This is a genomic window from Streptomyces stoeckheimensis, from assembly GCF_045822005.1.
GTDB lineage: Bacteria > Actinomycetota > Actinomycetes > Streptomycetales > Streptomycetaceae > Streptomyces > Streptomyces stoeckheimensis.
Window position 1 is genome coordinate 1 of the sequence record NZ_CP169552.1, and the last position, 111,195, is coordinate 111,195.

General features: G+C 72.0%; 111 protein-coding genes and 3 pseudogenes (1 of these 114 only partly in view). 72 read left to right on the forward strand and 42 right to left on the reverse strand.

Going from position 1 to position 111,195, the window contains the following annotated elements:
- Positions 1–1,449 precede the first annotated feature (1,449 nt).
- On the forward strand, positions 1,450–1,932 hold the full coding sequence (locus ACE1OC_RS41580) for a hypothetical protein (RefSeq protein WP_407841867.1): 483 nt from the start codon (positions 1,450–1,452) through the stop codon (positions 1,930–1,932).
- Positions 1,929–2,402: a MarR family transcriptional regulator gene (locus tag ACE1OC_RS41585; protein WP_250744360.1), complete on the forward strand. Its 474-nt coding sequence runs from the start codon at positions 1,929–1,931 to the stop codon at positions 2,400–2,402. The genes ACE1OC_RS41580 and ACE1OC_RS41585 overlap by 4 nt, the downstream gene beginning before the upstream one ends.
- A gap of 121 nt (positions 2,403–2,523) precedes the next feature.
- Here the strand turns inward: ACE1OC_RS41585 and ACE1OC_RS41590 are convergent, their stop codons facing one another.
- From ACE1OC_RS41590 to ACE1OC_RS41630, 9 genes and pseudogenes are all read right to left on the reverse strand, one after another.
- Positions 2,524–2,784, reverse strand: a complete 261-nt coding sequence (locus ACE1OC_RS41590) for a hypothetical protein (protein ID WP_407841868.1) — start codon at positions 2,782–2,784, stop codon at positions 2,524–2,526.
- Positions 2,785–2,840: 56 nt separating this feature from the next.
- Entirely contained in the window at positions 2,841–3,365 is a 525-nt protein-coding gene (locus ACE1OC_RS41595; protein ID WP_407841869.1) for a sigma factor, read from the reverse strand.
- Positions 3,366–3,468: 103 nt separating this feature from the next.
- Positions 3,469–4,050 (reverse strand): telomere-protecting terminal protein Tpg, encoded by a 582-nt coding sequence (gene tpg, locus ACE1OC_RS41600; protein ID WP_407841870.1) that lies wholly within the window; start codon positions 4,048–4,050, stop codon positions 3,469–3,471.
- A gap of 9 nt (positions 4,051–4,059) precedes the next feature.
- Positions 4,060–4,935: a hypothetical protein gene (locus ACE1OC_RS41605; protein WP_407841871.1), complete on the reverse strand. Its 876-nt coding sequence runs from the start codon at positions 4,933–4,935 to the stop codon at positions 4,060–4,062.
- Positions 4,936–4,937: 2 nt separating this feature from the next.
- Positions 4,938–5,729, reverse strand: a complete 792-nt coding sequence (locus tag ACE1OC_RS41610) for a hypothetical protein (protein WP_407841872.1) — start codon at positions 5,727–5,729, stop codon at positions 4,938–4,940.
- 629 nt (positions 5,730–6,358) lie between these two features.
- A pseudogene (locus ACE1OC_RS41615) lies at positions 6,359–6,547 on the reverse strand (hypothetical protein); the annotation flags it as partial.
- A gap of 116 nt (positions 6,548–6,663) precedes the next feature.
- Entirely contained in the window at positions 6,664–7,437 is a 774-nt protein-coding gene (locus ACE1OC_RS41620) for a ParB/RepB/Spo0J family partition protein (protein WP_407841873.1), read from the reverse strand.
- 126 nt (positions 7,438–7,563) lie between these two features.
- Complete coding sequence (locus ACE1OC_RS41625; RefSeq protein WP_407841874.1) at positions 7,564–8,835, reverse strand: ParA family protein; 1,272 nt, start codon at positions 8,833–8,835, stop codon at positions 7,564–7,566.
- 150 nt (positions 8,836–8,985) lie between these two features.
- A complete protein-coding gene (locus tag ACE1OC_RS41630) occupies positions 8,986–9,291 on the reverse strand; it encodes a hypothetical protein (RefSeq protein WP_407841876.1) in 306 nt (101 codons plus the stop codon).
- Positions 9,292–9,407: 116 nt separating this feature from the next.
- On the opposite strand from ACE1OC_RS41630, the gene ACE1OC_RS41635 reads away from it, so the two are divergent.
- From ACE1OC_RS41635 to ACE1OC_RS41655, 5 genes are all read left to right on the forward strand, one after another.
- On the forward strand, positions 9,408–10,157 hold the full coding sequence (locus ACE1OC_RS41635) for a TetR/AcrR family transcriptional regulator (protein ID WP_407841877.1): 750 nt from the start codon (positions 9,408–9,410) through the stop codon (positions 10,155–10,157).
- Positions 10,158–10,502: 345 nt separating this feature from the next.
- Entirely contained in the window at positions 10,503–11,672 is a 1,170-nt protein-coding gene (locus ACE1OC_RS41640) for an epoxide hydrolase family protein (protein WP_407841878.1), read from the forward strand.
- Between the two features lie 90 nt (positions 11,673–11,762).
- A complete protein-coding gene (locus ACE1OC_RS41645) occupies positions 11,763–12,683 on the forward strand; it encodes an NAD-dependent epimerase/dehydratase family protein (protein ID WP_407841879.1) in 921 nt (306 codons plus the stop codon).
- A gap of 39 nt (positions 12,684–12,722) precedes the next feature.
- Complete coding sequence (locus tag ACE1OC_RS41650) at positions 12,723–13,643, forward strand: RNA polymerase sigma-70 factor (RefSeq protein WP_407841880.1); 921 nt, start codon at positions 12,723–12,725, stop codon at positions 13,641–13,643.
- A gap of 43 nt (positions 13,644–13,686) precedes the next feature.
- On the forward strand, positions 13,687–14,193 hold the full coding sequence (locus tag ACE1OC_RS41655) for a DinB family protein (RefSeq protein WP_407841881.1): 507 nt from the start codon (positions 13,687–13,689) through the stop codon (positions 14,191–14,193).
- Between the two features lie 47 nt (positions 14,194–14,240).
- Here ACE1OC_RS41655 and ACE1OC_RS41660 read toward each other — a convergent pair whose 3' ends face one another.
- From ACE1OC_RS41660 to ACE1OC_RS41670, 3 genes are all read right to left on the reverse strand, one after another.
- Complete coding sequence (locus ACE1OC_RS41660; protein WP_407841882.1) at positions 14,241–14,792, reverse strand: flavoprotein; 552 nt, start codon at positions 14,790–14,792, stop codon at positions 14,241–14,243.
- Between the two features lie 113 nt (positions 14,793–14,905).
- Complete coding sequence (locus tag ACE1OC_RS41665; protein ID WP_407841883.1) at positions 14,906–15,145, reverse strand: hypothetical protein; 240 nt, start codon at positions 15,143–15,145, stop codon at positions 14,906–14,908.
- 60 nt (positions 15,146–15,205) lie between these two features.
- Positions 15,206–16,057 (reverse strand): alpha/beta fold hydrolase, encoded by an 852-nt coding sequence (locus ACE1OC_RS41670; protein WP_407841884.1) that lies wholly within the window; start codon positions 16,055–16,057, stop codon positions 15,206–15,208.
- A 109-nt stretch (positions 16,058–16,166) separates the two neighbouring features.
- Here ACE1OC_RS41670 and ACE1OC_RS41675 point away from each other — a divergent pair, with 109 nt between their 5' ends.
- The 3 genes from ACE1OC_RS41675 to ACE1OC_RS41685 all read left to right on the forward strand — a co-directional run bounded on the left by ACE1OC_RS41675 (position 16,167) and on the right by ACE1OC_RS41685 (position 18,319).
- Positions 16,167–16,370 carry a DUF4287 domain-containing protein gene (locus tag ACE1OC_RS41675; protein ID WP_407841885.1) on the forward strand — a complete coding sequence of 68 codons (204 nt, stop codon included), beginning with the start codon at positions 16,167–16,169 and terminating at the stop codon, positions 16,368–16,370.
- Between the two features lie 80 nt (positions 16,371–16,450).
- Positions 16,451–17,293, forward strand: a complete 843-nt coding sequence (locus tag ACE1OC_RS41680) for an NAD(P)H-binding protein (RefSeq protein ID WP_407841886.1) — start codon at positions 16,451–16,453, stop codon at positions 17,291–17,293.
- A 102-nt stretch (positions 17,294–17,395) separates the two neighbouring features.
- Positions 17,396–18,319: an AraC family transcriptional regulator gene (locus ACE1OC_RS41685; protein WP_407841887.1), complete on the forward strand. Its 924-nt coding sequence runs from the start codon at positions 17,396–17,398 to the stop codon at positions 18,317–18,319.
- A 27-nt stretch (positions 18,320–18,346) separates the two neighbouring features.
- Here the strand turns inward: ACE1OC_RS41685 and ACE1OC_RS41690 are convergent, their stop codons facing one another.
- Positions 18,347–18,832, reverse strand: a complete 486-nt coding sequence (locus tag ACE1OC_RS41690) for a GNAT family N-acetyltransferase (protein WP_407841888.1) — start codon at positions 18,830–18,832, stop codon at positions 18,347–18,349.
- 160 nt (positions 18,833–18,992) lie between these two features.
- Between ACE1OC_RS41690 and ACE1OC_RS41695 the strand changes: the two genes are divergently transcribed.
- Complete coding sequence (locus tag ACE1OC_RS41695) at positions 18,993–19,538, forward strand: anthrone oxygenase family protein (protein WP_407841889.1); 546 nt, start codon at positions 18,993–18,995, stop codon at positions 19,536–19,538.
- 25 nt (positions 19,539–19,563) lie between these two features.
- On the opposite strand, the gene ACE1OC_RS41700 is transcribed toward ACE1OC_RS41695, so the two are convergent.
- Positions 19,564–20,052: a DUF1772 domain-containing protein gene (locus ACE1OC_RS41700; protein WP_407841890.1), complete on the reverse strand. Its 489-nt coding sequence runs from the start codon at positions 20,050–20,052 to the stop codon at positions 19,564–19,566.
- Positions 20,053–20,295: 243 nt separating this feature from the next.
- Between ACE1OC_RS41700 and gdhA the strand changes: the two genes are divergently transcribed.
- The 4 genes from gdhA to ACE1OC_RS41720 all read left to right on the forward strand — a co-directional run bounded on the left by gdhA (position 20,296) and on the right by ACE1OC_RS41720 (position 24,562).
- Positions 20,296–21,660, forward strand: coding sequence for an NADP-specific glutamate dehydrogenase (gene gdhA, locus ACE1OC_RS41705; protein WP_407841891.1), 1,365 nt, complete (start codon positions 20,296–20,298; stop codon positions 21,658–21,660).
- Positions 21,661–21,952: 292 nt separating this feature from the next.
- Complete coding sequence (locus tag ACE1OC_RS41710; protein ID WP_407841892.1) at positions 21,953–23,314, forward strand: AMP-binding protein; 1,362 nt, start codon at positions 21,953–21,955, stop codon at positions 23,312–23,314.
- Positions 23,315–23,372: 58 nt separating this feature from the next.
- A complete protein-coding gene (locus tag ACE1OC_RS41715) occupies positions 23,373–23,615 on the forward strand; it encodes a hypothetical protein (RefSeq protein WP_407841893.1) in 243 nt (80 codons plus the stop codon).
- A 53-nt stretch (positions 23,616–23,668) separates the two neighbouring features.
- Positions 23,669–24,562, forward strand: a complete 894-nt coding sequence (locus ACE1OC_RS41720; protein WP_250744335.1) for a DMT family transporter — start codon at positions 23,669–23,671, stop codon at positions 24,560–24,562.
- A 31-nt stretch (positions 24,563–24,593) separates the two neighbouring features.
- On the opposite strand, the gene ACE1OC_RS41725 is transcribed toward ACE1OC_RS41720, so the two are convergent.
- The 3 genes and pseudogenes from ACE1OC_RS41725 to ACE1OC_RS41735 all read right to left on the reverse strand — a co-directional run.
- Positions 24,594–25,025: a GNAT family N-acetyltransferase gene (locus tag ACE1OC_RS41725; RefSeq protein WP_407842050.1), complete on the reverse strand. Its 432-nt coding sequence runs from the start codon at positions 25,023–25,025 to the stop codon at positions 24,594–24,596.
- A 30-nt stretch (positions 25,026–25,055) separates the two neighbouring features.
- A pseudogene (locus ACE1OC_RS41730) lies at positions 25,056–25,772 on the reverse strand (alpha/beta fold hydrolase); the annotation flags it as partial.
- A gap of 9 nt (positions 25,773–25,781) precedes the next feature.
- Positions 25,782–26,765, reverse strand: a pseudogene (locus tag ACE1OC_RS41735) (endonuclease/exonuclease/phosphatase family protein); the annotation flags it as partial.
- 690 nt (positions 26,766–27,455) lie between these two features.
- On the opposite strand from ACE1OC_RS41735, the gene ACE1OC_RS41740 reads away from it, so the two are divergent.
- On the forward strand, positions 27,456–28,580 hold the full coding sequence (locus tag ACE1OC_RS41740) for an ABC transporter substrate-binding protein (RefSeq protein WP_407841894.1): 1,125 nt from the start codon (positions 27,456–27,458) through the stop codon (positions 28,578–28,580).
- A gap of 21 nt (positions 28,581–28,601) precedes the next feature.
- Here the strand turns inward: ACE1OC_RS41740 and ACE1OC_RS41745 are convergent, their stop codons facing one another.
- From ACE1OC_RS41745 to ACE1OC_RS41760, 4 genes are all read right to left on the reverse strand, one after another.
- Entirely contained in the window at positions 28,602–29,549 is a 948-nt protein-coding gene (locus tag ACE1OC_RS41745) for an NAD-dependent epimerase/dehydratase family protein (protein ID WP_407841895.1), read from the reverse strand.
- Between the two features lie 141 nt (positions 29,550–29,690).
- Entirely contained in the window at positions 29,691–30,452 is a 762-nt protein-coding gene (locus tag ACE1OC_RS41750; RefSeq protein ID WP_407842051.1) for an SDR family NAD(P)-dependent oxidoreductase, read from the reverse strand.
- A gap of 62 nt (positions 30,453–30,514) precedes the next feature.
- On the reverse strand, positions 30,515–31,777 hold the full coding sequence (locus ACE1OC_RS41755; RefSeq protein ID WP_407841896.1) for a cytochrome P450 family protein: 1,263 nt from the start codon (positions 31,775–31,777) through the stop codon (positions 30,515–30,517).
- A 149-nt stretch (positions 31,778–31,926) separates the two neighbouring features.
- Positions 31,927–32,871 (reverse strand): ScbA/BarX family gamma-butyrolactone biosynthesis protein, encoded by a 945-nt coding sequence (locus ACE1OC_RS41760; RefSeq protein WP_407841897.1) that lies wholly within the window; start codon positions 32,869–32,871, stop codon positions 31,927–31,929.
- 165 nt (positions 32,872–33,036) lie between these two features.
- On the opposite strand from ACE1OC_RS41760, the gene ACE1OC_RS41765 reads away from it, so the two are divergent.
- The 18 genes from ACE1OC_RS41765 to aroA all read left to right on the forward strand — a co-directional run bounded on the left by ACE1OC_RS41765 (position 33,037) and on the right by aroA (position 52,745).
- Positions 33,037–33,732 (forward strand): ScbR family autoregulator-binding transcription factor, encoded by a 696-nt coding sequence (locus ACE1OC_RS41765; RefSeq protein WP_407841898.1) that lies wholly within the window; start codon positions 33,037–33,039, stop codon positions 33,730–33,732.
- A gap of 223 nt (positions 33,733–33,955) precedes the next feature.
- The gene (locus tag ACE1OC_RS41770; RefSeq protein WP_407841899.1) at positions 33,956–35,569 is read left to right on the forward strand and encodes a class I adenylate-forming enzyme family protein; all 1,614 of its coding nucleotides are present in this window, start codon (positions 33,956–33,958) and stop codon (positions 35,567–35,569) included.
- Positions 35,566–35,949: a hypothetical protein gene (locus tag ACE1OC_RS41775; RefSeq protein ID WP_266914252.1), complete on the forward strand. Its 384-nt coding sequence runs from the start codon at positions 35,566–35,568 to the stop codon at positions 35,947–35,949. The genes ACE1OC_RS41770 and ACE1OC_RS41775 overlap by 4 nt, the downstream gene beginning before the upstream one ends.
- A 207-nt stretch (positions 35,950–36,156) precedes the next feature.
- Positions 36,157–36,435: a LysR family transcriptional regulator gene (locus ACE1OC_RS41780; protein ID WP_407841900.1), complete on the forward strand. Its 279-nt coding sequence runs from the start codon at positions 36,157–36,159 to the stop codon at positions 36,433–36,435.
- Between the two features lie 340 nt (positions 36,436–36,775).
- Positions 36,776–38,314: a 4-hydroxyphenylacetate 3-hydroxylase family protein gene (locus ACE1OC_RS41785; RefSeq protein WP_407841901.1), complete on the forward strand. Its 1,539-nt coding sequence runs from the start codon at positions 36,776–36,778 to the stop codon at positions 38,312–38,314.
- Positions 38,315–38,393: 79 nt separating this feature from the next.
- Positions 38,394–38,891 carry a flavin reductase family protein gene (locus tag ACE1OC_RS41790; RefSeq protein WP_407841902.1) on the forward strand — a complete coding sequence of 166 codons (498 nt, stop codon included), beginning with the start codon at positions 38,394–38,396 and terminating at the stop codon, positions 38,889–38,891.
- Positions 38,892–39,132: 241 nt separating this feature from the next.
- Complete coding sequence (locus ACE1OC_RS41795) at positions 39,133–40,677, forward strand: FAD/NAD(P)-binding protein (RefSeq protein ID WP_407841903.1); 1,545 nt, start codon at positions 39,133–39,135, stop codon at positions 40,675–40,677.
- A 131-nt stretch (positions 40,678–40,808) separates the two neighbouring features.
- Positions 40,809–41,621: a class II aldolase/adducin family protein gene (locus tag ACE1OC_RS41800; protein WP_407841904.1), complete on the forward strand. Its 813-nt coding sequence runs from the start codon at positions 40,809–40,811 to the stop codon at positions 41,619–41,621.
- Positions 41,622–41,680: 59 nt separating this feature from the next.
- Positions 41,681–42,328: an NAD(P)-dependent oxidoreductase gene (locus ACE1OC_RS41805; RefSeq protein ID WP_407841905.1), complete on the forward strand. Its 648-nt coding sequence runs from the start codon at positions 41,681–41,683 to the stop codon at positions 42,326–42,328.
- A gap of 28 nt (positions 42,329–42,356) precedes the next feature.
- Complete coding sequence (locus tag ACE1OC_RS41810; RefSeq protein ID WP_407841906.1) at positions 42,357–43,613, forward strand: multidrug effflux MFS transporter; 1,257 nt, start codon at positions 42,357–42,359, stop codon at positions 43,611–43,613.
- Positions 43,614–43,765: 152 nt separating this feature from the next.
- The gene (locus tag ACE1OC_RS41815) at positions 43,766–45,154 is read left to right on the forward strand and encodes a class II 3-deoxy-7-phosphoheptulonate synthase (protein WP_407841907.1); all 1,389 of its coding nucleotides are present in this window, start codon (positions 43,766–43,768) and stop codon (positions 45,152–45,154) included.
- 47 nt (positions 45,155–45,201) lie between these two features.
- Positions 45,202–45,579, forward strand: a complete 378-nt coding sequence (gene aroH / locus ACE1OC_RS41820) for a chorismate mutase (RefSeq protein WP_407841908.1) — start codon at positions 45,202–45,204, stop codon at positions 45,577–45,579.
- Positions 45,579–46,703: a prephenate dehydrogenase gene (locus tag ACE1OC_RS41825; protein WP_407842052.1), complete on the forward strand. Its 1,125-nt coding sequence runs from the start codon at positions 45,579–45,581 to the stop codon at positions 46,701–46,703. The genes aroH and ACE1OC_RS41825 overlap by 1 nt, the downstream gene beginning before the upstream one ends.
- 82 nt (positions 46,704–46,785) lie before the next feature.
- The gene (gene aroC / locus ACE1OC_RS41830) at positions 46,786–47,973 is read left to right on the forward strand and encodes a chorismate synthase (protein ID WP_407841909.1); all 1,188 of its coding nucleotides are present in this window, start codon (positions 46,786–46,788) and stop codon (positions 47,971–47,973) included.
- Positions 47,970–49,058 carry a 3-dehydroquinate synthase gene (aroB, locus tag ACE1OC_RS41835; protein WP_407841910.1) on the forward strand — a complete coding sequence of 363 codons (1,089 nt, stop codon included), beginning with the start codon at positions 47,970–47,972 and terminating at the stop codon, positions 49,056–49,058. The genes aroC and aroB overlap by 4 nt, the downstream gene beginning before the upstream one ends.
- Complete coding sequence (locus ACE1OC_RS41840; protein ID WP_407841911.1) at positions 49,055–49,333, forward strand: hypothetical protein; 279 nt, start codon at positions 49,055–49,057, stop codon at positions 49,331–49,333. Before aroB ends, ACE1OC_RS41840 begins: the two co-directional genes overlap by 4 nt.
- Positions 49,330–51,471, forward strand: a complete 2,142-nt coding sequence (gene tkt, locus ACE1OC_RS41845) for a transketolase (RefSeq protein WP_407841912.1) — start codon at positions 49,330–49,332, stop codon at positions 51,469–51,471. The genes ACE1OC_RS41840 and tkt overlap by 4 nt, the downstream gene beginning before the upstream one ends.
- Positions 51,468–52,745: a 3-phosphoshikimate 1-carboxyvinyltransferase gene (gene aroA, locus ACE1OC_RS41850; RefSeq protein ID WP_407841913.1), complete on the forward strand. Its 1,278-nt coding sequence runs from the start codon at positions 51,468–51,470 to the stop codon at positions 52,743–52,745. The genes tkt and aroA overlap by 4 nt, the downstream gene beginning before the upstream one ends.
- Positions 52,746–52,926: 181 nt before the next feature.
- Here the strand turns inward: aroA and ACE1OC_RS41855 are convergent, their stop codons facing one another.
- The 3 genes from ACE1OC_RS41855 to ACE1OC_RS41865 all read right to left on the reverse strand — a co-directional run bounded on the left by ACE1OC_RS41855 (position 52,927) and on the right by ACE1OC_RS41865 (position 56,575).
- Positions 52,927–54,417 (reverse strand): MFS transporter, encoded by a 1,491-nt coding sequence (locus ACE1OC_RS41855; protein ID WP_407841914.1) that lies wholly within the window; start codon positions 54,415–54,417, stop codon positions 52,927–52,929.
- Between the two features lie 88 nt (positions 54,418–54,505).
- Positions 54,506–55,708, reverse strand: coding sequence for an acyl-CoA dehydrogenase family protein (locus ACE1OC_RS41860; protein ID WP_407841915.1), 1,203 nt, complete (start codon positions 55,706–55,708; stop codon positions 54,506–54,508).
- A 294-nt stretch (positions 55,709–56,002) separates the two neighbouring features.
- On the reverse strand, positions 56,003–56,575 hold the full coding sequence (locus ACE1OC_RS41865) for a dihydrofolate reductase family protein (protein WP_407841916.1): 573 nt from the start codon (positions 56,573–56,575) through the stop codon (positions 56,003–56,005).
- Positions 56,576–56,924: 349 nt separating this feature from the next.
- Between ACE1OC_RS41865 and ACE1OC_RS41870 the strand changes: the two genes are divergently transcribed.
- The 5 genes from ACE1OC_RS41870 (at position 56,925) to ACE1OC_RS41890 (ending at position 61,589) form a co-directional block, all read left to right on the forward strand.
- Complete coding sequence (locus ACE1OC_RS41870) at positions 56,925–57,593, forward strand: DUF4097 family beta strand repeat-containing protein (RefSeq protein ID WP_407841917.1); 669 nt, start codon at positions 56,925–56,927, stop codon at positions 57,591–57,593.
- A gap of 46 nt (positions 57,594–57,639) precedes the next feature.
- A complete protein-coding gene (locus tag ACE1OC_RS41875; RefSeq protein ID WP_407841918.1) occupies positions 57,640–58,638 on the forward strand; it encodes an ATP-binding cassette domain-containing protein in 999 nt (332 codons plus the stop codon).
- Positions 58,635–59,417, forward strand: a complete 783-nt coding sequence (locus ACE1OC_RS41880; protein WP_407841919.1) for an ABC transporter permease — start codon at positions 58,635–58,637, stop codon at positions 59,415–59,417. The genes ACE1OC_RS41875 and ACE1OC_RS41880 overlap by 4 nt, the downstream gene beginning before the upstream one ends.
- A gap of 1,059 nt (positions 59,418–60,476) precedes the next feature.
- Positions 60,477–61,118 (forward strand): hypothetical protein, encoded by a 642-nt coding sequence (locus ACE1OC_RS41885; protein ID WP_407841920.1) that lies wholly within the window; start codon positions 60,477–60,479, stop codon positions 61,116–61,118.
- A gap of 66 nt (positions 61,119–61,184) precedes the next feature.
- The gene (locus ACE1OC_RS41890; protein WP_407841921.1) at positions 61,185–61,589 is read left to right on the forward strand and encodes a hypothetical protein; all 405 of its coding nucleotides are present in this window, start codon (positions 61,185–61,187) and stop codon (positions 61,587–61,589) included.
- 15 nt (positions 61,590–61,604) lie between these two features.
- Here ACE1OC_RS41890 and hisC read toward each other — a convergent pair whose 3' ends face one another.
- The 3 genes from hisC to gap all read right to left on the reverse strand — a co-directional run bounded on the left by hisC (position 61,605) and on the right by gap (position 64,882).
- Positions 61,605–62,693, reverse strand: coding sequence for a histidinol-phosphate transaminase (gene hisC, locus ACE1OC_RS41895; protein WP_407841922.1), 1,089 nt, complete (start codon positions 62,691–62,693; stop codon positions 61,605–61,607).
- A gap of 185 nt (positions 62,694–62,878) precedes the next feature.
- Positions 62,879–63,793 (reverse strand): pyridoxamine 5'-phosphate oxidase family protein, encoded by a 915-nt coding sequence (locus ACE1OC_RS41900; RefSeq protein ID WP_250744305.1) that lies wholly within the window; start codon positions 63,791–63,793, stop codon positions 62,879–62,881.
- An 81-nt stretch (positions 63,794–63,874) separates the two neighbouring features.
- Positions 63,875–64,882 (reverse strand): type I glyceraldehyde-3-phosphate dehydrogenase, encoded by a 1,008-nt coding sequence (gene gap / locus ACE1OC_RS41905; protein ID WP_407841923.1) that lies wholly within the window; start codon positions 64,880–64,882, stop codon positions 63,875–63,877.
- 258 nt (positions 64,883–65,140) lie between these two features.
- Here gap and ACE1OC_RS41910 point away from each other — a divergent pair, with 258 nt between their 5' ends.
- The 12 genes from ACE1OC_RS41910 (at position 65,141) to ACE1OC_RS41965 (ending at position 75,534) form a co-directional block, all read left to right on the forward strand.
- Positions 65,141–66,094 carry a helix-turn-helix domain-containing protein gene (locus tag ACE1OC_RS41910; protein ID WP_407841924.1) on the forward strand — a complete coding sequence of 318 codons (954 nt, stop codon included), beginning with the start codon at positions 65,141–65,143 and terminating at the stop codon, positions 66,092–66,094.
- Between the two features lie 73 nt (positions 66,095–66,167).
- Positions 66,168–66,968: a class I SAM-dependent methyltransferase gene (locus tag ACE1OC_RS41915; protein WP_250744302.1), complete on the forward strand. Its 801-nt coding sequence runs from the start codon at positions 66,168–66,170 to the stop codon at positions 66,966–66,968.
- Entirely contained in the window at positions 66,965–68,620 is a 1,656-nt protein-coding gene (locus ACE1OC_RS41920) for an AMP-binding protein (protein ID WP_407841925.1), read from the forward strand. The genes ACE1OC_RS41915 and ACE1OC_RS41920 overlap by 4 nt, the downstream gene beginning before the upstream one ends.
- An 82-nt stretch (positions 68,621–68,702) precedes the next feature.
- A complete protein-coding gene (locus ACE1OC_RS41925) occupies positions 68,703–69,371 on the forward strand; it encodes a TetR family transcriptional regulator (protein ID WP_407841926.1) in 669 nt (222 codons plus the stop codon).
- Between the two features lie 23 nt (positions 69,372–69,394).
- Entirely contained in the window at positions 69,395–69,967 is a 573-nt protein-coding gene (locus ACE1OC_RS41930; protein WP_407841927.1) for a CGNR zinc finger domain-containing protein, read from the forward strand.
- 359 nt (positions 69,968–70,326) lie between these two features.
- A complete protein-coding gene (locus ACE1OC_RS41935) occupies positions 70,327–70,854 on the forward strand; it encodes a hypothetical protein (protein WP_407841928.1) in 528 nt (175 codons plus the stop codon).
- A 97-nt stretch (positions 70,855–70,951) separates the two neighbouring features.
- Positions 70,952–71,803, forward strand: coding sequence for a DUF4097 family beta strand repeat-containing protein (locus tag ACE1OC_RS41940; protein WP_407841929.1), 852 nt, complete (start codon positions 70,952–70,954; stop codon positions 71,801–71,803).
- A gap of 112 nt (positions 71,804–71,915) precedes the next feature.
- Positions 71,916–72,935 carry an ATP-binding cassette domain-containing protein gene (locus tag ACE1OC_RS41945; RefSeq protein ID WP_407841930.1) on the forward strand — a complete coding sequence of 340 codons (1,020 nt, stop codon included), beginning with the start codon at positions 71,916–71,918 and terminating at the stop codon, positions 72,933–72,935.
- Positions 72,932–73,714, forward strand: coding sequence for an ABC transporter permease (locus tag ACE1OC_RS41950; protein ID WP_407841931.1), 783 nt, complete (start codon positions 72,932–72,934; stop codon positions 73,712–73,714). Before ACE1OC_RS41945 ends, ACE1OC_RS41950 begins: the two co-directional genes overlap by 4 nt.
- A gap of 19 nt (positions 73,715–73,733) precedes the next feature.
- A complete protein-coding gene (locus tag ACE1OC_RS41955; protein ID WP_407841932.1) occupies positions 73,734–74,570 on the forward strand; it encodes an alpha/beta fold hydrolase in 837 nt (278 codons plus the stop codon).
- A complete protein-coding gene (locus ACE1OC_RS41960; RefSeq protein ID WP_407841933.1) occupies positions 74,563–75,126 on the forward strand; it encodes a TetR/AcrR family transcriptional regulator in 564 nt (187 codons plus the stop codon). The genes ACE1OC_RS41955 and ACE1OC_RS41960 overlap by 8 nt, the downstream gene beginning before the upstream one ends.
- A 240-nt stretch (positions 75,127–75,366) precedes the next feature.
- Positions 75,367–75,534, forward strand: coding sequence for a hypothetical protein (locus ACE1OC_RS41965; RefSeq protein ID WP_389690503.1), 168 nt, complete (start codon positions 75,367–75,369; stop codon positions 75,532–75,534).
- A 97-nt stretch (positions 75,535–75,631) separates the two neighbouring features.
- Here ACE1OC_RS41965 and ACE1OC_RS41970 read toward each other — a convergent pair whose 3' ends face one another.
- Entirely contained in the window at positions 75,632–76,648 is a 1,017-nt protein-coding gene (locus tag ACE1OC_RS41970) for a helix-turn-helix transcriptional regulator (RefSeq protein ID WP_407841934.1), read from the reverse strand.
- Positions 76,649–76,948: 300 nt separating this feature from the next.
- Here ACE1OC_RS41970 and ACE1OC_RS41975 point away from each other — a divergent pair, with 300 nt between their 5' ends.
- The 14 genes from ACE1OC_RS41975 (at position 76,949) to ACE1OC_RS42040 (ending at position 89,715) form a co-directional block, all read left to right on the forward strand.
- Positions 76,949–77,146, forward strand: a complete 198-nt coding sequence (locus tag ACE1OC_RS41975) for a hypothetical protein (protein ID WP_351442087.1) — start codon at positions 76,949–76,951, stop codon at positions 77,144–77,146.
- Between the two features lie 172 nt (positions 77,147–77,318).
- A complete protein-coding gene (locus ACE1OC_RS41980) occupies positions 77,319–78,305 on the forward strand; it encodes an LLM class flavin-dependent oxidoreductase (RefSeq protein ID WP_407841935.1) in 987 nt (328 codons plus the stop codon).
- Between the two features lie 145 nt (positions 78,306–78,450).
- Positions 78,451–79,533, forward strand: coding sequence for a daptide biosynthesis RiPP recognition protein (mpaB, locus tag ACE1OC_RS41985; protein WP_407841936.1), 1,083 nt, complete (start codon positions 78,451–78,453; stop codon positions 79,531–79,533).
- Positions 79,533–80,360 carry a daptide-type RiPP biosynthesis methyltransferase gene (mpaM, locus tag ACE1OC_RS41990; RefSeq protein ID WP_407841937.1) on the forward strand — a complete coding sequence of 276 codons (828 nt, stop codon included), beginning with the start codon at positions 79,533–79,535 and terminating at the stop codon, positions 80,358–80,360. The genes mpaB and mpaM overlap by 1 nt, the downstream gene beginning before the upstream one ends.
- Positions 80,360–81,664 carry a daptide-type RiPP biosynthesis aminotransferase gene (mpaD, locus tag ACE1OC_RS41995; protein ID WP_407841938.1) on the forward strand — a complete coding sequence of 435 codons (1,305 nt, stop codon included), beginning with the start codon at positions 80,360–80,362 and terminating at the stop codon, positions 81,662–81,664. The genes mpaM and mpaD overlap by 1 nt, the downstream gene beginning before the upstream one ends.
- Entirely contained in the window at positions 81,661–82,866 is a 1,206-nt protein-coding gene (mpaC, locus tag ACE1OC_RS42000; protein ID WP_407841939.1) for a daptide-type RiPP biosynthesis dehydogenase, read from the forward strand. Before mpaD ends, mpaC begins: the two co-directional genes overlap by 4 nt.
- Before the next feature lie 82 nt (positions 82,867–82,948).
- On the forward strand, positions 82,949–83,095 hold the full coding sequence (locus ACE1OC_RS42005) for a daptide-type RiPP (RefSeq protein ID WP_254387522.1): 147 nt from the start codon (positions 82,949–82,951) through the stop codon (positions 83,093–83,095).
- A 65-nt stretch (positions 83,096–83,160) separates the two neighbouring features.
- On the forward strand, positions 83,161–83,307 hold the full coding sequence (locus tag ACE1OC_RS42010) for a daptide-type RiPP (protein WP_243336478.1): 147 nt from the start codon (positions 83,161–83,163) through the stop codon (positions 83,305–83,307).
- 55 nt (positions 83,308–83,362) lie between these two features.
- On the forward strand, positions 83,363–83,512 hold the full coding sequence (locus ACE1OC_RS42015; protein ID WP_250744242.1) for a daptide-type RiPP: 150 nt from the start codon (positions 83,363–83,365) through the stop codon (positions 83,510–83,512).
- 141 nt (positions 83,513–83,653) lie between these two features.
- Positions 83,654–84,448, forward strand: a complete 795-nt coding sequence (locus ACE1OC_RS42020) for an ABC transporter ATP-binding protein (RefSeq protein WP_407841940.1) — start codon at positions 83,654–83,656, stop codon at positions 84,446–84,448.
- Entirely contained in the window at positions 84,441–85,181 is a 741-nt protein-coding gene (locus ACE1OC_RS42025) for an ABC transporter permease (RefSeq protein WP_382978085.1), read from the forward strand. The genes ACE1OC_RS42020 and ACE1OC_RS42025 overlap by 8 nt, the downstream gene beginning before the upstream one ends.
- 101 nt (positions 85,182–85,282) lie before the next feature.
- Positions 85,283–86,926, forward strand: a complete 1,644-nt coding sequence (gene mpaP / locus ACE1OC_RS42030; RefSeq protein ID WP_407841941.1) for a daptide biosynthesis intramembrane metalloprotease — start codon at positions 85,283–85,285, stop codon at positions 86,924–86,926.
- 32 nt (positions 86,927–86,958) lie between these two features.
- Positions 86,959–89,436 carry a class III lanthionine synthetase LanKC gene (gene lanKC, locus ACE1OC_RS42035; protein ID WP_407841942.1) on the forward strand — a complete coding sequence of 826 codons (2,478 nt, stop codon included), beginning with the start codon at positions 86,959–86,961 and terminating at the stop codon, positions 89,434–89,436.
- Positions 89,437–89,466: 30 nt separating this feature from the next.
- Positions 89,467–89,715 carry a hypothetical protein gene (locus ACE1OC_RS42040; RefSeq protein ID WP_407841943.1) on the forward strand — a complete coding sequence of 83 codons (249 nt, stop codon included), beginning with the start codon at positions 89,467–89,469 and terminating at the stop codon, positions 89,713–89,715.
- Positions 89,716–89,794: 79 nt separating this feature from the next.
- Here ACE1OC_RS42040 and ACE1OC_RS42045 read toward each other — a convergent pair whose 3' ends face one another.
- Positions 89,795–91,582 (reverse strand): trypsin-like serine peptidase, encoded by a 1,788-nt coding sequence (locus ACE1OC_RS42045; RefSeq protein WP_407841944.1) that lies wholly within the window; start codon positions 91,580–91,582, stop codon positions 89,795–89,797.
- Positions 91,583–91,633: 51 nt separating this feature from the next.
- On the opposite strand from ACE1OC_RS42045, the gene ACE1OC_RS42050 reads away from it, so the two are divergent.
- Entirely contained in the window at positions 91,634–92,512 is an 879-nt protein-coding gene (locus ACE1OC_RS42050; RefSeq protein WP_407841945.1) for a hypothetical protein, read from the forward strand.
- 73 nt (positions 92,513–92,585) lie between these two features.
- Complete coding sequence (locus ACE1OC_RS42055) at positions 92,586–93,374, forward strand: aminoglycoside N(3)-acetyltransferase (RefSeq protein WP_407841946.1); 789 nt, start codon at positions 92,586–92,588, stop codon at positions 93,372–93,374.
- 8 nt (positions 93,375–93,382) lie between these two features.
- On the opposite strand, the gene ACE1OC_RS42060 is transcribed toward ACE1OC_RS42055, so the two are convergent.
- Positions 93,383–94,609, reverse strand: coding sequence for a serine hydrolase domain-containing protein (locus ACE1OC_RS42060; RefSeq protein WP_407841947.1), 1,227 nt, complete (start codon positions 94,607–94,609; stop codon positions 93,383–93,385).
- Positions 94,610–95,001: 392 nt separating this feature from the next.
- On the opposite strand from ACE1OC_RS42060, the gene ACE1OC_RS42065 reads away from it, so the two are divergent.
- Positions 95,002–95,772 (forward strand): MerR family transcriptional regulator, encoded by a 771-nt coding sequence (locus ACE1OC_RS42065; protein ID WP_407841948.1) that lies wholly within the window; start codon positions 95,002–95,004, stop codon positions 95,770–95,772.
- Here ACE1OC_RS42065 and ACE1OC_RS42070 read toward each other — a convergent pair.
- Positions 95,766–96,404, reverse strand: coding sequence for a GNAT family N-acetyltransferase (locus ACE1OC_RS42070; protein ID WP_407841949.1), 639 nt, complete (start codon positions 96,402–96,404; stop codon positions 95,766–95,768). The genes ACE1OC_RS42065 and ACE1OC_RS42070 overlap by 7 nt on opposite strands.
- A 351-nt stretch (positions 96,405–96,755) precedes the next feature.
- Here ACE1OC_RS42070 and ACE1OC_RS42075 point away from each other — a divergent pair, with 351 nt between their 5' ends.
- The 4 genes from ACE1OC_RS42075 (at position 96,756) to fabI (ending at position 101,226) form a co-directional block, all read left to right on the forward strand.
- Entirely contained in the window at positions 96,756–98,975 is a 2,220-nt protein-coding gene (locus tag ACE1OC_RS42075; protein ID WP_407842053.1) for a molybdopterin-dependent oxidoreductase, read from the forward strand.
- A 123-nt stretch (positions 98,976–99,098) separates the two neighbouring features.
- Positions 99,099–99,623 carry an SgcJ/EcaC family oxidoreductase gene (locus ACE1OC_RS42080; protein WP_407841950.1) on the forward strand — a complete coding sequence of 175 codons (525 nt, stop codon included), beginning with the start codon at positions 99,099–99,101 and terminating at the stop codon, positions 99,621–99,623.
- A 48-nt stretch (positions 99,624–99,671) separates the two neighbouring features.
- Complete coding sequence (locus ACE1OC_RS42085; protein WP_407841951.1) at positions 99,672–100,376, forward strand: 3-oxoacyl-ACP reductase family protein; 705 nt, start codon at positions 99,672–99,674, stop codon at positions 100,374–100,376.
- A 4-nt stretch (positions 100,377–100,380) separates the two neighbouring features.
- Positions 100,381–101,226 carry an enoyl-ACP reductase FabI gene (gene fabI / locus ACE1OC_RS42090; protein ID WP_407841952.1) on the forward strand — a complete coding sequence of 282 codons (846 nt, stop codon included), beginning with the start codon at positions 100,381–100,383 and terminating at the stop codon, positions 101,224–101,226.
- 81 nt (positions 101,227–101,307) lie between these two features.
- Here the strand turns inward: fabI and ACE1OC_RS42095 are convergent, their stop codons facing one another.
- The 11 genes from ACE1OC_RS42095 to ACE1OC_RS42145 all read right to left on the reverse strand — a co-directional run.
- Entirely contained in the window at positions 101,308–102,096 is a 789-nt protein-coding gene (locus ACE1OC_RS42095; protein ID WP_407841953.1) for an MBL fold metallo-hydrolase, read from the reverse strand.
- Positions 102,097–102,161: 65 nt separating this feature from the next.
- Positions 102,162–102,902, reverse strand: a complete 741-nt coding sequence (locus ACE1OC_RS42100; RefSeq protein ID WP_407841954.1) for a 4'-phosphopantetheinyl transferase family protein — start codon at positions 102,900–102,902, stop codon at positions 102,162–102,164.
- Positions 102,899–103,759: an aminoacyl--tRNA ligase-related protein gene (locus ACE1OC_RS42105; RefSeq protein WP_407841955.1), complete on the reverse strand. Its 861-nt coding sequence runs from the start codon at positions 103,757–103,759 to the stop codon at positions 102,899–102,901. The genes ACE1OC_RS42100 and ACE1OC_RS42105 overlap by 4 nt, the downstream gene beginning before the upstream one ends.
- Before the next feature lie 13 nt (positions 103,760–103,772).
- Positions 103,773–104,018, reverse strand: a complete 246-nt coding sequence (locus ACE1OC_RS42110; RefSeq protein ID WP_389690550.1) for an acyl carrier protein — start codon at positions 104,016–104,018, stop codon at positions 103,773–103,775.
- The gene (locus ACE1OC_RS42115; protein ID WP_250745333.1) at positions 104,015–104,905 is read right to left on the reverse strand and encodes a diiron oxygenase; all 891 of its coding nucleotides are present in this window, start codon (positions 104,903–104,905) and stop codon (positions 104,015–104,017) included. The genes ACE1OC_RS42110 and ACE1OC_RS42115 overlap by 4 nt, the downstream gene beginning before the upstream one ends.
- A 17-nt stretch (positions 104,906–104,922) precedes the next feature.
- On the reverse strand, positions 104,923–106,014 hold the full coding sequence (locus ACE1OC_RS42120) for a hypothetical protein (protein WP_407841956.1): 1,092 nt from the start codon (positions 106,012–106,014) through the stop codon (positions 104,923–104,925).
- The gene (locus ACE1OC_RS42125; RefSeq protein WP_407841957.1) at positions 106,011–107,648 is read right to left on the reverse strand and encodes an AMP-binding protein; all 1,638 of its coding nucleotides are present in this window, start codon (positions 107,646–107,648) and stop codon (positions 106,011–106,013) included. Before ACE1OC_RS42125 ends, ACE1OC_RS42120 begins: the two co-directional genes overlap by 4 nt.
- Positions 107,645–108,238: an L-2-amino-thiazoline-4-carboxylic acid hydrolase gene (locus ACE1OC_RS42130; protein WP_407841958.1), complete on the reverse strand. Its 594-nt coding sequence runs from the start codon at positions 108,236–108,238 to the stop codon at positions 107,645–107,647. Before ACE1OC_RS42130 ends, ACE1OC_RS42125 begins: the two co-directional genes overlap by 4 nt.
- A gap of 79 nt (positions 108,239–108,317) precedes the next feature.
- Positions 108,318–109,583 carry a beta-ketoacyl-[acyl-carrier-protein] synthase family protein gene (locus tag ACE1OC_RS42135; protein WP_382978040.1) on the reverse strand — a complete coding sequence of 422 codons (1,266 nt, stop codon included), beginning with the start codon at positions 109,581–109,583 and terminating at the stop codon, positions 108,318–108,320.
- On the reverse strand, positions 109,580–110,233 hold the full coding sequence (locus tag ACE1OC_RS42140; protein ID WP_407841959.1) for a hypothetical protein: 654 nt from the start codon (positions 110,231–110,233) through the stop codon (positions 109,580–109,582). The genes ACE1OC_RS42135 and ACE1OC_RS42140 overlap by 4 nt, the downstream gene beginning before the upstream one ends.
- On the reverse strand, positions 110,230–111,195 hold the 3' portion of the coding sequence (locus ACE1OC_RS42145) for a beta-ketoacyl-[acyl-carrier-protein] synthase family protein (RefSeq protein WP_407842054.1). The gene runs 165 nt beyond the window's last position; only the last 966 of its 1,131 coding nucleotides appear in the window; its start codon lies off the right edge, out of view; its stop codon occupies positions 110,230–110,232. Before ACE1OC_RS42145 ends, ACE1OC_RS42140 begins: the two co-directional genes overlap by 4 nt.

Here is a 111,195-nt window from a genome sequence, read left to right on the forward strand (position 1 = left end):
CGCTTCGCTCGGCGGGCTTCGCTACGCGAAGCTAGAGCCCGCTCCTTCGGAGCGGGTACCTGAGCGCTGCGCGCTCAGGACCGAACGGCCTCGCTGCGCTCGGCCGGGGCCCTTCGGGCCCAGCTCTCCGCTTCGCTCCGAGCCATAGCCCGCCCTTCGGGCGGGAGTCCAGTGTTTCGCTCCCCTCCCAAGCGCTGCGCGCTTGGGAGGGGAGCCCGGGCGCTGCGCGCCCGGGTCGGCCCTTTGGGCCGGAGGGCCTCTGCTTCGCTGCGGTCCTCGAAGCGCTACGCGCTTCAGACCGGGCCCTCCTGCTGAGCTCGGGACAACCGTTTGGGGCCTTGAGCTTCTTCTTTGGGGAAGAGTGCCTTTGGTTCGCTGCCGAGCAGGGTTGCTCTGAAACCCAGAGCCTGGCCTTTGGGCAGGGACTCCTCCGCTTCACTCTGGAGGGGTCTGGGCTTTGAATCAGCCATTGGTTTTCCTTGGGGGTTTAGAGGTGTTGAGGGGGGTCGGTTGTGGTTTTGCAGTGGTGAAGGGTGGGAGTTGGGGGTTTTGGGGGCGGGGGTGGGAGTGGGGGGTGGTGACCTGGGGGTTTGGGGTTGGGGTTAACGGCGTTAATGGGGGTGCGAGGGGGGTGTGTTAACGGCGTTAAGGGTTGGGTGGGGAGGGTGATTCAAAATGGAGAGTGGATAGAGACGGGAATCAGTCAGATTCTGCGGGGTTGTGGCTGGGGAGTGGGGGGTTCCGGTGGGCGGATCGGGGGGTGGGAAGGGGTTGTTTCTTGGGCGGGAGGTGGGTCTTTGGTGCTGGTTGAGATGGGGTTGAACGTCTGGGCGGGAGCGACCACCGGCCTATAGAAGGTACGGAGATGCGTTGTCGCAGGTCAGAGGGGGTGCGGGGGAAAAGATATGTCCCCTCAGGAGGGACATATCTCGGTGGTTGTGTCGCTGCTAGGGGGACACAACGGCTGCAAAATGTCAGTGGCGTTGACGTAAAATGCGCTAAAACGTCGGTGGGGCTGACGTATGGAGGGAGATCTGCCGGCTAACTGGTGGTGGGGCGGGTGGGGTTGGCCGGGGAGGGTCGGGCGGGGGGTCCGGGGAGGGTGTGGCTGAGATATGTCACCTGTGAGGGGACACAAGACACGCCGAACGTCAACGAGCGTGACACTTGTGTCACCCTTGTTGACATACTGATCTCCGCAGATCAACGGAGTGGAGAGCAGCCTCGTGTCATCAGAGCCACAGCGCCGCCGGGGCAATCCGGTAGGGACCCCGCGTCCCGATCTGCCGGTGGACGACGCGATCTCCGCGTGGAGTCAGCCCCTGGCTCCGGTCAAGGATCTGGACAGCCTCGCGAAGCGGTACCCGACGCGGAAGCTGACCTTGGACGGCGAGCGCAAGCCGCTGGAGTTCTACGGGACCGAGAACCAGCCGAATGCGTGGACTCTCGATGGACAGCCTCGAGTTCTTCCTCGTCATCGCCCAGTACTTCCGAGAAGCGCTGCCTCTGCGGCTGATCCTGCTGCTCATCGCCTGCCAGCGGGCGGGGGGGCGGATTCCACTTACCCAGGAGGAGATGGCTACCATCCTGGATGTCAGCCGGACGAAGACGTCGGAAGCTCTGCACACGGTGATGTCTCATGGGATCGTCTTCAAGGTGCGGCGGGGTGTGTATCAGTTCAACCCGCCCTACAGTTACCGGGTAGCGGAGTTCATCCCGGGTACTGAGATGACGGGTGAGTTCGTGAAGGTGGAGCAGCACGGGACCATCTCGCAGATTCGTAGCGATACGAGCCTGCCGGACTTGGTGCGCTTCCCCTCGCTGGACCACATGAGGCAGGCCATCGCGGAACTGCGGGCCGAACGGGCAAGAGAGCGCGCTGCGCGTCGGGTCAGCCGGACGAAGCGCACGGGAGAAGGGACGGCTCAGTGAGCACCTTGCGATTCGCTGCGGTCAACGCAGACGGGCTGCTCTCCGACCTCGACCTGCCGCCGGCGGCGTACCGGGTATTGCTGAAGCTGCGTTCGCTCAGTGAGCCGGGTGGGCGGATTCTGATCGACCAGGCGACGGTCGGCGGCATGCTGGACCTGAGCCGGCCGAGCGTGAACGCTGCCTTGAGGAGCCTGGAGCTGGCGAAGTTGGTCAGGAAGATCCGGAACGGGGTCTATCAGATCAACCCGATGCTTGCCGGGTACACGTCGTTCGAGGACGCGGTCGCCGCCGTGAACGAGATGGATGCCGAGGAACGGCTGGACGCGCGGGGTTATGTGGCCAGCTACCACCGGGCGGTGGCGGCGTATCAGGACCAGCTCGCCGAGCAGCGCAAGAAGCGGGCGGCTCAGGCCGTCGCGAAGAAGGCGGCTGAATCGAAGCGGCGTCGGGCGCTGCACGCGGTTGGCTGAGTGAGTGGTGTTTGTAGGGCTTCTGAGGGGTGCTCAGGGGCCTTTGAGGGCCCCGGAGTACTCCGGGGCCCTTTGCGGTGTCCGAGGGGCTTGGGGGAGGGCTGAGGGCCGTCGTTCCGGGTTAGAGGGCGTGGATGTTCAGGTTTGCCACGGCTGCCGGGGTGGTGACTACGGATACCTGGGTGATGCGGGTGTCCGGGATGGTGAAGAGCATGACGCGGAAGCCGCCGTCGAAGCGGGCTACGACGCCCACGCCGCCGTTGACGAGGGCGAGCTGCGCGCTCTGGGCGAACCGGGCGAACGTGGCCGCCTGACGGGCGACCAGAGCGGCTCCGTGGATGGCGGAGAGGGCGTCGGCCGTGCCGTTGTCGGCGCGCGCCACGACATCGGGGTCGAGGACTTCGAGCAGGGCCTCGAAGTCGCCGCTGCGTGCCGCGTTCAGGAAGGCGCTGACGATCTGGTGCCGGCGGGTGAGGTCGGGTTGGGGCCCCGTTTCGGCGCCGCGGACCCGGCGGCGGGCGCGGCTGGCGAGCTGGCGGGCAGAGGCGGGCGTCGAAGGGGACGGCGAACAGGCTCGGTGATCAGCGCGATGTCCTCGAAGGGGACGGCGAACAGGTCGTGGAGGACGAACGCGAGTCGCTCGGCAGGGGTCAGCCGGTCCAGGACGACCAGCATGGCGGCGCCCACCGAGTCGGCCAGCAGGACCTCCTCCTCGGGGGCGGGCGTCCGGGCGGCGTCGTCGGAGGGGCCGCCGGGGACGGGCTCCACCGGGCGGGCCTCCAGGGGCTCTTCCCGGCGGGAGACGCGGGAGCGGAGCATGTCCAGGCAGATCCGGCCGACCACGGTCGTCAGCCAGCCGGGCAGGTTGTCGATCTCGGCGGAGTCGGAGCGGCCGAGGCGCAGCCAGGCTTCCTGGACGGCGTCTTCGGCTTCGGCGAGTGAGCCGAGCATGCGGAAGGCCACGGCCCGGAGGTGTGGGCGTAACCCTTCGAAACGTTTCGCCAACGCGTCGTCGTGCTCGGGGATGCAGGTCATTTTCTTGTTTGTTCCTTTTGTGGGTGGCTTCTCAGAAGTTGAGCTCCACGTAGTCGATGTCGGTGAACTCGACGAGGCCCTGGGCGCGGCCCTGGGCGCGGGCGCCGTTGTCCTTGAAGTAGATCTCCTGGAGGCCTTCGGCCGTGATGCCGCGGAGCTGGGCCTCGGTGGCTCCGGCCTCGTGGGCGCTGAAGAGGCGGGAGGCGTACTCCGGGGGGAGGTGCTGGGTGATGCGGCGCATCCGGCCGTCGTCGGTGGTGCCGGGGGCGGCGCTGAAGCCGAAGCGGGCGCGGGTCTCGATGACCAGGCCGGTCTGCTTCGCGGCCTTGTCGCGGGCGCGCTTGCGGACGAGGGGCTGCCAGCGGCGGCGGACTTCGCGCTCCAGGCGGGCGGAGAGGGCCGGCTTGGGCTGCTTGATCTGGTCCTTCACGTACCGCTCGACGGTGCGCCGGGAGATGGCGAGGAGGTCGGCCACGGCCTTGGTCGATTTGAGTTGCTTGACGAGGTACCGGATTTGGGCGCCCGCCGACTTGGGGATGGGCCGGGTGAAGTTCTCGGCCGCGGCGTCGTGGCCCTTGTCGGCGCGGTCGAGGCTGTCGCTGATCTCGGACATGGGTGGCTCTTACTCTCCGTCGGCCGCGGCGTCGTGGCCCTTGATGTGGCGGGCGGGGTTGTGGCGTTCGTCGAGTAGCTGAACGGCCCAGAGGAGGGGTTGGGTGCCCTCGTGCTTGACCATGCCGGGGCTGACCCCGAGGCGGAAGCCACCGGGCAGGGGCTTGCCCTCGGGGGTGCGGGGGAGGAAGTCGAGGGGGCTGGGGCCGTCGGAGAGGTAGACCGCGCAGTCCGAGAGGACGGCGATGGGGTGGAGGTCTGCTGCCGTTGCGAGCTTCTGCATCTTGCGGTGCATGTTGACGCGGGCCGTCGAGATGACGGCCGCGCGGATGTCGGGGCGCCAGGTGGGGCGTTCGAGGGCGGGCCAGCTCTCGCCGGGGCGGTAGCCGGCGCCCTGAGGGCGTTCGCGGAGCTTGCCGATGCCGCCCTTGACGGTGGACTTGATCGCGGAGAGGACCGCGGTCTGGGGGAGGGGGTGGTCGGAGTTGTTCTTGTACTCCGCCATTGCCTGAAGGAAGGCGGAGTCCGTGAGGGACGTGTGGACGCCGAGTTCGGCCATCGTGGCCATGTAGGCGTCGCGCAGGCGGGTGTACCAGGCGTCGAGGTACGGGCCGTGTTCCGGGCGGAGCCAGGCCTCGGTGGGCCGGACGGTGAGGCCGAGCTCCTGGGCGTAGGCGAGGGTCGGAGTGGCGTACCAGGCGGGGCCGGTGGGCGGGAGGCCGTTCGGGGTGAAGGGGCTGGGGAGGCGGGGGTCCAGGGCGGCGGCTTCGGCGGAGAGGTCGGCGAGCCAGCAGCCGGGGAGCTTCGGGTCGAAGCGGGGGCCGTCGGTGTGGACTGCGGGGCCGGTGCCGACGAGGAGGCGGTTGGCCGCCGCGGCGAAGGCCATGTTCACGTCGATGCCGACGGCGTGGGTGCGGGTGCACTCGGCGTCGGTGAGGAGCTGGGGATCGCGGATCCAGTCGTACGCCTCTTCGTCGAGGACCTGGTCCGGGGTGCGCTCCGGGGGTGGGAGCGGGGGTAGAGGGCCGCGACGACCGGGTGCTCGTCGGGGGCCTCCGGGGGAGCGGGGTCGACGGGGCGGGTGAGCGAGCCGGGGACCGGGGCGGAGACCCAGGTGTTCGTGGACTCGTCGCGGGCGGCGCGGGTGGGCGGGCGCAGCGCCGTCATCAGCTCCAGGCCGGAGACGGCGGTGGAGCCGCGGGGGGTGAGGACGCGGGTCGCGTAGGAGGTGAGGAGGTCGGCGAGTTCCGGTGCGGGGAGGTGGGAGGTTGCTTCGCCCCAGGCGCGCGGGTCGAGGGCGCCCCAGGGGAGGATCGCGAGCTGGACGCACTGGCGGCCGGTGGTGGGGGTGGCGGGGCGGTAGATGCGGGGCCACGGGCCGAAACCGCGGCGGGTCAGCTGCCATTTGGCTTTGGTGAGCTGCTTGATGACCGGGTGGTCGTCGGGGAGGCGCAGGCCGCGGCGGTCTTCGAGGACGAGGGGGAGTCCGAGTGCCTCGGTGGCGGCGGGGGTGAGGACGAGGAGGGGGTCGCCGTCCTTGCCGTTGCGGTGGAGGCGGGGAGAGCGGAGGCCGGCGGCGGGGGTGAGGGCCCACTCGATGAGGGCGGGAAGGGTGGTGGGGGGTGTGAGGACTGCGCCGTGGGCGGCGTGGGCCTTTCCTGCGCCGTCGAGTACGGCCAAGGGGCCGTTGCCCTCTGGGAGGGGCGGGGGGGTGGGCTTGGTGGGGGTGGTGCGGGTGGTTTTGGTGGCGGCTGGGCGGGGGGTTGCCGTTGCCGTTGCCGTCTGGGGGTGGGTGGGGCCCTGCGGGGCTGTTCCCCTACCCGCCCCTTCCCGAAACTGGGGCTCCGCCCCAGGCCCCGGTTGCGGGGGTGCGGCTTCGGGGCCGGCGTGCCCGGGGTGGGGGGTGGCGTTAACGGCGTTAACGGGTGCGGCGCCGCTGGGGGTGGGCCCGGCGCTCTCGGCGCGGGCCTCGGGGGTGGCGGGGGCGGGGGCGTGGGCTGCGGTGAGGTGGCCTGGCCTGCGGCGGGCGCCTGCGGGGCGGTGGCTTGAGGTGCGGCAGCCTGCGGGGCGGCGGAGGGCTCTGCGGCAACTTGCGGTGCGGTGGCCTGTGGGGCGGGGAGCTGCTCTGGGGCAACTTGCGGTGCGGTGGACTGCCCCGCGGCAGTCTGGGGGGTGTTAACGGCGTTAATGGGGGCGGTGCTGGGCCGGGGGGTGTTAACGGCGTTAATGCCGTGGAGGTCTGCCAGGCCGTTGAGGAGGCGGGCGTAGGCGGCGCGCTTCGGGGGGCGGGGGGCCGTGCGGCCCGTTTCCCAGGAGGTGACCGTTTCGCGGCGGACGGCCAGGGCCTGGGCGATCTGGTCCTGGCTCAGGCCCGCGGCCTCGCGGAGGCGCTTGCGCTCGTCCGGGTGCGGGAGGGCGTCCTGTGCCGCGGCCTCTTCCAGCAGGGCATCGACCGCGGCGAAGAGCGTGGTCTGTTCGTTTTCGTGCGCGTTGGGCATGGGCACCTCCAGGCGCAGCTTATGCGAACCGCACCATGGAACGCACGTGAAACACACGTGGGGGCGGTGGTGGTCCGGCCGGGCCAACGCCCCCTTCGTGTCGGGTCGGGGGTGGGTTAGATGCGGGTCAGGAGGAGTTCTGTTACCGCCTTCAGGTCGTCCGGGGTGAGGTGGGCGGTGAGGGCGTCCGCGATCGTGTCCGGGGAGTCCGCCGTGATGGTGATGCGGCGGGGGGACGTGGCGGGGTAGGGGTGGGGTTCGGGGGTGGGGTTCGGGGTGGGGGGTTGGGTCGGGCGGGTGCGTTGGCGTGGGGGGTTAACGGCGTTAACGGCTTCCTCTGCCGCGGACGCCTGGTCCTCCAAGGGGAGGCGGCCGATGCGGCGGGCCGGTTCCACCTTGAGTTCGCCGGTCTCGACCTTGTCCTGGAGTTCCGGGGTGAGGTTGAGGAGGGTCAGGCGCTGGGAGACCCAGGCCGGCGTCTTGCCGAGGCGCTTGGCGACCTGGGCCTGGGAGCCGTGGACCTCGACCAGTTCTTGGAGGGCTCGGGCCTGGTCCATGGGGGCCACGTCCACGCGGTGGACGTTGGCGATGAGAGCCGACTCCAGGATGTCCGCCGCCGAGGAGGCGAGGGTGTCGTTGACGTGGATCTGCATGGTGCGAAGGCCGGCGCGCTGGGCCGCCGCCAGACGCCGGTTGCCGTCGATGACCACGTACGGGGCGCGGCCCAGGCCGTCGGCGTTGCCGGGGTGGGCCTCCATGAAGGCCATGCGGGTGGCGACGGCCAGGGGCTGCAGCTGGCCCCGGACCGTGAGGGACGCGGCCAGCTCTTCGAGCTCCGTGAGGTCCTCGCGGAGGTTGAAGGGGTTGTGGGCGAGGGCCTCGATCGGCACCTGAGGGCGGGACCACGCCGGACGTGGGGGCGCCGGTGGCTTCGGCGATGGCCGCGCGGCGGGAACTGACGCCGACGGGCTGGGCGCGGGCGAAGGAGCTCGAGACTCCGAGTTTGTCGGCCTTGCTCATGAGATCTCCCTTGCGAGGGCGCGCAGGGCGACCGCCTGCTCGCCCTTGGGTGCGTAGACGAACAGCGGCTGCTTCACGCGGACCGCTTCGCGCTGTTCCTTGAGGTCAGGGACGATCGCCACGACCCGCGGATCCTTTATGTCCATCCAGGCCTGGAGGGAGCTGGTTGCGATGTAGCCGCGGCGGCCGTCGTAGAGGTTGACGACGAGGCCGAGGTAGTCGATGTCGAGGCTGAGGTCGTCGCGGAGGTCGTTGATCTGGGAGGTCAGGAGGTCGTAGGCGTCCGCCGAGGAGTCCTCCGCCTGGACCACGATGAGCGCGCCGGAGGCTCCCGGCTGTTCGGCGTCGCGGCGGCGGCCGTAGTAGATGGCGGCGTCCATGCTGAGGCCGAGGCTCGGCGGGCAGTCGATCAGGATGACGTCGTAGTCGGCCTCGACGGGGGCGAGGGCCCGTTCGAGCGCGGCCTCGCGGGCGCGGACCGTGGAGAGGCGGACGTCGAGGAGGAAGGCGTCCGTACAGGCCGGGAGGATGTGCAGGCGGTCGCCGAAGTGCTCGTCCGGGATGGGGACGATCAGGTCGGAGAGGGGCCCCTTGGCCTCGCCCGCCATGTGGCAGGTGAGGCTGTCGCCGCCGATGGGCAGCGGCTGCCGGCCGAGCTGCTTGGTGAGGTGGCCCTGCGGGTCGAAGTCGACGAGCAGGACGCGCATGCCGAGGCCGGGCAGGTCTTCGAGGTCGACCGGCGGGGCGGACGCGATGGCCTCCGGGGTCGTCTGGTCGCCGTCCTCGACGGCCGAGAGACGGGCCAGTTGGCGGGCCACGCGGACCGGGTGGAGGGTGTCGGGGTCCTCCGCGAGGGCTTCGGCGGTGCCGGCGGTGATGGCGGTCTTGCCGACACCGCCCTTCTGGTTGCACACCACGATGCGCCGTACGACCGCGGGCCGCTTCACGGTGGGGGCCGGGTTCATCTCCAGCCAGAGGGAGACGGCTTGGGCGAGTCCCTGGATGAGGGAGACGCCGCGGTCCTTGGAGCCGGTACGGAAGGACTCCCACTGGCCGGCGGGCAGCCAGGTGGAGAAGGACTCGGCGCCGGAGGTGTCGACGGGGGAGGGGGAGGAGGCGAGCGCGCTCCAGTGGGCGATGCCCTGGTGGACGGCGTCCTGGATGTCCACCCGCAGCTGGGCGGTGCGGATCTTGAGCTCCTGGCGCAGCCACGGAGGGAGTTTGGAGACGACCTTCTCACGGTCGCTCGGAGACGAGGGCGAAGTCATGCGAGGGACTTTACTAACGTTCAAGGGTGTTCGTGGGCGCCACGCTTGAGTTTTGCTAACGAAGTGGTGAGGATCGGCCGGGAATGGCCGCCTGGACGTGTCGTCAGCCGGCCGCGGGCGGTGGCCGCTCGGACCAGAACTCACGTGTCGTCAGCCGGCCGCGGGCGGAGAGGAGTCCGGGACCGGCGGCCCCAGCTCGGACCAGAACTCGGGCGATCCGGCCGGGTCGAAGCGGGAGATGCGCTCCGCGGGCACGATCCCCGGGAGCGGGATGTTCCACAGGTCGCCGATGACCAGGCGGATCCCGGCACGGATCCGGACGTTGGAGCGGAGCCCCTGGGGTTGCGGTGGTTGGGCGGAACCGGGGAGGTCGGCACCGTGGCTCGGCCGGGGGCAATCTAGGCAGAGGTGCGTGAAGAAACCAGTCGGCCAGTACCTATTGGAGAAGTGGATCATTAACGGCGTTAACGCGGAGGGGGGAGGTGGGTGGCGTTAACGCCGGGACGGGCATTAACGCCGTTAACGTGTACGGTAGACGCAGTTTAATGGCGGGCGGAGTACGAGGGGATCCGATGACGGACGCGGACGAGCAGTGGGGCGCGGCCGTTCGGCTGCTCTGGGGGCCGCCGGTGAAGCCGGCGCGCGGGCCCAAGAGGGGGCTCACGCTGGAGGGGATCGCCGCTGCGGGGGTCGTCCTCGCGGACGCCGAGGGGCTGGCCGGCGTATCGATGCAGGGAGTGGCCGGGCGGCTGGCCGTCACGAAGATGGCGCTGTACCGGTACGTGCCGGGCAAGGCGGAGCTCGTCTCGCTGATGGTGGAAGCCGCCATGCCGGACCCCTCGGTCCTGGACGGCCGTCTGGTGGGGGAGGGCTGGCGTGAGCGGCTGGAGGCGTGGGCGCGGGAGCTGCTCGCCGGATTCCGGGCGCATCCGTGGCTGTTGGAGGCGACGGTCGGGGCGCGGGTGATGGGGCCGGTCGAGGTCGGGTGGATGGAGCGGGCACTCGCCGCGCTCGACGGGTGCGGGCTGACGGGGGCCGAGTCGATCGACGCGGTGGTGCTGGTGTCGGGGCACGTGCGCGGGATCGCGGAGCAGGAGCGGGCGATGGCGGGCGGGGCCGTGGGGGAGGGGCCGGACGCGCAGCTGACGTCGGTGCTCGGGGAGGTGATGCGGGTGCACGGGGAGAAGTACCCGGCGCTCGGGGCCGCGCTGGCCTCCGTGGCGGAGGCCGGGGGGCAGGACCAGGCGCTGGACTTCGGGTTGGAGCGGATCCTCGACGGGCTCGGGCTGCTGGTGGCGGAGCGGGTGGGTGGGCGGGCTTAGGCATTAACGGCGTTAACGCCGGGGTGGGGTGGGGGTCCTCGTGGTCTTGGTCGTGGGGCGAGCGGGGCGAGGGTGGGGCGGGAGGCATTAACGGCGTTAACGCCCGGGGTGGCCAGTGCTTGGGGGCGGGTGGGCATTAACGGCGTTAACGGTGAGGGGGCTCGCTGTGATGGGTGGGCGGCATTAACGGCGTTAACGCCCGAGGGGGGTGGGGTGTGGTGGTGGGGCTGGGCATTAACGGCGTTAACGCTCGGTGCGTGGTCGTGGGGCGGGGATTAACGGCGTTAACGGTGAGGGGGCTCGGGGGCGTTGGTGGGGTCGGTAGTGGGTGGAAGGTGCGAGGGCATGGGTGACGTGGAGCAGTGGGCGGTGCCGTTCCGGCTGGAGGTGGCGCAGGCCGAGTTGGACGATCTGGGGCGGCGGCTGGAGCTGGCGCGGTGGCCCGATGAGGTGCCGGGGGCGGGCCGGGCGTACGGGATGCCGCTGGGGGAGCTCCGTGACCTCGCGGGGTACTGGCGTACCGGCTACGACTGGCGGGCCGCCGAGGCGCGGTTGAACGAATGGCCGCAGTACACCACCGTCATTGACGGGGCTCGGGTGCACTTCGCGCACCTGCGGTCGCCCGAGCCGGACGCGACGCCGCTGCTCATGACCCACGGGTGGCCGGGTTCGTTCGTGGAGTTCCAGAAGGTCGCCGGTCCGTTGACGGATCCGCGGGCGCACGGCGGGGATCCGGGTGATGCCTTCCATCTGGTGCTGCCGCACATCCCCGGCTTCGCCCTGTCCGGGCCGACCACCGAGCGGGGGTGGGAGTTCAAGCGGGTCGCTCGGGCCTTCGGCGTGCTGATGGAGAGGCTCGGCTACGAGGAGTACGGGGTCCAGGGCGGTGACTGGGGCGCCGCCGTCTCGCGGGAGCTGGGGCGGATCCGGCCCGGGAACGTGCGCGGGGTGCACCTGAACCTGCTCCCGGGCGGCGGTGCCACCGCCGAGCCCCGGCCGGAGGAGCTGGCCCCGCTGAGCCCGGCCGAGCGGGAGCGCACGCTCGCCTCCTGGGAGCGGTACCGGGTCTGGGCGCGCGAGCGGCAGGGATACGCCGACATCCAGGCGACCCGGCCGCAGACGCTCGCGTACGGGCTGAACGACTCGCCGGTCGGGCTGCTCGCCTGGATCGGCGAGAAGTTCGCGGAGTGGGCGGACCCGCGCTGCCCCGTGGATCGCGATCAGATGCTGACCAACGTGACGTTGTACTGGCTGACGGGGACCGCGGGTTCTGCCGCCCGCATCTACTACGAGCGTGCCCACGCCGACTACCAGGGCGCGCCGGCCGAGGTGTCGAGCACCCCGACCGCGCTCGCCGACTTCCCCCGGGACAACTTCGTGCCGCTGCGGCACATCGCCGCGCGGACCGACCGCATCGTGCGCTGGACCTCGTACGAGAAGGGCGGGCACTTCCCCGCGATGGAGGTTCCGGAGCTGCTGGTGGGTGACGTCCGGGCCTTCTTCCGGGCCTTGTGAGCCAGGTCGCTTTTGCTCCGTGTCACGTTCCGGGCCGCTCGTCGGTCCCATGGATGACAGCGCGAAGGGTGAGCGGAGAAGGAGACGGCCATGAAGGTTCTGCTGGCGGGTGCGAGCGGGGTTCTGGGACAGCGGGCGGTACGGGCCCTGCGCGCGGCCGGGCACGAGGTCGCCGGTCTCGGCCGGGGCGCCGGGATGGAGGTCCGGGCCGACCTGCTCGACCGTGAGGGCCTGCTGCGCGCCGTGGACGGGCTCGGCTTCGACGTGGTGGTGCACGCGGCCACGGCGCTGTCGGGGAAGACCATGGCCCGCCACCAGGACATGGCGGGGACGAACGCGCTGCGCACCGAGGGCACCGTCAACCTGTTGGCCGCCGCGCGGGAGACCGGGGCGCGGCGGTTCGTCGTGGAGTCGATGATGTTCGGCTACGGGTACGGGGACCACGGCGGGGCCGTGCTCGGCGAGGACGACGGCTTCGGGCCGCAGGGGGCGAACCTCTGGCTGGAGCGGCACGTGGGCGCGATGCGGACCAAGGAGGAGCTGGCCTTCACCGCCGACGGGATCGAGGGGGTGAGCTTGCGCTTCGGGCTGTTCTACGGGGCCGGTGTGACGGACGTTCACGTGGTCCCGATGCTGCGCAAGCGGGCCCTGCCCGTGGTGGCGGCCAAGGGGCGGGCGCTGAGCTGGGTCGACGTGGCCGACGCGGCGAACGCCGTGGTCGCCGGCGTGGAGTCGGGGCGGCCCGGGCAGGCGTACAACATCGCCGACGACGAACCGCTGGGCTGGGACGCGCACATGCGGGCGGTGGCCGCGGCGTTCGGGGCGCCCGCGCCGATGACCGTACCGCTGTGGGTGCTGAAGCCGGCTCCGCTCGCGCACACCATCATGAGGACGGATCTGCGGCTGTCGAACGCCAAGGCGGGGCGTGAGCTGGGCTGGGCGCCGACCTGCGCGAGCAGCGCGGCAGGGGCGGGTGCGCTTGCGGAGGGCGCGGGGGTGGCGGCAGCATGATCGTTCGTGACCCCTGCTGAGTCCCTCCCGGGAGCCGATATGGATGCCCTCGGTCCCTTCACCGCCCACCGCCGGCTGCTCTTCGGGGTCGCCTACCGGATGCTCGGCAGCGTCGTCGACGCAGAGGACGTGCTCCAGGACGCGTGGCTGAGCTGGGACCGCGCGGACCGGTCCGCGGTCCTCAACCCGCGGGCCTACCTGGTGCGCACGGTCACCAACCTGTCGTTGAACCGGCTCACCTCGGCCCGTGCCACCCGTGAGACCTACATCGGGCCGTGGCTGCCGGAGCCGCTCCTGACCGAGTCCTTGCCGACCGTGCCCGATGGTGCGCAGGAGGTGGAGATGGCCGAGACGGTGTCGACCGCGATGCTGGTGGTGCTGGAGAGCCTGAGCCCGCTGGAGCGCGCCGTGTTCGTGCTGCGGGAGGTGTTCGGGTACTCGTACGCGGAGATCGCCGAGGTGCTGGGCCGCGCGGAGGCGGCCGTACGGCAGACCGGGCATCGGGCCCGCGCTCACGTACAGGCGCGGCGGCCGCGGTTCGCCACCGAACCGGGGCAGCGCGGCGAGGTGACCCGGCGGTTCCTGGCCGCGTGCGCGGGCGGTGACCTGAACGCGGTGATGGAACTGCTCGCCCCCGAGGTGACGGCCTGGTCGGACGGCGGCGGCAAGGTGACGGCGGCCCGGCGGCCGCTCTACGGGGCCGACCACGTGGCGCGCTGGCTGCTGGGGATGCTGGCCAAGCCCTCGCTGCAGGCGGTGACCCTGGAGTCCGCGCGGGTCAACGGGGAGGAGTCGGTGGTGTTCGTGTACCAGGGAGCCGCGTGTGCGGCGCTGACCTACGACCTGGACGCGGGGGACGGGCGGGTCGTGAACCTGCGGTTGCAGGTGAATCCGGAGAAGCTGGCGGGCCTGGCGGGCTGGGGAGCGGAGGGGCTCGCGTCAGGAGCGTCCGGCATGTGAAATCCGGCGGTGGGGGGTGCCGTAGGGCTGTGATCATCGTCCGATGATCGATGAACAGCGGACCCGGCCCGTGCTGGTGGGCGACGAGCGTGCCACCCTCACCAGCGTTCTCCAGTGGCAGCGGGACACACTGATGATGAAGTGCGCCGGGTTGTCGGACGAGCAGCTGCGGCGCAGGGCGGTGGCTCCGTCGGGGCTGAGCCTGCTCGGGCTGGTACGGCATCTCGCGGAGGTCGAACGCGGCTGGTTCCGCAATGTCGTGGGCGGCGAGGACGTGCGCGGGTACTTCGGGAAGAACGAGGCCGGGGAGTGGAGGGAGTTCCACGTGGACGATGCGGACGTCGCCGGCTCGTTCAAGATCTGGGAGGACGCCTGTGCGCGCTCGCGGGCGATCGTGGACGCGGCCGAGTCCCTGGACGTGACCGGCTCCGCCGACGGTGAGGCGTACTCCCTGCACTACGTACTGGCCCACATGATCGAGGAGTACGCCCGGCACAACGGGCACGCCGACCTGCTGCGCGAGGCGATCGACGGGGCCACGGGGGAGTAGGGCCGCCGCCGCGGGGGGCTGGGGCCGGGGGCCGGTGCCCGGGTGGGCTAGACGGCGGATGCCGTCGTGCGGTCCACCTCGTCCAGGGCTGCCGCCCAGGGGAAGTGCTCCGGGGCGTCCGGGCCGGCCGGGCCGGGGACGAATCCGCCCTCGCCGAACAGAACCTTGGCACCGGCGCCGCGCAGGACGGCCAGGGACTGGTCGAACTGCGGGTGGGCGGCGAGGGCGGCGTTCGTGCAGGGCATGGTGACGACGGGGGTGCCCTTTCCGACGGCCTCGGCGGCGACCCCGACGACGAAGCGGTCGGTCAGGCCGAGGGCCCAGGCGTTGACGGAGTTGAACGTGGCCGGGGCGAAGAGCAGGGCGTCGGCCGTCGGCCACACGTCGGGCTCGCCGGGCAGCTTGTACTGCCAGCGGACGGGGTGACCGGTGAGCGCGGCGAGACCGTCGAGGCTGCCGGACAGCCAGTGGGCGGCGGTGGGGGTGAGGCCGAGGCAGACGTCCCAGCCCCGGGACTGGGCGTCCTCGATGACATGGGCCACGTCGAAGACGGGCGGGGCGGCGGAGCAGAGCAGGTAGAGGGTCTTCGTCGTGGTCATACCGCAATGTGATCATATTGCTCTACCTGTGGTTGACCCAGGTCGCGGCCGGACGTGACGAACCCCCGGGCCGGTTCGGCTCGGGGGTTCGGGGTTCGGGGTGAGCGTGCGGGTCAGCCGTTGGAGACGGTCTGCCGGGCGCTGCCCGCGGTGAACGCGTCGAACGCGCCGGAGAAGTCGGTCAGGTCCTTGCCGGCCTGGCCGGGGACCAGGCCCGCGAAGTCCTGGGGGGCGTCTGCGACGGTGCCGGCGACGGAGTCGGCGAGCGGCGGCTCGACGGCCATGGCGGGGGCGGCGACGGCGAGGGCCGCGGTACCGGCGATGAGGGCCGTGGTGACGATGCGCTTGATCATGACCTGGTGAACGACGTGGTCGTACGGGGGTCACCACGGCCACCCGGTTGCCGGAGCCACCTAGACGGCCTGGGCCCGGAGTTCCGTGAGGAAGGCGGACAGCAGGGAGTGCACGACGGCGGGCCGGTCCAGGTGGACGTCGTGGCCGGAGCCGGGGACGGAGACCCCCGTCGCCATGGTGGACGGGTCGGCCGAGTCGAGCATCCGGACGGATTCCTCGGGCGGCATGATGCCCTTCTCCCCGATGATCAGCAGCGTGGGACACCGGACCGCTTGCCACTCCGGCCACCACGCGCGGGTGCCCGCACCGAGTGACACCGCTTCGGTGATGGCCGCGACCATCACCGAGCGCTCGAAGCGCGGGTGCCAGCCGTCCGCGCGCTGCTCCAGGCCGGCAGCCCAGGCCTCGCCGTTCAGCCCCTGACCGGTGAGGAAGGTGCGCGCCTCGGCCAGGGTGGGGAACGGGAGCGGCCAGGAGTCCAGCCAGCCGCCGATCTGCTCCGGGGTGCCCGGGTCCGACTGGGCCGCCCCGGCGTCGACCAGCACGAGGCCCCGTACGAGGTCCGGATGGGCGGCGGCGGTGAGCATCGCGGTGTGGCCGCCGAGCGACTGGCCCACCAGGACCGGGCGGTGCAGGCCGAGCTGCTCGCAGACGGCCCGCACGTCCGCGACGTACGCGGCGCGGGAGACGTCCGCGGGGCGGCGCTCGCTGGCTCCGTGGCCGCGCTGGTCCACCGCCACCACGCGGTGGTGCGGGGCCAGGTGCGCTGCGGCCGCGTCCCATTCGCCCGCGTGGCCCGCGAGGCCGTGGAGGAGGACGACGGGGGTGGCGGAGCCGGGGTGGTGGGAGTCCCAATCACGGCAGCTCAGACGGGTGCCGGCTCGGGTGACGGTGCGTTCGGTCCACATCATGCAGAGATCATCCGACATTCTTCTGTGGTGGGGCCGATGAGTTTTCGCGGGGGCATCGGTCTACCCCTCGTACGTCGCATCGTGTGCAGCAGAAGGAAAGAGGATCGTCATGACCGAGCCGGTGAAGGGCCCCGCCAGCTACTTCCCTTCCATCGAGAAGAAGTACGGCCGTCCGATCGCGGAGTGGCAGGAGCTCATCCGTGCCTCGCCGCTGACCAAGCACATGGAGCTCGTCGGCTGGCTCAAGAGCGAGCACGGGATCGGGCACGGGCACGCCAACGCGCTCGTGAAGCACGCGCTCACCGAGAAGTAGCCGCAGCCGTGGACGCAGGCGTATGCGGTTGAGCTTCTCGGCGATGTTCCGTCTCAGGCGTGGGGCGTTGACTGGTTCCCATGACGAAGACAACGCAGCAGACGCAGACCGACACCACCCTCCGCACGCTGGTCATCGGCGGCACCGGCAAGACGGGCCGGCGCGTGGCAGAGAAGCTCACCGGGCTCGGCCGTCCCGTCCGCATCGGGTCGCGCTCCGGTGAGCCGGCCTTCGACTGGAACGAGCCCGCGAGCTGGGGACCGGCCCTGGAGGGCGTGGACCGGGCGTACGTCACCTACTACCCCGACCTCGGCTTCCCCGGCGCCGCCGAGCACATCGGAGCCTTCGCCCGGGCGGCGGTCGCCGCCGGGGTCCGCCGGCTCGTGCTGCTCTCGGGCCGCGGCGAGGAGGCGGCGCAGCGGAGCGAGGAGGCGCTGAAGGAGTCCGGGGCCGACTGGACGGTGGTGCGCGCCGCCTGGTTCAACCAGAACTTCGACGAGAGCTTCTTCCTGGAGCCGGTGCTCGCCGGCGAGATCGCCCTGCCGACGGCCGACGCCGTCGAGCCGTTCGTCGACACCGAGGACGTCGCCGACGTGGTGGTGGCCGCGCTGACCGAGGACCGGCACATCGGCCGTACGTACGAGCTCTCCGGCCCGCGGCTGCTCAGCTTCGCCGACGTCGCGGCCGAGCTGTCGAAGGCGACCGGGCGCGAGATCGCGTACGTCCCGGTCTCGGACGAGGCCTACCGGGCGGTGCTGCGGGAGAACGGGCTGCCGGAGGAGTTCGGTGATCTGTTCACGCTGATCACGGACGGCCGCAACGCGCACCTGGTGGACGGGGTCGAGGAAGTGCTGGGCCGCAAGCCGCGGGACTTCTCGGACTTCGCGCGGGAGGCGGCGGCCCGCGGCGTCTGGGACGTGTAGGGAGTGGGCGGGCGGGGAGCGGGCGGGCGGGGAGCGGGCCGGTCGGGAGGACGGGCGCAACGCGCACCTGGTGGTCGGGGAGCGGGTGGGGAGAATGGGCCGATGGATACGCTGACGGCTCTGCTCGAAGGCCCCAAGGCCACATCGGCCTTCCTCATCAAATGCGTGTTCAACCCGCCCTGGTCGGTCCGGATCGAGGACCGGGCCCCCCTTTCGGTGATGGCGATGGTGCACGGGTCGGCCTGGCTGCTGCCCGACGGGGGCGAGCCGGTGCTCGTCTCGCCGGGGGAGGCGGCCCTCGTACGGGGACCGCTGCCGTACACCCTCGCCGATGCCAAGGACACGCCCCCGCAGATCAGGGTGGGACCTGACCAGCGGTGCAGCAGGGTGAACGGCGGGGAGGACGTGTCGGACTCCATGGCCCTCGGGGTACGGACCTGGGGCGCGGCGGAAGGCTCGGCGGTACTGCTGAGCGGCACCTACCAGGACCCGGGCGAGATCGGCAGCCGCCTGCTCACCGCGCTGCCGCGGGTGCTGGTCGGCCCGGTGGACCCCACGCTGGTCGGGTTGTTGGGCATGGAGATCTCCCGTACGGAGCCGGCCCAGGAACTCGTCCTGAACCGGATCCTGGACCTGCTGCTGATCGGCGTCGTACGCGGCTGGCTCGCGGAGCGCGGCGGCGCCGAGAACGACCCGGTCACCGGCCCGGCACTGCGGCTCCTGCACGAGAACCCGGCCCACGGCTGGACCGTGGAGTCGCTGGCCCGCAAAGTCGGCGTCTCGCGGGCCGCGTTGGCCCGCCGCTTCACCGAACTGGTCGGCGAGCCGCCGATGTCCTATCTGGCGGGGTGGCGGCTGGCGCTGGCGGCGGACCTGCTGCGCGACCCGTCCATGACGCTCGCCTCAGTTGCCCACCGGGTCGGCTACGGCTCGGCGTTCGCCCTCTCGACGGCCTTCAAGCGGGTACGGGGGGTCAGCCCGCGGGAGTACCGGGCGGGGACGGCCTCGGCCGCCCCCGCGGGGTAGGGGGTGGGGCGTGGCGGGGGCAGGGGACTACAGGTTGGCGAGGTCCAGAACGGCCACGGTTTCGCCGTCGCTCTGTTCGCCCGTCGGGCGGAAGCCGAGGGAGAGGTAGAAGGGTTCGGGGGTGCCGGGGCCCGGGTGCCAGGTGACGTAGGCGTGGGAGGCGCCCCGGCGGCGGAGTTCGGCGGTGACCGCCGTGACCGCGAAGCGGCCGTAGCCCTTGGACTGGTGGGCGGCCGAGATGTTCAGGCGCCAGAGGCCGGAGCGGATGTCGTGGGGGTCCTTGGCCGGATCCCAGGCGATGTCCAGGAAGGCCATCACGAAGCCGACGACCTCGTCGCCGTCGACGATCGCCCTGGGCCAGGCCGTCTCGCCGTGGACGTAGGCCTCGGCCAGCGACTTCACGACCGAGGAGACGAGGTGCTCCTGGTCGGGGCGGACCGACAGCGCGCAGACGGCGGCGAAGTTGTCGGGGGTGACCGGTGCGAGGCGGAGGGAGGCGGCGGATGTGCTCATCCGTGCAGCCTACGTGTGCGCTACATGCGAGTTGGCGGCGGCCGTGCGGCACGGAAGATTCACTGGCCGGACGGCGCCCGTGATGGCACGATCAACAGCCGTCGGGGGGCGGTGGGAGCCTCCCGGATTGGGATTTCGACTCATATACGGGGGCACACTGATGGGAACCACCGGTACGAGACTCTCCACCGCACTGCTCGTCCTGTCGACCGTCCTGGTCGGCCTGATGGCGGGGCTGTTCTTCGCCTTCGACGTCTCGGTGATGCCGGGACTGGCGAAGACCGACGACCGTACGTACGTCACGGCGATGCAGAGCTTCAACGCCGTCATCGACGGCAACCCGCTCTTCGGGACGGTCTTCGTCGTCGCGCTCCTCGCCGCCTTCGCCGCGGCGTTCGTCGAGGCGCGCGCCGGGCGCCGTACGGTCGCGCTGTGGGCCGCGGTGGCCGCGGCGGCGTACCTCGTCGTGCTCGTCGTCACCTTCGCGGTCAACATCCCGCTCAACAATGAACTCGCCGACCTGGGTGACGCCGCGAAGCTGACCGACTTCTCGATCGTCGAGAAGTTCAAGGGCACCTGGGAGACGGCGAACATCGTGCGCACCCTGCTCTGCGCGGCGGCGCTGACCGCCCTGGCGCGGGCGCTCGTACTGTACGGGCGGGCGGCGGGAGCGGTGGGAGCGGTGGCGTCCGGGCGCGGTCGCTGACGACAGGCCCTAGGCCGCTGGTCGGCTAGGCCGCCACGAGGAGGGCCCAGGACTGGCAGGCCAGGGCGGCCGTGCACAGGGCGGTACGCCAGCGGTTGGCGGGTACCCACTTCTTCTCGAACGCCGTGCGCACGGCGGCCGGATCCGTGATCCGCTCGGCGGGGCCGGCCGCCTCCAGCGCGTTGTTGAGGGGGATGTTCACCCGGCTGGTGACCGCGACGGCGAGCACGTAGAGGACGAGGGCGCCCGTCAGCGCGGGCAGCGGCGCGTGCTCGCCGGCGGTCAGGTGCAGGGCCAGGGCGAGGCCGGTGAACAGGAGCGCGCCCAGGAACGCCAGCATGAACCAGCCATTGATGATGGACGTGTTCACGCGCTGCATCACGGAGATGAGGGTCCGGTCGTCGGAGCGCTTCAGCGCCGGCATCACCGAGACGTCGAAAGCGAAGAAGAGGCCCGCCATGAGGCCTGTGGTGAGCGTCGCGGCGACGAGGGCGGCGACCCGTGCGATGTCCATATGGCCTGTCTATGTCCTGCCCCGTGGTTCTGTCCATGGTGGAGCGGGCGTCGAGTCATCCATGGTGGAGTGGGCGCCGATGAGAGCAGGCCGGAAAGGCTCGTGGCCGTGGTCGGCTGGAGGGGTACCCTCCGGCTGGGGACTGTGTTCGGATGTTGGTTTCCGCCATGCGGAATTCTGGTCCGGCAGCTTCGAGCCGCATCTCGGGGCCGGTCCCCACATCGAGACCTGGAGGAACAGACCGTGACGGACCCCAAGGACCCGCAGGGCCGGCTGGACGCGCTGCGCGCCGACATCGAGCGCCGGAACCCCGCCCAGCCCGAGTTCCACCAGGCCGTACGGGAGGTCCTGGACACCCTGGCCCCCGTGTTCGCGGCGCGTCCCGAGTACGCGGAACCGGGTGTGGCCCTGCTGGAGCGGCTCGTCGAGCCGGAGCGGCAGATCATCTTCCGGGTGCCGTGGACCGATGACCGTGGTCGCGTCCACGTCAATCGCGGCTACCGCGTCGAATTCAACAGCGCGCTCGGCCCGTACAAGGGCGGCCTGCGCTTTCACCCGTCCGTGGACATCGGCGTGGTGAAGTTCCTCGGCTTCGAGCAGATCTTCAAGAACGCGCTGACCGGGCTCGGCATCGGCGGCGGCAAGGGCGGCAGCGACTTCGACCCGCACGGGCGGTCGGACGCCGAGGTCATGCGCTTCTGCCAGTCCTTCATGACCGAGCTCTACCGTCACATCGGTGAGCACACGGATGTGCCGGCGGGCGACATCGGTGTGGGCGGGCGTGAGATCGGCTACCTGTTCGGGCAGTACCGGCGCATCACCAACCGCTGGGAGGCCGGCGTCCTGACCGGCAAGGGCCAGGGCTGGGGCGGCTCGCTGATCCGTCCGGAGGCCACGGGCTACGGCAGCGTGCTGTTCGCCGCCGAGATGCTGGCGGTCAAGGGGCTGGCGCTGGACGGGCTGACGGCGGTCGTCTCCGGCTCGGGCAACGTCGCGCTGTACACGATCGAGAAGCTGCAGCAGCTGGGGGCGAACCCGCTGACGGCGTCCGACTCCCAGGGGTACGTGGTCGATGAGAAGGGCATCGACCTCGCGCTGCTGAAGCAGATCAAGGAGGTCGAGCGCGGGCGCGTGAGCGAGTACGCGCAGCGTCGCGGGCCGTCGGCGCGGTTCGTGCCGGGCGGGCGCGTCTGGGACGTGGCGGCGGAGGTCGCCTTCCCGTCGGCCACGCAGAACGAGCTGACCGCCGATGACGCGCGGACGCTGATCGCGAACGGGGTCAAGGCGGTGTCGGAGGGCGCGAACATGCCGACCACGCGGGAGGCGGTGCACCTGCTGCAGGCGGCCGGGGTGTCCTTCGGGCCGGGCAAGGCGGCGAACGCGGGCGGGGTCGCGGTCAGCGCGCTGGAGATGGCGCAGAACGCGGGGCGCGTGGCGTGGAGCGCGGAGCGGGTCGAGGCGGAGCTGGCGGGGATCATGCGGGACATCCACGCGGTGTCGTACGCGACCGCCGAGCGGTACGGCTCCGCCGGGGACTATGTGACCGGGGCGAACATCGCGGGGTTCGAGCGGGTGGCGGACGCGATGCTGGCGCAGGGGCTGATTTGACGCGTTGACGCGTTGACGCGTTGACGCGCTGAGGGGTGGGGCGGGGCGGGGTACGGGGTGCCGGTCGTGGGTGGCGCTGCGTGAGGTTGTCCCCGACCCGCCCTTCCTCCGTTCCCCGGGGCTCCGCCCCGGACCGCGCGCCTCAAACGCCGGCGGGGCTGTGGGGGTGGGGGCCGCCCCGGACCGCGCGCCTTGAACGGCGGCGGGGTTGTGGGGTGGGGGCCGGTCCGGGCTGGGTGGGGGGGGGCGTGGGTCGGTCGTAGGGTGGGGCGGTTGGATGTGATCGGACTGCTTGGGGGGATCAGTGCTGACCGCGCTCACCGGGGTGTACGGAGACCGGCCCGATGCCCTGCGGGTGGCCGGGCGGGTGGCCTCCTATGAGGAACTGCTCGGCGCGGCTCGTGCCGTGGCCGGCGATGTCGCCGGGGCGCCCGCCTTCGCGGTGACCGCGACGGCCTCGCTGGAGACCGTCGCCGCCGTCGTCGGCGGGATGCTGGCCGGGGTGCCCTTCGTACCGCTGCCGCCCGATGCGGGGCCCGCCGAGCGGGAGCACATCCTGCGGGACTCCGGCGCGGTGCTCGTCGACGTGGACTTCGCACGGCGTGGCGGGGGCGGGGGCGGGGATCTGGACGGGGCGGCGGCCGGGCCCGGGCGGCCGGCGCTGATTCTCTACACCTCAGGGACCACCGGCCCGCCCAAGGGGGTCGTGCTCACCGCCGAGGCCGTGGCCGCCGATCTCGACGCCCTCGCCGAGGCCTGGCAGTGGAGCGCCGAGGACACCCTCGTGCACGGGCTGCCGCTGTTCCACGTGCACGGCCTCGTCCTCGGGGTGCTCGGCGCCCTGCGTACCGGCAGCCGTCTCGTGCACACCGGGCGGCCCACCCCGGAGGCCTACGCGGAGGCCGGGGGCAGCCTGTACTTCGGGGTGCCGACCGTGTGGTCCCGTATCGCGGGGGCGCCGGCGGCGGCCGCCGCGCTGGGCGGGGCCCGGTTGCTCGTCTCCGGCAGTGCCGCGCTGCCCGCGCCGGTCTTCCGGGACCTGGAGCGGCTGACCGGGCTGCGGCCCGTGGAGCGGTACGGGATGACCGAGACGCTGATCACCGTGAGCGGGCGCGCGGGCGGGGAGGTGCGGCCCGGTACGGTCGGCACCCCGCTCCGGGGGATCCGTACGCGGATCGCGGCGGAGGACGGCGCGGAGATCGGCGAGCTCCAGCTCACCGGGCCGACGCTGTTCTCCGGGTACCTGGGCCGGCCCGAGGCCACGGCCGCCGCCTACACCGAGGACGGGTGGTTCCGCACGGGCGATATCGCGGCCGTCGACGAGGCCGACGGGGTCCACCGGATCGTCGGCCGGGCCTCCATCGACATGATCAAGTCGGGGGGCTACCGGATCGGCGCCGGTGAGATCGAAAACGCGCTGCTGGACCACCCCAAGGTGAGCGAGGCGGCGGTGGTGGGGCTCCCGGACGCGGATCTCGGGCAGCGGATCGTGGCCTTCGTGGTGGCCGAGGGCGTCACCGGGCCGGAACTGACGGACTTCGTCGCCGCGCACCTGTCGGTGCACAAGCGGCCGCGCGAGGTGCGGTTCGTGGCGGCGATCCCGCGCAACGCGATGGGCAAGCCGCAGAAGAAGCTGCTGCTGGGCGACGCCTGACGGTGCGTGGTCAGGGCGTGCCGCGGGGCACCAGGTGGCGGGCCAGGACCTCCAGTGCGTGGGTCAGCTCCGGCAGTCGTTCTGCTTCGGTCTCGCCGAGGGCACGGGCGAGGACACCCTCGATGTGGACGCCCTGCCCCGGACCCCGACGCGCATCATCCCGGCGCTGGGCACCGCCACCCCGTCCGCCCTCCTGGACACGGAGATACGGGTCTTCCCCGGGGGCCACATCGGCAACACCACGCACCCCCGGGGCTACGCGGAGCGGCTGCGCAGCCTGCTGGCACCGGCGGGAGCGTAGGCGCGCGGGAAAAGGGCAACGGGGCTTTCGGGTGGGGCAGGTAGCTTGCTCGCATGGACAAGACGTCTGATCAGGTCAGGACCGATCGGCGGGCTCTGATAGCCGCCGGAGTGACCGTCGTGCTGTGGGCTTCCGCGTTCGTTTCGATCCGCTCGGCGGCCGCGCACTTCGGGCCCGGAGCGCTCGCGTTCGGACGCTTGCTGACCGCCTCGGTCGCGCTCGGGCTGGTTCTGGTCGTCAAGCGGGTGCCGCCGCCTCCGAGGCAGGCGTGGCCCGGGATCCTGGTCTCCGGTGTGCTCTGGTTCGGGCTCTACATGGTGACGCTGAACTGGGGCGAGCAGCTCGTGGACGCCGGTACCGCGGCCATGATCGTCAACATCGGCCCGATCGTGATCGCGCTGCTCAGCGGCTGGCTGCTGAAGGAGGGCTTCCCGCCCCTGCTGTTGGCGGGCATGGCGGTCTCCTTCGCCGGAGCGGTGCTGGTCGGACTGTCCACCTCGAACGGCGGGTCGGCCTCGCTGGGAGGGGTCCTGCTCTGCCTGGTCGCCGCGCTCACGTACGGGGCCGGGGTGGTCGCGCAGAAGCCGGCGCTGGCGTACGCGAGCCCGATCCAGGTGACCACGTACGGCTGCTTCGTCGGTACGGCCGTCACCCTGCCCTTCGTCGGGCAGCTCGTCGACCAGCTTCCCGGGGCTCCGCTCGCCGCCGTCCTCAACATGCTCTACCTGGGGCTCTTCCCGACCGCGCTCGCCTTCACCACCTGGACGTACGCGCTGTCGCGGACCACCGCGGGGAAGATGGGCGCGACCACCTACGCGGTGCCCGCCGTCGTGGTGCTCATCGCGTGGATCGCCCTCGACGAGGTCCCGGCCGCACTGACCCTGCTCGGCGGCGCGGTCTGCCTGGCCGGGGTCGCGGTCTCCCGGAAACGGCGGAGTCCGGCCTAGGGCCTGTCGTCAAAGCGGACCCAGGGGACGCTCACGCGAGGCGCAGGTCTACGAAGGGCACGGTGTCGCCGGGGAGGACGTAGCGGTCGAACTCGATGAAGCCCGCTCGGTGCGCAAAGCTCAGGCCCTCCGGGTTGGACGCGAGGACCACGGTCTCGATCACCTCGGCGCCGAGGGACCGTGCCTGGGCGAGTGCGTGGGAGTACAGCTCGCGTCCGAAACCCCGTCCCCGGTACGCGGGCAGGACGCGCGCGATCACGGTGGCGGTCGTGGAGCCGGCGGCGGGGACCCGCAGCGTCGTGCATCCGACGAGGGCGTCGCCGAGGTGGGCGATGTGCAGGACATGGCGCGCGGAGCGCTCCCGTACGTCCTCCAGGGAGAGGAGGGCCGTCGGGATGACCGTGTTGTGGACGTGCTGCCAGTCGCTCAGGGCTGCTTCGGAGGTGGTGTCCACTGCGTGGATGCGAAGACCGGAAGGAGGCGGCGGGGTGTCCTGCGCGGCGGCGTCGAGGAGGATGCGGGCCAGGGCGGACGGGGCGGAGAACATCGGCCAGTGGCCCGTGTCCAGGGTGACCCACTGCCAGTCCGGGCCGGTGGCCAGGAGCTTCGCCACGTCGGGGTGGGGTTCGGCGCCGTCCAGCAGGCATTTGACGTAGGTCGCGGGGAGCTCGGCGAGGGGGTGGGTCAGTACGGCCGGTTCGGTCAGCGTGGCGCCCGGGTGCGGGGTCGCACCGGCGAGGAGCCGGGCGGTCTGCTCGTCCGTGAGGCCCTGGCCCTCGCAGTCGGCGGCCTGCAGGGGAGGCCAGAAACCGTCGTTCACGGCGATCGAGGCCTCTACGGCGGAGCGGCCGTCGGGCCAGCTGGAGACGAAGGACCCGTTGGGGGTGGGGACGTTGGCGTCGACGAAGACCACCCGGTTCAGGCGGGCGCCGATCCGCTCTGCGGCCTGACCGACCGGGATGCCGGAGTAGCTGTGGCCCACGAGGACCACATCGCGCAGGCCGAGCTCGTCGATGGCGTCGACTATGTCCGTGACGTGAGTCTGCTGGCCGGCTGGGATGCCCTGCTTGTCCGCGAGGCCGGACAGGGTCAGGGCGTGGATCTCGTGGTCGCCGTCCGTGCTGCGCAGTGCGGTGCGGAGTTCGGCGGCCACCTCGTCCCATGCCGCTGCTCCCAGCCAGGCGCCTGCCACGAGTACGAAGTCAGTCATGACCGTACGTTAATCGAACTGGATGTCGGCGGTGAGGGGCAGGTGATCGCTGGAGGTGGCGGGGAGCGTTCGGACGCGGGTGACGGTGCCCGAGCGGGCCAGGATCTGGTCGATCCGGGCCAGGGGGAAGGCCGCGGGCCAGGTGAAGGCGAAGCCGGCGGTGGGGGCGGGGGCTTGGGCGGCGGCTTCGGCCGCGGCCGGGGTGGGTGTCGGCTTCGCCGCCAGGGCGGTGCGGATGGGGGCCAGGCCGCGGTCGTCGGCGGTGCCGTTGAGGTCCCCGAGCAGGACGACGCGGTCGGCGGGTTCCGCAGCGAGGGCGGAGCCGAGGAGGACGGCGCTTTCGTCGCGGCGGGCGGAGCCGAAGCCGGAGGCGCCGAGGCGAAGGGAGGGCAGGTGGACGACGTAGACGGCGACGGGCCCGCCGGGGGTGGCGGCGGTGGCGCGCAGGGCGCGGTTCCAGTGCGGGTCGCCGGCGAGGGCCGACGGTTTGATGTCGACGGGGCGGACGTCGGTGAGCGGGTACGTCGACCAGAGGCCGACCGTGCCGTGGGTGGCGTGGTGGGGGTAGTCGGCGCCGAGGGTGGCGGTGAAGGCGGTGATGGCGCCGGGGGTCAGTTCCTCGACGGCGATGAGGGCGGGGTGCGGGGCGGCGAGGGCCTTGGCGGTGCGGGAGGGGGTCTGGTTCTCGTCGCTGATGTTGTGCTGGACGGTGGTGAGGGTGGGGTGGGTTGAGTGGGTGGTGGGCGTGGGGGTGGGGGTGGCGGTGTGGGGGAGGAAGGTGCCGAACTGGCACAGCCAGGCGGCGGTGGGGAGTAGGAGGGCCAGGGCTGTGGCCGCGGAGCGGCGTCTTAGGGCCAGGGCGAGGAGCAGGGGGACGGCCAGGCCGAGCCAGGGGAGGAAGGTTTCCAGCAAGCTGCCGGGGTGGCCGGGGGTGTTGGGGACGAGGGAGGGGCGGGTGAGGAGCGCGGCGAGTAGGACGGCGGAGAGGACGGGGAGGGCGGTGGGCCAGGGGAGAGCGCGGGGGTGAGGGAGAAGGGGGCGGGGTCGGGCCGTGGGGCTGGCGGTGGGCCAGGCGAGGTGGCCGGGGCGAGGGCGAGGGCGAGGGCGAGGGCGAGGGCGAGGGCGGAGGGAGTGGGGTCGGGCGGTCGGGCCCGGGGTTGGGCTGGGGGGCGGGCCCGCGCTTTCCTGGGTCATGGGGCCGTTCCTGCCTGTTCTGTGGGGAGTGCGTGGTGTCGCTGGTACGACGACGTTGGGGGTGGGGAACCGGTTCCCGCCTGGTGTGCGTCGGGGGCGGGGGCCCTGCGGGGCCGCTCCCCCACCCCGCCCCTTCCCGAAACCGGGGCTCTGCCCCGGGCCCCGTTGGGGGCGTCCGGGTCTGGTGGGGCTGCGCCCGGGGGTCGTTGGGGGTGCGCATCGGGTCCGTGAGGGGGCGTCCGGGTCAAGTGAGGCTGTGCCCGGGTCCGCTGGGGGGTGTGCATCGGGTCCGTGAGGGAGTGGGGGCCCGGAGGCGGTGGGGTTGCGCCCGGGGGGCGTTGGGGTTTGGTGTCTGGGCTTGTTGGGGGTGTGTGGGTGGGGTAGGCGGTTGCCTTGGGGTGGTGGGGGTGGGTCCAATGGGCGGGATGATCATTGGGGGCGTCGGCGGGCTTTGGGTGTGTCGGCGTGGGGACTGAGGAGCGTTGCACTGTGAATGCCTCGGCATTGCCGTCGTCAGCGGCTGGGAGGTCGGTCGTGGGGCTGGGGGCTCTTGTGCCGTTGACGCGGCCAGGGTGGGTCGACGCGGGGCGGCAGTTGCTCGCGGGGCTCGAGCTGGCCGTGCGCGAGGTCAATGACGCGGGCGGGATCGGTGGGCGGCCGCTGGAGCTCCTGGTCCGGGACACCGCGGCCGATCCGGAGCGGGCCGCGGCGGCCGTGGAGGAACTCGCCGGTCTGGGTGTGGCCGCCGTGGTGGGGGAGTACCACAGTGTCGTCGCCCGGGCGGCGGCCGCGCGGGCCGATGCGCTCGGCGTGCCGTTCCTCTGCTCCTCCGCGGTGCTCGACGCGCTCGTCGAGGAGCCGACCGAGTGGGTCGCGCGGCTGGCCCCGGCCCAGTCCCGTGGTTGGCGGACGTACGCGGAGTTCCTGCTGGGGGCGGGGCATCGTCGGATCGCCGTGGCGACCCAGCCGAGCGTGTACTGGGCTTCCGGGACCGCCATCCTGCGGGAGTGCTTCGCCGCCCGCGGCGGTGACCTCGTTGAGATCGACGCCCAGGGGGTCACTGCCGAGGAGCTGTGCGACACGCTCGTGGCGGAGGGGGCCACCGCGCTCCTCCTGCTGGTCGGGTATCCGGAGCCGGCGGCGGCGATCGTCAGGGCCGTACGGGGCGACCGGCGCCTCGGGGAGGTCCTGATCGGGGCTCCGGCCGGACAACCGGAGTTCGCCGGATGGGCCGCGGCGCTGGGAGAGGACGGCGCCGGGATCCCGTTCCTGCGCTACCTGCCCGAGGGGCTCGGGCCGCTCGGCGAGCGGGTGGGGAAGGAGCTCCGCGAGCAGCTCGGCGAGGAGCCCTCGTTCGTGGCCTTCGAGGGCTGGGACAGCGTCACCGTCCTCGCCGAGGTGCTGCGTTCGTACGGCACGGACCGGGCGGCCGTCGCCGGGGCGTGGCCGCGGGTGGAGGTCGAGGGCACCCGTGGGCCGATCCGGTTCTCCCGGATGCCGGGGATCGGCGTCTGGCAGTGGGCCTGGGCACCCGTGCGTGTCGTCGACCGGGATCCGGTGGAGCTCGTAGGTCGCTTTCGGATCCTCCATGGGGAGGGCGGGGACGCTCGCTGATCCCGGTGGTCGGCGGAGTTCTCAGGCGCCGGCCAGGTGGGCGCGGTACCAGGGGGCGGCGGAGGGCAGCAGGGAGAGGGGCGTGGGGGTGGGGCGCAGGCGGGTCAGGCGCCAGATGGGGTCGGCGCGCTGGTGGTAGTCGCGGGCCAGCAGGGAGAACTGCCGCTCCGTCACCCGGCCCGGACGCCTCCGGAGTTGTTCCAGGCAGCGGGCCCACGACCACTCCTCCCGCACCGCCGGCAGGATCCCTTCATCGGCCAGGGCCGACACGAGGTCGGCGCTGGTCACCGCGGCGGGGTGGCTCGCGTGGTGGATACCGCCCGCGACGGGGCCCGGGGCCGTGGCCAGGGCGTCGATCAGGCGGGCCAGCTCGCCGACGTCGACCACGGACAGCAGCGCGCGGCCGCCGTCCCAGCTGGCCGGGACCCGGTCGATCAGCTCGGCGAGGGCCGGGACCACCCAGCGGTCACCGGCGCCCAGCACCAGCCCCGGCCGCAGGACGGTGCCGCCGGCGGCCAGCACCGGGGCTTCCGCCGCAAGCCGGGTGCGGCTCGCGGCGGACACCGGATCCGGGGCCACCTCGTCGACCTCGATCCCCCGGTGCGGGAGGCTCCCGTAGACCGCGGCCGTGGACAGGTGGACGATCCGGCGCACCCCCGCCCGCGCGGCCTCCGCGAGGAGGGCCGCGCCGCCCAGGACGTTGACCGTGTGGCAGCGCTCCTCGTCCCGCCCGATGTAGGAGGCCAGGTTCACCAGCACGGCCGCGCCCTCGCAGACCCCGCGCAGCGAGCCGGGGTCGCCCAGGTCCGCACGGACCCACTCCACGCCTTCGCGCTCCGCACCGGGAGTGCGGGCGAGCGCCCGCACCAGGACGCCGGGATGACGGGCCAGGGCGTCTAGTGCGGCCGAGCCGATGAAACCGGTGGCTCCCGTCAGGACGATCACCCTGTGTCTCTCGGTTATCTGCATGGGGTGACTTTATCGGCGTGGGCCCGGCCCGGACGGGGGCTCCGACGGGCCCGTACGGCTCTTCTTCTCTTCTTCGCCGCGGGGTTCCGTCATGTTCCGCCGAGTTCCCGTTGCGCGGGCCGACGCAGTCGTGCGGAGGCGTCAGCGGGCGGTCCAGCCGCCGTCCACCGGGACGGTCGCGCCGACCACGAAGGACGCCTGGTCGCTCAGCAGCCATGCGGCCGCGTGCGCGATCTCGCGCGGATCCGCCGTACGCGGCAGCGGTGCCATGGCGTGCAGCTGCTCCTCGATGCCGGGGTTCAGGTCGAACCACTGGGCCATCATCTCGCTGCGCGTCGTGCCGGGAGCGATGGCGTTGACCCGGACGCCCTGGGCGGAGTACTCGGCGGCGGCCTTCGTCAGTCCGATGATCGCGTGCTTCGAGGCGATGTACGCGGCCCCCGCCAGAGTGCTGACCAGGCCCGCGACGCTGCTGTTGTTCACGATCGCCCCGCCGTTCGGCAGCATCGCGGCGATCTCGTACTTCATGCAGTTCCACGTGCCGCGGACATTGGTGGCCATGACGGCCTCGAAGTCCGCGTCCTCGGTGAGGTGCAGCGGCGCGGGCACGGTACCCAGCCCCGCGTTGTTGAAGGCGGCGTCCAGGCCCCCGAAGAGCTCCACCGCCTTGTCCACCGCCGCCTTGACCTCTTCGGCGTTGGCCACGTCGACGACGGCGTAGGCGGCGGTGAAACCCTGGTCCGTCAGTTCGCGGGTGAGCGTGGCCAGTTCCTTCTCGCGCCGGGCGGTGAGCAGGACCGAGGCCCCGTTCTCGCAGAACACCCGGGCGGCGGCCGCCCCGATGCCGCTGCTGGCGCCGGTGATCAGGGCGCGCCTGCCCGTGAGGAGGCCGGTCTTTTCCATCATGGTGAGTCTTTCGTCTGCCGCGGTCCGGCGGGGGTCTTCAGGGAGGGGTCGTCCCGGCACTATTGGCCGAAAACAGACCCATTGCGGGGGCCGGGCGGGCCCAGGATCACGGGAACCGTCCGGTGACCGTTCGAGACGAACGAGAACTTCGGCCGGAGCTCTGAGGCCGGTACGGCCAGGGCGGCGTCGGGGAACCGCTCGAAGAGCGCCGACAGCGCGATGGCGACCTCCATCCGGGCCAGGTTCACGCCGAGACAGTGGTGGGCTCCGTACCCGAACGAGACGTGATCGGCGCGGGTGTCGCGGGTGATGTCGAAGAGGTCCGCCCCGGCCCCGTGGTGGAGGGGATCGCGGCCCGCTCCGGCGAAGCAGATGACGATCGGGTCGCCCTGCGGGATCCGCACGTCGTCGTCGATCTCGATGTCCTCGACGGCGTAGCGCAGGATGCTGTGCGCGCCGGGCGGGTCCACGCGCAGGGACTCGTCGATCACGTCCTCCCACGAGGCCTTGCCTGCCCGTACGAGTTCGAGCTGCTCGGGGTGCGTGAGCAGGGAGACGACAGCATTGTCGATGAGGTTCACCGTCGTCTCGTACCCGGCGGTGAAGAGGAGGATGAGATTGTCGAGCAGTTCCTTCTCGCTCATGTCCGCCGCGCCCGAGTCGCGCGCGGCGACGAGTCCCGAGGTCAGGTCGTCGGCAGGATTCTCCCTCTTGTGCGCGACGACTTCGTTCAGGATCTCGTACATGGCTATGCCATTCGCCATCGCGTCCTCGGGGGTGATCGAGGTGGCGAAGAAACTGTCGATGATCGTCTGGAGCGGATCACGCGCGGAATGCGGAATTCCGAAAAGCTCGCAGACGACCGCGTGCGGCAGTACGTGGGCGAATTCCTTGCGGAGGTCCACGGACTGTTCCGCCGGGACCTGTTCCAGGCGGTCCAGCAACTCGTCGGCGATCTCCTCGACCCGCGGCCGGAGGGCGGCCACCCGGCGCATGGTGAACTCCCCCGCCACCGGCTTGCGCAGGCGCGCGTGCTCGTCGCCGTAGGCGGTGACCATGTTCTGCACCGAGACCCAAATGGCCAGCGGCCACTCCTGGTCGACTTCTCCGCTGATCCACGCCGGCCAGTGCCGGTAGGCGTCCTTCGACACCCGGGGATCGGTGAGCAGGCGTTTCACGAGCGCGTAGTCAGTGACGGACCACGCCTCCACGCCACCGGGGAGCACGATTTCGACGGCGCGCCCGCGGGAGCGTATTTCCTTGATTTCTCCGTGAATGTCCTGGCCGAGCGGATCGATGACGAACGGGCACTGCCTGCTCACAGGAGTATCCCCCCTACAACTGCTGGTGACGGTGAGTCGGGTGACGTCACAGGCTGGCATGTCGCAGCCCTTGCCGCCACTTCGAGCGTGGGTGTCTCGCACAGTGGATCACCAGAAACCGGTTCCCATTTCGCTGGAAAGGGAGGAGATCAGGCGGAAACGGGAATTGCTTCGAGCAGGGCGAGGAAGACGCGTCGGCCGCTCTGGTGGCCGGTGACACTCAGGGAGACGGTGTTGTCCCGGTTCCGGGTCACCGGCTGTGCCTGAACCAGGCAGGGGGTGTTGAACTCCGCGTACCGGTCGAAGGTCAGGCGGAGCGCGGTGGGGTACATCCGGGTCGTGCCGGCGACGGCGAAGAAGGCCTGGTGGGAGGCCTCCAGGAGGACCATGCCGGGCACATGATCGTTTTCGTGTGCGAACAGCGTCCTGCTCGTGGTGTGCGGCCGCAGGGTCCAGCACCGGGGATCCCTGGTGGGAGCCAGCAGGACGTGGGCGGGGTCGGTCCGCAGTACCAGGGCGGGGTGCACAGGTTCCGGCACGGGCAGGAGCGGCCGGGCGTCGGCCTGCTCGCCCCGCATCCGGCGGTAGGCGCCGGGAGAGGTGCACGTCAGACTGCCGCCGCCGGTGGCGATGACTTGGCCGTCCCGCACCACGGTCATGTGGCAGACCATGCCGGAGAACCGGTTGCCCCGGCGCTTGAGGTCCGTGCAGGTCACGTCCATGTGGATGGGGGAGTCGCCGTCCGTTCCCAGGAGTTCGGGATCGATCCGGTAGTGGATGTCGGACATGAGGAACTGGTGCCCGAGCGGGACGCCGTACTCGGCGTGGGAGAGCAGGATGCCCGTCTGGCGAATGGCTTCCGCGATGACGGCGGGGGCACGAAAACCATGGAGGGCGGTATGGAAAGGATGGTTTTTCGGCCAGCGCAGGGAAACATTGAACCGGTCGGTACCGGTTCGTTCCCAGTCGGACAGGAACACCTCGGAGGTGTCAGGGCGGTGTACAAGCCAGTTCGGTACGGCCGGAGGCCTTGCAACTGAGACCCCGACCGATGGTCTTTGGGCGTTTTTGGTCTGATATGACGTTATTAACATGAACTCCCCCTCGGGCTCCAAGGCAGATTCGAGCCGCTGATGGTATGTCCCGGTCGCCGCAAGATACGTGCTGCCTGGTATAATTTGCAACGGCTGTTTTCGGTGACATGCTCGTACCCTCGAGGAGGTGCATGATTGGCCGCCAGCATCGTGGAAGGAGCGAGGGTGTCTCAGAGGGAGGCTTCTCGGCGCACCCGGCAGCTCATCGTCGAGGCGGCCGGCGCCGTATTCGCGGAGAAGGGCTTCAACGGGGCCACGATCGCGGACGTGTACCAGCGGCTCGGCCTCACCAAGGGCGCCTTCTACTACTACTTCAAGGGCAAAGAAGAGCTGGCCCAGGCCGTTCTGGCCAGCCAGATCGACACGCTCGGCTTCCCGCTCGTACCGCGGAGCACCCGGCTCCAGGAGCTGATCGACAAGGGCATGCTCTTCGCCGTTCAGATCCGCAGTGATCCGATCGTGCAGGGCAGCCTGAGGCTCTCCCTGGAGCGCGGAAGTCACCACGCGGACCGCTTGCGTCCCTACCAGGACTGGATCGAGCACAACCGTTTCGCACTCGGGCTGGCCCGGGAGTGCGGTGAACTCCACGCGCACGTGGACCTGGACGCGGTCGCCAACCTCTTCGTCGGCGCCTTCACCGGAGTGCAGGTGCTCTCGGAGGTGCTGACCGACTGGGAGGACCTGGAAGTACGGGTATCCGTGCTGCTCAGGCACATCATGCCGATCATCGCCCTGCCGACGGTACTGGCCGAACTGGACATGGCTCCGGGCCGTGCCGAGCGGGTCATCGCCGACCTGGAGAAGCATCTGCGCGAGCGGGCCGAGACCGAACTCGTCGAGCCGGACGAGCTCCAGGACTAGTACCTCCCGCAGGACGATGCGTCCTGTGGAACGCACGCTTTCCCCCACTTCCCTCCGCCGGGCGTCCTCGACGCCCGGCGGAGGGTTTTCCGCAACCGATTCGGTGCTTCGGGCGACGACATCAGATCTTCCGATGACGGTTGCCTACCTTCATGCAGGTTTGTTTCCATGGGTGCGGCCCCGAGCCACATACGAGGCTCTTGACCGACCACGGAGAACCCACATGATCAAGCTCGATGACATCCGCCGGCATGCGGCGGGCGGCGTGACGCGGGATGCCTTGGTCGACGGCCAGGTGCGGCTGACCTGGGGCCAGTACGCCGAGACCGTGGAGCGGACGGCGGCCGGACTCGCAGAGCACCTGCCCCAAGAGGGCGCGGTTCGGGCGGTCTTCCTCGCCGGGAACAGCTGGCAGCTCACCGTCGCCATGAGCGCCTGCGCCACCCTCGGCGTCTCCTGCACCGGTCTCGACCCGCAGAGCGGCACGGACGATCTCGGCCAGGTGCTTTCCTGGCTGGAGCCTTCCGTGGTCTTCGTGGCCTCGGAGCACCGCGCCACCCTCGACCAGCTCGTATGGCCCAGCGGGCCGCAGGCCGTGCACGTCCTCCTGGACGGGATCACGGCCCCCGGCGCACCGGCCGCACCCGGCAAGCACCAGGCGCTCAACTTCGACCTGCTGACGTCGGCCGAACCCCTGCGCACCCTGCCGGCGCCCCGGCCGTACGAGTCCTTCGCGGTCAGCGCGCGCAGTGAGGGGCCCTCCCGGATCGCCGTGCGCCGCACCCCCTCCGAGGGCCGCCACCTGGTCGACCTCGTCGACGAGTTCGGGCTCAACCGGGACGACGTCCACCTGGCCTCCGCCCCGCCGACCGAGTCCACGGCCCTTGCCCTGACCCGCACGATGCTCGGCATCGGCGCCACCGTCGTACTCGCGGACGGGGCCGGCCCCGAGACCCTGGCCGCCCTGCTCGTCGCCGAGCGCGTCAGCACCGGCGTGATCACCCCCTCCGCCCTGCACGGCCTGCTCGGACTCCCGGAGAGCGCCGAGCCCTCGCCGCGCACCCGCCACCTGCGGTTCCTCCTCACCCCCGGCGCCCACCTGGGCCGATGGACCGTCAACACGGCCTGGGAGCGGCTCGGCCCGGTGCTGCACACCGCGCTCGGCAGCGCGGAGACCGGGCTGACCGCCGTCATGGGCCCCGAGGAGCTGCTGGTCTCGCCGCCGCGCTCGGGACACACCACGCTCGGCACCACCGTCGCCGTTCTCGGCGAGGACGGGCAGCCGGTGGGGCAGGGCGAGAGCGGCCGCCTCGCCTTCGCGGGCCACCAGGTCATGGACGGCTACCTGGACGGCGAGACCCAGGTCGCGGAGCTGGACCTCGGCTGGGGCACGGAGCGCTTCCTCGTCACCGACGACTCCGGGTACGTGGACGAGACCGGCCGGCTGCTGGTCACCGGGCGGGTCACCGAAGTGCCCGTGGTGGTCCGCGATTCGGCGGTCGACACCGAGTTGTTCCGGCTGGAGTCGGACCTGCTCAACCTGCCCTGCCTGCGCGACACCGCCGTCATGCGGGTCAGCAACGCGGTGCTGGGCGACGCGATCGTGGTGCCCTTCATCGCCGTGGCGGTCGACCGCGAGGTCACTGGGTACAAGTCGCTCAGTGCGGCCTGTGCCCGCCGGGTGCCGTCGCTGCCCGCGCACGTCATCGCGGTCGACACCATCCCGTACAGCCCGACGGGCCGGATCCGCACCGGGGACCTCCTCGACGCGGTGCTGCCCATCATCACTCTGAACCTCCAGCTTGAGCAGTCGATGCAACAGGAGATGTCCGCGTGAACCTTCCCTCCTTCGACGACCAGCCGTACGACGAACTGCTGGTGGAGGACTTCGAGACGGCCTTCTTCGCACTCGAACTCGAACTCCTCGACCTGCCCTGCGTGAGGGACGTGGCGGTGATGCGCACCCGGCTGCCCGAGGTGGGCGAGACGCTGGTGGTGGCCTTCGTACCGCTCCCCGAGGAGGACCAGGAGGCCGGCGGGCGTCAGGCCGCGCTGGCCGCCTGCGAGCGGCGCATGCCGTGGGTGCTCTCGCACGCGGTGGCCGTCGACGCGATCCCGCGGGCCGCCGACGGATCCGCGCGCACGGGGGTCCTGATCGACCGTCTGCTCCCGCAGATCGCCCGGGACCTCCTCTCACCGATGGAGATGTCCGACTAGTCCACGACTAGTCCACTCCGAACGACCGACCCGCTGTCGGCGCGAAGCGGCGGCTGACCTGTGGCCATGCCCTCCCTGGGCATGGCCACAGGTATGTCGGCTACCGTACGCGGGCTGAACGGCAGCCCCTCGCACTGCATTTATACCTGCACCGTGGTATGTTTCTAACCTCCGGGGCTTTGAGTCTCGTAGAAGGGAGCCCCTGCCGTGCAGTTCCAGCAGTTACGCTCGTTCCGAGAAGTGGCCGCCGAGATGAGCTTCACTCGAGCCGCCCGAAACCTTCATTACTCGCAACCCAGCGTCACCGCCCACATCAAGAACCTCGAGGACTACATCGGGGCCGAGCTGTTCCATCGCGCCGGCGGCCGTGTCCAGCTCACCGAGGCGGGCATGCGACTGCTGCCACACGTCGAGAAGATCATCCTGATCGCCGAGGCCGCCTGCATCGACGCTGCCTCCGCTGGCGGTACCCGCCCCGCCGCCTGACCGGCCACCGTACGTCTCATTTTGCTTTTTCATTCGGCCCGACCGCGTATCCACATCACCTGGATCGAGGTCGGGCCGTAGTTATGTCCGGGGGTCTTCGGAATTCATTGTTCCGTCATATCGAGACACCTGACCGCCCCCTTCTCGGCAATGTCGACCGAGTCTTTTCTCCTAGCCGTTGACGTGCCGTCCAGAAACGTGATGGCGCCAGGGTTGGCGTGGATGGGCAATTGTTCGTGCGCGGCCCCGCAAGAGCGGATGGGCGTCCGAACCTACGCTCGGATCAATCGAACTGTGCGCCCGGCAGCGGTCGCTCGTAGTAACTGGAGAGGAGACCGAAATGGGTCAGGCCCCGATAGTGGATCAGCCGGCCGACGGGGCGCCGAACGACCTCATGACGGGCGACTCCTACCTGGAGAGCCTGCGTGACGGTCGCCAGGTCTTCGTGGACGGCGAGTTCGTGAAGGACGTGACGACGCACCCGGCCTTCGCCAACGCCGCGAGGTCGATCGCGCACCTCTACGACGCACTCCACCACCCGGACACCAAGGACCTGATGACAACGGTCGACCGGTACACGGGCTACCGCGTCCACCGCTTCTTCACCCCGGCGCACTCGCCGGAGGAGCTCCTCAAGGCACGTGACGCCATCGAGCACTGGGCCCGCCTGGGCTACGGCTTCATGAACCGCACGCCCGACTACAACGCGTCGTTCATGGCCGGCCTCGCGGTCACCCACGACTTCTACGAACCCTTCGGCGACAACGCCCGTGCCTGGTACGAGAAGTACGCTCGCCAGGGTCTCTCGATCAGCCACGCGATCGTCAACCCGCCCGCCGACCGCACCAAGTCCTCGCACGAGATCCGCGACGTCCACCTGAAGGTCGTCGAGGAGCGCGTGGACGGCATCGTCGTCGAGGGGGCCAAGCTCATGGCCACCGCCTCGGCTCTGGCCAACGTCGCCTTCGTCGGCCAGAGCCACCTGTCCGACCCGGACGCCGGCAAGGCCGACGACATGGCGCTGGCCTTCATGGCCCCGCTGAACACCCCCGGCATGAAGGTCGTCTGCCGCACCTCCTACGAGTCCAAGGCCACCAGCCCGTTCGACAACCCGCTCTCCAGCCGGTTCGACGAGAACGACGCGGTCCTGGTCTTCGACAAGGTGTTCATCCCGTGGGAGAGCGTCCTGATCCACCGGGACACCGAGAAGATCCACCAGTGCTTCCCGCGCTCCGGCCTGCTCTCCCGCGGCTTCTTCCAGGGCGCGATCCGCAGGTCGGTCAAGCTCCAGTTCATGGCGGGCATCCTCGACCGGGGCACGCGCATCTACGGCACGGACGGCTTCCGCGACGTCCAGGCCGGCCTCGGCGAGCTGCTCGCCTGGCGCCACCAGACCTGGGCCGTCACCAGTGCCATGGCCCTGGACCCGGAGTACGGCCCGGGCGGCACGGTCCTGCCGCGCATGGACTACGCGGCCGGCTACCGGGCGCTCGCCCCGCTCAGCTGGGAGCGCACGCACCGCTTCTTCGAGGAGCACCTCGCGGGCGCGCTGCTGATGACCCCCTCCAGCGGCAAGGACCTGCAGAACCCGGAGCTGCGCCCGCTGCTCGACCGCTACTACCGCGGCACGGGCGCCACCGCCGAGGAGCGGACCAAGCTGTTCAAGCTGGCCTGGGACGCGATCGGCACCGAGTTCGGCGCCCGCCACGAGCTGTACGACCTCAATTCCGCCGACCGCCCCGACCAGGTGCGTCTCGACACCCTGAACTGGTCCCGCGACGCCGGTCTGCTCGACACCTACGGCGACCTCGTCCAGAAGGCCATGGACGACTACGACCTCGACGGCTGGACCCGCGGCCGCTGGGCCCAAGAGAACTGACCAGTCAGCCCGCGTACGGACGCGTGCCATCGGCCCAGACGCCGAGCGCACCCGTCCGCGCCCAGCAGAGAGGCCCGGCATGAACCACGACCTGCGCGATGTGATGCGCTCCTTCGCCACCGGGGTCTGCATCGTCAGCACGTACACCGAGAGAGACGGCGTACGCACTCACAACGCGATCACCGTCAACTCACTCACCTCCGTCTCACTGGAACCGCCGCTGGTTTCCCTGAGCTTCCGTCACGACTCGGAGTTCTTCGCGGAGCTGATGCGCACCGGCGTCGTCGGGATCTCGATCCTCGGCGCCGAGGGCGAGTCCACCGCCCGCGCGTTCGCACGCCGGCGGCCCGAGCGCGACCGGGCGCTGTCCGAGGTGGCCGGAGTACCGGGCGAGGCCACCGGGACGCTGCTGTTCGACGCGGCGGCTTGGATGGAGTGCAGCCTCCGCGACCACGTGGTGGCGGGTGACCACGTCATGGTTATCGGCGAAGTCCTCGCCATGGGGGCCCGTGAGGCCCAGACCCCCCTGATCTTCCTTCAGGGCGGATTCCACAGATTCGAACTGGAACAGGTGTGACGTGCGGGCGAAGAAGCCGCCGAGCCGCCGGGGCCGGCTCGATGCGTGACCGTAAGAACTCCGCCGCCTGAGCCGGAGTGCCCCACCCATTGGCCGACCGGCTTCACCTCCTCCGCACCGGGGGTGGGCCGGCGGCTTCCACCGAATCCCCGGAGTAGGCGAGGAGGGCCCCGTGACAACGGAAAGCAAGGCCGGCGCACGACGACCCAGCGCCTTCCACGAATTGATAGGTGACTGACACATGTCCCGTGGATTCTCGATCGGTATCGTCGGAGGAGGCGCGGCTGCAGTCTGCTTGATCGACGCGTTGTCCCGAACAGATAGTGAACCAGGCAGCCTCACGGTCTTCGAACCGTCACCGCACCTGTGGCGCGGCCGCGCATACCAGGTGGACACCGAGACCCTCAAGGTCAACGCGACACCCGACGACATGTCCGTGCGCGCAGGCGACCTCCAGCATTTCGAGAACTGGCTGGATACGAGGGACAAGGTCGCCGGCGTCCGCACCGGAGTCGACCGGTGGTCCGGGAGCCGCTTCGCGCCCCGCACGGTCTACGGCGAGTACCTGGAGCAGACGGCGTACGCCGCGCTCGGCGAACTGCGCCGCCAGGGCTGGCGCGTCGACCTCGTCGGCGAGGGCGTCACCTCCGCCAGCCGGGCCGCCAACCGGGTGCTGCTGCGCACCGGCAGCGGCCGCGCCCGCGCCTTCGACTACGCCATCCTGTGCGTCGGAGGCGACAGTCCCAAGGACGTCTACGGACTGTCCGGCACCGAGGGCTTCGTCGGGGACCCGTACCCGATCGTCAGCAAGCTGGCGGACGTCGGCGAGAACGACCACGTCGCCGTCATCGGCAGCGGCCTGACCGCCATCGACATCATCCTGTCCCTGGCCGCCCAGGGCCACCAGGGCCGCATCAGCCTGATGTCCCGCCGTGGCGTCCTGCCCGGTGTGCGGCAGAAGGCGGTCCCCTTCGAGCTGCGCCACTTCACCCCGCACCGGATGGAGACGCTGGCCGCGACCCACCCCGAGGTCACCCTCGAGGACATCGCCACCGTCATGCGGGCCGAGTTCCGCGACATCGGTGCCGACCTCGACGCGACCGTCGAGGAGATCATCCGGGTCGACCTGGAGAACCCGGTCGACCGGCTGCGCCGGCAGATCGAAGAGGTGGACTCCCCTCACATGGGCCTGCGCATCCTCCAGCGCGCCGTCCCCGAGACCGGGCCCGACGTCTGGCCGATGCTGCGCGAACAGGACAAGGTCCAGCTTCTGCGCGCCCATTACCGCACGATCATGAGCCTGTGCTGCCCCATGCCGCCGGGCAGCGCCGGAGTCCTCCTCGAGCTCGTCGAGGCGGGCAAACTCGACATCGTCTCCGGTCTGCAGAACATCACCCCGAACCCCGAGGCGGGGTTCGACGTCGTCACCGCCGAGGGCCACAACTTCACGGCCGACCGTGTCGTCAGTGCCGTGAACGCCTCCGAGGGGCGCATCCCCACCAGCGCCGCGCCCCTGGTCACCTCGCTCATGCGCAGCCGCGTCGCCAGCCGGCACCCCCACGGCGGCCTGCACATAGCCCGTCCGACCAGCCAGCTGACGACCAACGGCAGATCCGACCCGCGCCTGTACGGGCTCGGCAACATCGCCGCGGGTTCGCTCTTCTTCACCTTCGGCATCCCCTCGCTGGTCGACCGCAGCCAGGACATCGTCGGCGCGATCCTGCAGCACGCCGAGACCGTCACGGCCGCGAGCCGGGAGAACGAGGAAGTCCTGCTCACGGTCTAGCCCCGCGCACGGCCTGGCCCCGCTCAGGGCCTGGCTCCGCGCACGGCCTGGTCCCGCTCAGGGCCTGGCCGCCGCACGCACCCGTATCCGTACCACTACCGGAGAACGATCCGGAGATGAGGACCCCGAGCATGAGCGTCACCGAGACCGATCGGCCCGCCTACCTGGCGGACACGCACACCGGCCTGCCGATCCCCGGCGAGCCGGTCTTCACCACCCACGAGGAGACGCGCCGCCACCGCAAGCAGCGGCTCGCCGCCGCCCTGCGGCTGTTCGGCAAGTACGGCTTCGGTGAGGGCATCTCGGGCCACATCTCGGTCCGCGACCCGGAGCACGAGGACCGCTTCTGGGTGAACCCCTTCGGCGTCTCCTTCAACCTGGTCCGTGTCGCCGACCTCATCTGCGTCGACTCCGCCGGCAACGTCGTGGAGGGCAAGCACCGGGTCAACCCCAGTGCCTTCGTCATCCACTCGGCCATCCACGAGATGCAGCCGGGCGCCACGGCGGCCGCCCACGGCCACACCGCGCACTCCCGCGCGCTGGGCGCCCTGGGCCGGCTGCTGGACCCCATCGACCAGGAGTCCGCCGCCTTCTACAACCGCCAGGTCCTCTACGAGGAGTACGAGGGCCCCTCGGTCTCCGCCGAACTCGGCCGCGACATCGCGGAGAAGCTCGGCGACAACCGCGCGATCCTCCTGCGCCACCACGGCCTGATAACCGTCGGCGGATCGCTCGATGAGGCCGTGCACTGGTTCTTCACCTATGACAGCTGCGCCCAGGTGCAGCTGCTCGCCCGGGCGGCGGGCACGCCCAAGAGCTTCACCCACGAGCAGGCCGTGGCCGCGGGGGACGGGTTCGGCAACGAGCAGCTGGGCTGGTTCAGCTTCCAGCTGCTCTGGGACGAGATCGTCCGCGAGCAGCCCGACTTCCTGGAAGAGGACTAGCCCGCACTCGTCTCGCGTCCGGCGACACCGCGCGAGAAGCACCCAGGAAGAGGCACGCCATGAACATCCTTCTTTTCGGCGCGAGCGGACACATCGGCAGGGCCATCGCCGGTGAGCTGCTCTCCCGCGGGCACTCCGTCACCGGCGCCACCCGCACCGGTGCGATCGCGGGCAAGAGCCACGAGGACCTGACCGTCGTCGCCGGTGACGCCACCAGCGCCGACACCGTGGCCGAACTGTCCGCACGGGGCTACGACGCGGTGGCCTCGGCCGTCGGTCCCAAGCTGGGCTTCGACGACGACCACAAGATCATCGTCGGTGCGGCCAACGCGCTCATCGAGGGCCTGACCCGCAGCGGCGTACGCCGTGTCGTGGTCCTCGGCGGCGCCGGCAGCCTGGAGGTGTCCCCGGGCGTCAAGGTCATCGACGACCCGGACTTCCCGGCCGTCTGGAAGCAGAACGCGCTCGCCCAGAGCGAAGCCCTGGACCTCTACCGCCAGGCCGACACCCTGGACTGGACGTTCGTCTCCCCGGCCGCCCGGATCGAGCCCGGTGAGCGCACCGGAACCTACCGGGTCGGCGGTGACCAGCTCGTGGTGGACGCCGAAGGCCACAGCCGCATCAGCATCGCGGACTACGCGGTCGCCTTCGCGGACGTACTGGAGCGCGGTGACGCGATCCGGTCCCGCATCACCGTCGCCTACTGATTCCGCGTTCCCCGGAGGGGATCCGACCATGGCTTCACCCGCGACACCGAAGGGCGCAGGGCTCGTCCGGTACGTCATCATCCTGGGCGCACTCACCGCTCTCGGCCCGCTGGCCAACGACGCCTACATGCCGGGCCTTCCGCAGATCGCCGAGGACCTGAACACGAGCGCCTCGGCGGCTCAGCTCAGCCTCACCGCCTGTCTGCTCGGCCTGGGCATCGGCCAGCTCATCGCCGGACCCGTCAGTGACGCGCTCGGCCGCCGCCGTCCGCTCATCGCCGGTCTGGCGCTGTTCGCCGTCACCGCGCTGCTGTGCGCCTTCGCGTCCGACATCTGGACGCTGGTCGGGCTGCGCGCCCTCCAGGGCCTCGGCGGCGCCACCGGCATCGTCATCGCCTCCGCGGTCGTGCGCGACCGGCACACCGGTCCCGCCGCGGCCCGGTTCTTCGCGATGCTGATGCTCATCACCGGCATCGCGCCGATCCTGGCCCCCGTCCTCGGCGGCCAGCTGATGCTCGTCACCTCGTGGAAGGGCATCTTCATCGCCCTCGCCATCATCGGCGCCCTGATGCTCTTCGGCGTCGCCGGCGCACTGCCGGAGACGCACCCCGCCGAACGGCGCGTGAGCGGCGGCCTCAAGGCCACCGGCCCGATCTTCCGCCGGCTGCTCGGCGACCGGGTGTTCGTCGGCTACAACCTGGCCTGCGGCTTCGCCTTCGCCGCGATGTTCGCGTACATCTCCGGCTCGACCTTCGTGCTCCAGTCCATCCACGGGATGTCCCCGCAGGGCTACAGCGTCGTCTTCGGCGTCAACGCCCTCGGCCTGGTCATCGCCGCGCAGGTCAGCGGCCGCATCGTGCACCGGACCGGCCCGCGGGCCCTGCTCGCGGCCGGTCTGCTCGTCTCCGCGGTCGGCGGCCTCGCGCTGCTCGCCGTCGTCCTCGCGGACGCCGGCCCGGCCCCGCTGCTCGTCGCGCTGTTCCTGGTCGTCTCCAGTGTCGGGCTCGTCCTGCCGAACTCCTTCGCGCTGGCCCTGCAGGACCACGGCGACGTGGCCGGCTCGGCCGCCGCGCTGCTGGGCCTGTCCCAGCATCTGATCGGTGCGGCCGTGGTCCCGCTCGTCGGCCTCGCCGGCGAGGACAGCGCGGTTCCGATGGGCATCGTCATCGCCGTCCTCGGCATCGGCGGTCTGCTCTCCTTCAGCCTCACCACGGGCCCCCGGGCCGCCGGTGCGGAGACCGGCGCCCGGGCGCCCGCGGCCGCCGAGGTGCGCGAGCCGGTCTAGCCCGGCAAGACGGGCTCCAGCAACGGCAGCGCCTGCCCAGGGAGCGCACGGCCGGCCGTACGGTCTTCCGCCACCCCGGTCCGGCACTCCGCTCGGCGGCAGGCCCACACCTCTTCCCTTTCCGAACGAAACCGATCGAGGTCCCAGCCACCATGACCCTCGCCACGCACACCACGGCCGTCGACTCCTGGCGGCTGCTGCCCGCCGCGCAGCAGCCGTCCTACCCCGACCCGGTCGCCCTGCGCTCCGCGCTCGACGACCTCGCCTCCTACCCGCCCCTGGTCTTCGCCGGCGAATGCGACCGCCTGCGCGACCGCATCGCCGACGTCGCCCGGGGCGAGGCCTTCGTCCTCCAGGGCGGGGACTGCGCCGAGAGCTTCGACGCCGTCAGCTCCGACCAGGTCCGCGACAAGGTCCGCACCCTGCTCCAGATGGCCGCCGTCCTCACCTACGCGAGCTCCGTGCCCGTGGTGAAGATCGGCCGGATCGCCGGCCAGTACTCCAAGCCCCGCTCCAACCCCACCGAGATCCGTGACGGCGTGGAACTGCCCGTCTACCGCGGCGACTCCGTCAACGGCCTCGCCTTCACCCCCGAGTCCCGCACCCCGGACCCCGAGCGGCTCAAGCGGATGTACCACTCCTCCGCCGCCACCCTGAACCTCGTACGGGCCTTCACCACCGGCGGCTACGCCGACCTGCGCCAGGTCCACGAGTGGAACCGCGACTTCGTCGCCGCCTCCCCGGTCGGCGAGCGCTACGAGCGCCTCGCCGGGGACATCGACGACGCCCTCACCTTCCTCTCCGCCTGCGGCGCCGACCCGGCCGCCGTCCACTCCTCCGAGATCTTCGCCAGCCACGAGGCACTTCTCCTGGACTACGAGGCCGCGCTCACCCGCGTCGACGCCCGGACCGGGAAGCTGTACGACGTCTCCGGCCACATGGTCTGGATCGGTGAGCGCACTCGTCAACTGGACGGTGCCCACGTGGAGTTCGCCTCCACGGTACGCAACCCCATCGGCGTCAAGCTCGGCCCCACGACCTCCGCCGACGAGGCCATGCGCCTCATCGACAAGCTGGACCCGGAGCGCGAGCCCGGTCGCCTCACCTTCATCACCCGGATGGGCGCCCGCAACGTCCGCGAGATCCTCCCGGAGCTCATCGGCAAGGTCACCGCCGAGGGCGCGCGCCCGGCGTGGATCTGCGACCCGATGCACGGCAACACCTTCGAGGCGCCCAGCGGCCACAAGACCCGCCACTTCGACGACGTGCTCGACGAGGTCACCGGCTTCTTCGAGGTCCACCGCGCGCTCGGCACCCACCCCGGCGGCATCCACGTCGAGTTGACCGGCGACGACGTCACCGAGTGCGTGGGCGGCGGCGCCGAGGTCCGCCTCGCCGACCTCGGGCAGCGCTACGAGTCCGCGTGCGACCCCCGCCTGAACCGCAAGCAGTCCCTCGACCTGGCCTTCCGGGTCGCCGAGCTGTACCGGGACCGCACGGCACAGGGTGCCGCCCGCCGCGAAGCAGTACGCGCCGCCTGACCCCGAGCGACCGATCGACGTACCGTCCTCAGCAAAGGGAGAAGACCATGTCCGTGCGTGCCCTGCGCGGTGCCATCCAGTTGGAAGTCGACGAGCGGGTCCACCTGCTGGACGGGGTCCGGACGCTGTTCCAGGAGATGCTCGCAGTCAACGGGCTCGACCAGGACGACCTCGTCAGCGTGCTCTTCACGGCGACCCCGGATCTGGTCAGCGAGTTCCCGGCGGTGGCCGCCCGCGAACTGGGTGTGACCGACGTGCCGCTGATGTGCGCACAGGAACTGGACATCGCCGGGTCCCTGCCCCGCGTGGTCCGCATCCTCGCGTACGCCGAGACGGAGCTGTCCAAGCCCGAGGTCAAGCACATCTACCTGGGCGGCGCGGCCGCCCTGCGCAGAGACCTCTCCGTGGCAGGGGAGTCGAGGTGATCCGCTCCGCCGCAGTGGTGGGGACGGGGCTCATCGGAACCTCCATCGCGCTGGCCCTCTCCCGCCGCGGGGTGGCCGTCCACCTGATCGACGAGAACGAGTCGGCCGCCCGCACCGCCGCCTCACTGGGCGCCGGTACCGTCGGCCCCCCGAGGAACACGGTCGACCTGGCCGTGCTGGCCGTTCCGCCGGCCCAGGTCGGCGCGGTGCTCGCCGCCCAGCAGAAGCGCGGTCTGGCCCGCTCGTACACCGACGTCGCCAGCGTCAAGGCCGGGCCGGAGATCGGGGTGCTCGCCGCCGGCGCCGACCCCGTCACCTTCATCGGCGGACACCCCATGGCCGGCCGGGAGCGCTCCGGCCCGCTCGCCGCCTGCGCCACCCTCTTCGAGGGCCGCTCCTGGGTCCTGACGCCCACGGCCGACACCGGCCGCGAGGCGCTCAACATGGCGCTCATGATGGTCTCCCTGTGCGGGGCGGTGCCCGTCGTGATGGACAGCGAGGTGCACGACCGGGCCGTGGCCCGGGTCTCGCACACCCCGCACGTCGTCGCCTCGCTGATGGCTGCGCGCCTCCAGCACCTCCCGGAGGACGCCTGCCGCCTCGCCGGCCAGGGGCTGCGCGACGTGACCCGGATCGCCGGGGGAGACCCCCGGTTGTGGAGCGACATCCTGGAGTCGAACGCCACCGCGGTCGCCGACGTGCTGACCGAACTCGCCGAGGACCTCCAGGTCACCGTGGCCGCCCTGCGGGGCCTCGCCACCGACGACGCCGACGAGCGCGCCCAGGGCACCACGTTCCTGGCCGACCTGCTCGGCCGCGGCATCATCGGCCGCGACCGCATCCCCGGCAAGCACGGGCACCCGGTGCCCGCGTGCGCCCCGGTCCGCGTCCTGATCGGGGACCAGCCCGGTGAACTCGCCCGGCTCCTGGCGAGCGCCGCCGAACTCGACGTCAACATCGAGGACATGACCATCGACCACTCGCCCGGCGACGAGAGCGGCCTGGTCGAGCTGATGGTCGCCCGCGGCACCGCCTCGAACATGGCCCAGCGCCTGATGAGCGCCGGCTGGCGGGTCCAGCGCATGGGTCCGATCGAGACCCCACCGGTACCCGCCGGCGTCTGACCGCGCCGGGATCCGAACCGCCGACCGCCTACTGCGCTCCAACCACGCCCCACGCCCCACGCCCCACGACAGAGGATCACCCTTGAGTACTTTGCGATGGCTCACCGCGGGCGAATCGCACGGCCCCGCCCTCACCGCCGTCCTCGAAGGCCTGCCCGCCGGGGTGGAGATCTCCACCAAGGCGGTCGCCGACTCCCTCGCCCGACGCCGCCTCGGCCACGGCAGGGGTGCCCGGATGGCCTTCGAGCGGGACGAGGTGACCTTCCTCGGCGGCGTCCGCCACGGCCTCACCCAGGGCGGACCGGTGTCGATCCAGGTCGGCAACACCGAGTGGCCCAAGTGGCAAACGGTGATGGCCGCCGACGGCGTGGACCCGGAGGTGCTGGCCGGCCGGGCGCGCAACGCCCCGCTCTCGCGCCCCCGCCCCGGCCACGCCGACCTCGCCGGGATGCAGAAGTACGGCTTCGACGACGCCCGGCCCGTACTGGAGCGGGCCAGCGCCCGCGAGACCGCCGCCCGCGTCGCCGTCGGGGAGGTCGCCCGGGCGTTCCTGGCACAGGCGTACGGGATCACCATCGTCAGCCACGTCGTCTCCCTCGGTGGCGCCGCCGCCCCCGAGGGCGTGGTGCCCGGGCCGGATGACACCGACCGCGTCGACGCCGACCCGGTGCGCTGCCTGGACCCGGAGGCCTCCGCCGCGATGGTCGCCGAGGTCGACCGGGCCCACGAGAACGGAGACACCCTCGGCGGAGTCGTCGAGGTGCTCGCGTACGGACTTCCGCCGGGCCTGGGCAGCTACGTCCACGGGGACCGGCGCATCGACTCCCGGCTCGCGGCCGCTCTCATGGGCATCCAGGCCATCAAGGGCGTCGAGTTCGGCGACGGCTTCGGCCTCGCCAAGGTCCCCGGCTCCCTCGCCCACGACGAGATCGAGCGGGACGGGGACGGCGCCGTCCGCCGCCGCACCGCCCGCTCCGGCGGGGTCGAGGGCGGCATGACCACGGGCGAACCGCTGCGGGTGCGCGCCGCGATGAAGCCCATCGCCACCGTGCCGCGCGCCCTGGCCACCATCGACGTCGCCACCGGCGAGCCGGCCGTAGCCCACCACCAGCGCTCCGACGTCTGCGCGGTGCCCGCCGCGGCGGTCGTCGCCGAGGCGATGACGGCGCTGGTCCTCGCGCACGCCGCGCTGGAGAAGTTCGGCGGGGACTCCCTCGCGGAGACCGCCCGCAACCACCGGGGCTACCTCGAGAACCTGGCCGTCCGATGAGTTCCCCGATCCTGACGAGCGGGTGCACCCGGATCCGGATCGGCGGCGACAGGCCGTACGAGGCCGTCGTGGGCCACGGGCTGACCCGGGAGGCGGGCGAGACCGGCCGCGTGCTGGGCGCGGAACCGCTGCGGGTGGCCGTGGTGCACTCCCGCGCCCTGCTGGCCACAGCCCGCCGGATCGCCCGGGAGCTCACCGACGAGGGCCGCATCGTGGTCTCCCTCGAAGTGCCCGAGGGCGAAGCCGCCAAGGACATGACCGTCGTGGTGGGCCTGTGGCGGGCCCTCGCCGATGCCGGGTTCACCCGCTCCGACGCCGTCGTGGCCGTCGGCGGCGGCGCCACCACCGACCTCGCCGGGTTCGCCGCCGCCGGCTGGCTGCGCGGCGTTCGCCTCGTCCTGGTGCCGACCACCCTGCTCGGCATGGTCGACGCCGCCATCGGCGGGAAGACCGCCGTCAACCTGCCCCAGGGCAAGAACCTCGTCGGCGCCTTCCACCCGCCCGCCGGAGTGCTGTGCGACCTGGACCTGTTGGACACCCTGCCGCCCGCCGACTACGTCAGCGGCCTCGCCGAGGTCATCAAGGCCGGGTTCATCGCCGACCCGGAGATCCTGCGCCTGGTCGAGGACGACCCCGCCGGGGCCGTCCACACCCGGGAGCTCGTCGAGCGCGCCATCCGCGTCAAGGCGGAGGTGGTGACCGAGGACTTCCGGGAAGACGGCCGCCGCGAGCACCTCAACTACGGCCACACCCTGGGCCACGCCATCGAGCGGGTCGCCGGCTACCGCGTCCGGCACGGCGAGGCGGTGGCCGCCGGCATGGTCTTCGCCGCCGAACTCGCCCGGCTCGACGGCCGGCTGTCCGCCGCCGACACCCAGCGCCACCGCACCCTGCTCGCCGCAGCCGGCCTGCCCACCACCCACGGCGGAGCCTGGGCCCCGCTGCGCGACGCGATGGGCATCGACAAGAAGACCAGGGGCAACCGGCTGCGGTTCGTCGTGCTCGACGCCATCGGCCGTCCCGCCCTGTTCACCGCCCCGGACGAGGACCTGCTCCGGGCCGCCTACGAACGGCTCGCCCGGTGAACCGGCCCGGAGTCCGCTACGCCCGCGCCCGCGCGATCCGCCGCGCCCACGCCGAAGTGGACACGGACGCCCGGGTGCCCCTTCCCTCCCCGCCGCCCGTCGCGGCACGTGCCCGGTCGGGGTTCCCGGCCCGTTCCGGGAACGCCGTCGCGGTCCCGGTCCTGCTGGGCGCCGCGATCCCCGCCCGGGCCGGAGCACCCTTGCGCGCCTGGGTGCCCGGACCGGCCAGAGCACTCGTACTCGCCGAATCCCCCGAACAGGAAGGCCCGTCATGACCGTCGCCAGCGCCCCGCAGGGCACCGCGCCCGCCCTGCTCTGGGGGGACGCCGACCGCCGGGCCGTCGAGGTCGCCCGCGCCCTGACCGTGGACGCGGTCGAAGCGGCCGGACACGGACACCCCGGTACCGCCATGAGCCTCGCGCCGGCCGCCTACCTGCTCTTCCAGCGGCTGCTGCGGCACGACCCCCAGGACCCGCGCTGGGCCGGCCGCGACCGGTTCGTGCTCTCCTGCGGCCACGCCAGCCTGACCCTCTACACCCAGCTCTACCTGTCGGGGTACGGGCTCACCCTCGACGACCTCAAGGGCCTGCGCACCGAGGGCAGTCTGACCCCCGCGCACCCCGAGTACGGGCACACCCCGGGCGTCGAGACCACCACCGGCCCCCTCGGCCAGGGCCTCGCCAACGCGGTGGGCATGGCCATGGCCGCCCGCCGCGAGCGCGGCCTCTTCGACCCGGAGGCCGCCCCCGGCACCTCCCCCTTCGACCACACCGTCTGGGCCATCGCCTCCGAGGGCGACCTCGAGGAGGGCGTCGCGCACGAGGCCAGCTCGCTCGCCGGCCACCAGCGCCTCGGCAACCTCGTCGTCCTCTACGACGAGAACCGCATCTCCATCGAGGACGACCGGCAGATCGCGCACTCCGAGGACACCCTCGCCCGCTACCGGGCGTACGGCTGGCACGTGGAGGAAGTCGACTGGACCGCTGGCGGGGAGGACCGCGGGTACGTCGAAGACACAGAGGCCCTGCACCGGGCGCTCACCACCGCCCGGGAGACCACCGACCGGCCCTCCCTCGTATCGCTGCGCACGATCATCGGCTGGCCCGCGCCGAAGAAGCGCAACACCGGCGGCATCCACGGATCCGCCCTCGGCGCCGAGGAGGCCGCCGCCGCCAAGGCCGCGATGGGCCTCGACCCCTCGCTCTCCTTCCAGGTCCCCGCCGAGGTCCTGGCCCACGCCCGCCGGGTCGCCGACCGCGGCGCCGAAGCCCACCGCCAGTGGGACAAGACCCTCGCCGACTGGCGCGCCCTGAACCCCGAGCGCGCCGAGCTCTTCGACCGCCTCTCCGAGCGCCGGCTGCCCGAGGGCTGGCAGGAGAACCTGCCGGTCTTCCCCGCGGGCGGCCAGATCGCCACCCGCAAGGCCTCCGGCGAGGTGCTGAACGCGCTCGCCTCCGTACTGCCCGAACTGTGGGGCGGCTCCGCCGACCTCGCCGAGTCCAACCTCACCACCATGAAGGGCGAACCCTCCTTCATCCCCGAGGAGCTGGCCACCGAGGCCTACTCCGGCCACCGGTACGGGCGCACCCTGCACTTCGGCATCCGCGAGCACGCCATGGGCGCCATCCTCAACGGCATCGCCCTGCACGGCGGGACCCGCCCCTACGGCGGCACCTTCCTCGTCTTCTCCGATTACATGCGCCCCGCCGTCCGCCTCGCGGCCATGATGAAGCTGCCCGTCACCTACGTCTGGACCCACGACTCCATCGGGCTCGGCGAGGACGGTCCCACCCACCAGCCGATCGAGCACCTCTGGTCGCTGCGTGCCATCCCCGGCCTGGACGTGGTCCGGCCCGCCGACGCCAACGAGACCGTCGTCGCCTGGCGCACCATCCTGGAGAACGACGACCGCCCGGCGGGCCTGTGCCTGTCCCGGCAGAACCTGCCCGTGCTGGAGCGCACCGAGGAGAGCGGGCTGTCCCCCGCCGAGGGCGCCGCGCGCGGCGGGTACGTGCTGGCCGAAGCCGACGGAGGCCGCCCCGAGGCCATCCTCATCGCCACCGGCAGCGAGGTGCCCATCGCACTCGACGCCCGCCGCATCCTGCAGGACGGGGGCCTCGCCACCCGCGTCGTGTCCATGCCCTGCCTGGAGTGGTTCCAGGCGCAGGAGGAGGCCTACCGCGAGGAGGTGCTCCCCGCCGAGGTGGCCGCCCGGGTCTCCGTCGAGGCGGGCTCCAGCCTCGGCTGGTACGCCCTGGTCGGCGCGGCCGGCACCTCGCTGGGCATCGACTCCTTCGGCGCCTCCGCCCCGTACCAGTCCCTGTACGAACTCCACGGCCTGACGGCGCCGAAGGTCGCCGCGGCCGCCCGCGCGAGCTTCGAGCGCGCCCAGCGCAGGAGCGCGGGCCGATGAGCGCCGCCACCGTGCTGGAGGCCCACATCCCGGGCTCCAAGAGCATCACCAACCGGGCGCTGCTCCTGGCGGCCGCCGCCCCCGGGCGCAGCCGCCTGCGCGCGCCGCTGGTCAGCGACGACACCCTCGCCTTCCGGGCCGCGCTGACGGACCTGGGTACCGGCGTGCGCGATGTCGGGGACAACGGCTACGGGTACGGAGACGGCTCCGGCTACGGTGACGGCTCGGGTGAGGTCTGGGAGGTGACCGGGCGCGGGACCGGACCGGTTGGTCCCGGCCGGGTGTGGTGCGCCGATGCCGGCACCGCGGCGCGCTTCCTGCCGCCCTTCGCGGCCACCGGGCGCGGGGAGATCGCCTTCGACGGCTCCGACCAGTTGAGGGCCCGCCCACTGCGGCCGCTGCTGGAGGCGCTGACCGGGCTCGGGGCGAAGGTCAGCGGTACGGGCCTGCCCTTCACCCTGACCGCGAACGGCCTCGCCGGCGGCCGGATCGAGCTGGACTCCGGGCTCAGCAGCCAGTACCTCTCCGGCCTGCTGATGGCCGCCCCGCTGATGGGCGGTCCGCTCACGGTGGACGTACCGCGCCTGGTCAGCCGCCCGTACGTGGACATGACCCTGGCCCTGATGCGGCACTTCGGCGCGCGCGTGGAGGAGCGGGGCGGCGCGATCACCGTGCACCCGGGCGGGTACGCGCCGGCCGACCTGCAGATCGAACCGGACGCCTCGACCGCCTCGTACTTCTTCGCGGCGGCTGCCGTCACCGGCCGCACCGTACGCGTCCAGGGCCTGGGCACCGGCGGCCTGCAGGGCGACACGGCGTTCGTGGACGTGCTGCGGCTCGCCGGGGCGGAGGTGACGAGGACCGACGACTGGACCGAGGTCACGGGCACGGGCCCGCTGCGCGGAGGTTTCACGGTCGACATGGGCGATATCTCGGACACCTTCATGACGATGGCCGCCATCGTCCCGCTCGCCGACGCGCCCGTCACCATCACGGGCATCGCCCACGCCCGCCTGAAGGAGTCCGACCGCATCGCCGCCGTCGCCGGCAACCTGCGCGCACTCGGCATCCGTGTGGAGGAAGGCCCGGACCGCATCACGGTCCACCCGGGCGTCCCCGCCCCGGCCACGATCGACTGCCACCGCGACCACCGCATCGCGATGTCCTTCTCGGTACTCGCCCTGCGCGCCGCCGGCATCACCCTGGACGACCCGTCCTGCGTGGCGAAGACCTTCCCGGGCTTCCACGGGGAGCTGAGCCGCCTCTTCGGCTGACCCCCACGGACAGCGTCTCTCCACAGGCCACCGCACCGAAGCAGGTCCTCGCCACGGGCGAGGACCTGCTTCGGCGTGGTGGCCGTCCTGCTGGGGCGCCCGTCACCATGAGGCCCAATGGACAGGCCCTCAGGACCCGGTCGGGTCCTGAGGGCCGCGGATGTCGTGCGGGGAGCCTCGGTCAGCGCTGCGGCGAGCCCGTCTTCCGGTTTCGTGCCGAGGAGCGCAGCGCCGAGACCAGGGTGAGCACCATGGTCAGGGCGGAGATGGCGGTGACCACGTAGAGGCCCTGGTGGAAGCTGCCCAGGGTCTCGGCCCCGCCCTCGGGCGTACCGTCGGCCGCCATCGTGGCGGTCACGATCGCCAGGACGACTGCCGCACCGACCTGGTAGCCCGTCTGCAGCACACCGGCGGCCAGGCCCTGCTCCGAGTCGTCCACGCCGGTGGTCGCCTGGACGTTGGCAGCGGGGAAGGAGAAGGGGAAGGCGATACCGATGAGCACGATGCTGGGCAGGATCACCCAGACGTAGGAGGACGTGCTGTCGATCCGGAGGAAGAGCAGGTACGAGGCGGTGTAGGCGACGAACCCGGCGAAGATCATCCACTGGACGCCGAACCGCGAGATCAGCTTGCCGGCCCGCGGGGCGATCGTGGCGATGAGCAGACCGATGGGCAGGAAGGCCAGCGCCATCTGCATCGGCGACCAGTCGCGCAGGGACTGGAGGTAGAGACCGCCGATGAACTGGAAGCTCATGTACGTGCCGAGGATCGCCGCGGCGACCAGGCTGGCGCCGACCAGCGCGCGATTGCGCAGCAGGCCGAGGCGCAGCAGGGGCTGGGCCGCCCGGCGTTCGATGGCGACGAAGGCTGCGAGGAGGACCGCGGTGGCGGCGAACATCCCCAGCGTCTGCGCCGAGAGCCAGCCCACGTTGGGGGCCTCGACGATGCTGTAGACGAGGATCAGCATCGCGGCGGTGACGGTGAAGGCGCCGGCGACGTCGAACTTGCCCTCGGCCCGGTCGGTCTTGACGTCCCGGGGCACCAGCGCCACGGCGCCGACGAAGGTGAAGACCGCCACGACGACGGGGAGCAGGAAGGTCCAGCGCCAGTTGATCTCGGTGAGCGCGCCACCGACGATGACGCCGGTGGAGTAGCCGACCGCGCCGCAGGCGGTGTAGATGCCGACCGCGCGGTTGCGCTGGGGGCCCGCCGGGAAGCTGGTGATGATGATGGACAGGCTGGCCGGGGCGGTGAAGGCGGCGCCGACACCCATGACGAACCGGGCGATGATCACCACCAGCCCGTCATCGGTGAGCCCGCCGACCATCGATCCGGCGGCGAAGATGGCGACACCCCACAGGAACATGCGGCGCCGGCCCAGTAGATCCGCCATGCGTCCGCTGAGCAGCAGGAAGCCGCCGAATCCGAGGACGTAGGCGCTGACGACCCACTGCACGGCCGCCGTGGTCATGCCCAGGTCGGCCTGGATGGGCGGGACGGCGACCCCGACCATGATGTTGTCTAGGGCGTCCAGGAAGAATGCGGCACAGACACTGACGAGCAGGCCCCATTGGCGGAATCCCCAGCTGCTCTCGGTTCCGTCGGTCTTCCTTTCAGGTTCGACTGCTGTCTCGGCTGCTGTCTCGACTGCTGATTCGCTGGATGTAGGCATGCCTGTCCCAATTCACTAGTCACGTGCCGGTCAGAGCGACACGACCAAGGCGACGGCCTGCCGTCCCGGCCGGCCTCGCCGTTCCCGGTTATCCCTTGAGTCCGAGGGGGAATGGCGCCTCAGGCTTCCCCCCGAGGAGGTAGGCGCCCGCCGACTGCACGATCTGCTCCTGGGCGAGGATGTGCTGGCACATGGTGTGCAGATCGCGGAGCCACCGGCCCAGCGGCGACGTCTGGTAGATCGAACCCGTACCGACGAGGTCGGAGAGCCGGGTGACGATCGAGCGGGCCGTCTTGAAGGCGTTGACGCGGGCCAGCGCCACGGCGACCTGCTGCTCCGGGGTCGGCTCGGTGCCGGACACCAGCCGCTCCCACAGTTCGTCCAGGGAGCCGTAGACCGCGTAGCGGGCCGCGGACAGCTCCATCTCGGCCTGGCCGAGGGCGATCTGTACCCGGTAACTGTCCTTCCAGGCCAGGCCCGTGGCCCTCTCGATCCGGTTGGCCGCCAGCTCGCGTACATGGTCGATGGCCGCACGGGCGACGCCGAGCGGCACACCGGGCACGTTGGCCAGGAAGGCATCGGGGGCGGCGTAGGGGCCCGACGTGTGCGGATTCGTGAAGAAGAAGGAGCGCTCCTCCGGCACGAACAGGTCGTTGGCCTGGTAGTCCATGCTGCCGCTGCCGGCCAGACCGACGGTGTGCCACGTGTCGATCTTCTCGAAGTCTTCGCTGCGGGCCACGATCAGCCGCCAGTTCACCGGCGACCCGTCGGGCCCCGGTTCGGGCTTGCCGTCGCTGTGGACCACGCAGCCGCCGACAACCCAGTCGGCGTGCGTGATCCCACTGCCGAACGGCCAGCGGCCGTTGACGACGTAGCCGCCCGGGACCCGCTCGGCGCGCCCGGCCGGGAAGATGAGGCCGGCGGTTATCGCATCGGGGTTCTCCAGCATCTCCTTGACGACTGGCTCGTCCAGGTAGCCGGCGTAGATCCAGGTGTCCATGCCGATCATGCCGCACCAGCCGACCGCCGGGTCGCCGTAGGAGAGCGCCTCGATCACCTCGGCCTGCTGCGCGAACGTGAGCTCGGGCCCACCCCAGTCCTTCGACAGGCCTGTACGGAAGACGCCCGTCTCGCGGAGCAGCTGGGCGACGTCGTCGGGCAGGCGCCGGTTGAGCTCGATCTCCGCGGACCGTTCGCGCAGCAGCGGGGCCACTGCGCGGGCGCGCGCCAGGATGTCCTCCGCCGAGGTGGGCGCCTTCGCGCGCGTCTCGGTGGGCCTGGGAGTCTCCATGATGGTCACGTAAAAGGCCCCCTGTGCCTGTGTATTCGTCCGGTAGGGGAGCGAGACGGTCCGCTCCACCGGCATCACGGTATGTACCAGGACACCTCTGCTCTTGCCTGAACGCGCATGCGATCTGGCACGTGCGTGCACACTCTCTCCCTAACCTTCTAGCTTGTACTTAGAAGGTTAGAGTACCCATGGTCGTCCTGTCTCGCGATCGCCGAACGCCGCTGCGCCCTGCCAGGGGGTCGGCAGGGCGCAGCGGCGTTGGGGGGTTGGCGGGCGGCGGGGGGTGGGTTCCCGTCAGCGGACGACGTCGAAGACGTTCAGCTGCAGGCCGTTGGTGTAGGCCGCGTGCTCGACGAGCTTCAGCTTCTGCGCGTCCTTGTCCGTGGCGCTGAAGAGCCGCTTGCCCGCGCCGAGCAGCAGCGGGAAGACGAGCAGGTGGTAACGGTCGATCAGGCCGGCGTCGGAGAGCGCCCGGTTGAGGGCGGCGCTGCCGTGCATGATGATCGGGCCGCCCTCGGTCTCCTTGAGCGCGGCGACCTCGTCGAGGGTGCGCAGGATCGTGGTCTCGCCCCAGTTCGGCACCAGGTCGTCCTCGGCGAGGGTGGTGGAGACGACGTACTTCGGCATCAGCTTGTAGTCGGCGAAGTCCTCCATGGCGGGCCACACCGGGCTGAACGCCTCGTAGCTCGTCCGGCCCAGCAGCATCGCCGAGGCCTCCTTCTGCTCCCGGCCCTTGATCTCGAACGCCTCGGGCAGGAACTCGACGTCCTTGAAGGTCCAGCCCGAGTTCCGGTACCCGGGCTCGCCGCCGGGGGCCTCCACGACGCCGTCGAGGGAGATGAAGGCGGAGCTGATCAGGGTGCGCATCGTGGTTCCTCGGGATCTCTTGGCTGGCTACTCGGCAGGTCCGTCCGGCGCCCCCGCGGCCACTTCCGTGGCTGCTGCGGCGCGCCTTTCATGATCTAAGACTGCGGACCCCGGGGAAACTCATCGGTCCCCGCGAAAGTTCCTCGGGTTCAGACCCTCTCTGTAGCGTTCACTCCTAGTTCATTGCAACGCGGCCTGCCCTGTCGTTGCATTTAGTTTTGCGCCTTCGCAACGATTTTGCGGGTCTGACCTGCTCTGATTCTGATTTCTTGCAACGAGTTGATTGTCGAGATGTGGAAAGCAACGTAGCTTTTCCCTCAACGGAAACAACGAGTCGCAGGAGAGAATCATGCAGAAGTTCGCCACCCCCACCCCGATCTCCGCCGTTCTGGACATCCCCGTCGGCACCGTCCGCTTCATCGCCGCCGACCGCACCGACACCGTGGTCGAGGTCCGGCCCGCCGACGCCTCGAAGGGCCGCGACGTGAAGGCGGCCGAGCAGACCTCGGTCGAGTACGCCGACGGGGTCCTGCGGATCGCGGCCCCGGCGAAGAACCAGCTCCTGGGCGCCTCCGGTTCCATCGAGGTGACCGTCCAGCTGCCCGCCGGCTCCCGCGTCGAGGCGAAGGCGGCCAGCGCCGAACTCCGCGGCGTCGGACGCCTCGGAGACGTCGCCTTCGAGGGCGCGCAGGCCTCGGTCAAGCTCGACGAGGCCGCGAGCGCCCACCTGACCCTCGCGGCCGGCGACATCTCGGTCGGCCGTCTGGGCGGCTCCGCCCGGATCAGCACCCAGAAGGGCGACCTGCACATCACCGAGGCGCTGCGCGGCACGGTCGAACTGCACACCGAGTACGGCGAGATCTCGGTCGGCGCCGCCCGCGGGGTCAGCGCCACCCTCGACGCCGGCACCTCCCTCGGCCGGATCCACAACGCCCTGCACAACGCCGACGGCGCCGCCGCCGGCCTCGACATCCGCGCGACCACCGCCTACGGGGACATCACCGCCCGCAGCCTCTGACATCCGCATCCGCATCCGCATCCGGATCCGTAAAGGAGCACCCCTCATGACCAGCTGGGCCATCACGGCGAACGGGCTGCGCAAGTCCTACGGCGACAAGACCGTCCTCGACGGCATCGACCTGGCCGTCCCCGAAGGAACGGTCTTCTCCCTGCTCGGCCCGAACGGTGCGGGCAAGACCACCGCCGTGAAGATCCTCTCCACCCTCGTCTCCCCGGATCCCGCCTCCGGCGAGATCCGGGTCGGCGGCCACGACCTGGCCACCGACCCGCGGGCCGCCCGCGCGGCGATCGGGGTCACGGGTCAGTTCTCGGCGGTCGACGGTCTGATCACCGGGGAGGAGAACATGCTCCTCATGGCGGACCTGCATCACCTGTCGAGGGGTGAGGGGCGGCGGGTGGCGGCCGAGTTGTTGGAGCGGTTCGACCTGACGGAGGCGGCGAAGAAGCCCGCTTCGACGTACTCGGGCGGGATGAAGCGTCGCCTCGACATTGCGATGACGCTGGTGGGTGATCCGCGGATCATCTTCCTCGACGAGCCGACCACCGGTCTGGACCCGCGTTCCCGTCACAACATGTGGCAGATCATCCGTGGGCTGGTCTCGGGTGGTGTGACGGTCTTCCTCACCACGCAGTACTTGGAGGAGGCCGATCAGCTCGCCGATCAGATCGCGGTGTTGAACGACGGCCGGATCGCGGCCCAGGGGACCGCGGAGGAGTTGAAGCGGCGGATCCCCGGCGGGCACGTGCGGCTGCGGTTCTCCGACCCGGCCGCGTACCAGTTCGCCGCCGTCACCCTCCCCGAGGCCGCCCGCGACGACGCGTCCCTCACGCTGCGGGTCCCCGGCGACGGCAGCCAGCGCGCACTGCGCTCCCTCCTCGGCCGGCTCGACGCGGCCGGCATCGAGGCCGACGAACTCACCGTCCACACCCCCGACCTCGACGACGTGTTCTTCGCCCTGACCGGCGCCGACCCGCGTCACGGCCAGTCCGACCCGACCAGCCAGTCCACCCTGCCCAGCCAGTCCAAGGAGAACGTCCGATGAGTTCCCTCGCCCTCGCCGTCCGCGACTCGTCCACGATGCTGCGGCGCAACCTCCTGCACGCCCGGCGCTACCCGTCCCTCACGCTGAACCTGCTGCTCACGCCGATCATGCTCCTGCTGCTGTTCGTCTACATCTTCGGTGACGTGATGAGTGCGGGTATCGGCGGCGACCGCTCCGACTACATCGCCTACCTCGTGCCGGGCCTGCTGCTGATGACCATCGGCAGCACCACCATCGGCACGGCGGTGTCGGTCTCCAACGACATGAGCGAGGGCATCATCGCCCGCTTCCGGACGATGGCGATCCACCGAGGCTCGGTGCTCATCGGGCACGTCGTCGGCAGCGTGCTCCAGTCGATCGCGAGCGTCGTCCTCATGGGCGCCGTCGCCGTGGCCATCGGCTTCCGCTCCACGGACGCCACGGCCCTGGAATGGCTGGCGGCGTTCGGGCTCCTCATCCTCTTCGCCCTGGCGCTCACCTGGATCGCCGTCGGCATGGGCCTCGTCAGCCCGAACGCCGAGGCCGCCAGCAACAACGCGATGCCGCTGATCCTGCTGCCGCTGCTGTCCAGCGCCTTCGTCCCCGTCGAGGGGATGCCGGGCTGGTTCCGGCCGATCGCGGAGTACCAGCCCTTCACCCCGGCCATCGAGACCCTGCGCGGACTGCTGCTCGGTACCGAGATCGGCCACAACGGGTGGATCGCGGTCGCCTGGTGCGTGGGCCTCGCGGTGCTCGGCTACTTCTGGTCGGCCGCGAAGTTCAACAGTGACCCGAAGTAGGCGCCGTGACAGCGCGGGGCACCTTCCCGCAGACCCGTCCCGTACCGAGGCGGCGTACCCGACAACCGGTCGGAGTACGCCGCCTCGTTCGTCTGCGGTGCGATCGCCGTTCTCGTACGTCCTCGGCCGCGGACCGTGAATCCCAGGGGCCAGCCCCTGGACCCTGCCAGCGCCTGGCCGCGCTGGACCGGCCTTGGCATGGGGGGCTACTTGCCCCCCAGACCCCCTCGCCAGGCGCTCGGGCGCCCTGGACCCGCTCCCCCTCATGCCCTGCCCCGGCTCCCTGACGGTCGCCGGGGCACCCCTCGGGCGCTGGGCGCCCTCACTGGGCATGAGGGACGGGAGGAAAAGCGTGGTCCAGGACGGAGCGGGCTGAGGAGGGGGCGGCGCAGGCACCGTACGAAGGCGCGGGCCGGAGGAAGTCAGGGTGGGTCGGCTGAGGTGTGGGAAGGGGAGTCGCATGGCAGGCGCCCGTTGTCAGGGGGTCGGGCGGCGGGTGCTCCGAGGCTCAGCTCACTGAGGGATGGCGCCTGTTGATGCCGTCGGTCACGTTGCTCTTAGTAAGAGGGCGCCGCCAGCTTGAGCTTCTGACCTGCCTGTATGTCCCAGGCCATGTGTCCCCCAGGACACATTTGGTGCTTTGAAATGTAGCCCTGGCGAGCACATTTCGCGGAAAACTAAAGCACCTGTGGAGTTTCGTGTGACTCTGATCGGCCTTCGATCGCCGCAGGTCACAGAGTTGGGTGGAGCGGCGTCAGGACGCTTCACTCGAACGCCCGGGCGCGCGAATGTGTCGGTATCGCGACACGCGAAAATCAAGCAGTCGTGGATTTCCGGCACTTGGCGACGAGGGAACTTCACGCATGACGGAGTTTCGGCACCTCGGTCGAACAGGCCTCCACGCAGGGGTGAGTTCGGGTGTGCGGATGCGGCAAAAGACAAGCGTGGCTTGATTTTTTGGATAGCCTCGGACTGCCTGAGCCACGAGGAGGTCCTATGACATCTGAGCCGCCCGCCCGTCATCGGCAGCGCGGGCCCCGGCCTGTTCCCGCTCCCACGGTGGCAGGGGACGAAGCCGAGTACGGAGACATCCTGGCCGTCCTGGGCCGACAGCTCGGGGAGCAGGCGGCGCAGGGCGCCGATCCCGGCGGGCGTCGTCGGCTCACGGGAGTCCACTTCGAGTACGCGGCGGATCCGAGAGCCGTCCACGACATGGCCGGAGACGCCGGCTACAGCCTGGCCAGCAACTGGTTCACGCAGCTGCTGGCGCAGCTCGCCGTCGCGAACAGCATCACCAAGTCCCAGCTCTGTGTGTTCCTCTTCGTGGCCGGCGGGCAGCTTCCGGGGACCGGCATCACCCAGTACACGCAGCAGGAGATCACGGACGGACTGAACAGGATCGCCGCGCAGAAGGGCGGCAAGATGATCACGCGGTCCACGGTCAACCGCGCCGTGCAGGCGCTGTGCGGCTACAACTGGGTGGAGAAGGCCGGCAACGGCCGCATCCAGATCAACGTGCGCCTGTGGTTCCACGGCAACAGCACGGCCCAGCACCAGGTGCTCGGAGAGATCGCCGACCGCCACGAGCACGACACCGAGGCGTTCCCGTACGCGGTGGGTCCGCAAGGCGCGTGTCAGGAAGAGCTCGACCTCGGCTTCGCCGTCGAGCAGACCGTTCGCGGCAAGAGGCGCACCGGGTGATCACGCTGCCGGACCCCCGTACACGTACCCCTTCCAGAGGAAGACTGTCTCCCCGTGGCTAACGTCATGTCTCCGATCATTGCGGAGCGCATCTGGGCCCTGCCTCTGTCAGGGTCCGCCGTCAAGTTCCTCCAGTACCTCGTCTCCCGCAGCGACTTCGGGGGAGCGCTGTCGGTCCGCCAGAAGGACATGGCGGTCGAGTACGGGGTCACGCCCCAGGCCGTCAGCGGGCTCATGGCGCCGCTGTGCGATCTGAACATCGTGCTCAGACCGCGCAGCGAGGAGCGCAAGGGCAACTCGTACCGGCTTCACCCGCTCGCGGCGAAGTACGAGAACCCCGAGACCATGGAGGCGGCGTTCCGCGCGGCCTTCGTCCGCATCCAGGCGGGGGACCTGCCCAACCTGAAGCTGCCGACGTACCACCAGACCCCGCCTGCTCCGGGCGGCCGCCCGAAGCTAGGGGTCGCCTGAACCGGAGGCGCCGGCTCAGTGGTTCCAGTGAGCCGCCGTCTTCAGGAGGCGGTCGTTCGCGTCCGGGGAGCCGATCGTGATGCGGACGCCCTCGTCGCCGAAGGGGCGGACCATCAGGCCGGCCGCCTCGCAGGCGTCCGCGAAGTAGGAGGTGCGCGAGCCCAGGCGCAGCCAGACGAAGTTGGCGTGGCTGGCGGGGACTTCGTACCCCTCCGCGCGCAGGCCGGCGCTGACGCGGTCGCGTTCCGCCACCAGGTCGGCCACCCGCTCGCGGAGTTCCTCGGTGGCCCGCAGGGAGGCCAGGGCGGCGGCCTGGGCGGGGCCGCTCACGCCGAGCGGCACGGAGCAGGCGCGCAGGGCCGCCGTCACGTGCGGATGGGCCACCGCGTAACCCACGCGGAGCGCGGCCAGTCCGTAGGCCTTGGAGAAGGTGCGCAGCACCGCCACGTTGGGGCGGTCCCGGTAGAGGTCGATGCCGTCCGGGATGTCCTCGGCGGCGTCGACGAACTCGCGGTAGGCCTCGTCGATGACGATCAGGACGTCGGCCGGCACGCGGTCCAGGAAGCGTTCCAGCTCGGCGCGGCGCACGGCGGTGCCGGTCGGGTTGTTCGGGTTGCAGACGAAGACCAGGCGGGTGCGGTCGGTGACCGCGTCGGCCAGTGCGTCCAGGTCGTGGGTCTCGTCGCGCAGCGGGACCTGGACGGAGGTCGCCCCGGCGGCCCAGGTCAGCAGCGGGTACGCCTCGAACGAGCGCCAGGCGAAGACGACCTCGTCGCCCGGGCCCGCCGCGGCGGCGACCAGGTGCTGGGTGATGCCGACCGAGCCGGTGCCCAGCACCAGGTGGTCGGCGGGCACGTCGAGGCGCCCGGAGAGTTCCGCGACGAGCTCGGCCGCGGTGGGGTCGGGGTAGCGGTTGAGGCGGCCCAGCCAGGTCTCGACCGCGGCGATCACCGACGGGAGCGGCGGGTACGGGTTCTCGTTCGAGGAGAGCTTGTCGACGAACTCGTCGCGGGCCGCGCGGCCCGGCACGTAGGCGGGGACCGTCGAGACGTCGGCGCGCAGCCGGGGCAGGACGGGACCGGGCGTGGCGGGCGTGGCGGGCATGGCGGAGTCCTTAAGCGGGGGAGTCCTCGAACGGGAGAGTCCTCGGGCGGGGTGGTCCTCGGGCGGATGGGCGGCGTGCCGGGCAGGGGGTACAACACCGTCCGGCCGCACCGACGGGGGAGGCGGCACGGCCGGACGGGGACCAGGGGACCGGGGGAGGGGGACGGCGCGGGGGCTGAGGGGGTTCAGCCCCGCGCCGGTGCCGGCGGGTTGTAGGGCGAGGGACCGCCGAACGCCCAGCGCAGCCGGGTCGCCCCGTCGATCTGCACCACGCGTTCGATGTCGAACTCGCACATCCGCAGGGCTCCGGGCACGTCGGCCCGGTCCCCCTCGGCCCAGTTGATCCGAGCCTTGCCCGTCAGTTGCAGGGTGTGGCCGGACTCCCAGTCCAGGAAGAGCAGTCCGCAGTTCTCGTTGAGCTGCAGATTGCCCAAGGTCATGTAGAAGGAATTGCCGAAGTAGTCGGGCCATACGAGCCTGCGCGGTCCCGCCACCGTGACGAAACCGGGGTCGCCGCCCCGGTGCGAGGAGTCCGCGCCGTAGCCGTCGGCCTGACTGGCGATGAAGAAGGTGTCCGCGCCGCGGATCCACTTCTCCTGCTCGGGCGTCAGCGCGTCGCCGTCCCGGGTCTCCCGGGTCGCCGACGCGGGCCCGTCCGCGACCGGGACCCGTACCTGGAGGTACTTGGGGCAGTTGCCCAGGACCTGCTCGGTGCGGATGTGGAGGGAGTCCCCTTCGCGCCGCGCCACGCCGTTGATCCGGATCCGGGTCGTCGTGTGCGGTTCGAGGGCGAGCAGCCCGATGTCGGCCGTCTCGGCGAAGGCTTCGGCGAGCGGATCGCCCGGCACGGGCAAGGAGGACAGCGTGATCGTGCGCCGGCTCGTGGGCAGGGCGAAGCCGGGGTCGCCCGTGACCAGCGAGGACCACATGGCGCCCGTCGCGTCGGCGCCGCCCAGGAAGAGCATGCGCTGGCGCATCAGGTACTGGTCGAAGCCGGGCTGGATCACGTCGTCGAACATCGGCGATCCCCAGCCGGGACCGCCTTCGCCGGCCTGCTTCTGGACGGCCTGTTCACCCTCGTGATGGGGGGTCTTGATCACGGGAATGGGGATCCTCCGGTCGGGACGGGCGCCACGGCCGACGGGGTTGCCGTCGGCGGGCGCCCGTCTACGGGGCGCCGGTCAGCGGGCGCCGATCAGCAGGGCGGTGTCCACGACACGGTTGGAGAAGCCCCACTCGTTGTCGTACCAGCCGACGATCTTGACCTGGCGGCCGTCGCCGATCACCTTGGTCAGGCCCGAGTCGAAGATGCACGACGCGGGGTCGGTGACGATGTCGCTGGAGACGATCGGCTCGTCGGTGTAGGTGAGGATGCCCGCGAGGGGTCCCTCGGCGGCCTTCGCGAAGATCTCGTTGACCTCCTCGGCCGTCGTCGCGCGGCCGACGCGGACGGTGAGGTCGGTGGCCGAGCCCGTCGGGATCGGCACGCGCAGCGCGTACCCGTCGAGCTTGCCCTTGAGCTGCGGCAGGACCAGGCCGATCGCCTTGGCGGCGCCGGTGGTGGTCGGCACGGTGTTCGTCGCCGCCGAGCGGGCGCGGCGCAGGTCGCTGTGCGGACCGTCCTGGAGGTTCTGGTCCGCGGTATAGGCGTGGACCGTGGTCATCAGGCCGTGCTCGATGCCGAGCGCGTCGTCGAGGACCTTGGCCAGCGGGGCCAGGCAGTTGGTCGTGCACGAGGCGTTGGAGACGATGTCGTGCACGGCCGGGTCGTAGAGGTCGTCGTTGATGCCGAAGGCGATCGTCAGGTCCTCGTTCTTCGAGGGCGCGCTGATGATGACCTTGCGTGCACCGGCCTCCAGGTGGGCGCGGGCCTTGTGCGCGTCGGTGAAGACGCCGGTGGACTCGATGACCACGTCCACCTCCAGCTCGCCCCACGGAAGCTTCGCGGGGTCGCGCTCGGCGGTCACGCGTATGGTGCGCCCGTCGATGACGAGGTTGCCCTCGACGGACTTCACGTCGTGGCCGAGCTTGCCGAGCGTGCTGTCGTACTTGAGCAGGTGGGCCAGCGTTGCGGCGTCGGTGAGGTCGTTGACGGCAACCACCTCCAGGCCGGTGCCCCGCTGAAGGGCGGCGCGGAAGAAGCTGCGGCCGATGCGGCCGAATCCGTTGATGCCGACCTTGATCGTCACGTGATACCCCTCGTTCGGAAACTACATCCATGACCGCACGTGAAGCCGCGTTGTCCGGCCAGTCCTCGTCCTCAACTGTACCGGGCGACTTGTGGGTTGGCTTGCGTAAATGCGCCTGTTCATGGCCTGTTTGCGCAGGAGAAGCCGACGTGGGGCCCAGGTGATTGGAACATCTGATGGCAGGCGAGTACCTGCATGAAGGTATGTTTCTATGGGCTTGCTTGTCATGACAGGACGCTTCCCGGAGCGAGGAGAACGATGGACATGCTGCCCCTCCGCGTGCCGAGCGCATTCGTGCCGGACCGCAGTCCAGCGCTCGCCGCACCCGCCCCCTGCACGGCGCGGGTCATCCGCACACACAGCGAGTCCGTGTACGGGACCACCGTCCGCCGCGAGTTCGGAGACGTCACGATCTCCCTCGTCACCGGGGAGGCCCACGAGGCCGTACGCCCCGGTCGCCACATCCGCCCCGACCCCTCCGAGTCCCTGAGGGTGTTCCGGGCGCTGGCCGGCGAGATCCAGGTGCACCAGGACGGCCGCCGAGGCCAGGCGAGCGGCCCGCAGATCATCTGCTGCGACACCAGCCGCCCGTACCGCCTCGTGCTGCCCCGGCCCTTCCACCTGGTCGAGGTCCAGCTGCCGCACCGGCACCTCGGCATGTCGGCCGGCGACACCGCCAAGCTCACCGCCACCGGCTGGTGCGGACGGATGGGCGCGGGCGCCCTGCTCTCCCAGCTCCTCGCCGGACTCCACGACCACGGCACCGAGATCCACGCCGCCGTCGACCGGGTCGGCGCCACCGTGGCGGGCCTGACCGCGGCCGTCCTCGCCGACCGGCTGCGCAATGTCGCCGCCGAGGACGAGGTGGCCCGGCACGACCTCATGCTGGGCATCCAGGCGTACATCCGCGCACGGCTCTCCGACCCCGACCTCACCCCGCAGGCGATCGCCGAGCACCACAACGTCTCGCTGCGCTACCTCCAGCGGATCTTCCAGGAGCAGGGGACCAGCCCTGCCCGGTGGATCCGGGACGAGCGCCTCGCCCGCTGCCGGTCGGAGCTGCGCGACCCGCGGCTCGAACACCTGCCCGTCGGGGTCATCGGCGAACGGTCCGGCCTCTACCAGGCCTCGCACTTCAGCCGGCTCTTCCGCGACCGGTACGGCCTCACCCCGCGCGGCTACCGGACCATGCGCGAGGCCGTGCCCACGTAGGGGACCGCCGCCGACGAGCACCGACGAGCACCGCCGAGCACCGACGACCGACGCGCACTGACATCCGAGGAGGATGACGGATTTGACCGGCACGAGCTTCGAATTCCCCGGTGAGTACTACGAGATCATGCGGAAGGACTTCCGCAACCTCGACGCCGAGACGGAGTTCCTCGCGTCCCTGCTCCCCGACGCGGGCACCGTACTCGACCTGGGCTGCGGCACCGGCTCCAACCTGCGCGCCCTGCGCGAGCGCGGCCACCGCGGCACCGGCGTCGACCAGAGCGCCGCGTTCCTGGAGTACGCCCGGGCCGCCGGCGACGAGGGCATCTCCTACGTGGAGGCCCGCGCCGAGGAGTACCGCACCGACGAGCGCTACGACCTCGTGTACAGCCTCTTCATGACGCTGAACTACCTGGACCGCGGCCGGCTCCCGGCCGTCCTGCGCTCCGTCCGCGAGCTGCTGAACCCCGGCGGGCAGGTCGTCCTGGAATTCGGCCACCTGCTGAACTTCGTCGACTCCTTCCAGCCCAACAGCGTCGGCCACCACCGCCGGGACGGGGTCCTCATCACCCGCCTGGCCCGCCAGTTCATCAACGCGCACGCCGCGAACTGGCGCAACGAGGAGACCCTGCTGGTCCGCACCGCGGACGGCACGGTCGCCATGTACGACAACTTCTTCGACCAGGCCGTCCTGACCGGGCCCGAGGTCCGCGAACTGCTGGCCGCGGCGGGACTGACCATCACGGCCGAGTACGGCGGGTTCCGCAAGGAGCCCGCGCCCTTCCACGGCCGGGGCCCGCTCGTCATCGTGGCCACCGCGACCCCCGCCGACACCGCGTCCGACACCGCTCAGCAAGAGGAGAACCAGGCATGACCGGCACCGGCATATCGCTGCTCGACGGCGGGCCCGCCCCCGAAACCGGCGTCGCGCACCTCGGCGCCGCCCTCGTCCGCGCCGTCGCCGAGAGCGAGGGCCGCGGGGTGACGTACATCCGCGCCGACGGCACCGAGCTCCACCAGAGCTACGCCGAGCTCCTCGACGCCGCCTCGCGCGTCCTGGCCGGCCTGCGCGCCTCCGGCGCCGCGATCGGCGAGAAGATCATCCTGCAGTCCGCCGACGACGCCGACCTCCTCTCCGGCTTCTGGGCCTGCATCCTCGGCGGCTTCCTGCCCCTGCCCGTCAGCGCCGACGCGGCCAACGGCCCCGGCCTGCTGGAGCGCGTCTGGGCCGGCTACGGCCGCCCCCGCGTCCTGACCGGCACCGGCCAGGAGATCGCGCCCGCCGTCACCGCCGACGCCGGCTGGACCGCCGCCCACCTGGGCGACGTGGCGAGCCTGCGCACCGCGCACGAGCCGGACCTCGCCTGGCACGAGCCGGACGCCGTGGACCCGGCCGTCCTGCTGCTCACCTCCGGCAGCACCGGCGTGCCCAAGGCCGTCACCCTGACCCACCGCAACATCCTCACGCGCAGCGCGGCCACCTCCCGCGTGAACAAGCTCGACGCGGACACCCGCACCTTCAACTGGATGCCGCTGGACCACATCGGCGGCCTCGTCATGTTCCACGCGCGCGACGTCTTCCTCGGCGCCGCCCAGGTCCACGCCAAGATCCAGTGGGTCCTGGAAGACCCGCTGCGCTGGCTCGACGCCGTCTCCGCCCACCGGGCCGACACCACCTGGGCGCCCAACTTCGCCTTCGTGCTCGTCAACGACCAGGCCGACCGCTTCGAGGGCCGAGGCTGGGACCTGAGCCCGCTGCGCTACATCATGAACGGCGGCGAGGCCGTCCGCTCCGGCGTCGTCCGCCGCTTCCTGGACCTGCTGGCCCCCTACGGGCTGCCCGCCACCGCCATGTTCCCCGGCTGGGGCATGTCCGAGACCACCGCCGGTGTGGCCGACTGCCAGTTCACCGAGGCCGCGGCCGGCGACGACCGCTACGTGCCCGTCGGCCGCCCGCAGCCCGGTACCCGCATCCGCGTCGTCGACGAGCACGGCGCCCTCGTGCCGTGGGGCGTCACCGGCCGCCTCCAGGTCACCGGTTCGACCATCACCTCCGGGTACTACGACAACCCCGTGCAGAACCGGCAGTCCTTCACGGACGACGGCTGGTTCAAGACCGGCGACCTGGCGTACGTGGAGAACGGCATCCTCACCGTCACCGGCCGCACCGACGACGTCATCCAGCTCGGGGAGATCGCCTACCACGGCCACGAGATCGAGGCCGCCGTCGAGGAACTCGACTTCATCGAGCCCTCGTACACCGTCGCCTCCCTGGTCACCGCCGAGCCCGGCGGCGCCGAGGAGCTCGCGGTCTTCTTCAGCCCGCGCTCCGGCGCCATCACCGGGGAACAGGGCGAGCGGATCCGCGAGCGGGTCCGGGAGCGGCTGGGCGTCGACGTACCGCACCTGCTGCCCGTCGACCGGTCCGAGATCCCCAAGACCGGCATCGGCAAGCTCCGCCGTGCCCAGCTCCGCAAGAGCTTCGAGGACAGCCTGGCCTCCGTCCCGGCCGGCACCGCGGCCTGATCGTACGGGTGGTGCGGTCCGGGCGGGCCCGCCCGGACCGCACCACCCGTACGTCTCCATCCCCTACGCACGAGGAGCGCCCATGGCGCAGCAGGAGCGAGCCGAGCGGACGCGCCGGGCTCTGATCAACGGTGCCGCCAAGGCAATCGACCTCTACGGCTACGAAGGGGCCTCGCTCGCCGTCATCTGCACCGCCGCGGGAGTGACCAAGGGCGCCTTGATGTACCACTTCCCCGCCAAGGACGACCTGGTCAGAGCCGTGCGCACCGAAGCCCGGCAGGCGATCGTGGGTGCCCTGGGCGAGATACCGCACCGCGGGATCCGGCCCTTGCAGGCCGCCGTCGACATCACGCACGCGGTCGCCGGGCGGCTCGGGCACGACCCCGTCGTACGGGCGGGCGCCCGGCTGACCCGGGAGTTCGTGCACTACCCCGACGGCAGCGTCGCCTGGACCGATGCCGTCCGCGAGGAGCTGGCCGACGCCCTGGCCGGAGCGGCCGACCCCTGGGGAACGGCCGCGCAGCTCGTGTACTCACTGATCGGGATGGACGTGTGCCTGCGCGCGGAGGCGGACCGCCCGGGCCGTTCCTGCGGGCCGCTGCGCGGGCACCTGACCCGGCTGTGGCAGCTGATCCTGCCGGGGATCCTCGCGGCGCCGCAGGCCGTGGAGCTGTACCGCGCCGAGGGCTCGTCGCCGTACTGCGCCTTCGCGGCCTTTCCCGAACCAGTGCGCCTCGGGCCGCGGGGGTGAGCGTGGACCGAGCAGGGGCGGCCGTGGCGACGAGCGCGCCCGATCCGCGTCCGCTGACCGGCGAGCCGCTCAGCCTGGACCTCCTCAACACCCTCTGGCACGACCGGTACGGCCGCTACGACCTGCTGGACTCCACCGCCGGCCTCGCGTGCTGGCTGGCCGGGTCCCGGGCGGCCGCCGCGTACGCCAGCGGCGAGCTGCGGGCCGACCGGACCACCCTGACCGCCGTTCGGGCCGCCCGTACCGCGCTGGCCGGTGTGGCCGGGCGCGCCGATGCGGGGCCGATGGCGTTCGACGCCTTCAACCGGCTGCTCGACGCGGGCCGGGTCCGCCGGCTCCTCACGGCCGCCGGGCCCGTCGAGCGGCTGGAGGCGCCCGACTCGGGCCGCCTGCTCGGGTACCTCGTGGCGTCGGACTATCTCCGGCTGCTCAGTACCGCGCGGGACCGGGTGCGCAGTTGCGCCAACCCGACGTGTGGGTTGCTGTTCCACGACGTCAGTCGCAACGGCACCCGTCGGTGGTGCACGAGCACGGGGTGCGGGAACCGGGCGAAGGCGGCCCGCCACTACGCCCGCCGGACGGCCTCCACGGCCTGACGCCGGCCCGGCCCCGGCCCGCCCCGGCTCCGGGGTGTGCCGCTGCGCGGGGCGGAGTCCCCTATCCGCCCTTCCACCGTTCCCCGGGCTGCGCCCGGACCTGTTGCCGCGTGCGGCGCCGTTGCCGGGGGCCAGCCCCCGGACCCCCGCTCCTCAAACGCCGGCGGGGCTGGATGAACCCAGCCTCGCCGGCGTTCGAGGTGCGGGGCCCGCGCAGCGGTGGTGCCGCCTGGTGTCACTGTGGCGCAAGATGGCGCCACCGCGCTGACCAGCATGTTCAGGTCCGTCGACGCCACCGTGTGGCGGAGTGGTGCCACATTGGCTCGACATGGCGCCATCGCTGTGCCATGCTGTGCGACATGGACCTCACGCCCTACGTCACCACCCTCCGCCAAGAGCTCGCCGTCGCCGCCGAGGCCGGCGGCGACGAAGCCCGCAAGCTGGCCGAGAGGCTCACCGCCCCCCTGGAGTCGGCCACCCGGCTGACCCTGCTCAACGTGCTCTCCGCCGCGATGGACGAGATCACCCGTGAACTCGCCCCCGGATCGGTCGACGTACGGCTGCGGGGGCTCGACCCCGAGTTCGTGGTGACGGTGCCGGCCGGCGAGAGCCACGCCCCCGCGGAGCCGGCCTCCGCCGCCCCGTTCGCCGAACCGCTCGCGCCGCACGCGGCCGCCGACGGCGACGAGGGTGGCACCGCCCGCGTCAACCTGCGTCTGCCGGCCCACCTGAAGGCCCGCGCCGAGGAGGCTGCGAGCCGCGAGGGACTGTCGGTCAACGCCTGGCTGGTGCGCGCCGTATCGGCCGCGGTCGACGGCGGCGCCCGGCCCCGTACGACGGAGAAGTCCCAGAGCGTGGGACAGAGCTTCACGGGCTGGGTCCGTTAGCCCGGCTCCCCCACCGCATCGCATCGCACGTATCAGTTCGCCCACACCACGTCCCACCAGCGGGGACGCCCGGAAGACCCAAGAGGACGGGACAGCCATGCCTTCTTTCGACACCTCCGAAGCGATCTCGGTCACCGCACACGTGGAGGCCGGTTCCATCCAGTTCACCGCGGGCGACCGCCGCGACACCGTCGTCGCGGTCCAGCCCCGGGACCCGAAGCGCGACAAGGACGTACGGACCGCCGAGCAGACCGAGGTCACGTTTGCGGGCGGCGTGCTGACCGTCAGGACGCCCAAGTCCAACCCGTTCGGCAAGCCCGGCATCGTCGACGTGACGGTCGAACTGCCCACGGGCTCGAGGGTCGACACGACCGGCGCCTGGACCCAGGTGGTAGGCGAGGGGCGGCTCGGCGAGGTCCGGGTGAAGACCTCGTCCGGCGACGTCCGCCTCGACACGACCGGCCCGCTCAAGCTGACCGCGTCGCACGGCTCGATCACCGTGGACCGGGCCGAGGGCGCGACCGAGATCACCACCAGCTCCGGCAGCCTGCGCCTCGGCTTCGTCGACGGCCCCGCCGTCCTGAAGAACTCGCACGGCACCACGACCGTCGGCGCCGCCATCGGCGAGCTGCGGGTGAGCGGTGCCAACGGTGACATCGAGATCCGGCGGGCCGAGGACTCGGTCACCGCCAAGACCGCCCACGGAACCCTGCGGGTGGGCGAAGTCGCCCGCGGCACCGTGGAGCTGGAGACCTCCTACGGGGCCATCGAGGTCGGCGTCCGCGAGGGTACGGCCGCCTGGCTCGACGTCAGCTCGGGCTCCGGCCAGGTGCGCAACACGCTCACCGCGTCCGGGAGCCCGGAGGGGAGCGCGGACACCGTCAAGGTCCGCGCCCGGACGAAGTACGGCAACATCGACGTCCGCCGCGCCCTGGCCTCCGGGGCCTGAACAAGCCCTGACCGGGCCCTGGTCAGGCCCTGACCAGGCCCTGACCAGGGACTTCTTTCCCTTCCGCGTCGTCTCTCCCCCCCGTCACTTCAGCCTTCGAATGGAGGGCCTCATGCCTTCTTCTGTCATGCCCACATCACATCGAGCGGACGGTCACCCGTCTCCGGCGGCCGTCTCCGCCGTCGGCCTGCGCAAGTCCTACGGGGACAAGACCGTCCTCGACGGCATCGATCTGAGCATCCCGGCCGGGTCCGTGTTCGCACTGCTCGGCCCCAACGGCGCCGGCAAGACCACCGTCGTGAAGATCCTGTCCACGCTCATCACCGCCGACGGCGGTCAGTCCCGGGTCGGCGGCCATGACCTCGCGGCCGATCCGCAGGCGGTGCGGGCGGCCATCGGGGTCACGGGTCAGTTCTCGGCCGTGGACGGTCTGATCACCGGGGAGGAGAACATGCTCCTCATGGCGGACCTGCATCACCTGTCGAGGGGTGAGGGGCGGCGGGTGGCGGCCGAGTTGTTGGAGCGGTTCGACCTGACGGAGGCGGCGAAGAAGCCGGCCTCGACGTACTCGGGCGGGATGAAGCGTCGCCTCGACATTGCGATGACGCTGGTGGGTGATCCGCGGATCATCTTCCTCGACGAGCCGACCACCGGTCTGGACCCGCGTTCCCGTCACAACATGTGGCAGATCATCCGTGGGCTGGTCTCGGGTGGTGTGACGGTCTTCCTCACCACGCAGTACTTGGAGGAGGCCGATCAGCTCGCCGATCAGATCGCGGTGTTGAACGACGGCCGGATCGCGGCCCAGGGGACCGCGGAGGAGTTGAAGCGGCTGATCCCCGGCGGGCACGTGCGGCTGCGGTTCTCCGACCCGGCCGTGTACCGGGCCGCGGTGGCCGCGCTCGGCGAGGCCGCCCGGGACGACGAGGCGCTCGCGCTGCGGGTCCCCGGCGACGGCAGCCAGCGTGAGCTGCGTTCCCTTCTCGGCCGGCTGGATGCGGCGGGTATCGAGGCGGACGAGCTCACCGTGCACACTCCCGACCTCGACGACGTGTTCTTCGCCCTGACCGGCACCGACCCCCGTCCCAGCCAGTCCAGCCTGCCTGCTCAGTCCAAGGAGAACGTCCGATGAGCACTCTCGCCCTCGCCGTCCGCGATTCGTCCACGATGCTGCGCCGCAACCTCCTGCACGCGCGCCGCTATCCGTCCCTCACGCTGAACCTGCTGCTCACGCCGATCATGCTCCTGCTGCTGTTCGTCTACATCTTCGGTGACGTGATGAGTGCGGGTATCGGCGGCGACCGCTCCGACTACATCGCCTACCTCGTGCCGGGCCTGCTGCTGATGACCATCGGCAGCACCACCATCGGCACGGCGGTGTCGGTCTCCAACGACATGAGCGAGGGCATCATCGCCCGCTTCCGGACGATGGCGATCCACCGAGGCTCGGTGCTCATCGGGCACGTCGTCGGCAGCGTGCTGCAGTCGATCGCGAGCGTCGTCCTCGTGGGTGCCGTCGCGGTGGCCATCGGTTTCCGCTCCACGGACGCCACCGTCCTGGAATGGTTCGCGGCGTTCGGGCTGCTCGTGCTGTTCGCTCTGGCGCTGACCTGGATCGCCGTGGGCATGGGGCTGATCAGCCCGAACGCCGAGGCCGCGAGCAACAATGCGCTGCCGATGATCCTGCTGCCGCTGCTCTCCAGCGCCTTCGTCCCCGTCGAGGGGATGCCGGGCTGGTTCCGGCCGATCGCGGAGTACCAGCCCTTCACCCCGGCCATCGAGACCCTGCGCGGGCTGCTGCTCGGTACCGAGATCGGCCACAACGGGTGGATCGCACTTGCCTGGTGCCTGGCCCTCGTCGTCCTCGGCTACTTCTGGTCGGCCGCGAAGTTCAACAGCGACCCGAAGTAGCGGTGTGGGGGGACGGGTCATGACGGAGTTTCTGAACACCGAAGGCGGACGGCTCGCGTACGAGGTCACGGGCGAGGGCCCGCTGATCCTGCTCGCCCACGGCATGGGCGACAACCGCGCGGCCTACCGCGAGACCGCGTCCCTCCTCGTCGCCGCCGGGTACCGCGTCGCCTCCACCGACCTGCGCGGACACGGGGAATCGAGCACCGGCTGGGCCTCGTACACCCGTACCGACGTGGCGGGCGACCTGCTCGGCCTGATCCGGCACCTCGGCGGACCGGCCGTCATCGTCGGCCACTCCTTCGCCGGCGGCGCCGCCACCATCGCGGCGGCGCAGGAGCCGGCGCTGGTCGACGCCGTCGTCGAGATCAGTCCGTTCACCAGGGCGCAGAAGATCGACTTCGGCGCCATGGGCTCCAACGCCCGCTACCGCAAGGGCATGCTCCTGCTGCTCGGCACCGGCATCCTGCGCAGCACCGGGCTGTGGAAGCGCTACCTCGACCACGCCTACCCGGGCACCCGCCCCGCCGGCCACGCCGCCCACCTCGCGGCGCTCGACGCCGACCTGGGGCGGCCGGGCCGGATGGCCGTCGTCGCAAAGATGGGGATGTCCGCCCCCACCGACGCGGGCGCCCGCCTGGGCGACGTCGGGTGCCCCGCGCTGATCGTCGAGGGCGACCTCGACTGCGACTGGGCCGACCCGGTCGCCGAGGGCGCGGCCATCGTCGCCGAACTGCCCGCCGGGCGCGGCCGCCTCGTCACGATCGAGGGCGCGGGCCACTACGCCCACGCACAGTTCCCCGCCGAAACCGCCGCGGCCATCGTGTCCTTCCTGAAGGAGGCCGCCCGTGCCTAGGGCCTCGCTCTCGGCCGCCGCGGTGGTCGACGTGGCCCTGCACCTGGTCGACGCGGAGGGGCCGGCGGGCCTGACCCTCTCGGCGGTGGCGGGCCGGGCGGGCGTGGCGACCCCCTCCCTCTACAAGCACGTGCGCAGCCTCGCCGAGCTCCGCGACCTCCTGTCGGCGCGGATCATGAACGAGATGGCGGACGAGATCGGCGTGGCCGTCATCGGCCGCTCCGCCGACGAGGCGATCCGCGCGTTCATGACGGCCTGGCGCAGCTACGCCCTGCGCCACCCCCACCGGTACGCGGCCCTGCTGCACAGCCCCGAACCGCGGACGGCCGAAGCCGGGGAACGCCTCATCACCATCCTCTTCGCCACCCTGCGCGCCTACGGCCTGGAGGACTCCGAGGCCGTCCACGCGGCCCGCTGCCTGCGCGCCACCGCCCACGGCTTCGTCTCCCTCGAAACCGGCGGCGGTTTCGCCCTTCCCGAAGGCCTGGACGAGAGTTACGCCCTCCTGACGCACATGGTCGTCACGGGCCTGCGCACGCCGCGCGCCCCGCACTGACCCGGCGGCCCGAACCGAAGGCCCGCCCCCCGCCGAGGCCCTAGGAGGCCGAGCGGCGGCGCGGCGGCTGCTCGCACACCGCGGAGGCCGGATGACGGTGCCGCGACGGCGGTCCGGTGCGGCCGGCTCGCAGGATGCTGCGAGCCGGAATGCCGGAAGCTGCACCCGCAACCGGGCCGGGCGGACGGGCCCCGCTGTCAGAGTGGAATGGCCATCCCCGCTTCCGAAGGAGCCACCACCATGGCCCAGACCCAGAAGAACCCGCTCGCCGTCACGACCGGTGTGCTGATCGCCCTCCTGGCCTCGTCCACCGTGCTGTTCGACGGCACCGCGCGGTACGTGGTCATGGGTGTGCTCGCCGTCGGCGTGCTCTCCTGCGCCCGCGCCCTCCAGCGGTCCCGCTCTTAGTCGTGGCCGTCCCAACCGGCTTAACCGGAGTCCGCGACGGGGGAGCACCTCCGACGCGGACTCCGTGCTTACCGGGCGGCCACCCGGGCCGCCCCGCTCAGATCCAGCCGCGCTCCCGCGCGAGCAGCGCCGCGTGGAACCGGTTCGACGCGTCGAGCCGGTGCATCAGCGTCGCCACGTACTTGCGGTACGTCCGCACCGAGATGCCCACGTCCCGCGCCCCGTTCTCGTCCTTGTCGGCCGTGCACAGCGACTCCAGGATCCGCCGCTCCAGTTCGGTCGGGCGCTCGCCCGCCACCGCCGGACCCTCCTCGTCCGCCGCCGCCGGTATCTCCTGCGCCTGTCCCCACATCCGGTCGAAGAGGGACACCAGCGTGGTCACCAGGCCCGGTTCACGGGTCAGGAGCGCTCCCCGCTTGCTGTCGGAGGGGTCGATCGGCGTCAGCGCCGCGGCCCGGTCGAAGATGAGGATGCGCTCCAGGTCCAGGCGGGACACCCGCACCTCCGCCCCCTTGCCGACCATCTCCCGCAAGTACGCCATCGTGGCCGGATCGTCCAGCGCGGCCGCCCCGAACAGGCTGCGCATCCGGATGCCGCGCCGCAGGATGCGGGCGTCGGCCGGCCGGGAGGTCTCGATGATCTCGGGCCGCATCACCCCCGAGGGCCAGGTGGTCATGGACTCCGACCGGGTGAAGAAGGTCAGCTCGTCGATGGCGGCCCGCACCTGCTCGATGCCCATCAGCCGTTCCATGGGGGGTCGGTCCGCCCCCGCGATCGCGTCCGAGGTCGTGGCCGCGTCCCGTTCCGCGAGCAGCGAGGCCACGATCGCGTCCGCCGCCGCCTTCGTCTCCAGCTCCTGCCGCATCCGGGTGAGCCGGGCGTCGATCAGGTGCTGCACCGCCTTGGCGGGACTGACCGGGCGCAGCAGCCCGTCGGTCATCGCGGCGAGGCCTAAGGCCGTGGCCCGTTCGCGCAGGACGCGTACCGCCTCCTCGTCCAAATCGGCGTGCCGCACGAGCTGTTCGGGATCTGCGCCGCCGCTCCTGAGGAGGACGCGGTAGAAGCGTTCGTCCTCCGGATCGATATCGAGAAACGCCAGATCCGGATCCCCCATGGATTCCTCCAACGCCGTGGCCGGTCATTACCTGGCCTAGATCTACCTGTTACCCCGGGTCCAGGCTACGGCAATGATCCATTCCGCTTCCGGGGCCCGGTGTGGAAGGGGACCATGGACGGTGCAGTAAGTGCCCTCGCAGAACGCAGCAAGCTGCGCGTGACAGCCCTCGAACGCAGCCTTTCCGAGCGGCAGAGTTGTGGTCACAAGGAGCCGCCGGGGAAACACCGGAGGCCACCGGAGCCGGGCGGGAAAGAGCCGGGTCCGGGACGGACCGAAAACCGAGGGGGAACCACCGTGATGAAGCGCCTCAGCGTCACTCTCGCCGCCGCCGTACTGATCGGCCTGGCCGGTGCCGGCACCGCGAACGCCGACGCCCCCGCCCCCGCCCCGCTTCCCACCCCCGGCACCCAGGTCTGCGTACCGATTCCGGCGGGCCTCCCGCTCCCCGGCGTCTGCGTGATCATCCCGGGCCGCGACACCCACAACTGGGACTAGCACCTCCTCCCGGAGCGTCCTTCCGGAAGAGATCGGCAGATGATCTCCGACCCGGAATTCCCCCCGGCGGCCCGTTCCCGAGATATTCGATCTTCCTCGCCCCTTCCGATCTTCAATCATCCGGCTCCCGGAAAAGAACTTCCGGACCCCGAGCACAAGGAGAGAAAGTCCGATGACCGCCTACTCGGTGCTCGTTCCCTTCGTCCCGAGCCGCCCCGAGCAGCTCCTGCCCTTCGCCGGGCTCGTCCACTGGACCGGAGCCGAACGGCTCTGGCAGGGACAGAGCCTGGTCACCGAGACCCACCAGGCCTTCGCCCACGCCGCCGGCGCCGGATTCAGGGTCCCCGTCGGGCTCGGAGTGACCCTGATGCCGCTGCGCCACCCCACGGAGGCCGCCCTCCAGGCCCGTTCGCTCGCGCTGATGACCGGGCAGCCGGTCCTCGCGGGCTACGGGCCGGGAGCCCCCGCGGTGCAGAAGGCCCTGCTCGGAGCCCCGTACCGGAGTCCGCTCACCGCCGCCCGGGAGTACCTGACCGCCGTACGCGCCGCCCTCGACGGTACGGACGCGGTCCTGGAGGGGGAGTACCTGCACCAGGAGGCGCTGCTCCCGCCGGTGCCCGGACCGCGCGTCGAGATCGGGCTCGGGGTCCTGCGCCCCGGCATGGCGAGGGTGGCCGGAGAGGTGGCCGACGCGGCGATCTGCTGGCTCACCCCGGCCCGCTACCTGGCCGACACCATCGTGCCCGAGGTGACCAAGAGCGCCGAGAGCGCGGACCGGCCGGCGCCCAAGGTGGTGGCCATGGTGCCGATCGCCCTGGCGGCGCCCGACCGGGACCCCGTACGCCTCGCCCTGGCCTCCAACCGGCACCACCTGAAGGCGGCGCACTACCAGGACATGCTCCGGCGCGGCGGTGTGGAACTCCCCGCCGCCACCGGTTCGCAGGCGCAGGACGAGAGCGCGCGGGGCGCGGCCCTGGTCGCGGGCGACGCCTTCCTCTACGGGGAGCCCGCCGAGCTCCTCGCGAAACTCGAAGCCTTCCGCGAGGCGGGCGTCGACGAGATCGTCCTCAACGTCACGGGCGTGGCCCAGCTGTACGGCGCCCAGGCGGCGAGCCGTGAACTGCGCACCCTGCTCACGGTCCTCGGACTCGCCTCCTGACCGGAGGCGTCCCGGAACCGCCGCCCGTCGGCACCCCCTGCCCGCTCGCACCCCCTCGGACTTCCGGCCGCCCCCGGCCGATCCCCCTCCAGCTCCGCGTCATCAGGCGCCCGCGTCCACCCACGCACTCACGTTAGGCATGTTCATGACACTCACTTCGGTCAAGGCCCACGCCTTGCAGTGGGGCACCGGACGCCCCCTGGCCGCACTCGCCCCCCGCCCGCCGTTCACCGCGACGGTCGTCCTGGAGGACGCCGCCCACCTCGACGCCCTGCTCGGCAGCGGAGTGGCCGGCCCCGGCACCGTCGTCCTGGTCCCCGGGGACGAGCCGACCGCCGAGCCCGAGCCCCACGAGGCCACCGGCGCCCAGGTCATCGTCTGGCAGGGCTCCCTCGGCGAACCCGGCGCGGAGGCCGGCCTGCACCCCGACTTCTACCTCCAGGTACAGGCGTACTCGATCACCCCCTACCTCTCCGTCCTCGGACCCACCCTGGTCCGCATCGTCGAGGAAGCCGACTTCCAGGCCTTCCTGGAGGACGCCGACCGGGCCCTGAACGACGGCGAGTTCTCCGCCTTCCTGACCCACCCCTCGGTCCAGCTCGCCGACCTCGGAGCCCTCGGCGGCAACGGCGCCGGCGACGGCCCGGCCCTGCGCCTCTACGTCGCCGCCGACGGAGCCGTGAGCGTCGCCCCCGGCGCCGCGTCCCTCGGCCCCGTCGGCACCCCCGCCGCCGCACTGCACCGGGCCTGGGAGGACTCCGCCGGAGCCCTGGCCGGCGTGCTCGACGAGGAGCTGCGCCGCGAGCAGCTCGCCGCCCGCCCCTGGATCTCCCGCTACCTGGCCGCCGTCGGCGCCATCCGCGAAGCCGTCACCCGAGGCCTCGAAAACCCCCGCGTCTCCGGCTTCGGCGGCCGCCTCGTCCCGGCCCTCGCCGGCCACCCCGTCCCCCAGGACACCTCCGGCGACATCCCGGTGCTGCTGTTCAACGCCGAGCAGGCCCTGATCCACCACCCCGGGGACCGCCGCACCATCGCCCTCTCCCTCGACGCCGCCCAGGCCGCCGAAGCCCTCCTCGTCACCGGCACCGCCCAGGCCGCCGCCGACTACGCCGACCCGGCCACCGTCGACGCCGTCGCCGCCTACTTCTCCGGCATCGGACTGCCTCTCACCGAGTCCGCCGCCCCCCGCACCGCCACCCCCGACGCCACGGAAGGAGCGACCCGCTGATGGGCGCCATGCTGCTCAGCCCCGCCGCCGCGGGCACCGGCCTGACCGGCCGCGCCGCCGAGGCCGTCGCCGAACTCGGAGACCGCGCCGTCCTGTGCGACCTCTACGACGAGGCCGGCGCCCCCGTCTACCACGACATCGCCGGCACCACCCCGCACGAGGTCCGCGAACTCCTCTCCACCCTGCGCCGCATCCCCGGCCCGGTCCTCGACCTCGCCGCCGGCTCCGGACGGCTGACCTTCCCCTTCCTGGCCCTCGGCCGCGAGGTCACCGCTCTCGAACTCTCCGGCCACATGATCGGACTGCTCAGGGAGAGGCTCGCCGCCACCCCGGCCTCCCTCCGGGGACGCTGCACCCCCGTCCAGGCCGACATGAGTGACTTCTCGCTCGGCCGCCGCTTCGGCGCCGTCGTCCTCGGCACCACCTCCATCTCCCTCCTCCCGCCGGAGGCCCGCCCCGGCCTCTACCGCTGCGTACGGGAACACCTGGCGCCCGGCGGCAGGTTCCTGCTCACCACCGTCGAGGTGGACGCCGCCGACGACGGCAGCGACGAGAGCGAGATCCTCGCCCCCGGCGAGATCACCGGCCGCTCCTACCGGATGATCGAACAGTGGACCTCGGGCAACAGCTCCCGCACGGTCACCGTCATCCCCGCGGACCCGCCGGCCGAAGGCCCCGTCCACGTCGCCACCACCACCATCGGCGTGATGCCCGCACCGCTGCTGGTCGCCGAGCTCGAAGCCGCCGGCTTCGCCATCCGCTCCACCACGCCCATCCCCGGCGGCGGCCGCCACCACGACGTCCTCCTGGAAGCCGAGGCCCTGTGATGACCACCGCCCTGCCCACCCTGACAGGACGGGACGAGGCTCCCGACCACGGCCACCCGGCCCTGTGGACCTCCCTGCTCCCGCCCTCCGCCCACGGCGACGACGGCATCTGCGCCGTCTCCGCCGAGGGGATGTACGTACGGTTCGCCGACGGAAGCGAACTCCTCGACGGCGACTCGGGCCTGTGGAACGCCAACCTCGGCCACGGCAACCGGCACATCGCCGAGGCCTGCCACCAGGCCCTGCTCAACGCCTCGTACCTGAGCGTCTTCCGCTACGAACACCCCTACGCCCGGCGGGCCGCCGAGGCCCTGGTGGAGCTCTGCGGAGCCGACCACTTCGCCCGCGTCCTCTTCTCCACCTCCGGCGGCGCGGCCAACGACCTGGTCATGAAGACCGCCCGGCACTACCACGCCCTGCGCGGCGCCGAGAAGCGCAAGATCATCGTGGGGCTGCGCGGCAGCTACCACGGCCTGACCTTCGGCGGCTTCGCCCTCACCGGCGAGAACCTCGGCCAGCAGGTCTACGGGGTCGACCAGCGCCTGGTGCGCCACGTCACCCCCAACGACCCGGCCGACATCGAGAAGCTGATGCGGGCCCAGGGATCCCAGATCGCGGCCGTCGTCGTCGAACCCGTCCTCGGCAGCGGGGCCGTCCCCCTCACCGACGAGTACCTCCAGACCCTCTTCCGGCTCCGCGAGGAACACGGGTTCCTGCTCGCCGCCGACGAGGTGGCCACCGGATTCGGCCGCACCGGGTCGATGTTCGCCTCCCAGCTGTGGAGCGAACGCCCCGACCTGCTGGTCACCTCCAAGGGCCTGACCAACGGCACCTGCGCGGCCGCCGCCGTCATCGTCTCCCGGACCATCGCCGACGCCTTCCGCGAAGCCGACGCCACGTTGACCCACGGCGAAACCCAGGCCGGCACCCCCGTCACCTGCGCCGCGATCATCGCCACCATCGAGGAGATGCGCCGCCTCGACGCCGTCTCCCGGGGCCGGCGCGCCGCCGAGACCCTCGGCGCCCACCTGGACCGGCTCGTCGCCGAACACCCCCTCTTCGACTCCCATGACGGCCGCGGCCTCTTCCGCTCCCTGCGCATCGTCACCGCCGACGGCGAACCCCTGCCGCAGGCCCGGGTCCTCGACCAGATCACCGCCATCCGGGCGGCGGGCGCCATCGTCCACGCCGGCGTCCACGGCATCCAGATCATGCCGCCGCTCACCGCGACGGACGCCGAGATCGACGCCCTCATGGAAGCCGTACGGACGGGCGTGGAGAGTTTCGCGGGAGGACCGCGGTGAACATCGCCTGGTCCGGATCCACCCGGCTGCTCATCGGCCCCGAAGGGCTCAGCGACTGGCTGGCGGACTTCGACGACGCCCACCCGGCAGCGGGGAGCCGTCCCGTCACCGCCCTGCTCCTCGACCCGGCCGTCGCGAACTCCCGCATCACCGCCCTGGTGACCGCGGAACTGGACCGGGCGGGACACACCACCCACACCATCGTCCCCGACGGAGACGGAGGCCCGGACGAGATCCTCGCCCTGGCCCGCGCCACCGCCGACGCCGCACTCGTCGCCGTCATCGGCGGCGGAGCCCTCCTGGACCGGGCCAAGCTCCTGTCCGTGGCCCACGGGGACGAGCGGGCCCGCGCGGCCCTGCGCACCACCGGCCGCAGCGGACTGCTCACCCTGGACCCGCGCACCCGCCGCACCCGTCCGCTGCTCGCCGTACCCACCACGGTCGGCACCGGATCCGAACTCAGCCGGGTCGCCTGCCTGCCGCACAACAGCGGCAAGCGGCTCGTCATGGGCGACGCCCTCGCCCCCGACGCGGCCCTGCTGGACCCGGCCGCCACCGAGACCCTGCCCGGCGAGCTGCTGATCGAAGGAGCCCTCGAAGCGGTCTTCCGCACGGTGGGCCCCTACGTCGGCAACCTGACCGACCGAGCCGTCGAGGACGCCCTCGCCCAGACCGCCGCCACCCAGCTGGTCCGCCTCGGCGGAGCACTGGCCCGGCAACTGGCCGACGGGCAGGCCCCCGACGCCACGCTCCGCACCGACCTGGCCCGGCTGAGCGGACTGACCCAGTCCACCTGGCTCTGCTACGGCAGGGACCTGTTCAGCACCGAGGGCTGGATGATCGCCAACGAACTCTCCAGCGCCCTGGGCATCCGCAAGATGACCGCCGTCGCGGCCATCCTGCCGGCCCTGTGGCGGGCCGTCCTCGCCGGCGACACCCGGCTCGGCTCCGCCGCCCGCCTGCGGGGGATCTGGGAACTGCTCCGCTCGGCCGACAGCAGCGGCGACCCGCTGCCCGCCGAGCCGGTGGCAGGGATCAGCGCCCTGATGAACCGCTGGGGCATCGTCCGCGACATCGCCGTCACCCCGCAGCTGCTCGACGCGGTGGCCCGCAGGACCGTACGGGCCTGGGGCGCGGGCCTCCCGATGCTCGGCGGCCTGCGCGCCGCCGACGTCAACGCCCTGCTCAGCGAAGCGGCCTGAACACCCGCGCCGCACCCACAGACTTCCGCGCCGGCTCGGCGCGGGGACCGCACCACCTCGCTTCCCACGAAAGGAAACCGTCATGGACAACACGTTCGAGAACGTTGCCGCCGATGTGAACCACCTGGAGCTCGGCCTCCAGGAGCTCGAGGTCATGGAGGCCCCGGGCTGGTGGACGACCGGTGGCGTCGTCGTCGGCATCTCCCTCGTCTCGGTGGTCATGACCTGATCCGACCCGGATCAGCGCCACCCGCTCCCCCCCCCCCGTAACACCCAACAGAGAAGGAGTCAGTCATGAACGAGAAGTTCGAGGCCCCCGCGGCCGACGTGAACCACCTGGAGCTCGGTCTGCAGGAGCTCGAGGTCATGGAGGCCCCGGGCTGGTGGACCACCGGCGGTGTCGTCGTCGGCATCTCCATCGTCTCCATCGTCGCCACCTGATCCACCCTCAGCACCGCGCAGCACACCACCACTTGACACACGAAGGAGAACAGCCATGAGCGAGCAGATCCTCGACAACGCGGCGGTCGTCGCGCAGGACGGCCTGGAGCTGGGCCTGCAGGAGCTCGAGGTCCTCGAGGCCCCCGGTTTCTGGGAGGGCGTGTCCATCGGGATCGCGATCTCCACGGTGACCATCGCCACCTGATCCCGCCCCGGCGAGCCGCACGCAAGTGAGCGGCGCCAGAAACGGATCGATGCGGACCGGGCCCGGCCGGGAAACCCCCGGCCGGGGCCCGGCCCTCGGCACCACCGAACACCCACACACCCCGGAAAGGACGCGGCAGCGATGAGCAGCAGCGACCCGGCCGTCTCGCTGAACGGTCTCACCAAGATCTACAAGGGCGTGCGCGCCGTCGATGCGCTGACCGTGGACATCCGCGCCGGCCGTGTCACCGGCCTCCTCGGCCGCAACGGCGCCGGCAAGACCACCACCCTGCGGATGCTGCTCGGCCTCGCCACCCCGACCGCCGGCACCGCCACCATCCTCGGCAAGCCCTACGCCGAACTCCCCGACGCGGCCCACCGCATCGGAGTCAGCATGGACGGCATGGGCGGCGTCACCGGCGCCACCGTCCGCGGTGAACTGCGCATCTGGTGCACCGTGCTGGGCCTGCCCGCCGGCCGCGCCGACCAGGTCATGGAGTACACCGGCCTCGACTACGCCGCCGACCGCCCGGTCAAGGGCTGCTCCACCGGCATGCGCCAGCGGCTCGCCCTGGCCACCGCCCTGCTCGCCGACCCCGAGATCCTCATCCTCGACGAGCCGGCCAACGGCCTCGACCCGGACGGCATCCGCTGGCTGCGCGCCACCCTGCGCACCCTGGCCCTGGGCGGGCGCACCGTCATCGTCTCCAGCCACCAGCTCGCCGAGCTGGAGCAGACCGTCGACGACGTCGTGATCATGCAGCACTCCCTGCGCTACGCGGGCACCCTCGACGACCTCACCGGCGACGGCGCCGTCCGCCTGGAGGACCGCTTCTTCGAGCTGGTCGACCCGGCCGCCACCGCCGTTCCCGTCGCTGACACCGCCACCGCCACCGCGGGCATCCGTACCCCGGAAAGGAACTACTCCCGTGCGTAACCTCATCGCCGGCGAAACCCGGAAGGCCCTGACCGGCCGCGCCTGGTGGGCCCTGCCGCTCGCGGGAGCCTGGCTGTGCCTGATCACCACCTTCGGATACGTCTCCGGAGGCGAGAAGGCCATCGCCGACGGGTCCACGTCCCTGGCCGTCGGCCAGGACGTGGCCCGTTCCTGGATGATGATGTTCCTGCTGGCGGCCGTCTTCGGCGCCGTCCACGTCACCCGGGACTACGCCTCCGGCACCATGGTCCGCTCCGCGCTCCTGGCCGGCTCCCGCTCCCGCCTCTTCGGCGCGAAGCTCGCCGTCGCCACCGCCGCCGGAGCCGCCTTCGGCCTGATCGCCGCCGCCCTCGGCGCCGTCAGCGTCTACCTCGGCCCGCTGCCCTTCGGCCTGGAGGCCGCCGCCGACGGCGAGACCGCCCTCATCCTGGTCGGCGTGTTCGCCTGCTGCACCCTGGCCGCCCCCTGGGGCGCCCTCATCGGCTGGATCGTCCGGAACCAGACCGGCGCCGTGGCCACCCTGATCGGCCTCACGCTCCTGGTGGACCCCGGGCTGCAGCGGCTGGTCCCCGAGGTCTCCAAGTACCTCCTGACCATCGCGATGAGCTCGGTGTACCGGGACGTGAAGCCCGACCTGCTCTCGCTGCCCTGGGCGTACGCGGTCATCGCCGCCTGGCTCGCCGCCGCCTTCGTCGCCGGCCGCCACCTCGTCCGCACCCGCGACATCGCCTAGAGCGTGTCCAGCACGCCCAGCGCGCCAGGCAGAACCGGTCCGTCCGGCCCCGACCCACCGGACACGTCCTCATCGCCCCCTTGATCCGAGGTGCTTCCACCATGTCCGCCAGAACCGCCTTCGCACCCGATCTGGAGCGGCCCCGCACCGCCGACGACGTGGCCGTGCGCGAACCGCTCACCGAAGACGCCCCCTGGGTGATCCAGCGCGGGGAGCACAAGCACTTCCGTACCGGCGAGGACCTCGCCCGGCTGGTCCGCCTCCTCGACGGAAGCCGCGACCACGACCAGCTCGCCGCCGAACTCGGCTCCCCCTGGACCCCCGGCCACATCGACCGCGCGGTCCGCAGCCTCGCCGACTCCGACCTCCTGGAAGACGGACGGCCCGTCAAGAAGCCGGCCAGGGTCCGCTTCGCGGGCCCGCTGACCATCCAGTTCACCCTGGTCAAGCCCGAGCGGATGCTGCGCCGACTCGCCCCGCTGGTCCGCCCGCTCGGCCACCGCCTCGTCCTCGGCGCGGCCGCCGCCGTCGTCCTGCTGGGCGTCCTGGCCCTCGCCGCCAGCGGCGCCACCCTCGGCGAGGCGCTCTCCCGCCCGATGCCCCTGTGGGCGTACGCCTGCGTGATGCTCGGCGTGGTCGCCACCACCGCCGTCCACGAGATGGCCCACGGAGCGGTCCTCACCCATCACGGCGGCACACCCAGCCGGATGGGCTTCATGCTCTTCTACATGTCGCCGGCGTTCTTCTGCGACGTCTCCGACGGCTGGCGGCTGCCCGGCAAGCACCAGCGCGTCCAGGTCGCCCTCGCCGGCATCGCCATCCAGGCCGTCGCCGCCGGCACCGCCGCCCTCGCGGCCCTCGCCGTCCCCGCCGGACCGGCCCGCGAGACCCTGCTGCTGGTAGGCCTCGTCAACTACATGGTCTGCGTGGTGAACCTGCTCCCGCTGGTCAAGCTCGACGGCTACCTCGCCCTCATGAGCCACCTGGACATCTCCCACCTGCGGGAGAAGGCCATGACCGACGCCCGCCGCGCCCTCGCCCGGATCGTCTTCGGAGGCCGCGGCTACCGGCGCGAACTGCCCGGCCGCGGCTGGTCCGTCCCGTACGGCCTGGCCTGCCTGGTCTTCCCGCTGTACCTGGTCTCCAGCGCCCTGACCCTCTGGTCCGGGATCCTGCAGCGCCTCGGCATCGCCGGCTCCTGCATGATGGTCTGCGCCCTCGGCTACCTGCTGTGGCGCCTCGGCAAGGGCGCCGCCACCCTGGTCCGCGAAGCCGTGCAGGCCGGAGCCCGCCCCGCCCGCATCGCCGCCGCGGGAGTGCTCGCCACCGCCGGACTGGCCCTGGCCGCCACCCTCGTACAGATCCCCGCCACCGTCTCGGCCGGCTACACCACCGAGCGCGACGGCAGCCTCAGCCTCCTCGTCCCCCGGGGCGGCGGCGGCTTCGACCTCACCGAGGGCACCACGGTCACCCTGCGCCGCTCCGGGCTCTTCTCCCGGCCGCAGACCGGCACCGCCACCCTCGGCGAACCCACCGGCCACGACGTCCTCGCCCCGGTCACCGCCATGCTCCCCGTCGCCAGTGACCGCCCCTGGCTGGAGATGAAGGCGTACCCGCTGCACCGCGTCACCGCCACCCCCGCGCCGAACGGCACGGACCGCACCGGCGTCGCCGAGGTCCAGGCGGGCCACCACCCGCTCTGGAAGTGGTTCGCCGTCTCCTACCTCGGCCCGCTGCTCCCCTGACTTCTCCCGTCCGCCGCCCACGGAGGCCCGCCATGTCCCTGCGACACGTTGCCCACTGCCCGCCCGGCACCCCCTTCTACGACCGTCCGGCCGCGATCACCGGCGCCGACGCCTTCCCGGCGGCCACCGCCGAGGCCCCCGCCGGGTGGACCCGTGAGCCGATGGGGGAGTGGACCGTCCTGACCCCGCCGGGACTCGAACTCCCCGGCCAGGGCTGGAAGATCCACGTATCGGCGACCGAGCGGACGGCCCCCGAGGTCCTCGACATCGTGAGCGCGTACTGCACCTCCCGCTCCCTGCTCTTCAAGTTCCTCACCAGCCCCTCGATGCTGATGCTGCGCAACAGCAAGTACGGGGACCGGGGCAGCAGCGGCAAGTTCATCACCCTCTACCCCCGCGACGAGGCGGAGCTGGAGACCGTGCTCACGGAGCTCGACGCCCTCCTCGAAGGCCGCCCGGGACCGGCCGTCCTCAGCGACCTGCGCTGGGGAGCGGGCCCCCTGTACCTGCGCTACGGAGGCTTCAAGCTGAAGCTGGGCCCCGGCCCGAACGGCGCCCCCGTGCCCTGCATCGAGGACCCCGAGGGCAACCTCGTCCCCGACGTGCGCGGCCCCTCCTTCCGCCCGCCGGCCTGGCTGGAGCTGCCGCCGTGCGTGGTGCGGGCGCTGGCCGAACGGAGCCGCGGCGGCTCCCTCGGGGACTTCCCCTTCAAGATCACCCAGGCCCTGCACTTCTCCAACGGCGGCGGCGTCTACCGCGCCACGGACACCCGCGACGGACGCGAGGTCCTGGTCAAGGAGGGCCGCCCGCACGCCGGCCTCGACGACGCCGGAGCCGACGCCGTGGAGCGGCTGCGCCGCGAGCACGACGCGATGGTCGCCCTCGACGGACTGCCCTGGTTCCCGCGGGTCCTGGACTGGCGCCGCGGCGCCGAACACTGGTTCCTGACCCGGGAGTTCGTCGACGGCAACGCCCTGACCAAGGAGACCGCCGAACGCAACCCGATGCTCCACCCGGTCACCGCCCGCGACACCGCCATGCCCGTGGCCGAGTACACCGCCTGGGCCCTGGACGTCCTCGACCGCATCGAGGCCGCCGTCACCGCCATGCACGCACGCGGCCTGGTCTTCGGCGACCTGCACCCCAACAACGTCCTGATCCGCCCCGACGGCACCGTCGCCTTCATCGACCTGGAGACCACCCTCCCCATCGAGGGCCACACCGGCCAGGCCATCGGCGCCCCAGGCTTCTGCGCCCCCGCCGGCACCACCGGCACCGCCGTCGACCGCTACGCCCTGGGCTGCCTGCGCCTGAGCCTGTTCCTGCCGCTGACCCCGGTGATGTCCTTCACCCGCCACCGCTCCGAGGACCTCCTCGCGCAGATCGCCGCCTTCTTCCCGGTGCCCGAGGGGTACGCCGACCAGGTCCGAGCCGACCTCGGACACGCCCCGGCGCCCGCCGGCGGCCCGCTGGCCACCCCCGAGCGCATCGCCACCGGCATCCTGACCTGCGCCACCCCCGAGCGCACGGACCGCCTCTTTCCCGGCGACGCCGACCAGTTCCTGCACGGCGACGGCGGCCTCAACATCGCCAACGGAGCAGCCGGGGTCCTGTGGGCCCTGCGCGGAGCCGGGATCACCGTCCCCGAGGCCCACCTCGACTGGCTGGCCGACGCCGCCCGCGCCGTCACCGGTCCGCGGCCGGGCCTCTACGACGGACTGGCCGGCATCGCCTGCGTCCTGCACGACTTCGGGCGCACCGACGAGGCCGCAGCCCTCCTCGACCGGGCCCACGGCCTGCTGCCCACCGCCACCCTGCGCGACGGCAGCCCCGACCGCAGCCTCTCCGGCGGCATCGCCGGCCTCGGCCTGGCCCTGCTGCACCTCGGCGAGGACACGGCCGCCCGCGAACTCGCCGCCGCCCTCGTCAACAGCCCCACCCTGGAGGAACGCCCCGGCCTGCTCCGCGGAGCCAGCGGCGAGGCCCTCTTCCTGCTCGCCGCCGGCCGTGACGACGCCGCGCGCGTGGCCCTCGTACACGACCTCGAACTGTCCCGGCAGCCACTGCCCACCCCCTGGCACCGGGTTCAGCTCGCCCACGGCGGAGCCGGGCAGGCCATCGCCGTCCACCACTACCTCGCCGCGCACCGGGACCCGTACCTGACGGCCGTCCACGACGCGCTGCTGACCGACCTGACGTCCCAGTTCCACCCGGCCTGCGGCCTGTTCACCGGCCGCGCCGGCGCGCTCGCCGCCCTGAGCTGCACGGACGACGGCTCGGCGGCCACCGCGCGGGCGCTCGCCGAGCTCCGGTCCGGCCTCGAACCGTTCGCGGTGGCCCACGAGAACGACCCGTACGCCACCGGCTTCCTCGGCGACCACCTGCTGCGCCTGTCCACGGACCTGGCCACCGGCTCCGCCGGCGTCCTGGCGGCGCTGACCGCGCCCCGCACGGCCGTCCTGCCCTACCTGCCCGCCCCGGCCCCGGCCGCGGTCCCGGCCGCCGGCTGAACCCGATCCCACCCACGTACGGAGCCCCGCATGCCCACCCACCTGACGGTCAGCATCAGCATGACGCAGGACGCCCCGTCCTCGGCGGCCCCCGAGACCACGGCCGTACGCCTCGTGTCCTGCCTTCCCGCGTCGTGGACGGTGGTTCCCCTCTCGATGACCACCCGTTCCGCGACCCTGTCCCTGACCGCCCCGGACGGCACCCGCGCCCCGGCGGTGCTGGAAACCCTGGACACCGCGCTGTCGGCCCCCGCCTTCACCGGCTGGATCCGCGGCTGACCCGCCCCCCGACCACCCGCAGGCCGCTCGCACTTCCCCCACAAGCGGCCTGCGGGTGCACGTCCCCGTCGGGGCCCGGTCAGGTCCGCGGCGGGACGAGCATGCGCTCGGTGCCGAGACCGCCGGCGCGGGTGTCCTTGTACATCGTGGTCTCGCCGTCGCTCCACCGGATGATCAGGTCGTTGGCGAGGCCGTCACCGGTGTACCGACCGGTGGTCATGAGCACGCTGTGGGTCCAGGTGCCGTGGGGGCCGTGGAGGGTCCGCTCGCCGCCCAGGCCCGCGGTGGTGGTGCCGACGTAGTTCTTGAGCGCGCCGGTGGACCAGCGGACCATGAGGTCCCACTTCCGGTTGCCGGAGAACTGCCCGGAGGTGAGCAGGGCGGCGCCCTTCCAGGCGTCGTTGGGGTTCTTGAGCCTGTGCTCCCGGCCGAGGGTGCCGGCGCCGACGTCGGTGTAGAGGCCGAGTTCGCCGTCGGACCAGCGGACCATGAGGTCGGTGACGTAGGTGGCCGCGTGGAAACGTCCGGCGGCGATCTGGGTGGCGTACTTCCAGACGGATCCGGAGGGGGCCATCTCGGTGACGGATCCCAGGCCGTTGGAGCCGACGTCTCCGTGCAGGGTCATCCGGCCGTCCTTCCAGCGGACCATGAGGTCGAACTGGTTCGAGCCGGTGAAGTCGCCGGCGGTGAGGGTGGCGACCGGCTTCCAGCCCGCGTTCGGCGCCGCGAGCCGGCGCTCGGGCAGGAAGCCGCCTTTCCCGTCACCCGGGAAGAGGGTCACCTCCCCGTCGGTCCAGACGACGAGCAGGCTGCTGCGGCCGCTGCCGGTGAAGTCGCCGGAGGCGATCTGCCGGGCATGGGTCCACAGGTCACCGGGACCCGGCAGCAGGGGGCCGTCCGCGGAACCCCGGTACGGCGGCCGGGTGAGGGCGCCCGGGTCGCGACCGGCGTTGGCGTCGTCGTACAGGTCCTGCGCGTCCTTGCCGTACACCGGCGCGTACGTCACCCAGGAGTCGTTGCCGCCGCCGTGGTGGCCGCCGGTGTTCCCGACGACCTTGCCGGTGCGGCTCGCCGCGTCGTAGTCCTTGATCCAGGGGCCGCCGGACACGCCGCCGTAGAAGCCCTTGCACAGCATCCGCATCTGGCGGAAGCCGCCCAGCCGGGTGGTGGGCACGTCGCAGCGGATGGCCTTGTGCTTCGGGTTGACGCCGGAGGCGGACGGGTAGCCGACGACGGTGACGCGGTGCTCGTAGGTGCTGCCCGGCGTGAAGGTCAGCGCCCCCGTGACCTTCTCGACGCTGCCCTTGGCGTTCGGCTCGACCAGGACGAAGGCGAGGTCCAGGTCGGAGACGGCGGCCTTGCCGTCCGACGCGTAGCGGGGGTCCGTGTACACGCCGTTGGTCTTGACCGGGAAGATCCCGAACGGCTGGGCGCGGGCCGCTCTGCCGTGGCGGTACTGCGGCACGAAGACGGCGTGGTGCGTCGGCCCGGCCATGCCGTCCGCGCAGTGCCCCGCCGTGAGCACCATGTTCTTGCCGGCGCTGCGGACCACGCTGCCGGTGCAGGAGGTGTCGGCGTTGCCGACCTTGGATGCCCGGTAGAAGAAGGTCCCCACCATCGGCATGCCGTCGAAGTAGGTGCCGGTCGGGGTGCCGGACGGAGCGGCGGACCGGGTCCTGCTCTGCGGGCCGGCCGGCCCGCCGTCCGTACTCCGGCCCCGCGCTTCGTCGACGGGCACGGCGGCGGCCATCCGCTCGGCCGTCCAGTACGCCTCTTCGACGACGACCCTGGCGGAGGACGACGGCGGGGGCGGGGGTGCGGCCGCCATCACGGTGACGGCGAAGGCGGTGAACCATCTGGATCTCAAAGAACCCCCTGTCCGTACGACAAGATCGTCGGTAGACAGAAAAGAGATCACATGGGCGGGACGAAGACCGCTGCGGCCGGGGTCGCCGCGCTGGCGCTGCTCCTGATGGCGTCGGCGGGAACCGCGTTCGCGGCCCGGACGGCGGATCGGCCCACCCCGCAGTCCACCCCGCCGGCCGCCGGGGCCCGGCTGTCCGCGAGCCCCGGGGAGCGGCTCACGTTCACCCTCCCCGCCTCGCTGCCGGGGAAGAACGGCAACCGGGTGGTCTCCGAGATCTTCGTCGAACCCGGGACGCTGAGGATGAACGATCCGGTCATCACCGCCGTGGCCACCGTGGCCTGCGACACCCCTCCGGGTGTCTACCCGGTCCGGCAGACCGGCCCCGACGGGCCCCCGGAAGGGGCCCGGGGCGAGCCCTGGGTGAGCGTCGAGGTCGCCGACATCGGCGCGGCCGAGCGCGCGGCCTGCCCCGCGAAGGTCGCGGCCCTTCCCCCCGAACAGCCGGAGGAGCACTGGCCCGCCGGCCGCTCCTGGCCGCAGTCGCCCTGGGACGTACGGACGTTCCGGCCCGGCGAGGCGGTGACGCCGACGGCCTCGGACGCGTCGGCGGGGTACGGCGACACCCTCACCTCGCCCGGGTTCACCGGCCGGGCCGTCATGCGCGGGGCCAAGGCGGTCGTGACGGCCGCCGCGACGATCCGCTGCGATGCCGGGCCGGGGCTGTACGAGGTCCGCTGGGCAGGCGGCGACGAGGTCTGGGCCCGCTACCGGGTGGCGGGTTCCGCCGACCCGGACCGCCCCGCATGCCGGGACCGGGCCGCCGAACCGGCTCCGGGGCGCACGCCCTGGCCGGCGGGCACGGCCGCCGCCCTGGCCGCCGTAGGCGTGGTGGCCTACGCCGTGGCCCGGCGCCGCCGGCGCCCCCGGTGACGGGATCCGGCCCGGCGTCCGGCAATGCGGTGGTGCGGGGGAGCGGGGCCCCCGACACTGACTCCTTGTGTCCATGAACCTTCAGGCCGGCCCCCTGTGTACGCGCGCTTCGCTCGCCGCCGAGCTGCGCGGGCTCGGTCTGCGCCCCGGCGAAACCCTCCTCGTACACTCCTCACTCAGCTCGCTCGGCTGGGTCTGCGGCGGCGCCGCCACGGTGGTCACGGCGCTGCTCGACGTCCTCGGTGACGCGGGGACCCTGGTGGTGCCGACGCACTCGGGCGACAACTCCGATCCGGCGCAGTGGGCGAACCCGCCGGTGCCCGAGGCTTGGTGGGCGGACATCCGTGCCACGATGCCGCCCTTCGACGCGCGCACCACGCCCACCCGCGGCATGGGCGCCGTCCCGGAGGCCGTCCGCACCTGGCCCGGGGCCGTCCGCAGCGGCCATCCGCAGACCTCCTTCGCCGCGCTCGGGCCGCGCGCCGCCACGCTCACGGACGGCCACGCGCCGGACTGCCGGCTCGGCGAGCGCAGCCCGCTCGCCCGGTTGGAGGAGGCCGGGGCGCGGATCCTGCTGCTGGGCGCGGGCTTCGACTCCTGCACGGCCTTCCACCTGGCCGAGTACCGGGTTCCGGGGCCGCTGGAGGACAACTCCTTCGCCCTCCTGACCACGCAGGGCCGCCGCTGGACCACGGTCCGCGACACGCCCGTCTCCTCGGACGACTTCGAGGACCTGGGCGCGGCCTTCCAGAAGGACCGCCCGGTGGTACGGGGCAGGGTGGGCGGCGCGGAGGCCCGACTGTTCGACCTGGCCGAGGCCGTGGCCTACGCCGAGGGCTGGCTGGCCGCGCACCGGCCGTGAGCTCGTCGTCAGTCGATGGCCTGGTAGAGCGTGGTCCAGAAGTCGCTCATGGCGCGCGGCGCATCCGGGGTGGACAGTCCGACCTGCGTGAGCAGGACTCCGGTGAGCTGGTTGGTCCTGTCCGCGTAGGCGCTGGTGCCCGTACCGCCGAACCAGCCGAACTGGCCGGTGGGGGCGTAGTCGGCGCGATGGGTGCGCACCGACATCCCGAATCCCCAGCCGCCGGCCGAGCCCTGGCCGGACGACAGGTGGGCGACGTGGGAGAACATGGCTTCCCGGGCGGCCAGTTGCCCGGGCGAGAGACGGTTGGTGGTCATCAGCTCGACGGCGGCGCGGGACAGGATCCGCTCGCTCCCGTGCATCCCGTGGTTCAGCAGCATCCGGAAGTAGGCGTGGTAGTCGTCGGCGGTGGAGACCAGCCCGCCGCCGGCGCCCTGGAACGCGGGAGGCTCGCTCGCCCTGCCGCCTGCCGCTTCGTCCCACACGACGAACTCGCCGCTCTGCGGGTCGGGCCCGTACAGGGGCGGCAGCCGGTCGATCTTGTGTGCGGGCGCGTGGAAGGCGGTGTCCTTCATCCCCAGCGGATCGAGGACGCGTTCGCGCAGGAACGCTTCCAACGACCGTCCCGTGACCCTGGAGACGAGCACACCGACCACCTCGTTGCTGAGGTCGTACTGCCACCGCACCCCGGGCTGGTACTGCAGCGGCAGCTCGCCGAGGCGCCGCATCCACTCGTCCGGCTCGGGCGCCGGACCGGATGCCACGCTGTAGTCGAGGCGCTCGAAGGTCGCGGCCCGGATCGGGGAAGCCATCGACTCGAAGTCCACTCCGAGGCCGAAGGCGGAGGTCAGCAGGTCCCGTACGGTGATCGGCCGCTGTGCCGGCACGGTGTCGTCCAGCGGTCCGTCGGGCCGCTTCAGCACCTGCCGGTCGGCGAGTTCGGGCAGCCACGGGTCCACCGGGTCGTCCAGCCGCAGCCGGCACTCGTCGAGCAGGATCATCGCCGCCGCCATCGTGACCGGTTTGGACGCGGACGCCATCCGGAAGATCGTGTCCCGGCGCATCGGGGCGCCACCGTCGTGACGCATCGTCCCGATCGCCTCGACGTGTGTCTGGCCGCCGCGGCCGACCAGCGCGACGAGGCCCGGAATCTTCTGGGACTCGACGTGCCGTGCCAGCACCTCGCGCAGTCGGCGCAGCCCCGCGTCGGAGAAGCCGTTGTTGCTCGTTGCCATGATGAATCCCCTGTTCACGGTGTGGGTTTCCGCGGCGGCCCTAGGGCCTGTCGTCAAACTCCCGTCTGCCGCGCGACGCCTGGCACGCGCTCTCGCCGCACCGGACGGAAGCCGAGTACGTCCAGTACGCGGGCTTCCGCCCGGCACGCCGAGAGCACGCACCAGACGCCGCGCGGCCGCCCTTCGGGCGACGACGGGATTCTGACGACAGGCCCTAGGGGTACGCCCGGCCCCTCGGAAGGGCCGTACGGAGAGCCTGCAGCCTTGACCCAGGGTCAAGGTCAACCCACTGCGGCGCTATCCTCGCCCCGGTGACCGCCCGGACGTCCCGGGCGTCGCCGGAGCGGTCCGCGGGGCCGCTGCCGCCCACGAACCGGAGGTGTGCCGAGCCGATGGCAGACGGACTCACGATCGGACAGGCGGCGGCGTTCGCCGGTGTCACCATCAAGACCGTGCGGCACTATCACCGGCTCGGTCTGGTCGCCGAGCCGGAACGCGACGCTTCCGGCTACCGCCGTTACCGATCGGGTGAGCTGTTCCGGCTGGTCCAGGTCCGGACCCTGGCCGCGGCCGGCGTGCCGTTGGCCGAGATCGGCGACCTGCTCGACACCGATCCCGAGACGTTCGCCGCCACCCTGGATGACGTCCGCCACCGGCTCACCGAACGGATCGAAGACCTGACCGCGCGCCGCGACAGGCTGCACCGGCTCGCCCACGGCGACCGGGCCCTGCTGCCCGACCGGGCCTGCGCGGTTCTGGAACGACTCGACGAACTCGGCTTCGGCCCCGACTACGTGGCCGGTCAACGGGAAGCCCTGGTACTGGCCGGGGCGCTGGTCCCGGAGATCTTCGACAGCTTCCTGACCCGGCTCGAACATGCGCTCAGCGACCCCGAATCCGTCGAGCTGACCAAGCGCGGCTGGGATGCGAGGTCCTGGGATCCCCGCGACCCGCGGATCGAGGAGCTTGCGTCCGCGCTGGCCGACCGACTGCTGGCCGACCGCGCGCTGCTGGCCGTCCCGAGCGGGTTCGGGAGCCGGTCCGACGGCGCCTCCCGGTACGCGGTGGTCAACCACCACCGGGAGTCACCGTCCATCGCCCGGTTGAACGCACTGGTCGAGGCGAAACTGCGCGCGGCGGGCATCGCGGTCCCGCGTCAGTGACGCCCGCGCGCCGGCACCCCCGCGAGCCGCCCCTCCAGGAGCTTGCGGCAGTCGGGCCATTCCGCCGCGGTGACCGAATACATCGCGGAGTCGCGGAGCAGACCCTCCTCGCCCGGGACCCACGAGCGGGACCAGTTGCGGAGCACGCCCTCGAAGCGTGCGCCGACGCCCTCGATCGCGGCGCGCGAACGGCCGTTGCGGGCGTCCGTCTTCAGGTCGAGCCGGGCCACGCCCCAGTTCTCGAACGCGTGCCGGAACAGCAGGTACTTGGCCTCGGTGTTCAGCCCCGAACCCAGTGCCGAAGCCGCGAGCCAGGTGTAGCCGACCTCGATCGCGAACAAGCCCTCCCCGGTCGTCGGCCACGGCCGGGGGTCCCAGAAGGCGGTGGCCCCGACCGCCCGCCCCGATGCCCGCTCCACCTGCGCGTACGGGGCCAGCTTGCCCGCGTCGCGACGGGCGAGCTGGGCGTCGATGTACGCCCCGACCCGGTCCGCGGTGGGCACCCAGGTGAACCGGTAGGGGCTGCGGTCCTCTTCGGCCGCCACGGCCAGGTCCGCCGCGTGGCGGTGCTCCAGCGGCTCCAGGCGTACGAGCGCGCCGTCCAGGACCGGTCCATCGAGTACGGAGGTCATGGCCGCAGCGTTCCAGAGCCGTCCCCGCCGTGTCGCGCGAATTCGGCGGCACCGGAGCCCTGCACGGCCACCTCTCCGAGGGCTCCTCCTTCGCGGCCCTGGCCGCAGCCCTCGGACCCCAGCCCCCTGGGCTTCGTACGGAACTTCCCCTACACCGCCGCGACCCGCGAGGAGCTCCTCGCCGGCTGCGGCCCCCTCGCCCCCGCCCTCACCCCGGCACGGTGTCCCGCGCCCGGCCGTCGGCCTCCACGGGCGATAGAACGCGGGACAGCCCGGGCCCCCGTGGCTACACTGCGCTCAGTTGATCAAGTGGTGTGGGGGCGGCCGGTGTTGGAGCGAACGGCGACACGGGTGTGCCCGTTGTGCGAGGCGACGTGCGGGTTGAGCATCACCCTGTCGGACGAGGTCGTCACCCGCGTCAAGGGGAACCGGGACGACGTCTTCAGCAAGGGGTACCTCTGCCCGAAGGGCGCCTCCCTGGGCCGCTTCGACAGCGACCCCGACCGGCTGACCGCCCCGCTGGTGCGCCGCCCCGACGGCGGTTTCGACGAGGTGGGATGGGCCGAGGCCTTCGCCGCCGTCGAGCGCGGCCTGCGGGGGGTGAGCGAGCAGCACGGCAAGGACGCCGTGGCCCTCTACATGGGCAACCCGGTCATCCACACGCTGGCCCTGCCGCTCTACATGCTGGTCCTGCGCGAACGGCTCGGCACGCGCAACATCTACTCCTCCACCACCCTCGACACCATGCCCAAGAGCGTGGCCTGCGGATGGATGTACGGAGACCCGCTCGCCTTCCCGCTGCCGGACATCGACCGCACCGACCACCTGCTGGTCCTGGGCGCCAACCCCATGGAGTCCAACGGCAGCCTGTGGACCGTCGCCGACCTGCCGGGCCGCCTCAAGGCGCTGCGGGCGCGCGGCGGGCGCCTCGTCGTCGTCGATCCGCGCCGCACCCGCACCGCGGACCTCGCGGACGAACACGTCCCGATCCGCCCGGGCACCGACGCCCTGCTGCTGCTCGGCATCGCGCACACGCTGTTCGACGAGGGTCTGGCGACCGACCCCGGCTCCGGCTTCGCCGGCTACGACGAGCTGGCCGTCCAGGTGAAGGGGTTCGCCGCGGAAGACGTCGCGGACGCCTGCGGGGTCCCCGCGGGCACCATCCGCACGCTCGCGCGCGAACTGGCCGCGGCGCCGACGGCCGCCGTGTACGGACGACTGGGCACCTGCACCACGGAGTTCGGCACGCTCACCAGCTGGCTGGTGGACGTGGTCAACATCATCACCGGGAACTTCGACCGCCCCGGCGGAGTGCTCTTCGGCGAGGCCCCGCACGCCACCCGCCGCCCCGCCGAGCCGTTCCGCACCGGACGCTGGCACAGCAGGGTCCGCGGACTGCCGGAAGCAGGCGGCGAGCTTCCCACCGCGACCCTCGCGGACGAGATCGAAACCCCCGGCGAGGGGCAGGTACGGGCCCTGCTGTGCATCGCCGGGAACCTGGTCCTCGCCTCGCCGCAGGGCGAGCGGCTGGACCGGGCCCTGCCCGGCCTGGACTTCATGGTCTGCGTCGACCCCTACCTGAACGAGACCACCCGCCACGCGTCCGTCATCCTGCCGCCGCCGAGCGCCCTGGAATCACCCCACTACGACGTGGTCCTGGCCGGCCGTTCCGTCCGCCGCAACGCCCGCTTCTCCCCGCCCGTACGGGCCCTGGCGCCCGGGCGCCCCAGCGAGGCGGAGATCCTCGCCCGGCTGGTCCTGATCGCCTCGGGCAAGAGCGCGGACGGGGACCCGGGCAGCGTGGACGAGACGCTGACCGACCTGACCCTGAGGGCCGCCTCCGGCCGCCCCGGGGCGCCCCTGCACGGGCGAGAACCGGCCGCACTCAAGCGGGAACTGACCGGGGACAACGCACTGGAGCGGCGGCTCGACCTGATGCTCCGCCTGGGACCCGCCGGCGACCTGTTCGGCAAGCGTCCCGACGGCCTGAACCTGGCCCTGCTCAAGGCGACCCCGAACGGCATCGACCTCGGGCCGCTGCGGCCCCGCCGCAAGGAGGTCGTGATGACCGCCTCCGGCCTGGTGGAACTGTGCCCGCCCGCCATCACCGAGGACCTGCCGCGGCTCGACGCACGGATGCGGGAGCTGGACGACGGCGGGTTCGTGCTCATCTCCCGCCGCCAGTTGAAGTCCGTCAACAGCTGGTCGCACAACATCGCGACCCTGTCCGGCGGGACCAACCGCTGCGCCCTGGAGATCAGCACGGGGGACGCCGAGCGGCTGGGCGTCACCGCCGGAGACCTGGTCCGGGTCACGGGCCGGAGCGGCGAGGTGGTGGTGCCGGTGGAGCCCACCGACCGGCTGCGCGCGGGCGTGCTGAGCCTCCCGTACGGCTGGGGGCACGGGCGCAAGGGCAGCCGGCTCGCCCACGCGGCCACCCAGCCGGGGGTGAGCATGAACGCGCTCACCGACAGCTCGGTCGTCGACCCGCTCTCCGGCACGGCCGTCTTCAACGGGGTGCCCGTGCGCGTGGAGAAGGCGGAGATGGCCGAAGTGGAAACGGAAAGATGAATTCCGGACGATTCGCATTCTGCGTCATTTGAATTCCTGATCGCGCCGAGGGAAAACTTTTCAGACATCCCGAGCGTCCCTAGACTGGCCAAGAACTTCCGATCGCCAGTCAATGGAGATTTCGTGAGCCTTGCCCGTCGCATTGCGATTCCCGCCGTTTCCCTGATGCTGCTCGCCGGAGTGGCCACCGCGGCGAACGCCGTCGAAGAGCCCGTGCAGGATTCCCTGTCCGGTCCGGTGTGTTCTCCGACGCAGACCGCCATCACCGATGTCCCGCACCGGCTTTTCGCCGCCTGGAACAACGGGGACGCTGCCGGAGTCGCCGCCCAGTTCACGACGGACGGGCACATGATTCCGAGCAACGGTGCCTACCTCGACAGCCGGACCGCGATCCAGTCCTTCTACCAGGGCGCCTTCGCCGGTCCCCTCGCCGGCACCCGGATGATCGGCAAGCCGCTCACCGTGCGCTGCCTGTCCAGCTCCACGGCCGTGATCGACGGGCTCGGCGGGCTGCTCAAGCCCGGTGACACCTACACCGAGCCGGAGCAGGTGCCGATCGGGCAGCGCATCATCGTCTCCTGGACGGCGGTCCGCGTCGGCAATGCCTACTACATGAAGGAATTCCAGAGCACCACCATTCAGGGCTGATCACCGAGCGGGCTGTCGCGAGGAAATCGAGAGGAACGGAGAGTTTCGTTGCCACGCACGGTGCTGGTCACGGGAGGAAACAGGGGAATCGGGTTGGCCATTGCCGAGGAATTCCTCGGACGTGGTGACCGGGTTGCCGTCACCTACCGCAGCGAACCGCCGGACGGCAAGTTCCTCGCCGTTCGCTGTGATGTGTCCGACCCGGAACAGATCGACGCCGCATTCGCTGCGGTCGAGGCCGAACTGGGCCCGGTGGAGATTCTCGTATCCAATGCCGGTATCACCGAGGACCGGCCCATGCTGCGGATGCAGGAAGAGCAATTCTCCCGGGTCATCGACACCAATCTCACCGGCGGCTGGCGCTGTGCCCGGCGGGCCCTGCCCAAAATGCTGCGCGGCCGGTGGGGGCGGATCGTCTTCGTGTCCTCCGTCGCCGGACTGCGCGGGAACCAGGGCCAGGTCAACTACGCCGCCAGCAAGGCGGGCATGGTCGGCATGGCGCGCTCGCTCGCCCGCGAGGTCGCGACGTCCGGCATCACCGTGAACGTGGTGGCGCCCGGCCTGATCGAGACCGACATGACCGCCGCCCTGTCCGGAACCCGCAAGAGCACGCACCTGGCGGAGATCCCGGCGGGACGGGCGGGCCGGCCCGAGGACGTGGCCGACACCGTGGCCTGGCTCGCGGGGGAACGGGCCGGCTACGTCACGGGCGCGGTCGTGCCCGTGGACGGCGGCCTGGGAATGGGGCACTGATCCCATGACCACGACACCTCCCGTCACTGGGTCTCCCGTCACCGAACTGCCCGTCACCGAACTACCCGTCACCGCGCCTCCCGCCACCGGCGGCCTGCTCGCCGGCAAGCGGATCGTCATCACCGGAGTGATCACCGAACGGTCGATCGCGTTCGCGGCCGCCCGGATCGCCCAGGAACAGGGCGCCCGGATCGTCCTCACCGGATACGGCCGGCTGTCCCTGGTCGAACTGGTCTCCCGCAGGCTGCCCGAGAAGCCGCCGGTCGTGGAACTGGACGTGACCGACCCCGGGCACCTCGCCCGCCTCCCGGAGCTGGTGGGCGAGCACCTCGGCGGGGTCGACGGAGTACTGCACTCCATCGCCTTCGCCCCGCCGAGCTGCCTCGGCGGATTCCTCACCGCACCCTGGGAGGACGTGGCCACCGCCGTCCACACCTCCGCCTATTCCTACGTCTCCCTCGCCAAGGCGCTGCTGCCGCTCATGGGCCGCGGCGGCTCGGTGGTCGGACTCACCTTCGACGCCACGAAGGCCTGGTCGGGCTACGACTGGATGGGCGTTGCCAAGGCCTCCCTGGAGTCCGCCAACCGCTACCTCGCGAGGGAGGCGGGCCCGCTCGGCATCAGGTCGAACCTGGTGGCGGCCGGCCCCCTGCGGACCACCGCAGGGAAGGCCATCCCGGGCCTGGCCCGCACCCAGGACGACTGGGCGGCCAAGGCACCGCTGGGCTGGAACATCACCGAGACGGAGTCCACGGCACGGGCCTGCGCCGCGCTGCTCTCCGACTGGTTCCCGGCGACCACGGGCGACATCGTCCACGTCGACGGGGGACACCACGCGATGGGCGCCTGACCACAGGACCGCAGCACGAAAGGGGTGGTGCCCCGGGCCGCACGCGCGGCCCGGGGCACCACCCCTTCCCCGACCCGCGGGTCAGAGCGCGAAGCTGCTGCCCGCCTCCGGAACCACCAGGCGCTGGCCCGAACCCGCCTTCTCGAAGGCGGCGCTGACGGTGTCCTGACCCTCCGTGAAGTGCTGCCAGCCGTCCTGGTGCACGGCGAGCACCTTGCGGGCGCCCAGCAGCTCGGCCACCTCCACCGCCTGCTCGGAGGTCAGCGAGAGCAGCGTCGGGCCGAACGGGGCGAGCTGCGCCGCGCCCACGTGCAGCACCGCCAGGTCGACGCCGGCCCCGCCGAGGCGCTCCGCCAGGGCCCGCACCGGCTCCAGGGAGACGTTGTCGCCGCTGACGTACACGGTCGGCAGGCCCTCGCCGCTCAACAGGAAGCCGGTGACGGCGCCGAGCATCGGCTCGGTCCCGGCCGGACCGTGCTGCGCCGGGACGGCGGTGACCACGAGGCGGCCGCCGTCCGGGCGCTCCAGTACGTGCTCGGCCCACGGCGCCAGCCCGGTACCGCCGACGCGCTCCGCGGACTGCTCGGTGGTGAGCACCAGCGCGACCTCCTTGAGGAAGGCGCGCCCGGCCCCGTCGAGGTTGTCGGGGTGCTGGTCGTGCGACAGCAGGACGGCCGCGACCGGGCCCAGCTGGTCGGTGGTGAGCGCCGGGCCGGCCAGCTTGTGGAGGGCGACCGGGCCCATCTCGTAGGAGGAACCGGCGCCGTCGAAGGTCGGGTCCGTCACGAACCGCAGCCCGCCCAGGTCGATGACCACGGTGGGGCCGCCCACCGCGGTGACGGCGAGCTGTGCGGCGGTGTTCTCAGTCATGGAACTGCTCCTTGGAAAGTGCGACTCGAACGGTGGGATGGGAAAGAGAGGAGGGAGCGGGCCGGTCAGCCGGGTTCGACGACCACCAGGCCCCCGGTGAATCCCCGCGGCAGCCGCAGTGGGTGCCAGAGGTGGCCGACGTCCTGGTCCGGAGCCCCGGCCAGGGAGCGCACTCCGGTGCCCACGGCCTTCACGTACGCCTCCCGCCTGGTCCAGACGTCCAGCCACAGCAGGTCCCCGGCCCGGCCGGAGGCCCGGCCCAGGCGGGCGCGTTCGGCGGGGGAGAACAGCCGCCGGGCCAGGTCCCCGGCCCGGGGGACCGTACGGACCTCCTCGACGTCCACACCGATCCGGGTCCCGGGCACGAGCCCGCTGCCCACGGCGACGGCGACCAGGCCCGCGGCGTGCGCGATGCTCACGTCCACCCCCGGGGCGTCCGTCACCCACGGCCGTCCGGCCCGGTCCAGGGCGAGGCCCACGCGGGCGGGCGGCCGCCCGAGCATCCGCCCCAGCACACTGCGCAGCACGTACCGGGCGAGGACGAACTCGGCCCGGCCCAGGGGATCGGAGACGGCGTCGTACCGGGAGCGCTCCTGCGGGGCCAGCGCGGCGGCGGCCAGCTCCGCCACCGCGCCGGCCGGCAGACCGCGCCCGTCGGCCCACCAGGCACGCACGACACCGGGGCCCGCGGCGACCTGCCCGGCCGGGACGATCCGCCCCGCCGAGGCGAGCTGCCCCGCCGCGGAGACCCGCCCCGCCGGGGCGGCCACGACCGCCGCCGACCCGTCCGATCCGCTCCGCGTCACGGCCGGCCGGCCGCCAGCACCCGGTCGGCCAGCTCGTCCTCGGTCAGGCCGAAGTGCGAGGTGAGCGCGCTGATCCAGCGCTCCAGGCCGAAGGCCACGCACCCGGTGAAGGCGGGCTCGCCGTCCGCGGTGCGGATCTCGCAGCGCTCGCCGAAGAAGTTGCGGTGGAAGTTGAGCGAGCCGATGGCCAGCGAGCCGTCGAAGACGAACTCCTCCTTCACCGGGAAGAGCTGGGCCATCAGCGCGCGTCCGGCGCTCGCGTCGAAGAACGGGTCGGTGGCGGCCTCGATCTCGACCGGCAGCCCGAGCTCCGACAGGTAGCCCGTGATCTTCTTCCGGAACAGCTCCAGGTGGGCCAGGACCTCGTCCCGGGTGCCGACGCACACGATCTCCCGCATGCTGAAGCCCAGCAGCCGGCGCAGCGCGTCGTAGTGCGTCTCGCGGCGGAAACAGGTGGCCACGGTGGTCACCTTGTGGGGACCGTCCGTCAGCGTGCGGCCCGCCAGATCGAGGTAGACGTTGTAGCAGGCCGCCGAAGGCAGCGCGTACGAGGCCTCGGTGAGGTGCCCGGCGGGGAGCGAGGCCTCTCGCGGGGCGCCCGTCGCGTACTCCGGAGCGGCCTCCTCCGTGAGGGCCGCTCCCAGGATCGCCAGCTGCGGGAAGTTCTGGAAGTAGTCCAGCCGGTGCAGGTCCTCGACCCGCATCAGGGGCGGGTACTGCACCGCGTCGGCGCCGACCTCGGCCGCCCAGCCGGTGAACACGCCTTCCAGCGTGGCCCGGAGCCTCAGCGCACCCGGCCCGAGGGTGGCGAGACCGCCGCGCGTCGAGGGGCTACGGCCCGCCTCCGACGTGCTCACCGAACTCCCTGGGCTACGCAGACTCATGGAAGAACCTCTTTCGAATCGAATTGATCGTACGAAAATCCGACGGGGTGACGTTCTCCATCAAGATCTCTTCACCCGTCTGCTCCTCCAGCACGTAGAGGAAGTTGACGAAGCCGAGGGAGTCGAGGATCCGGTTCTCGACCAGGTCGAGGTCCGGATCGATCGAGGTCAGGTCCGGCCGCTTGGTCAGCAGGTACTGGATCACGGCGTCGAAGCCGGTCACGGTGCTCATGAGCGCGGCAGAACGTCGTCGGTGAAGATGCCCTCGTTCACGAGGAAGCTCATCGAGCGCTTGAGCATCTTGCGCTCCAGCTCGTGGAAGGCCGGGTCGGCCAGCACCTCGTTGCGCACCTGGTAGGGGTTCGGGATGCCCGCGTCCTTGAAGGCCGCCGGGTTCACCAGGCCGTCCACGGACTTGCGCAGGTACCGCTTGAGGTACAGCTCCAGCTCGGCCAGCTCCTCCGTGCTCAGCTTCTCCCGCAGCTGACGGTGCAGGTGCGAGACGATCTGCCGGCCGAAGGCGACGTGCCGGGACTCGTCCTGGTGGTGGATCGCGTTGATCTTGCGGATCGTGGGGTGCAGCCGGTCGTCGTCGCCCATCCGCTTGTTGAAGAAGTCGACGACCTCTTCGAAGAGCAGGAGCCGCGCGAAGACGAGGAAGTGGGCGGACTCGCCCTCGGACTTCATCTCCAGCTGGACGCCCTTGTCCGGGTAGACCTTGCCGCCGTAGAGCAGGCAGAACCGGGCGAAGAACCACATGTGCGAGTTCTCCTCGCCGATCATGTGGTGGAAGTACTCGGAGGAGAGGGCGAAGTCCTTCGTGTGGATCCGCGCGATGATCTCGGTGATCAGCTCACGGATGCCGTCGACGTTCAGGCTGTAGAAGTTGACGCTCTCCCACTTGCTGATCGCCCACTTCTGCTCCTCGGTGAACGACTCGGCCACCTTGGTCCCGTGGATGGACAGGAGCTCCGGAGTCATCCAGTACTGGTCCTCGGGCAGCGTCTCGGGCCAGTCGAACATCGTGTACGGGTCGTAGTGGTCGCGCTCGGACATCGACACGAGCCGGTCGAGTATGGACTGCAACTGCGCGTCGGCCTGCAGCACGGGCGTGCTCATCGGATCCTTTTCCTCTCTCAGTTGCCGGAGCCGTTGCCGGCCCCGGCCGTCTCGCGCGGAGCGGGCTGCTCCGCCGAGAGCTGGATGTCGGTCTGGTGGCGCGGGTGGGCGAACAGGCCGCCGCGGCGGTACCCGTTCACCGGTTCGTCCGCATGGTGTTCGGTGGGCAGCAGCCGGTTCAGCAGCGAGCCGGTGAAGGCCTCCGCGATGTCCGGGTGCGGGGCCTCGGCGTGGTGGTCGGCCAGGATGACGAAGGCCGGGTCCACGTTCTTGACCAGTCCGTCCTCGTCCACGACCTCCAGCCACGAATGGGCGAGGTCGAGCATCCCCATGATCCAGCCGCGCCGGGTACGGGCCTCGAAGCCGGCCTCCCGGCACCGCTCGGCCAGCTCCAGGCAGACGGAGATGCACGGGGCGTAGCCCTGGGCCAGCACCTCGTCCTTGCGCCACTGGAGTTCCTCGGGCATCCGGCCCCAGCGGAACCGGTCGGGGCCGTACGAGGTCACGATCGCGCGCAGCTCCTCCGAGACGATCTCCCGCCGCTCCCCGGAGGTCACGAGCACCCCAGAGGCGGTCAGCCCGGACGTGCCGCTCGCGGTGATGTCCTTCTCCCCGAGCGAGGCACCCTCGGGACCGATCGACAGGGACTCCGTCCAGCCGCCGCTCAGCTCCGGGTGGGGCGTGGCCAGGTTCCATTCGGTGCGCTCCGGTTCGCCCTGGCCGTGGGAGGCCGGCGGGGTCAGCGCGACGGAGTAGTTCCAGCGCTGGGGCCGGAACAGCGCCTCGGGATCGGCGTGCATCCAGCGCAGGGCGTAGCGCATCGTCTTCTCGGGCACGGAGGTCCCGGAGCCTGAGTAGAGCGCGAGGTTCACCAGGTCGAAGCGGTCGAAGCGCTCCGCCCCCGGTGTCCCGCCGTGCGGCAGGCCGCTGCGCAGCAGCTCGTCGAGGATCTCCGGCCCGCACTGGAGCAGTTCGAGCGCGGCGTCGCGCTCCACCCACTCGTCGCGCAGTTCCGGCGGGATCACCAGCAGGTCGCGGAGGGATTCGAGCCAGCCCTCCAGGCCCCGCGGCGCGGCGGGACGGGTCCACGGTTTGGCTTCGATGTTCATCCGTTGCTCCCGGAGGACGTCAGGCTTGTCAGGTTCGGCGGGGTCAGGGGCGAGAAGCGGGCCCGCAGCGCCGCCTTGTCGGGCTTTCCGTACGAGGCCGTGGGGATGTCCCTGACGAACTCGAACCGTCCGGGCACGTGCGCCGCGCCCAGGGCGCCGCGCACCGACGCGCTCAGTTCTTCCACGAGGCCGGGACGGCCTTCCTGCCACGGCTCCTCCCGGGAAACACAGACGGCGACCAGGGCCTCGCCCGTGCGCGGGTCGGGCACCCCGATGACGGCGGCGCGCCGGATGTCCGGATGGGCCGTCAGCACGTTCTCGACGGCCTGCGGATAGCAGTTGGTCCCGTCCACGATGACCAGGTCCTTCGCCCGCCCGGTCAGGTACAGGTAGCCGTCCTCGTCGATCACCCCGAGGTCGCCGGTGCTCAGCCACCCGTCCCGCAGCACCTCTCCGCTCAGGTCGGGCCGCTGCCAGTAGCCCGCCATCACGGTGGGCCCGGACACCTCGACGGCTCCTTCCGTACGGGGCCCCAGTGCGCGGCCGTCCCCGCCCGTGACCCGGAGGGACACCCCGGGCACCGCGCGGCCGACCGAGCCGAACAGCTCGGGCCGCGACGCGGCGGCCGCCGCGTGGTCCTCGGGACCCAGACTGGTGATCGCGATGGCCTCGGTCAGGGCGTAGCTCTGCCGCAGCCGGGGGCCGAGGCTGCGGACCGCCTGGGCGAGCCGGTGCGGGGTCACGGGCGCGCTGCCGTAGGTCACGGCCGCGAGCCCGGAGAGGTCGGTGTCCGCCAGGCCGGGGTGGTCCAGCAGCCGGTACAGGTACGGCGGGTAGAGGTACGTGGTGACCGGCCGCTGCTCGGCGGAGGCCTCGGCGATGCGCACCAGCAGCGCCTCCGGGTCGAACTCGTCGAACAGCTCGACGCTCACGTGGTGGCGCAGCAGGCCGCAGGCGATCGCACCCGCGGCGTGCGCCATCGGGGTCATGGCCAGGAACCGCAGCCCCGGCGGCGGGGCCGCGCCCGCCCAGGCGCCGGCGGCCGCGGTCAGCGCGCCGAAGGTGTACACGACCCCCTTGGGCAGGCCGGTGGTGCCGCCGGTGTACAGCACCCGGGCGACGTCGTCCTCGCGGGCCGCCACCGGCAGCGGGGCGTCCGACCGGGCGGCGGCCGCCGCGAGCAGGTCGGTCACGTCCGGGTCCGCGACGGGGCCCAGGCCGAACAGCAGCTTCACCCCGGCGGCGCGGGCGAGTTCGGCCATGCGGGGCCCCGGCAGGATCGGCCCGGCGCAGGCGAGGATCACGGCCGCGGGGGCGGCGTCGCGCAGGATGTGCTCGGCCACCTGCTCGCCGCCCGCCGCGTACACCGGGGTGTAGCTGATGCCGAGCAGGTGCGCGGCCAGGCCCACCGCCGACATCTCGATCGGGTTGGCGGCCAGCAGCACGAGCCGGTCCCCGCGGCCCAGGCCCGCGTCCCGCAGGACCCGGGCCGTCCGGTAGGCCAGGGACAGCAGCTCGGCGAAGGTCATGGACCGCTCGCCGTGGATCAGCGCGATGTGCTCGCCGCGGGCGGCGAACTGCTCGATGGCGCTGGTGACGTACGCGGCGGGGGCGCCGGAGCCGGGCGTGGTCACGGAGTCTCCTTCCCGGGGACGGTGGGGGTGGCGGCAGTGGCAGCGGTGGCGGCATCGGTGGCGGCGGCCGCGTCGGACGCCGTGCTCGTACGGAAGCGGCAGGCGGAGCCGCCGGTGCGCAGGCACTCCACGCGGTGGTCGCTGACCTCCGTCTTCAGCCCCTCGAACCAGCCCGCCCGCATCTGCGGGCACGGGCACTCGTAGCCCTCCAGCGTCCCGGCGCGCGCGAGCATCTCCAGGGCGAAGTTGCGGGTGACCGCCGTCTCGAAGGACTCCTCGCCGGTGACCTTGTTGGAGGCCTCCACGGCGTCCCCGGTCATCAGCTCCGAGATGCCGGTCAGCGCGGTGGCCAGCTCGGCGGCGGAGAGCCCCGGGCCCAGCCCCTCTTCCCGTGCGTAGGCGGAGGCGATCCGGCGGGTGACGAACTGCATCGCCTCCGCGTTGACCTCGTTCGCCGCGTCCTGGCCGAACCGCCGCGCGACCCCCTGGTACCAGCGGGCGTCGTGCAGCCACCAGAACTGGCGCAGCAGGTCGGCGGAGGGCTCGCCGGGGCCCGCCGGTCCGGGTGCCTGGGAGGCGGAACTGGTCACGGTGTCCTCGTCCTTCGGGTGGGAGCGGTGGGAGCGGGTGGGAGTGCGGTCGGTGCTGCGGTGCCGGGTGCTGCCGTGGTCAGACCGCCTCCGGGGCCCTGCCGAGCACGAGGCTCACGTTGTGGCCGCCGAAGGCGAAGGAGTTGGACACCGCCGCCTCGGGCGCCGCCGCGCGGGGCGCGCCGCGGACGTGGTCGAGTGCGCAGGCAGGGTCCGGCCGGTCGAGGTTGGCCGTCGCCGGCAGGCTCCGGTGGTGCAGGGCGAGTACGGTCGCCGCCGCCTCCACCGCGCCCGCCGCGCCCAGGAGGTGGCCGATGGCGCCCTTGACCGAGCTGACCGGCGGCCCGTCCTCGCCGAACACCGAGCGGACGGCCCGCGCCTCGGCCAGGTCGCCCACCTTGGTGCCGGTCCCGTGGGCGTTGACGTAGCCGATGTCCCGGGGGGCCAGCCCCGCGTCCGCCAGCGCGCGCCGCATGGCGTCCGCCGCGCCCTCGCCGTCGGGCCGGGGCGAGGTCGGGTGGTGGGCGTCGCTGGTCGCGCCCCAGCCCAGGACCCGCCCGTAGGCGTGCGCCGAGCGGGCGCGGGCGTGGGCGGCCCGCTCCAGGACGAGGATCCCGGCGCCCTCGGCGAGGACGAAACCGCTCCGGTCCAGGTCGAACGGGCGGCTGGCCGCGGCCGGATCGCCCGTCCCGGCGCGTGCCAGCGCGCGGGCGTTGCCGAAGGAGGTGGCCACGGAAGGGGCGAGCGCGGTGTCGGTGCCCCCGCAGATCACCACGTCCGCGGTGCCCTCGCGGATCAGCCGCAGACCCTCGGCCACCGACATCGCCCCCGCCGCACAGGCCGTGGCGATGGAGCTGCTGAGCCCGCGGACGCCGTGGCGGATGGCGATACGGGCCGCCGCCATGTTGGGCAGCATGCCGGGAAGGAGGTACGGGCTGACCGCGGCCCGGCCCCGCGAGGCGCGGGCCACGGCCTGCTCCTCGTACGTCGCGAGCCCGCCGGCGCCGGTGGAGACCACCACCGCCACCCGGTCCGCCGCCACGTCCTGGCCCACCGTCAGCTTGGCGTCGCCGAGCGCCTCGTCGGCGGCGGCCAGCGCCATGAGCACGAACCGGTCGACCGAGCGCGCCTCGGTGCGCGGCAGCAGGTCCAGGGCGGAGATCTCGGGGGCCACCCCGGCCACGTCGGCGCCGGTCGCGGCCCAGGCCTCGCCCTCCAGCCGGCGCAGCCCGGAGCGCTGGGCCGCGAGCCCGTCCACGAAGGCCGGTACGCCGATCCCGAGCGGGGTGACCAGTCCGATCCCGGTGACCCAGACGTCGTACTGCTCCCGGAGCCCGCTCCTCACGACTCCTCCCCGGCGAACGGCGCGGCGTCCGCTGCGGCATCCGGCGCCGCGGGCCGTACGAGCAGGGCGCGGGCGTTCGCGGGCGCGCCGTCCGGGCCGGCCTGTTCCACGAGCAGCAGCAGCGCCTCCGCGGCGTCGCCCCCGTCGACCAGGAAGCGGGTGACGTCCAGGGCCTCGCCCAGCGGATCGGCGGTCGCCGCGTCGGGGCTGAAGCAGATCACCGGACCGGCGAGCCCCCAGCGCTTGGCGATGTGGCCGACCACCGCGTTGGGCACGGACTGGAAGAACAGCAGGGGCGCCGCGGGCCGACCGGCGTCCACCGCGACCGCGGTCGCCGTGTGCGTCTCCAGGTCGCCGCCCCGGGAGGCCAGCACGATCGCCGTGCGTCCGGCCCGTCGTACGAGGTCCCGCGCGCCGGGACCGGCCGGCTCCGCTCCGGGCTCCGCCGCGCCCGGAGCCCCGTACACCTGCTCCAGGCAGCGGTCCGCGGCGGCCGAGGCCATCGGGCTGAAGGAGGAGACGGCGAAACCGGCCAGCGGCACCGGCAGCTCGGGGTCGCCCGGGGCGGGCCAGACGCCCTCCGCGAGGACCTCCACGGCAGCCGCGGGGAGGGTGGAACGGGTGGGGGACAGGGGCGGGGACGTGGTCATGGCGCGCTCACCACCAATGCGGTGTTGGCCCCGCCGAAAGCGGCGTTCAGGCTGAGGACGTGCCGGGGGGAGACCCGGCGGGGCGAGCCGAGGACCAGGTCCAGGCGGCAGTCGTCGTCGGGCCCCGAGTGGTTCGCGTTCACGGGGAGTTCCCCGCTGCGCAGGACCAGCAGGGTGACGGCGAGTTCGAGCATTCCGGACGCCTCCAGGGAGTGCCCGTGCAGGGACTTCGTGGAGCTCACCGGGATGCCGTCGACCGCGTCTCCGAGGGCGAGGCGCAGGGCGGCGCTCTCCGAGGAGTCGTTGGCGGGCGTGCCGGTGCCGTGGGCGTTGACGTAGCCGATGTCCGCGGGCGCCAGCCCGGCCCGGTCCAGCGCGGCGCCGATGGCCCGCGCCATCCCCAGGCCCTCGGGGTGCGGCCGGCACACGTGGTGGGCGTCGCCGGCCAGGCCCCAGCCGGACAGCACGGCGAGCGGCCGGGCACCGCGCGCGGCGGCGGCCTGCGCGGACTCCAGGACCACCGCGCCGACGCCGTCACCGAGCAGCAGGCCCTTCCGGCCGGCGCTGAAGGAGCGCAGGACGCCGTCCGGGGAGAGCGCCCGGCCGGCGGAGAACAGCGCGAAGTTGTCCTCGTCCACGAGGTAGCCCGCGGAGACGACCACGCGGTCCTCCCGGCCGGTGCGGATCCGTACGGCCGCCTCGGAGACCGCCGTACTGGCCGCGACACAGGCGTTGGTGTAGGTCCGGGCCGCGCCGAGCAGCCCGCAGGCCCGCGCCAGGGCGGCCGCGGTGTCCGAGATCGCCGACTTGCCCTGGACGGCCAGCGGCCCGCGGGCCACGGCCGGATCGGCGTGCCGGCCCAGCAGGAGCGGAGCCTGCGCCCGCTCCGCCGGCGACAGTCCGGCCTGCTCGCAGGCCTCCTCCACGACCCGGCGCAGCTCCTCGTCCAGGTCGGGCGAGCC

Bases quoted from the DNA above. Each gene is read 5' to 3' on its own strand.
- ACE1OC_RS41810 (WP_407841906.1), top strand. From the start codon at position 42,357: ATGGCTTCACCCGCGACACCGAAGGGCGCAGGGCTCGTCCGGTACGTC.
- ACE1OC_RS41920 (WP_407841925.1), top strand. From the start codon at position 66,965: ATGACCGGCACCGGCATATCGCTGCTCGACGGCGGGCCCGCCCCCGAA.
- fabI (WP_407841952.1), top strand. From the start codon at position 100,381: ATGACCACGACACCTCCCGTCACTGGGTCTCCCGTCACCGAACTGCCC.
- ACE1OC_RS41675 (WP_407841885.1), top strand. From the start codon at position 16,167: ATGACCGAGCCGGTGAAGGGCCCCGCCAGCTACTTCCCTTCCATCGAG.
- ACE1OC_RS42055 (WP_407841946.1), top strand. From the start codon at position 92,586: ATGAACCTTCAGGCCGGCCCCCTGTGTACGCGCGCTTCGCTCGCCGCC.
- ACE1OC_RS42065 (WP_407841948.1), top strand. From the start codon at position 95,002: ATGGCAGACGGACTCACGATCGGACAGGCGGCGGCGTTCGCCGGTGTC.
- ACE1OC_RS41935 (WP_407841928.1), top strand. From the start codon at position 70,327: ATGGACCTCACGCCCTACGTCACCACCCTCCGCCAAGAGCTCGCCGTC.
- ACE1OC_RS41665 (WP_407841883.1), bottom strand. From the start codon at position 15,145: ATGATCAAGCGCATCGTCACCACGGCCCTCATCGCCGGTACCGCGGCC.
- ACE1OC_RS41745 (WP_407841895.1), bottom strand. From the start codon at position 29,549: ATGCAGATAACCGAGAGACACAGGGTGATCGTCCTGACGGGAGCCACC.
- ACE1OC_RS41955 (WP_407841932.1), top strand. From the start codon at position 73,734: ATGACGGAGTTTCTGAACACCGAAGGCGGACGGCTCGCGTACGAGGTC.
- ACE1OC_RS41785 (WP_407841901.1), top strand. From the start codon at position 36,776: ATGGGTCAGGCCCCGATAGTGGATCAGCCGGCCGACGGGGCGCCGAAC.
- ACE1OC_RS41880 (WP_407841919.1), top strand. From the start codon at position 58,635: ATGAGTTCCCTCGCCCTCGCCGTCCGCGACTCGTCCACGATGCTGCGG.
- lanKC (WP_407841942.1), top strand. From the start codon at position 86,959: ATGTCCCTGCGACACGTTGCCCACTGCCCGCCCGGCACCCCCTTCTAC.
- ACE1OC_RS41980 (WP_407841935.1), top strand. From the start codon at position 77,319: ATGACCGCCTACTCGGTGCTCGTTCCCTTCGTCCCGAGCCGCCCCGAG.
- ACE1OC_RS41645 (WP_407841879.1), top strand. From the start codon at position 11,763: ATGAAGGTTCTGCTGGCGGGTGCGAGCGGGGTTCTGGGACAGCGGGCG.
- ACE1OC_RS41970 (WP_407841934.1), bottom strand. From the start codon at position 76,648: ATGGGGGATCCGGATCTGGCGTTTCTCGATATCGATCCGGAGGACGAA.
- ACE1OC_RS42095 (WP_407841953.1), bottom strand. From the start codon at position 102,096: ATGACTGAGAACACCGCCGCACAGCTCGCCGTCACCGCGGTGGGCGGC.
- ACE1OC_RS41815 (WP_407841907.1), top strand. From the start codon at position 43,766: ATGACCCTCGCCACGCACACCACGGCCGTCGACTCCTGGCGGCTGCTG.
- ACE1OC_RS41795 (WP_407841903.1), top strand. From the start codon at position 39,133: ATGTCCCGTGGATTCTCGATCGGTATCGTCGGAGGAGGCGCGGCTGCA.
- ACE1OC_RS41965 (WP_389690503.1), top strand. From the start codon at position 75,367: ATGGCCCAGACCCAGAAGAACCCGCTCGCCGTCACGACCGGTGTGCTG.
- hisC (WP_407841922.1), bottom strand. From the start codon at position 62,693: ATGCCCGCCACGCCCGCCACGCCCGGTCCCGTCCTGCCCCGGCTGCGC.
- tkt (WP_407841912.1), top strand. From the start codon at position 49,330: ATGACCGTCGCCAGCGCCCCGCAGGGCACCGCGCCCGCCCTGCTCTGG.
- ACE1OC_RS41940 (WP_407841929.1), top strand. From the start codon at position 70,952: ATGCCTTCTTTCGACACCTCCGAAGCGATCTCGGTCACCGCACACGTG.
- ACE1OC_RS42015 (WP_250744242.1), top strand. From the start codon at position 83,363: ATGAGCGAGCAGATCCTCGACAACGCGGCGGTCGTCGCGCAGGACGGC.
- ACE1OC_RS42020 (WP_407841940.1), top strand. From the start codon at position 83,654: ATGAGCAGCAGCGACCCGGCCGTCTCGCTGAACGGTCTCACCAAGATC.
- ACE1OC_RS41655 (WP_407841881.1), top strand. From the start codon at position 13,687: ATGATCGATGAACAGCGGACCCGGCCCGTGCTGGTGGGCGACGAGCGT.
- ACE1OC_RS41635 (WP_407841877.1), top strand. From the start codon at position 9,408: ATGACGGACGCGGACGAGCAGTGGGGCGCGGCCGTTCGGCTGCTCTGG.
- ACE1OC_RS41870 (WP_407841917.1), top strand. From the start codon at position 56,925: ATGCAGAAGTTCGCCACCCCCACCCCGATCTCCGCCGTTCTGGACATC.
- ACE1OC_RS41915 (WP_250744302.1), top strand. From the start codon at position 66,168: ATGACGGATTTGACCGGCACGAGCTTCGAATTCCCCGGTGAGTACTAC.
- ACE1OC_RS41685 (WP_407841887.1), top strand. From the start codon at position 17,396: ATGGATACGCTGACGGCTCTGCTCGAAGGCCCCAAGGCCACATCGGCC.
- ACE1OC_RS42050 (WP_407841945.1), top strand. From the start codon at position 91,634: ATGGGCGGGACGAAGACCGCTGCGGCCGGGGTCGCCGCGCTGGCGCTG.
- ACE1OC_RS41925 (WP_407841926.1), top strand. From the start codon at position 68,703: ATGGCGCAGCAGGAGCGAGCCGAGCGGACGCGCCGGGCTCTGATCAAC.
- ACE1OC_RS41640 (WP_407841878.1), top strand. From the start codon at position 10,503: ATGGGTGACGTGGAGCAGTGGGCGGTGCCGTTCCGGCTGGAGGTGGCG.
- ACE1OC_RS41945 (WP_407841930.1), top strand. From the start codon at position 71,916: ATGCCTTCTTCTGTCATGCCCACATCACATCGAGCGGACGGTCACCCG.
- ACE1OC_RS42070 (WP_407841949.1), bottom strand. From the start codon at position 96,404: ATGACCTCCGTACTCGATGGACCGGTCCTGGACGGCGCGCTCGTACGC.
- ACE1OC_RS41720 (WP_250744335.1), top strand. From the start codon at position 23,669: ATGGACAAGACGTCTGATCAGGTCAGGACCGATCGGCGGGCTCTGATA.
- ACE1OC_RS41750 (WP_407842051.1), bottom strand. From the start codon at position 30,452: ATGGAAAAGACCGGCCTCCTCACGGGCAGGCGCGCCCTGATCACCGGC.
- ACE1OC_RS41605 (WP_407841871.1), bottom strand. From the start codon at position 4,935: ATGGCCTTCGCCGCGGCGGCCAACCGCCTCCTCGTCGGCACCGGCCCC.
- ACE1OC_RS42010 (WP_243336478.1), top strand. From the start codon at position 83,161: ATGAACGAGAAGTTCGAGGCCCCCGCGGCCGACGTGAACCACCTGGAG.
- aroA (WP_407841913.1), top strand. From the start codon at position 51,468: ATGAGCGCCGCCACCGTGCTGGAGGCCCACATCCCGGGCTCCAAGAGC.
- ACE1OC_RS41760 (WP_407841897.1), bottom strand. From the start codon at position 32,871: ATGTTAATAACGTCATATCAGACCAAAAACGCCCAAAGACCATCGGTC.
- mpaM (WP_407841937.1), top strand. From the start codon at position 79,533: ATGGGCGCCATGCTGCTCAGCCCCGCCGCCGCGGGCACCGGCCTGACC.
- ACE1OC_RS41650 (WP_407841880.1), top strand. From the start codon at position 12,723: ATGGATGCCCTCGGTCCCTTCACCGCCCACCGCCGGCTGCTCTTCGGG.
- mpaP (WP_407841941.1), top strand. From the start codon at position 85,283: ATGTCCGCCAGAACCGCCTTCGCACCCGATCTGGAGCGGCCCCGCACC.
- ACE1OC_RS41690 (WP_407841888.1), bottom strand. From the start codon at position 18,832: ATGAGCACATCCGCCGCCTCCCTCCGCCTCGCACCGGTCACCCCCGAC.
- ACE1OC_RS42005 (WP_254387522.1), top strand. From the start codon at position 82,949: ATGGACAACACGTTCGAGAACGTTGCCGCCGATGTGAACCACCTGGAG.
- ACE1OC_RS41860 (WP_407841915.1), bottom strand. From the start codon at position 55,708: ATGGAGACTCCCAGGCCCACCGAGACGCGCGCGAAGGCGCCCACCTCG.
- ACE1OC_RS42110 (WP_389690550.1), bottom strand. From the start codon at position 104,018: ATGAGCACCGTGACCGGCTTCGACGCCGTGATCCAGTACCTGCTGACC.
- ACE1OC_RS41625 (WP_407841874.1), bottom strand. From the start codon at position 8,835: ATGACTTCGCCCTCGTCTCCGAGCGACCGTGAGAAGGTCGTCTCCAAA.
- ACE1OC_RS42120 (WP_407841956.1), bottom strand. From the start codon at position 106,014: ATGAACATCGAAGCCAAACCGTGGACCCGTCCCGCCGCGCCGCGGGGC.
- ACE1OC_RS41660 (WP_407841882.1), bottom strand. From the start codon at position 14,792: ATGACCACGACGAAGACCCTCTACCTGCTCTGCTCCGCCGCCCCGCCC.
- ACE1OC_RS41910 (WP_407841924.1), top strand. From the start codon at position 65,141: ATGGACATGCTGCCCCTCCGCGTGCCGAGCGCATTCGTGCCGGACCGC.
- mpaD (WP_407841938.1), top strand. From the start codon at position 80,360: ATGACCACCGCCCTGCCCACCCTGACAGGACGGGACGAGGCTCCCGAC.
- ACE1OC_RS41855 (WP_407841914.1), bottom strand. From the start codon at position 54,417: ATGCCTACATCCAGCGAATCAGCAGTCGAGACAGCAGCCGAGACAGCA.
- aroB (WP_407841910.1), top strand. From the start codon at position 47,970: ATGAGTTCCCCGATCCTGACGAGCGGGTGCACCCGGATCCGGATCGGC.
- ACE1OC_RS42115 (WP_250745333.1), bottom strand. From the start codon at position 104,905: ATGAGCACGCCCGTGCTGCAGGCCGACGCGCAGTTGCAGTCCATACTC.
- aroH (WP_407841908.1), top strand. From the start codon at position 45,202: ATGTCCGTGCGTGCCCTGCGCGGTGCCATCCAGTTGGAAGTCGACGAG.
- ACE1OC_RS41800 (WP_407841904.1), top strand. From the start codon at position 40,809: ATGAGCGTCACCGAGACCGATCGGCCCGCCTACCTGGCGGACACGCAC.
- ACE1OC_RS42140 (WP_407841959.1), bottom strand. From the start codon at position 110,233: ATGACCACGTCCCCGCCCCTGTCCCCCACCCGTTCCACCCTCCCCGCG.
- ACE1OC_RS41975 (WP_351442087.1), top strand. From the start codon at position 76,949: ATGAAGCGCCTCAGCGTCACTCTCGCCGCCGCCGTACTGATCGGCCTG.
- ACE1OC_RS41630 (WP_407841876.1), bottom strand. From the start codon at position 9,291: ATGATCCACTTCTCCAATAGGTACTGGCCGACTGGTTTCTTCACGCAC.
- ACE1OC_RS42040 (WP_407841943.1), top strand. From the start codon at position 89,467: ATGCCCACCCACCTGACGGTCAGCATCAGCATGACGCAGGACGCCCCG.
- ACE1OC_RS41875 (WP_407841918.1), top strand. From the start codon at position 57,640: ATGACCAGCTGGGCCATCACGGCGAACGGGCTGCGCAAGTCCTACGGC.
- mpaB (WP_407841936.1), top strand. From the start codon at position 78,451: ATGACACTCACTTCGGTCAAGGCCCACGCCTTGCAGTGGGGCACCGGA.
- ACE1OC_RS41670 (WP_407841884.1), bottom strand. From the start codon at position 16,057: ATGATGTGGACCGAACGCACCGTCACCCGAGCCGGCACCCGTCTGAGC.
- ACE1OC_RS41950 (WP_407841931.1), top strand. From the start codon at position 72,932: ATGAGCACTCTCGCCCTCGCCGTCCGCGATTCGTCCACGATGCTGCGC.
- ACE1OC_RS41695 (WP_407841889.1), top strand. From the start codon at position 18,993: ATGGGAACCACCGGTACGAGACTCTCCACCGCACTGCTCGTCCTGTCG.
- ACE1OC_RS41770 (WP_407841899.1), top strand. From the start codon at position 33,956: ATGATCAAGCTCGATGACATCCGCCGGCATGCGGCGGGCGGCGTGACG.
- ACE1OC_RS41580 (WP_407841867.1), top strand. From the start codon at position 1,450: ATGGACAGCCTCGAGTTCTTCCTCGTCATCGCCCAGTACTTCCGAGAA.
- ACE1OC_RS41790 (WP_407841902.1), top strand. From the start codon at position 38,394: ATGAACCACGACCTGCGCGATGTGATGCGCTCCTTCGCCACCGGGGTC.
- ACE1OC_RS41890 (WP_407841921.1), top strand. From the start codon at position 61,185: ATGTCTCCGATCATTGCGGAGCGCATCTGGGCCCTGCCTCTGTCAGGG.
- ACE1OC_RS42060 (WP_407841947.1), bottom strand. From the start codon at position 94,609: ATGGCAACGAGCAACAACGGCTTCTCCGACGCGGGGCTGCGCCGACTG.
- ACE1OC_RS41865 (WP_407841916.1), bottom strand. From the start codon at position 56,575: ATGCGCACCCTGATCAGCTCCGCCTTCATCTCCCTCGACGGCGTCGTG.
- ACE1OC_RS41680 (WP_407841886.1), top strand. From the start codon at position 16,451: ATGACGAAGACAACGCAGCAGACGCAGACCGACACCACCCTCCGCACG.
- ACE1OC_RS41805 (WP_407841905.1), top strand. From the start codon at position 41,681: ATGAACATCCTTCTTTTCGGCGCGAGCGGACACATCGGCAGGGCCATC.
- ACE1OC_RS41700 (WP_407841890.1), bottom strand. From the start codon at position 20,052: ATGGACATCGCACGGGTCGCCGCCCTCGTCGCCGCGACGCTCACCACA.
- tpg (WP_407841870.1), bottom strand. From the start codon at position 4,050: ATGTCCGAGATCAGCGACAGCCTCGACCGCGCCGACAAGGGCCACGAC.